A 115,343-nucleotide genomic window follows, 5' to 3' on the forward strand; every position below is an offset into this window, starting at 1 on the left:
CGAGCCGGATTTCGACACCCCGGAGTACATCAAGGAGGCAGCCATTGCCGCCATTCGGCAGGGCTTCACCAAATATACCGCCGTCGGCGGCACACCGGAACTGAAGGCCGCTATCATCGGCAAATTCGCGCACGACAACCATCTGTCATACCGCCCCGATGAAATTCTTGTTTCCGTCGGCGGCAAGCAAAGCTTCTTCAATCTTTGTCAGGCCCTTCTGGATGCGGGAGACGAAGTCATCATTCCCGCGCCCTACTGGGTATCCTATCCGGACATCGTACTTCTGGCCGAAGCGCGGCCCGTCATCATCGATACCGGTGCCAGCCAGTGTTTCAAGATCAGTCCGGAGCAACTGGAGGAAGCGATCACGCCCAACACCCGCCTGTTGGTCATCAACAGCCCCTCCAATCCCTCCGGCATGACCTACAGCCGCGCGGAATTGGAAGCCCTGGGTGAGGTTCTTCGCCGTTATCCCCATATCCTCATCGCCAGCGATGACATGTACGAGAAAATCCGCTTCCATGATGAAGAGTTCGTCAACATCGCCAACGCCTGCCCGGATCTGGCTCCACGCTGCATCATCATGAATGGCGTGTCCAAGGCCTATGCCATGACCGGGTGGCGCATCGGCTACTGCGCCGGCCCCAAGACGCTGATCACCGCAATGAATACCGTACAGTCCCAGAGCACCTCCAATCCCACCTCCATTGCTCAGGTGGCCGCCCAGGCAGCTCTGGAAGGTGGCGACAGCGCCATCCACGAAATGGTGCTGGCGTTCAAGCGGCGCCACACATATGTCTACAACCGCCTGAAAGTGCTGCCCGGCGTTGCCGCCATGCCCTCCGATGGTACCTTTTACAGCTTTCCGGGATTTCGCGAAGTCATGGCGGCGAAAGGCCTGCGGGATGATCTTGCCCTGGCCGAGGCCTTGCTAGGAGCCGGAGTGGCCGTCGTACCGGGCTCGGCCTTCGGCACTCCTGGCCACATCCGCCTGTCTTTCGCGACCAGCGACAAGAACCTGGAGATGGCCCTGGACCGCATCAGCGCTTTCGTCAACGCCTGACCACTCCTGTTAACCCGGCTCGCGTTAGCGCAGCCTCAGCCCCGCTCAGGAGCCGGGCTGAGGCCAACCGCCGCCGCAATCCGGCGGGCGCGCTCCCTGGCTTCCTCCACATTGTCGGCGCATGCAATGCCTACCCCGAGGCGCCTGAGTTTGCTGGCCGTCGGCTTTCCGAAAAGCCGCAGATCGCTTTCCGGCACCGCCAGCGCGGCCTCCAGCCCCGAATACACAGGCCCCCAACCAAGCCCCTTGCCGCGCACTACCGCCGACGCGGCCGGGCGCCGGAAACCCGGTTCCACCGGCAAACCCAGAATGGCGCGCAGGTGTAAGTCGAACTCACTTTGACGTTGACTGGCCAGGGTCACCAGACCCGTATCATGGGGACGCGGCGAGAGTTCGCTGAAGATGACCTCCGTGCCACGCACAAAAAACTCCACCCCATACAGTCCCCGTCCGCCCAGATTGTCGGTCACTCGTTGCGCCATCTTTTCTGCCTCCCGCAACGCGGTATCGCTCATTGGCTGCGGTTGCCAGGATTCCACATAATCACCGGCCTCCTGACGATGCCCCACGGGCGCGCAAAATATTGTCCCGAAGGCCGAACGCACGGTCAGCAGGGTAATCTCGAAGTCGAAATCCACAAAGCCCTCGACGATGATCCGCTGACCGCCCACCCGACCCGCCGTCTGCGCCTCCTGCCAGGCCAGCGCCAGCTCCGCCGCGCCGCGCACCACGGACTGCCCCTTACCACTGGAGGACATGACCGGCTTGATCACACAGGGAAAACCCAACGCCGCCGCTGCGTCTTCCAGTTCCGCCAAGGTTCCGGCGAAACGGTACGGCGATGTCGGCAAGCCCAACTCTTCCGCAGCGAGGCGGCGGATGCCCTCGCGGTCCATGGTCAGCTGCACCGCGCGCGCCGAGGGCACCACCGTTGCCAGACCCGTCGCCTCGATCTCCGCCAGCGCCGATGTCGCGATGGCCTCTATTTCCGGCACCACATAGTGCGGGCGTTCGTGTTTGACAACGGCCAGAATAGCCTCCGGGTCGGTCATATCCAGCACATGGGAACGATGGGCCACCTGCATGGCTGGCGCGTCGGCGTAGCGATCCACCGCGATGGTCTCTACCCCCAGCCGCTGCGCGGCGATGAGGAGTTCCTTGCCCAACTCGCCTGCACCGAGCATGAGCAGGCGGGTTGCGGAAGCGGAAAGTGGTGTGCCCAGTTGCATGGAAATTTCCTTCATAACAGTGAAACGGCGACATAGGGGCTTAAGCAGCTATACTGATGTTAACATTTTCGGGCAAACGTGTACGCAAAGGAGCGGATTATGGGCAATAAGGACATCGGGATGGTGGGCTTGGGCCGGATGGGCGCCAACATGGCACGGCGCCTACACCTGAAGGGCATGAAGGTCACCGCTTACAACCGCCATACCGAAAAAGCCACGGAGCTGGCCAAAGAAACCGGAATGCGCGCCGCCAGCAGTCTGGAAGCCCTCGTTCAGGCGTTGCCTACCCCCCGGGTCCTCTGGCTCATGCTTCCCGCCGGAGAGGTCACCCAGAGCCACATCGATTCCATTCTTCCCTTGCTGAGCAAAAATGACATACTGATCAACGGTGCCAATGCCTTTTATGAGGACTCCATTGCCCAATCCCAAAAAGTGGAGGCGGCAGGGATACGTTACATAGACGCCGGTGTTTCCGGCGGTATCTGGGGTCTGCAGGAGGGTTATGCTCTGATGGTCGGCGGCAGCCGGGAAGCCGTAGCCCAGGTAACGCCTTTTCTGGAGGCGCTGGCGCCGGCCGCCGACAAAGGCTGGTTGCACTGTGGACCCGTCGGCAGCGGTCACTTTGTCAAAATGGCCCATAATGGTATCGAATACGGCATGATGCAGGCCCTCGCCGAAGGCTTCGCCATTTTGCAGGGCAAAACCGAATTCGGGCTCGACCTCGCCAAGGTCGCCGAAATGTGGCGCTACGGCAGCGTCGTCCGCTCCTGGCTCCTCGACCTCACCGCCGACACCCTCACCAAAGATCAGGTGCTCGCCAGTATCGCGCCGATCGTGGCAGACTCCGGCGAAGGTCTGTGGACCGCGCAAACGGCCCTCGCACTGAAAATTCCCGCGCCGGTCATCACCCTCGCCCTGCAAATGCGCTGGGCTTCCCAGGGGCGCGACGACTACGCCGCCAGACTCCTGGCGATGATGCGCAACGAGTTCGGTGGTCACGCCGTGCAACAGGAGGCCTGAATGAGCGATTGTAATTGTCAGTTTGTCATTTTCGGGGCGACCGGGGATCTGGCCTGCAAAAAACTCCTCCCCGCACTGTATCACCTGCATTGTGCAGGAAGAATGCCCGACGAACTGCGCATTCTCGCGTTTGGCCGACGCCCATGGGATGAAAAGGGCTGGCAGGGTTTCCTGCATGAACAACTGGAAACCTATGCCAGCAATTATCAGGCCGATCACTTTGCCGATTTCTGCAAACATTTTGAATATGTGCGCGGGGAAATCCATGAGCCGGAATCTTTTAGCAGACTCCGCGCCCTGCTGACCCCGGAAGGGGCCGAAAAACCGGCAGGCACCATTTTTTATCTGGCCATTCGTCCCACCGATTTTATTCCGGTAGTACAACGTCTTTCCAGCGCCGGATTCAATCAGGAAGGTGACTACCGCATCGTCATTGAGAAACCCTTCGGGGATGATCTGGAAAGTGCCATGCAACTCAATGAGCAACTGCATAACCACTTCCGTGAAGACCAGATTTATCGTATCGATCACTATCTTGGCAAGGAAATCGTCCAGAATCTGCTGGTGTTTCGTTTCGCCAATCTCGCGATCGAGGCGATATGGAACCGTAATTACATCGACCACGTCCAGATTACCGTGGCCGAAGATATGGGCATTGAAAACCGGGCCGGATACTATGATCAGGCGGGTGCCCTGCGGGACATGCTGCAAAACCACCTGATGCAGATTCTTACGCTGATCGCCATGGAACCACCGCCCTCCCTGGAGGCGGACGCCCTGCGCGACGAAAAGGTCAAAGTCCTGCGCTCCATCCGCCCTATTCCCAAATCGGCCGTCACCGCCTATGCCATGCGCGCGCAGTATGGTCCCGGCGTTGTTCATGATAAGCACGTTCCCGGTTACCAGGACGAGGCGGGTGTCGAGGTCAATTCGGTCACCGAAACCTATGTCGCCGCCAAATTTTACGTCGACAACTGGCGCTGGCGGGGGGTGCCATTTTATCTGCGTACCGGCAAGCGCCTCGCCGATAAAACCTCCAGTGTCGCCATCCGCTTCCGACATACACCGCAACAACTGTTCCGCGAAACCAGCATCGAACGCATCGAACCTAACTGGATATTGCTTTCCCTGGAACCGGAGAGCCTTAAAATCGAGATACAGATCAAGGAACCGGGTCTGGAAATGCGTGTTCGCCCCGTGCAGCTCAACGCCTCCTACCGCAAAGACGGCGAACAGGAGTTGGATGCCTATGAGGCCCTGCTGCTGGACGTGATGGAGGGCGACAAAGCCTTGTTCATCCGCTTCGACGAGGTGGAGTGGGCATGGCGCGTCGTTGATCCCATCATCAAATCCTGGGGACGGGAAACCGACTACATCCTCACCTACCCGGCAGGTTCATGGGGACCGGACGAGGCCACCCGGATCATGGACAAGGAAGACCACTACTGGCGCAATCAAATCTGAGGAAAGATACGGCGGAGGCCTACCCTCCGTCGAAGCTGGCCGATGTCGTCCATTGTGAACAGCAAAAATGCCTTAAAACTCAACGGCGCCGAGACATGCCGCCAAAAAGCGTAGCCAACGGTCTACAATGGCGCCCTGCACCACGGCATCACAGGCGAGTGCATATTTACAAGTTATATAAACAATTCAGATGGCTATCATAATATGGCACGAGTTATGCTTATAACTCCGGGCACCCTTCGTATTCTGACGGTAAGGAGTCTGACCATGCATAAGCCCATTATTCCCGAGCGTAAGATCGAGCACCTTTCCGAAGTGATCAAGGCCATGTCCCACCCCTTGCGTTACAAGATCATCTGTCTGCTGGGACGCGGTGAGATGAGTATGCAGAGCCTCGTGAAAGCCATCAACACCAGCCATAGCAACGCCTCGCAGCATCTTGCCCTGTTGCAGGACAGTGGGTTGGTGCTGATGCGGCGGGTGGCCAGTCGCGTCTACTTTCGCATCCGCGATCAACGCACACTGAGCCTACTGGCCATGAGCCACCACGTTCTCACCTGACTTCAATCCAGCAATGACATGCCGCGCCGCAGGAACTTTGCGGCGCTCTCACCGGGTTCCGCTGTACCTAGAAAGCGGCGCCAAACTGCCGCACCGCTTTGCCCAAAGCGCAGTCCGTGTAGATGACGACTCAGGCGCGGCGCAGGCAACCCCTCTCCCCATCGTTCTGCATAGGCTATCAGGCCGGAAAGGATCACTTCTGGTTCCGGCAACGTTTTCCTGCGCCCCAGGGCACGTTCAATTTCTGCCAGCAGCAGGGGATGATGATAAGCGGCGCGCCCAAGCATTACTCCATCCGCTGCGGAAAACTGTGCGGTCACCGCCGCCAGGTCGTGGAAGCCCCCGTTGATCTCGATGGTCAGATGCGGCAGATCTTTTTTTAACTGATGCACCCAATCCCAGCGCAAAGGCGGCACATCACGGTTTTTCGCGGGACTCAGACCCTTGAGCCAAGCATTACGCGCATGCACGATGAAATGTCGGCATCCCGCCGTTGCGACGGTTTCCACGAAGGCACGCAGCGCCACGTAGTCCTCCTCACGGTCGAGACCGAGGCGGTGTTTCACGCTGACGGGTAGACCGCTTTCGCCCATCGCCGCCACCAGTTCGGCGACCAGATCGGGCGTCGTCATCAGACAGGCCCCGAAACTGCCCTTCTGCACCCGCGGCGACGGGCAACCCACGTTCAGGTTGAGACCGTCATAACCATAGGCACGCGCCATCCCTGCGGCGGCACGCATTGCTTGGGGATCGTCACCGCCCAATTGCAAAATCAAGGGATGCTCCGCCCCCGAGAACTCGAGAAAGCGCTCCGGATCACGGCCCAGCAACAGCGTGCTGGTAGTGACCATCTCGGTATACAGTACGCAGGAGGGGCATACCAAACGCAGAAAATACCGGCAGTGGCGGTCGGTCCAGTCGAGCATGGGGGCGACAGATAATATGCTATTTCTTGTTTTCTCTGCATTATTGTTGATTGTCATAGGGTTTCCTTGCTTTCCCTCTTTCCATAATATCGTTCATACGGGGCTTTTGTGCATCACCGAGAATGCGCGAGTCGGCAAAAACCGGCCGGCGAGGCCTGCAGGTTTCCCGCGAAGGGACTATCCTTCAGATCGACGCCACATGCCGCCCCATTCTGACAGGAGATGCACCATGATTTTTCCTCGACCATTTGCCATAGCTGCTCAGCGGCCGTGTGGCGGCCTTCCCCCAGCCTGCTGGAGTACACTCTGGTTCTGGGCCACCTTTTCTGGCACTAGTGAACAGATTGGCTGGTAACGCCCATCCCGTCGCCGAACCTTCCGGTTGGCTCAACAAAAATGTGTTGCTCCTGTCTTTATCGGCGTTCTTTGCCGACGGGGGCTATCAGGCGGTCACCGCTGTTTTCCCCCTGCTGATCATTTTTGGGATGAAAGAACCTCCCTATGTCTATGGCCTGCTGCTGGCGCTGGCCTTCGGCGGCGGATCCCTGTTCGCCTTCCTGGGGGGAATGGCCGGCGACAGATACAACAGAAAAACCGTAGCGCTCGCTGGCAATCTGCTCATTCCCCTGATGTCCATCGCTGGTTTTTTCTCCAATGTCTGGATCGTCGGCATCCTTTTTACCTTGGGCTGGTGGGCGCGTTTCTTCCGGACGCCGGCGCGGCGGGCCATGCTGGTGGAGGTATCCAAGCCGGAACACCGCGCAAAGGTTTTCGGGTTTCTTCATGCGCTGGATGTAGGGGGCGGTCTGGTTGCGGTGATCTATGCCATCATTCTGATCCTATACCATGTTTCCTACCACGACATCCTTCTCGTGAGCATTTTTCCCATTCTGATCTCCAGCGTCTGCCTAGCCTTCGTGCACTACGTGCCATTCGCGGCGGCTACGCCGTCCACAGGCACTGTCCCCGCCTCGAAGGTTCAGTTTCCCCAATATCCTCCGCGCATCAACCGGCGAGTCTTCCGTTTCGTGCTTCTGGCCGCGACGCTCTTCGGATTCAGTTACTACGCGCTGGGCTTCCCTATTCTTTCGGTGGCAGAGACACAGGCCAGCGCCGCACTGGGTGTCCTGACCTTCGGCATCTACCTGGGTTTTTCTTCTATAGCCGGCTACGTACTGGGGTCCAGCGCCCTGCGTCCTATCCGCGCCCTTTGGACGACCGGCTACGCCCTGGCCGGGGTGGGCTCCCTGATTATCGGAGTATCCTATCTGGTGGACTCCGGTCTCCTGCTGTTCTATGTGGGGGCAGCCGCGTTGGGAATCGCCACCGGAGCCGTTGAGACATTTGAACCGGTGCTGACCTCTTATCTGGTGCGGTCTGGCGATCTTTCTGGAGGGATGGGATTACTGAGCATGAGCCGGGCGCTGGGCTTATTCGTCTCGAATGTCATCATGGGGGTCATTTTTACGGCAGATCAACTGGATTCGTATCTCTACGCCTGTATTACGGCGATTCTCGGCGCCGGCATTCTGGCACTCACGGAACGCTGGCTACATCGGCAAAAGACGCTCTCCTCCGACTTTCGCTCCAAAGCGTCCTCGGAACCGTGACCGGCGGTCCAGCATATCTGGTTACCCGATGGCAAGGTGGCATATCTTGGCGTTGCGCTGAATAAAGCGCCTAACGCACGGGCCTGCCGCGTCCGCCACGCCGGCCACGACAGGCTTCCACACGATTTTTCCGCACTCCGCGCGGCAAAGGCTGATCATCCAGATAAACCAACAGGGATTGCAGAGTGGCCGATGTGCCCAGGGCAATCAGTTTGACCCCCTTACCCTTGGGTAGGTTTTTGACCTCGGTCAAAGGAAACAGCAGGCCACGCCCGTCTGAAGATAGACAGAACGCTTCCGCCTGAAGGTCGGTGACGCGGATCAAAGGCAGGGGGCGCTCCTTCGCGTCCAGGGTCAAGAAGGCCTTGCCCGCCCGGTTCCGGCCGGTCATGTTTTCCAGCGTGGTCAGGAATCCATAGCCACCGGTTCCAGCCACCAGCCAAAGGCTGTCGCCGGCGCCGCAGGCTACGCAAGCCAGCACGCCGCCCGGTTGAAAATCCACCTGGCTCGACACCGGAATGCCGTCGCCCCGCCCGCCCGGTATTTGCGCCACGGCTATGGAGTAAGCACGCCCCGAATGATCCAGCAGGACCAGAGTATCCACGGATCGCACCTCGAAGGCCTGCAACAAGGCATCACCTTCCTTGAAACCCAGGGTCGCCGTATCCAGCCCGTGGCCGGAGCGGGTACGCAGCCAGCCTTTTTGGGAGACGATCACCGTAACGGGTTCATCCGCAATGGCAGCGGCAATGGTCTGAATGGATTTGTTGGTGATGGCAGTATCGGCTTCCAGCAGGGTGCGACGATCATCGCCAAATTTTTGGGCGTCGGCCTGGATTTCTGCGGCGATCAATGCCCGCAGTCGCGACTCATCCTGCAGGAGTGCGCTCAGGTACGCGGCCGTTTCCCGTTTGTCGGCCAGTTCCTTTTCCAGTTCGATGCCGGCGAGTCGCGCCAGTTGCCGCAGACGAATCTCCAGGATATCTTCCGCCTGAATCTCGCTGAGGTCGAAGTGGGCCATGAGGTCGGCCTTGGGGTCGTCGGACTCGCGGATTACACGGATCACCGCATCAATATCCAGCAGCACCCGTAAACGACCTTCGAGAATATGAATGCGCGTCAGGGCCTTGTCGAGGCGGAACTGACTACGCCGCCGTACGGTAGTCACCCGATAGCGCACCCACTGCCGTAATATCCGGGGGAGCGGCATACACGGTGCTTTGCCATCCAGATCCAGCACCGTGAGATTCACCGACTGATTGGTTTCCAGCGAGGTGCGGGCCAGCAGGTAGGTCATCAGACTCTGCGGGTCCTGGTTGCGCGAGCGCGGCTCGATGACGATCCGCACGGCATGGGCCTTGCCCGACTCGTCGCGCACGGTATCCATCTGAGACAGCATGGCGTTTTTTGTCGTCTGCTGCTCCGGGGTAAGCGCCTTTTTTTTGCCTTCCCCTTTGGCTTGCGGGTTGGAAAGGGTTTCTATCTCCGAGAGGATTTGTGCGGTGGACACCCCCGGTGGCAGTTGCTGTACCGCGATACGCCACTCCCCGCGCGCCAGCTTTTCGACCTCCCAGCGGGCCCGCACCCGGATGCTGCCGCGCCCCGACAGATAGGCCTCGCGGATTTGCCCGGGCGTCGAGATAATCTGGCCACCGCCAGGGAAGTCGGGACCGGGAATCGATTGCAGTATTTCGTCATCGGCCATGTCCGGGCGCAGGACCAACTCCGCACAGACCTGCGCCAGTTCGCGCAAATTGTGGGGCGGAATCTCCGTAGCCATGCCGACCGCGATACCGGAGGCGCCGTTCATCAGTAGGAAGGGCAACCGAGCAGGCAAGGTGACGGGTTCTTCCAGTGTTCCGTCATAGTTGCTGCGAAAATCGACCGTGCCCTCGTCCATTTCTGCCAGCAGCAGTTCGGAAATGGGGGTCAGATTGGCTTCGGTATAGCGCATGGCGGCGGCCGAGTCGCCGTCCAGAGACCCGAAGTTGCCCTGCCCATCCACCACCGGGTAGCGCAGGGTGAAGTGCTGGGCCATACGCACCATGGCGTCATACACCGAAGTGTCGCCGTGGGGGTGCCACTTGCCGATCACCTCGCCCACCACCCGGGCGGACTTGACATGCTGTGGGGAGCGTTGCAGCCCCATGTCGCGCATAGCATAGAGAATTCGCCGTTGCACTGGTTTCTGGCCATCGGCCAGCGCCGGAATCGCCCGCCCGGTTACCACGCTCATGGCATAGGCAAGGTAAGCACGCGCGGCATATTCCGCGAGCGGCGGCTCCCCAGGTTCGCTAGGGTCCGGGGCGCCCTCCCCGGGTGGCGGAGGCGGTGGTGCTGGCGAGGCAGCAGATAACGCTGCGAGCCCCTGTACCGCTTCGGCTGATACCGGAGCAGGCGTGTCGTCGGTGACCGCCCCGGTTTCCGAGGGGTGCGCATTACCGATGAGATCAAAAAGATCCCGGGTATTATCCATGTCCGAAACTCCCCGTCTCAAATATCGATATCCGCCGTCCAGCCGTCCCGCTCCATCCATTCGCGACGCCCGCCGGCGGACTGTTTGGCCATCAGCAGGCTGAAGCGGGCATGCAGCGCCGCCTGATCGGCCGCCGTCATGGACAACGGGACGAGGGAACGGGTGTCGGGGCACATGGAGGTTTCCCAGAGTTGATCCGGGTTCATCTCACCCAGGCCTTTGAAACGCTGCACCGAGATGGCACTTTCCTTGACGCCTTCGGTGCGCAGGCGCTCTATCGCCGCGTCCCGCTCCGCCTCTGCCTCGCAGTAGATTTTACGGGCCTTGCCGCGCCAGGTGGTATCCACCCGGTATAAAGGCGGCTTGACCACGAATACATGGCCGCGTTGCAACAGCGCCGGGAAGTGCCGCAGAAACAGGGTCAGAATCAGCACCTGAATATGGCTGCCGTCCACATCGGCATCGGATAGGATCATGATTTTGCCGTAGCGCAGCCCGGCCAGCACCCGATCCGGGTCCGCCTGGAAACCGTGTGCCTCAATGCCCAGGGCTACCGCCATATTGTGGACTTCCTGGTTCTTGAAGATCTGGTCTGCGTCCACTTCCCAGGTGTTGAGCACCTTGCCCCGCAGCGGCAGCAAGGCCTGATATTCCTTGTCGCGCGCCGCCTTGGCGGAACCGCCGGCAGAGTCCCCTTCGACCAGAAACAACTCATTGCGCTGAATATCCTCACTTTCACAATCCGTCAGTTTGCCGGGGAGTGTCGCCAGCCCCGAGCCTTTCTTACGCTCGATTTTTTGCGCGGCGCGGGTACGGGCCTGGGCATTCTGGATCGCCAGATCCGCAATCGCCTTCCCCGCATCCGGATGGCTGTTGAGCCAGAGTTCCAGCGGATCACGCACGGTCTGCGCCATCAGCTTATAGGCGTCGCGGCTGGTAAGCTTGTCTTTGGTCTGCCCCTGAAACTGCGGGTCCAGCACGCGCGCCGACAGCACCAGCGCCATCTTCCCGGTAACATCATCCTGTACCAGTTTAAGCTTGGCGGGGACGAGACTGTGATGCTCCATGAAACTGCGCACCGCCTCGAAAACCCCGGCCCGAAAGCCCGACTCGTGGGTACCGCCGTCCAACGTCGGGATCAGGTTGACGTAAGTTTCCGGGTTAGGTGCGGCGCCGTTGATCCAACAGAGCGCCCAACCCGCACCCTCCCCTTTCGCAAAACCGTTACTATCCCCGTCCTGGTAGGAGGCTCCTGCAAAAATCGGAGTGGCCAGTTCGAGATCAGCGACGATTTCCGCGAGGTATTCCGCCAGACCTTCGCTATATTTCCAGACGACGGGTTCCTGCTCCGGGAGGGTGAGGCTCACTTGCAGACCAGGGAGGAGAATGGCCTTGGCGCGCAGGAGATGGGTGAGCTCGCGGATATTGATTTTGGCGGAGTCGAAATACTGCCCATCCGGCCATACCTGAACCCGCGTACCGTGGGTGCGCGGGCCGCAGTCCTCCAGCCGGGTCAGCGCCTCGCTCACGTCCCCCTGCGTAAACACCAGCCGATAGCGACCGTTTCCCGATCCCTGGGGGTCGCGGGTTTTGATCTCGACTTCCACCCGCTGGGACAGGGCATTGGTGACCGCCACGCCCACCCCATGCAAACCGCCGGAAAAGCGATAGGCTGACTCCAGGTCCGTCTTATCGAACTTGCCGCCTGCATGCAGGGTCGTGAAGGCCAACTCGGCCGCCGGACGAGACTCGCCGGACGGAATGCCGACGGGGATGCCGCGGCCATTGTCCTCGACGATCACCGAGCCATCGTCACGGACCGTCACGTCGATGCGCGTCGCCTGGCCGGCCAGGGCTTCATCGGCGGCGTTATCGATCACTTCCTGAATGATGTGGGTAGGGCAGGTGGTACGGGTATACATGCCCGGACGCAACTTGACCGGTTCGAGTCCCTTGAGGACGGTGAATTGTTCGGCGCTATAGCTCAAATGGTGGTTTCCTTCTGCCTCCCCCTATCATAAGGCTGAAAAGGCCGGATGGGCAGCCCTCTGGCGCCACGCGCAGTGGCCGCCATATGAGCTATTCCCTTTCATAGATCACCATGATGGTAAGCAGTCTAGACTATTTTTTGGCGATAGATGAAATGCAACCCCGATTGTTCGCGTCGGGAACGCAATATAATTTGTCCGCCCAACTGTTCGGCAATGGCGCGAACAATGGTTAAGCCCAGACCGCTCCCGTCTCCCGTTATACCGGGGATACGATAAAAAGGATCAAATATGCGTTCCGACTCCTCAGCCGGAATACCCGGCCCACTATCTATAACTTCCAACAGCGCATATTCCCCTTCCCGATAGGCACGCACGGTCACCTCGGAATTTTCCGGACTATAGCGCAAGGCGTTATCCGCCGCGTTGCGTAATAGGCTGTAAAAGGCGGCAGCGCTTCCCTGTACCCACAACGCCGTTGAGGCATCCAGTCCAAAATCTATTTTTTTCTGCTCTGCCAATGGATAAAGATCTTCCACTGTTTGGCGGGCGATTACCGCCAAGTCCACTGGCTCAAAGCTGGACGGGGCGGTCTGCTGCCGGGCCAGACCCAGTAACTGATCGAGCAAATGACGGGACCGCTCCAAGCCACTTTGCAAAGGCAACACGCGTTTTCGGCATTCCGAGAGAGAATCAGCCCGCTCCAGATTCTGCACCTGGAGCGACAATGCGGTTAACGGGGTACGTAGTTCATGGGCGGCGTCGGCAATGAATCGACGCTCTTGCTCCAGCAATATCCGAATCCTTTCCAGCAACCGATTGATGGCCTGAAGAAATGGGGCAATCTCCTCCGGCACTTGCTCTAGAGAAAGCGGCTCAGGACGATCGGCATTTTGCCGATCCATGACTTGGGCCAGACTCTGGATCGGGGCCAAACTACGCCGCACAATAACGTGCGAAAAAACAATCAACAAGGGCACCAAAAACAACAAGGGCAGCAGGGTGCGCCGTGCGCTGGCAATAGCCGCGTCGCTACGCAAATCGGTGGACTGGGCCACTGCCAATGCTTCACCAGGCCCCTGTCGCCGAACAAAAACCCGCCATTCCTGACCATCCACTGCAAGCGTATGAAAACCTGATGACAATTGCGGAGGAAGTTTCAGGGGAATATCCACCCCCTTGCAGTTTACCAGGCATAACGGCTCAACGACGATGCGCACATCCGAGTCGGCATCCACCGGCTGTCGACCATAGCGATAGGTATTCCGCCAGATCTGGGGAGGCACCAGTGCAGCGATCTGCTGCAGTGAGGCATCCTGGTAATCCTGTGCTTCATTCAGAGCCAGAAAGAAAGACGCCAATCCGGCAAACAATCCCATACAGACAATAGCGATACTCAACCCAATGGACAAGCGTCCCTGCAAAGAACGTTTCATGGCTGACGCGGGATCATCCAACCCGCGCCACGCACATTCTTGATGACTTTGGCACCGAGCTTCTTACGCAGACCGTGAATCAGAAAATCGATGCTATTACTCTCTACACCTTCGTCCCAGCCATACAGGCGCTCTTCGAGTTGCGCACGACTGAGTATGGAACCTGGACGTAGCAACAGTGCCTGCAATAAAGCAAACTCCTTATTGGTCAACAGGACACTGAGTTCTCCGATCTGCGCCGTGTGTGTGCTTAGATCGAGCTGCAGAGATCCGTTACCTAACACCGGCGAGCCCTGCCCGCCCTGACGACGGATGATGGCGCGCAAACGAGCCAGCAACTCGCTCATGGCAAAAGGTTTGACGAGATAATCATCAGCCCCCAAGTCCAGCCCCTCCACCCGATCCGTCAATGCGTCGCGGGCGGAAATAATAATGATTGGCAGGGAGTTACCTCCTGCACGCACACGTTGCAACAACGTGCAACCATCCAGTTTGGGCAAACCCAAATCCAGAAAAATGGCCTGATGTTCCTGATTGGCAATCGCCCGCAAAGCGGTTTCACCATCACGCACCCAGTCCACTGCATAAGCCGCGTCCCGTAGCGCAACTGAAATGGCTTCACCGATCATTCGGTCGTCTTCAACCAGAAGAATACGCATTTTTTAGTGCTTAACTCCCAAACAACTTGTAAAACCCGCCCCAAGGAGCGGGTTCACCCACTAAACACTATAGACCATCAATCCGCATGTTTGCCCTCAATCGAGTTCTCCAGAACGGCTCCGGTCCTGGCGTCAACGCCTACTTCGTGGCTGACACCACCCTTCTTGATGTCGAAAGAATATCGCAAGCCACTGCCACCTTTCTCCTTTTCCAGTTCCTGATCGGTGATCTTTCCAGGATACGCCCGCAAAGCAGTAATGCGTGCCTGTGCGATACTGATCTTCGCCTCGCCAGCCAATTCCTGACCGGTAAAAGCGTAAGCACCAAAAGCATACAGGAACAAAACCCCGCCCAAAATACCACTTGCCAACTTTGTAGACACCTTCATGATATCGCTCCTTTTTAATGAATTGAGATGCAGATGAATCCATTTGTCTCCATCTGTTCTCACTATACCCCCCCAGCGTTAGCGCAAAATTAGCGCGGATGGAGGCAGAAGAAGAGGCAAACGGGTTGCCGCACATCGAAGGTGACAGCCGCACCATCTACAGCGTAGGCGCCATGATGCGCAAGGCTCCGTGACCAGCCACATTCTGCAACGGGAAATAAACGCGATGGGTTTGCGGATCAACGGCCACGGAGTGCGCTTCATAGGCGAGATAATTACGTCCAAGCAATCGTAACTGCTTTCCTTTAAGTTGGAAGACCGCTACTACACCACTTTCGCTCGCGACATAAAGGCGTTGCAGCCCAGGGTCGAAAGCGAGCACGTCGGGATGCCGACCGGTTTTATGCACGGACAGCACATGCATGTCGCGCATGTTGAGGAGCAGCAGCCTGGCGTTGCCGTCGCAAGCAACGAAAGCGAGACGGGCTGGCGCGTCGATCAGCAGACTGTGGTCATGAACGCAGGTATCCGGCAGCCGATAACGCTGGACGATCGCATTGCTGCGCGGATCGATCGCCACAATCTCGTTACGGGTCTGCACATCAGCGAATACCAACTGGCTAACGGGGTCGTATTGCGAGTTGCCAACTTCGCCACCCATGGCAATGGTGGCGACCCGCCGGTGGTTGCGGGTGTCAACCACCGTTTCGGTCTGTCCCGTCTCGTCAGAGATGAACAGCTCGTGTACCTTCGGCGCGTAGGCCATGCCATCGGGGTGAACACCGGTGGGCACATGGGCGATGATGTGCAATGTCTTCTCGGAAATGACTTCGAGTTGGTTGATCGCGGTCGCATTCGCAAATACTTCATCCAGTTCTGGTACCGCCAGCACCCCATGCACAGCAGGAACGCCCTTGATATTCGCAATGACGCGGTTGTTGCGCAAATCGACTACATCGACACTGTCTGCCCCAAGATGGGAAATAAACAACAACTGCCTTTGCGGATCAATCGACTCATAGTCAAAGCGATTGGTATCTTTTTTCAACGGGGCTTTTCCGGTTGACTGCTGATCGATCGGCACATAGGCCTGATCAGGCTTGCCGGGAAGGGGAAGATCGGCATGAACCACCCTGAGCGGCAAGACGGACATATTCTCTGCGGCCGCGGTAACGGTTCCGAGCAGCCCCGTACTCAACAAGGCTGCGACCATGATGTAACGAACTGTACGCATATATCATCCCTATGAGGTTGAAAATCAGGTGGTGAAAACCCATTAACCTTTTTTGAAAACCCTTTCCAGCCACGCATAAATCCCAGGCATCACCACCAGTACCAAGGGGATTTCGGCCAGCAATCCCGAAATAATCGCGATGGCCAAAGGTGCCTGCATTTGTGCCCCGGCACCCAACCCCAAGGCCAGCGGCATGAGGGCCAGGATGGCGATGATGGCGGTCATCAGCACGGGCCGCAGCCGTGCTTTTCCGGCCCGCACCAGTTCGTGTCGCTCCGCAGACTGCGCTTCCGCAAAAAAGAAAATCGCCGTTTCCGTCACAATGCCGACGATCATGGTTATCCCGATCATGGCCGTGATATTGCGCTCCGTGCCGGTCAGCCATAGACCGATAAACACGCTACCCAGGGCCAGGAGAGCGGTGGCGAGAATACTCAGGACCACGGTAAAACGCTCATAGAGAAACAGGAGCAACACCGTCACCAGCAGAATCGCAGCCAGCAGCACCAGCGCCAGTTCGCGCATGGATTGCTGCTGTTCGCGGTATAATCCGCCATATTGCAGGTAGACCCCTTGGGGCAACTGCACATGGGCCAGACGGGCCTTAACTTCGCCCATCACCGTGCTCATCGCCCGCCCTTCGATACGGGCCGTCACCGCGACCATGGGCTTGAGGTTTTCCGAGTTCAGTTCCGCCTGTCCGGATTGCGTACGAATTTCTGCCACCTGCCTCAAGGTCAGATAATGCCCATCAGGGGCAATAATAGGGAGTTGCCGCAGGCGATTGATTTCATTCCAGAGTGCATGGGGAGCGCGGACTCGGACCCCGATCATTTCCTGGCCTTGGGGTATCCGGCTAACCACGCGACCTTCCATCAGGGTTTGCAACTGATTGGTGACCTGACCGGGGGTCATTCCGGCAAGAGCGGCCTTCACCGGGTCCACGTGAATATCAACGGCGTCGCCAGCAATGGTAATCCCGTCAAACACCTCGACAACGCCCGGCACCTGGCGGATTTGTCCGGCCACTTGCCGGGCCAGCTTTTGCAGGGTTTGGGAATCCGCACCGAAGAGCTTGATTTCGATAGGCTGGGGCACGGCGGTTAAATCTCCGATGAGGTCCTCCATCAGTTGTCCCGTTTGCACCCGCAACCCCGGAACCTGATTATGAATCTGCCCGCGAACCGCCTTCATCACCTGCCATATGGAATGCTGTCGCTGCGCCTTGAGGCGGATGAAAAAATCTCCAGTGTTGGCTTCCGTGATGCCGCCTCCCAACTGCAGGCCCGTTCGCCGTGAATAACTGGCCACATCCCGGTTTTTGGCGAGAATCTGCTGAACCTGATCCAGCAGCCGATCCGTTTCCGCCAAAGAAGTACCGGGGGCAGCGTTATAATCCAGTACAAATCCACCCTCGTCCATCGCGGGCATGAAACCGCTGCCCACCTGTGTGTAAGACCATCCACCCAAAAGTAGAAAGGTCAGTACGATCAAGGATAAAAATAATGGCCGTTGCAGCAATCTCTCCAGATATTGTCCATAAATGTTGCTGAACCAGGCCAAAAAGCGTCCCTGATGCTCCGCCTGCTCGGCATCCCGAGGCCTCAGGAGCAGATCGGCGAGGAGTGGCACCGCCAGGTAAGCGACCAGAAAGGACACCAGCAGAGCCGCAGCGATGGAAATGGCCAATGCTTGGAAAAAAGCACCGGTCACCCCGGACAAAAATGCCAGAGGTGCAAAAATGATGATGGTTGCTGCCGATGAGCCCGCCAGCGGTTTACTCATTTCCAGTGCCGAGTGCAATACCGACACAGGCTCACCCTCAGCCGGATGTTCGGTGATGCGGCTCATGATGTGTTCGAGCATCACTACGGCATCATCTACCACCAAGCCCACGGCCGCTGCCATCCCGCCCAGCGTCATGATGTTGAAACTCTGGTGCATCACAAAAAGGATGAGCACACTGGCGAGGAGCACACTGGGCAACACTATGGCGACAATGAAGGTCAGGCGCAAATTCCGCAAAAACACCAACAGCACCATGGCCGCCAAACCCGCTCCAACAAAAATGGCATCACGCACGCTGGATGCGGCGGCGGTAATCAGCTGACTCTGATCGTACCAGGTACTCAGGCTTATCCCCGCCGGAATGCTCTTGGCATCCTTGCGCAACAAGGTACGGATAGCATGATCGATGGCCACCGTATTGGCACCGATCTGTTGCTTGATATTGACCAGCACGGCATTTTTGCCATTGGCCGTCACCGTGGTCCACTGGGGTACCGTTCCCACCCGGACCTGAGCAACATCCGCAAGATCCACGACCCCGGCAACACCGGTCTTGAGCACGATATGACGGATATCCTGCACATTCTTCAGAGGGCTTTCACTCAGAATCTGATATAGGCGATAGTGGCGCTGCAAACGACCCACGGCGGTAATGACATTGCCGTTGCTCAGCGCCCGTTCCACATCCGCAGGCCTCAGGCCGTAACTCTGCAGGCGCATGGGATCCACCACCACCTGATATTCCTCGCGCGCCCCGCCCTGCACCTCCACCTGCGCCACGCCGTGGATGGTGAGCAGCAGCGGCCGCAGGTCATATTCGGCATAGCGACGCAGGGCGACGGGATCCAGATGATCCGATGTCAGGGACAGCCCGAGAACAGGAAACACCGTCGGGTCCATCCGCCGAGCAGTAAAACGGGTATCCGGCGGCAGGACCGGCATCTCCTTGTTTACTGCGGATTCTGCCTGCAACAGGGCTTCCGTCATGTTGCTTCCCCAGGCGAACTGCACCGATACATCCGCAGCGCCACGCGCTGTGGTAGAACGAATGCGCTCTACACCGGGGACCGCCCGCAATGCCTGCTCCAACGGCCGGGTGACAGCGATTTCGGTCTGTTGAATGGGCATATTCCCGGAATTTACAGTTACTTCGATACGTGGGAAAACCACATTGGGAAACAGGGCTACCGGCATTTTCATGGCGGACAGCAAACCTGCAAGCACGAGTACCAACAGCAGAAACAGCAGCGAGCGACGATGCCGTAGTAACCAGGCACCCATCAGGATTTCCCTTCTACCCGCAAGGCCATTCCTGCTTTGAGCTCGTAATTGCCGAGACTCACCACCGCATCACCTACGCTGAGCCCTTGCTTCACCGCAATCCAGCCTGCCTGCTGCCAACCCGTGTCAATCCAGCGTTTTTGGGCTTTACCGGCCACATCCACGAAACAATAGGACCTGCCGTCCTGCTGCAGAACGGCGCTTTCCGGGACCGCGATGACCCGTCGGTGGTGCAGGATGATTTCCGCTTGCAGCATGGCTCCCGGCAACAAATCAGGACTGGCGGGCAATGGCACCACCACCTGGGCAAGTCGGGTTTGCGGATCAATCTGGCTATAGATCTGGCTGACTTTTCCCTGCACCGGCGCCTGCCCCCCATATACGGGAAGCAGGCTCACCGAATCCCCCACATGAATACGCGGCAAGATCCCCGGTTCCACTCCCAACAAAACGCGCAGGGCATTTCCTGTACTCAGGCTGAGCAAAGGCTGACCAGCGGGGACGAGGTCACCCTGATGCACATGCACGATGGTCACTACCCCATTGATGGGCGCGGACACCTGCCCGTTTTTCAGTTGTTGCAGCCGCAACTGGATGTCCTGCAGAGCCGCCCGCGCACGAGCGAGGGATTGATCCGCAGTTTGCAGTTGGGTATTGGTCGCCAGTTGGCGCTGACGCAGGTTCGCCACCCGTTGCTGGTCGGCAATAGCGAATTTCAGGCCAATTTCCGCCTGCTTCAGCTGCAGTTGATCACTAACCGAGGGTTGTACCTGCAGCATGGGTTGCCCCTGCTTTACCCGCTGCCCGGCGGCCACCAGTACCTGGCTGACTAGGGTTTCGGCTGGCAGCACGATGGTTCTGCCATCCTCCGGCGCAAACTCTACGGTACCATAGACACGAAGCTGATCCGCCATGGACATCATTCGCGCCGGCGTGACTTTTACCAGGGCGGAAACCTCTGCCTCGGCAGATCCCGCAAGCAGCAAGCACAGGCAGCATCCCCATGCCAGGATTTTTCCGCCCGAAAACCGCGTTCTCATTTCCGACTCCCCCAATCTGAATAAGGTAAACCGACCGCCATTTCCAGCGCTGCCTGCTGGGCAGCGTAGGATTCCTGTAGCGCCAGCCATTGCAGGCGCTTCGCCAGGGATTGGCTGCGTACGGTCTCATAATCCAGCAAAGTCACGTTGTGTTCCGCAGCGGCCCTACGTAATCGGTTTTCGGCCTTCGCCAGTTCCGGAACCTGTTGCTGCAGGGGCTTGATTTCCTGTGCCAGGCGGCGGAGATCCGTCACCAGTCGAAAAATGTCGGCGCGCGTCTGAAACAGACGGGCGGTATAGGCTGCCCGGAGCTGCGCGCGGGTAGCCTCGCTTTCCGCAATAACCCCACGGTTCCGGTTCCAGAGGGGAATATCCAGCGTCAAACTTGGGCCGTAGCTTTGCACATTGGAGGTATCGGCGGCCCTATTGAAGCCAATGGTGAAGCCTGGGTATTGGCCGAGAATGGCACGTCGTACCCGGGCTTCCTGCGCCTGATAGCCAGCCCGCAGCGCCAGCAGATCAAGCCGATGCTTGTCGGCCAAGGTTACCAGAAACGCGGCATCGGGCAGGCTGGGCCAAAGCCGCGGGGGCGTTATGCTGATCGCCATTTTCGGTGGCAGGCCAATGGATTGGTCGAGATTCTGGCGCAGGGTGGTGACCTGTCGACGCAAGGCGAGAGCCCGATCCTGACTATCCAGCCAGGCAATCTGCCGTAATGTTGCGGTGGTGATGGTGGTGTCGCCAAGACGTAAATTTTCAGCGGAGGCTCGATACAATTTCCCGGTGGTCTTGGCTGCCGCTTCCGCTACCTCTTCCTGCGCCCGCAGATAATAAAGCTGACGGGCAAGAACGCGCGTATTACCCGCTTGCATCCACTCCTGCCAGGCGACCTGATATTGCACGGACTTTTGCTGTGCGTGGGCAATATCCAGATTGGCAGAGCGGGTAAACAGACTGGCGAGGCTCCAACTCAAACCCATGCTATAGGCATTGTAATAACCGGCTGCGACATTAGTGGGCAAGTCCGCACTGAGTGACAGTTGGGGATCGGGAAGCAAACCGGCCGCAAAAACCTGGGCCTGGGCGACTCCCAGATTGGCCCGCATGGCACGCAACTGTGGGTTGAGCAACACGGCGATCGCCCCAAGATCCTCGCCAGAAAATGGCCCATGCAAATTTATCGGCTGGGCATGGGGGTGCATCCGCGCCAGCGCCGCTGCCATTTCCCGATGCACATCCTGCACAGAGGATAGATGTCCAGGCAAGGGTGCTGCCTGATAACTCGCACATCCGGCCGGCAGCAACATCAGGCTGACCAGGATTGCAGGCCATAATCGAAATGCCATAAACCCTATGCTCCCTGAAGGGTGAAAACCCGTGATGGAATGGGCATATTACTTACCCCTCCATCAGTGTCTCATGATTGAATTAGGCGAAACTTAGGATATCGCCCCAACCCGCGCACGACATCCCGTCCCGCTGGATCTTTCCTACCCGGCCTATGGATAAAGATCGTCCACTATTTGGCGGAGAATTACCGTCAAATCTACGGGTTCGAAGCTCGATGAGGAGGTACCCTGCAGAGTAGCCAAACCCGTACATCATCCATGAGCGGGTTGATAAACATATGCGGCATGCGCCTCGCCAACATAAACAAAAATCTTGTGATTACTGGGACCTATTTGATATGCTGGGACATCACTTCGGCCGATGTTCGAAAACCAAAAAATTTCATGGTCTCATGGGAAATCCGCTGGTTGGAAGCCTCTGCCTCCGAGTGCTCCATGCACAAACTCCCCGCCATCTGTTCCGGTGACCACGCTTGCTCCAGGATCATGGTCCGCACGGTCTCTGTCAAGAGACTCCCCGGCAATCAGATAGACTCGCTGCCTCCTAAATGGGATTCTCACGCAATAATCAAGAGCATGAAGTAAAACACGTAGTCTTTGTCGAGAGTGGATGAACCGGCAACAGCCCAAAAGGCATTAGAGAAGAATAACCATACGGTGGATCTTCTGAAAAATATCGGCAGAAAAGCCCCAGACACAACACGCTGGAACCTTCCTGCCGAAAATCACCAATAACGGCGGGCCTAGAAGTCTGCCGCAATACTTCCATATACCGTCAGCGGCGCGCCAGGCAATGCCAGCATCTGCCCGGCCGAGTTCCCACCCAGAAGCCCACCGGCGGTGATGTACTGGAACTCGTTATAACGATTATTGGCAAGATTGAGGACATCGACGCTCAGCTTGACGTCTTTCAAACCCGGAATACTCCCACGCGTGGGGATGGTGCTGTCAAAACCCAGATTCACCGTCCCATAACCCGGCATTTTCTGCCGGCTTGGGGCGGTCGTATTGTTATTGAAGATATTTTGTGCGCCGGTGTACTGATACCAGATCCGCGGCTCCAGCAACACGCCCGAGAGATAGTAGCTATACGCCGTGCCGATATTAAAGGTGCTGCTCGGCACGTTGGATACCGGCAGCCCGTTATAACTGACGCCGCCGGTTACGTAATGGGCGAAAGTCGCCTTCTCGAAATTGAGGTTGGCAAAGACGTGCAGATTGTAAATCGGGTCATCTTCCAATGCCATATTGATCCCCTGATAGATGGAGTCACCATTCGCGTCCCCCAGATAATTGCCATTGGCATCGTAGAACGGAATATATTGGTTGGTATAGTGCAGATGGTAAAAACTCGCCAGCAGGAAGAAATTATGCAGGTAAGCGGCATCCCTGAAATGAATCTTTATGCCAGCATTGTAATCGGCGCTTTTTTCCAGGCTATAAATCGGTGGGGTAGCTTGATACAGACCACCACCACCGCCCACCTGCGGTTCCTTGAACGCCTGCGCATAGCTGGCAAATACCGCCAGCCATTTCATCGGCTGCCAGTTGAAATCCACCGAGGGCTCTACCTTGGTGAAGCTGTTGCTGGCGGTCGGGAGCGCGCCCTGGTTATTTTGCGGATACAGGGCATAGGCCGCGGCAAAATCCGACTGCGCGGCAGGCGTGTAACGCGTCTGATAATTGATGAAACGCACGCCCGGCGTGATATGCAGGTTCTTCATCGGACTGATCCGGTCCTGGATGAACGCGGCAAGGTCGGTCTGGTCGAAATAGTCGCTGCGATAGTGCGCGTTGGGCACAGACACCGAGCCGTAATACGGCGGGTTGGTATTGTAAAAGGCATTCCGCGAGTTATACCGGCTATTCAGGAAGAATCCACCCACATTCACATCGTTGTAGGGCAACGCCACCGAAAACCACAGCTTGTCGCCGTACACATTGGTATGGGGGTTATTGTATTCGTACAGATTACCCGGATTGGACAGCCCGTAGTTGTTGTAGTGGAAATGCAGACGGTGGCCATTGCGGTACCAGAGCGTGTTATGCAGACCCACCATGCTGTCCAGTGCGAGGTTCAGTTTGCTATAGACCAGCCAGGTGCTGTTGCTGTCCTGTTTGAACCAGACGTTTTCCGGCAGAGAGGAATAGTACCCTGACGTCGCCTGGCTATACAGCGGCGAGTTTGGCGTACCATCCATGGTCACACCGGCAATGGGGTTGAGGGGGATGGATACCGGCCGGTAGCCGGAACCTTTTGCCAGGTAGGCACCCAGTGAGAAGTCACCGTTGCTGAAGGTTTTGCGGGTTTTCAGGAACCAGGCGTAGTTATAACTGGGGTTGGTAAAACCATCCGGAGATTGCCGATAGCTGTTGCCGGAACCGGAACCACCCGCGAGGATGGTGGACCAGCCGTCTATGCTCCCGGTGCGCACGTTGAAGACGATATTCTTGGTATCGTAGCTGCCGTAGCTCATCTTGATCGAAGCACCGGCTTTATTGGTGGGCTGCAGGGGGACAAAATCGATCTGGCCGCCGATGTTGTTATACCAGCGATCCACCGGGTTACCGGGACCATAGGTGATGCCGATACCCTGCAGAATGCCGTTCTGCGGCACCTGTGGGCTCTCCCAGAGGCCACTGGACGGATTCACCATGGGAACGCCGTCAAAGGTGACGGAAAGGCTGCCGTTGTCAATCTGGCCACCGGAGAAACCGCCCCAACCCTGCTTGATCCCGTTCACGCTGATAGAGGTCTTGGTGGAGCCGGTATATCCGTAGCCGGAAACACCGACGCCCGGCGCATAGGACAACGCCTGTGCGCTGCCACCCATCGGACCTGCCGCCGCCAACTCATGCTTATCCAGCACTTTTATAGACTGTCCTGAATCAAAACGGGTTTTTTGACTAAGAGATTGCGCCTCACGGCTCCCCAGGGTAGTAGTCCCCTGCGCTGCGGCATTGACCTGACCCACATCGACCGAGCTGTTTTCGGCGCTTTGGGTACTGGCGGTGATGCCGTCGGCCATGACTGGCACGCTCGACAGCAGCACTCCAGATGCCATGAGCGCAACGACGACCGGACGTAACTTCATGTTGCTACGCATATCGAAATACTCCCTTTTACTGGACGGTAGTTATGTCTTACGAGCCGGTGAACGGCACCGCGGCCCGATATGGGCGGGCTCTGTTTTTCTCGAAGAGGGGATATGCTAACGAAGCAACATGACACTAATACGACAGTTTTATGACTTTTTCATGACATTTTTGGGAGTGGTGCGCCGCACGGGAGGGCCGCGCGACACGGATAGGGCTGGAGAGTAGAGATGATGCGGATTTATCGCTTACCTTTGTTACTTCTGGGTTCCGGAGTGAAATATACCCAGACCGCCAGGAAAAGAAACGCGATGACGTAGATATTGGTGGTACCCAGGACATCGCCCTTATTGGCGGTGGCGCCCGGCAGAAACGGTGCGCCCCAGCCTTCTGCCGTGGTCCAGACGCCAATGCTGTAGGCAATACCCACCGGGATCACCCAGCGCAGGCCACGGCCGATGATCAGGTAAAAAGCGATGATACTTTCCATGATCGCGGCAAAATAGCCAAAAAGCACCGGGCCCGCCCAGGTGATGACCGAGATGAAGAAGCTGATATAGGCGGCGATCCATGCCGGTTCGCCCGGCAGGGCCTGTTGCAGGTAGGTGACCGCATGGGTGAGAAAATAGGGTTGCCATTTCCAGTATGCATCGAAGGCCCAGAGTATGCCGAAGAGAATACGAGCCGTATGTATGGCGGGAGCGTAAATGGGGCGATGCGGTGCCTTGCTGAAGCTCAGGCCTTCCCAGCTTCGCGTCCAGACCACGAGTAGGAAGCAGAGCGCATAAATGATGGCGGTGCCGGGGTCGGTCGCACCCTGGGTGTAGGGACCGCCAAAACCCCCAACGGTGCTCCATAGCCAGAGGTTGTAGATCACCCCCACCCAGGCCAGTAATGGCACGCCGACTCCCGTGATCAGGGAAGCCGCAAGGATGGCGTCGAGGGCTATCGTCGCATACGCCATAGTTTGCGCGCCCAGTTGCTGGACCAGTTGCGCCATCCAGTGACCGTAGCCGGCAATCCAGGCGGGTTGCCCGGATACCCAATCGGCACTGAAGGTACCGAGAAAGTGCATACTGTAGGCGGGATCGAGTTGCAACCAAGTATTGATCAGCCAGATCAGACCGAAAAGAATACGGACAGCACCGAACGCCTGTTTACGACGCAGTTCCAATGACTGTGGTGTTTTCATCATGCCTCTGATTGTGTCATTAATAGCCCGGATATTCTTCAGGAAATCGGCAGGAAGGTCAAAAAGAATATACATCATGAAGATACTGATCATTGAAGATGAGCCCAAAACCGCCGCTTTTCTGAAAAAAGGTTTTTCAGAGGAGGGGGATATCGCAGATATCGCTGTCAATGGTGTGGACGGACAACATCTGGCGGTGACGGGGAACTACGACGTCATCGTACTCGACGTCATGCTGCCGCAGCGCGATGGCTGGTGGGTGTTACAGGAAATCCGCAGCCGACGGGCCGATCAGCCGGTCCTTCTGCTGACGGCGCTGGACGCCGTCTCCCAGCGGGTGAGGGGTCTGAAGCTCGGCGCCGATGACTATCTGATCAAGCCCTTCGCCTTTTCCGAACTGCTGGCGCGGGTGCATAACCTCCTGCGCCGCAGTAACGTACGCTCCGAAGACGTGCTCCGTTATGCCGATCTAGAGATCGATTCGTTGCGGCATAAGGTCTGGCGGGCGGGAGATACCATCAGCCTTGCCCCTCAGGAATACCGGCTATTGGCCTATCTGATGCGCTTTCCCGGCGAAGTACTGACCCGTACCCGGATCGCCGAGCAAGTCTGGGACATGAATTTTGACGGCGACAGCAATGTGGTGGATGTCGCCATCCGCAGGCTGCGCAGAAAGGTCGACGACCCCTATTCCAGCAAGCTGATTCATACCTTGCGAGGAGTCGGTTATGTCCTTGAAACACGCGACTGAAACCCTCCGCCGCGTTACCGGTTCGATAGCTGTACGCCTGACGTTTTGGTATGCATTGCTCAGCGTTGTATTGATTGCCGCCGCTGGCAGCGCCTTGTATTGGGTACTCGCGGCGCAATTACGGCACGTCGACAACCAGATTTTAGCCAGCAAGATCCATGCAGTGCATAGCGCACTAAGGCGACATACCGGGAATACAGAGGCACTACGACATGAAACGCAATTAGAGGCGAGTACGATTCGCGGCGTCTACATCTGGGTCAACCGCCCCGCAGAAGGCGTCATCACCCGCAGCCCTTCATCCAATCCCATTCTGGAGGGGCCACGGCCTTTTGCCGGCTCTCCGGCGCCGTTACCGGAAAAAGAATGGAAATGGGCTGCGGCGAACGGCCGGCGTTATCGCATCATGGCGCGCAGCTATGCCGGCAACCCGCCTGCCACCATCTATGTGGCCATGAGCATGGCGCAGGAGGACAACTTTCTGGCAGCCTACCGGCGGGCGCTGCTGCTGGCGATCGTTCTTGCCCTGCTGGTGGCCTTGGGCGCGGGTTATCTGATCGCGCGACGGGGTATGCGCCCAGTCGCGCGGCTCGCCGAGATCGTCGACGAACTGGGTGCCGGACAGTTGCATCGGCGCGTTGCGGACGAACATTGGCCGAACGAGTTGCGTACCCTGGCAGCAAACTTCGACCGCCTGCTGGGCCGGCTGGAGACATCCTTCAACCGCATATCGCGGTTTTCCGCAGATGTCGCCCATGAACTGCGCACACCTCTGCACATCCTGCGCGGCGAGGCGGAAATCACCCTTTCCAGGCAACGCAGTCCGGCAGAATACCAGGCATGCATCGAGTCAGCCATGGAGGAGTACGGGCGCCTGTCAGGGATGGTGGATGCCCTCCTCTTTCTCGCCCGCGCGGAGCAGTCTGATGCCCGGCTCGACAAGCCCGTGCTGGATGTTCGGGAGGAGGCGGCAGCGGTCTGCGCCTTTTATCAGGCGATGGCCGACGAGTTGGGGGTTGCGCTGGTCAACAGGGCCATTGGGTCGGTAGCGGCGAATCCCGGACTGTTGCGGCGCGCCCTCGGCAACCTGCTCGGCAACGCGCTGCGCCATACCCCCGCGGGGGGGCAGGTCAGTATCTGGACCACCATTCAGCCTTCGCTACTGCAGATCATCGTCAGTGATAGCGGTTCCGGGATAGCGCCCGAAGATCTGCCCCATGTGTTGGACCGCTTTTATTGTGCGGATACGGCGCGACTGCGTCAGGGTCAGGGCACCGGGCTGGGGCTCGCCATCGTGCGCTCCATCATGCATTTGCACGGCGGCGAAATTGCACTGCAGAGTGAATTGGGGAGGGGCACCACTGTCACTTTATCTTTCCCGATTATCACAACGGAAACTCTGGCATCGCACCAAAGATGACGACTTCGTCAGGTTGCAGTAATCTTCCGGTTTCCTGCTTTTGCGATAATGCGCTAATGGCCGCAGCAGCTATGGCGGTATTTAATCCTGTGCGGAGATAAAATTGTAGTGGCCGATTATCGGAAATCCCCGGAAAAGCACCGAAATAATCCCGCGTTTTTCACCATAAAGGTCCGTGCATGACGCACAAAGCCGCAACGCGGCAGATAGCGACTGCGCTCGGAATCGGCGCCTGTCTGTTCTCGGGTACCGCCTCGGCTGACGATCTGACGTTACAGAGTGCGATTCAGCGCGCGCTGGTCAATCAGGCGGTGGTGCAGCAGGCGCAGCACATGATCGCGGAGAGCGAGGATCAGGGTCGTGCGGCCCATGCCGATCTGTTGCCCGCCCTCTCGCTGAGTACTGGAGGCATCTGGACCCAAACCCAGAACGGCCAGCCGCGCTTTGTCAGTGCCAATGGCGCACGGGAGTTGATTGGACAGATTCGCCTGCAGATCCCACTGTATGCGCCGCAAGCCTATGCCTTATCGGCGTTGGCACGCGACCGCTCGGCCATCGCCCGTTACCGCCTGCAGCAGGCACGACTTGCGGTCGCGGCACAGGTGACCATGGCGTATTACCAACTCGCGCTGAACGATAACGAACTGGCCGTGTGGCGCAGGGCGCTGACGGACGCGCGCCAGATGTTCGTGGCGACACAAGAGGGCTACCGTGCGGGGACTCGCTCCCGCCTGGATTTGAGTCAATCCCAATTGACCCTGGTGCGTATCCGGATGGGGCTTAATCAGGCGCGACCGCGGGCGCGGGCGGCGCGTCAGGTGCTCGCACTGCAGACGGGCTACGGGATGGCGGCGCTGCCTGCACTGGCGCCCGTGGCCGCCCCACTCACCGCTTTGCCAGGGTCAAAAATGCTCCGCCAGCAAGCCGACCAATCGCAGCCACTGTTGCGCGTCGCCGAAGGAGAAATTCAATCGGCACGGTCGCTGTTGCACTATCGGCGGGCGGCGCGGCTGCCGGTCATCGCCGCCACCGGCGCCTATGGGGTGGACACCTCGACATTGCCGCAAAGCCAGCAGTTGGGCTGGCAGGCGATCCTTAGCCTGCAGATGCCCATTTTTGGCTTTGGCCGCAACCGGGATCTGGTCGCCGCGGCGCAGGAGCAGGTGGCCGCCATGCAGGCCGCCAAGGCGGCACTGCAACTGCAGATTCGTAGTCGTCTGGCGGCCGATTACGGGGCGGCACAGGCGGCAGCAAACGCCTTGCAGGATGCGCGGACGCTGGAACAGACCGCACGGACGGTCTATACCATGACCCGTAAGGGCTACCTCGCCGGTGCGGAAAGCGCACTGGCGTTACAACAAGCGGAGAACGGCTGGGTTCAGGCCCAGTTGCAAACCGCTGGCGCCGCCATCCGCGCCCGCCTGACACGTGCGCAACTGGCATTGGATAGCGGCTTGTTGCCCGACCAAAGGAAGCCGTCATGACTCCCCACAAACGCTCCATGATCCACATTTCTCCGCGCTGGTCCGCAATCGTCGGCCTCGGGATGCTACTCTGGCTGGCCGGCGTGGACGCGGCTTGGGCACTGCCGGTACGCCTGGCCGTTGTCGCCGCCGCGCCTGCCCAGCAGGAGAACACCGTACTCGCCACCGTCGAGAGCAACGGTCAAGTGACCCTGACCGCCACAGTGACCGGCCGGGTGCTCGGCCCGCTGCTGCCGGCTGGACAAATCCCTGCCGGGGCTCTGGTGGCGCATATCGCGCCGCCCGGCCTGCAGGCGACTATCAGCGCCGCCCGGGCGCGGGTCGCTTTCAGCCGCAGCCAGTGGTTCCGTAACCGGAAACTCTATGCCGATGGGGTCCTCTCCCGGCAGGATGTGGAGCAGGCGAAACTGGCGCTGGACGAATCCCGGTCCGCCCTCCGCGTCTTGCAGGCGCAATCGAACCAGCAGCAACTGACCGCCCCCTTCGCCGGGAGCCTGCACTATCTGGTGCCCGCCGGCGCGGTGGTCAACGCTGGCCAGCCCATCGCCACTCTCGCCGGCCGCGGAGCGCCCTGGGCGCGCGCCTACGTTACGCCTGCCGTGGCGCAGGGGCTGCGGATAGGAACGGTAGTAGGGCTTGATGGCAGCAACTGGCGGGGGCACGGCAAGATTCGCTCCGTCGGACAAAGCGCACGGCATCTGGGCCTGGTGCCCGTCTACATCGACCTGCCCACCGGCAGCTCGTTATTGCCCGGCGAGTGGCTGCAGGTGCGGCTGCCGTCGCCGGGGACGACGGCCTTCGTTCTGCCGACGGCCAGCATCGTCATGCGTGGCGCCCGCACCGAGGTATTCGCCGTTCGCCACGGGCGGGCGGTCGTGGTGCCCGTTCACATCGTCGCCAGCCGCGGCGATCGCACCTGGGTCAGCGGTGATCTCCGGGTCGGGGAACCCGTCGTACGCTCCGGCAACGCCCGCCTCGTCGGCGGCACCCCCGTGCAGGTCCAGAAACCATGAAGCGTTATCTGGAGTTCCTCTGGGAAAATCGCTCCAGCGTCATCCTCGCTGCCCTGTTTCTGCTGGCAGCCGGCTGGTTCGCCTTAAAAAGCCTGCCGGAAAGCGTATTTCCCAATGTCGATTTCCCGCGCGTGGCGGTGCTGGTCAACGACGGCAGTCTGCCGGTCAAATTCATGGAAGTCGAGATCACCCGACCGCTGGAGGCGCTGGCCAAGGGTCAGCCGGGCGTCCGGCTGGTGCGCTCGCAAACCGGCAATGGACTCACCAAGCTCAATGTCTACTTCAACCCCGGCGTCAATCCGCAGACCGCTTATCTCATGCTGCAGGCCCGCCTCTCGCAGGTTCGCCTACCCGTCGGCGCGCAGATGCGGGTGACGCGCATGGCGCCTTACACCTACCCCTTCGCCGAGTATGCACTGGTGTCCAATCGGCAGGACAGCTCGGCGATGATGCCGACTTTCGCCTTCCAGGTTCGCCCTGCCCTGCTGGCGATTCCCGGCGTCTATCAGGTGCAGGGCACCGGCCGCGGTTGGCCGCAGGTGCATATCGATCTGAACCCGGTGCGCCTGGCGCAATATCACCTGACGGCACAGCAGGTGATCGACACCCTCCGCCTCGCCCAGGGGCCTTTTTTCTCCGGCATTCTGCACGCCTATCACCAGCAATTTATCGTCGCCACCACACCACGGCCGGTGGACACGGGGCATCTAGCCGCCCTCACCCTGCCCCTCGGCCCGGCCAATGCCGAAGGCATCCGCGCCCCGCTGGCATTGGGCGCGCTGGGACAGGTGCGGGTCGGTCCACCGCCCTTGCTCACCGACGCCGCCGTTCCCGGCTATCGCCATGCCCTGATCATCGATGTGCTGTCCCAATCGCGGGCCAACGACGTGAATGTCGCCCGTGCCGTTCAAAGCCGACTGGCAACCTTGCGAGCGCACCTGCCACCGGGTGTACAACTGGTACCGATCTACGACTTGAGCCATCTGATCAGCAGCAGCCTGCGCGATGTCTGGATCGCCCTCGGGCTCGGCAGTCTGATCGCCTGGCTGGTGGTCCTGGCGTTTCTGGGTCGTTTCGATGGGGCACTGGCAACCCTGGTGGTCGTCCCGCTGGCCCTGGCGGCCACTTTTCTGGTGCTGCATGCGCTGGGGTACGGACTCAACATCATGACCCTCGGCGGTTTGACGGCAGCGATTGGCGCACTGGTGGATCATGCCATCGTGGTGGTCGAACGCGGACTCCACGGTCTGCACGGCGAACGCTCGGCGCGACGACGATTAGCCTTACGTCGCGCCGCCGAAATTCTGCCACTGATGACCCTGGCCACCCTCACCTCCTGCCTGATCTTTCTGCCGCTGATTTTTTTGTCCGGCACGCTGGGACTCCTGTTTCGGCATATGGCGCTGGCCATCGTCATTGCGCTGCTGACGTCGCAAATCGTCGCCCTGCTGGTGACGCCAGTATTGGCCGCATGGCTCGCCGGGCGTCCGCAGCAGAACCGGCGAAACCGTGCAGAACGTTGGTTACGCCGACATTTCAGCCGCTGGCTGATCTTCGGCATGCGCCGCCCGTGGTGGGCCATTCCGGTGGTCCTGCTCCTCGCGGGCGCGGGATGGTTGGCGCTGACCACCTTGCCCACCGCTTTCCTGCCTCATTGGGACGAGGGCGTGATCTCGGTGCCCTTTCGTACCCCCGTCGGCAGCAGCGTGGCGGAAACCACCCGCGTGGGACGGGATTTCATGCGGGTGGCGCTGGAGAACCCCAATGTGGAGCGGGCATCGTTGATGGTCGGGCGCGGCTTCCAGTTCCTCCATGCGCCAGCCAACAAAGGGGCTATCGCCATTGTCCTCAAGCCCAATCACGCGCAGAGCACCGAGGCGGTGATGCGTACGTTGCATGTACAGTTCCGTCAGATGGCTCCCAATCTGCTCTCCTTGACGCTCCACCAAACGATGATTGTACGCCTGGGTAATCTCTCCGGTGCCCACGCGCCGCTGGTGGTGTACCTCTTCGGCTCGGATTCCACCACCTTGCGTGCCCAGGGCGCGCGTCTGGCGGCCGCATTGCGCCAGAGCCACGCCTTTGAGTCCGTGAACTTCAAGTCGCCTTCCGCTGGTCCGGAGTTGGAGATCACCCCGTCGCCACTCGCCGCGATCTATGGCATTACCCCACCGGAGCTAGCCGGCCAGGTCAAGGCGCGTTTCTGGGGGCGGCAGGCGGGTTTCCTCCTGCACGGCGAGCAGATTCTGCCGATTCGCGTCAGCCTCGCCGGTCACGATTTCACCCCGCGCGCGATGGACAGCCTCCCCATTCGCCTGCCGGACGGAAGCTTTACTCCGCTTGCGAGCATCGCCGGCGTACATGTGCAGGGCGCGATACCTTTCGTGACCCATCAAAATCTGGTGCCTGACGCCTATGTCTGGCTGCAGCCGAAGCCCGGTGAGGGGTTGGCGCAGGCCGCCGACAAGGCGCGCGCGGTGGTGGCGGGCCTGCATCTGCCGACAAATGTGACGACCCTGCTCGGCGGCTACTATCGCCAGCAGTCCCAGAGCTTTCAGCAGATGGCGCTGATTCTCGGAGGGGCGCTAGCCTTGCTCCTGATCTTGCTCGGCTTTCAGTTCAGCAGTCAGCGCGCCGCCATCTCCGCACTGTTGGCCATCGCGCTGGCGGCACCGGGGGCGCTGCTGGCGCTGCTGCTGCTCGGCATCGATCTCGACAGCACCGCCTTCCTCGGGGTGCTGCTGGTCTTTGCCATTGCCGTCAATAATGTGATTCTGATTTTCGCCCGCGCCCGGCAACTCGGTGGCCCGCAACCGCGCCCCGCCATGGTCGCCCTCGCCGCCCGCCAGCGCCTGCGCCCCATCCTGATGACCATGCTCGCCGATGTCTTCGGCTTTCTGCCGCTGGCCATCGGCATCGGCCACGGCACCGACCTGCTCAAGCCCCTCGCGGTAGCGGTCATGGGTGGCTTGCTGCTGTCCGTGTTCATGTCTTTGTGGCTGGCGCCGGTACTCTATGCCGCATGGCCCGTCAGGCCCCCGCTGTCGGACCCGGATCAGCGGACCGGTTTCCTTGCAGAAAAGGGCAATAGAAACTAATATTCTGATGGCGTTGATAATGCACTGGAGGTGCAAAATGTTAAAAAAATCATTTTTCATTCCGATCTTGGGAGCTGTCCTGTGTCTGCCGGCCGGGGTTGCCCTCGCAGCAGATGCAGCCCCTGCTGCCGGGCAGGTTCAAAACCAGATGATGTATGGTAGTCAGTTGATGACCCCCAAGGAGCGTGTGGAGTATCGCGCTAAATTGCGTGCGGCCAAGACGATCCAGGAACGCGAACGGATACGTCAGGAACACCACGAAGAGATGATGGAACTGGCCAAGAAAAGAGGGGTAACCTTACCCGCCGTACCGCCCGTAGGCGGCGCCGGCATGGGTCCCGGCCGTATGAATGGCGGCGCCGGTATGGGTGGCGGCGCGGCGGGCATGGGCCCTGGTACCGGAATGATGGGAGCCGGGGCGGGCGCTGGAATGGGTGGCGGTCCGCGGCGTTAGGGCGCAGCACGCCTCTGCGCGGAAAGCGAAGTCCCGGGCAACAGGTTCGTTCCTCGGCTCCACAGGCCGGGAGCAGCCAGCGCAAACGCGCCTTCCCGTCGGTAGCGCGTGGGTTACGTATTAACGATGAATCCAGGGCGTAAACTGCCCAGCCCCAACGACAGGACTCCCATGCCACGCCTCCATACCCTGCAGCGGCCTGGCATTCAGGCCGCTCTTCTGTCGGCACTGCTTTTCGGCGCAAGCACACCGCTAGCGAAGGTCCTGCTGGCGTCGGTGAGTCCGTGGATGCTGGCTGGACTCCTCTATCTGGGCTCAGGTCTGGGCCTGACGCTCTACCGCTGGTTGCGACGTGCCGAATCCGTGCGGCTAACGCGCCGAGATGCCTTCTGGTTTGCCGCTTCGGTGCTGTCCGGGGGGATCGTGGCGCCGGTGCTGTTCATGATCGGTTTGCGAGGTGCTGCGGCATCGACGGCATCCCTGTTGTTGAATGCGGAAACCGTGTTTACGACGCTGCTCGCGTGGTGGGTGTTCAGGGAAAGTTTTGACCGACGCATTGCCTGGGGTATGGCGGCAATCGTGCTGGGGATGGTCCTCCTCAGTTGGCCTGGGCAGGTGCATCTTGATCATCTCTGGTCCGCTGCCGCCATCATCGGCGCCTGCTTCGCCTGGGGTGTGGATAACAATCTGACTCGCAAGGTATCCCTGACGGATACGACCTGGATCGCCGCCAATAAGGGCTGGGTGGCGGGCGGCGTCAATCTCGGCCTGGCTCTGCTGCTCGGTGACCATCTGCCCGCCCTGCCCGACGTGGCGGCGGCAATGTTGCTCGGATTTTTCGCCTATGGCGTCAGCCTCGCCCTTTTCGTGGTCGGCCTGCGCCATCTCGGCAGTGCGCGGACCGGAGCGTATTTTTCCAGCGCGCCCTTTGTCGGTGCCGTACTCAGCGTGATGCTCGGGGCTCCGGTCAGCCCGCTCCTGGTGATTGCCGGGGCGCTGATGGGCTGGGGTATCTGGATGCATCTCACCGAGCGTCACGAACATACCCATACCCATACCTTTATGGAACATGATCATACCCATGTGCATGGAGCACATCACCAGCACACCCATGCGTTTCCGGTGGCGCCGGGAGTTCGTCATCGCCACCCGCACCAGCACGAGGCGCTGACCCACAACCACGCCCACACACCAGACATGCACCATCTGCATGACCATTAACTGAATCAGGTAATGCGGTGGCACAGATACGATGCCGGATTGATCTTGGCATGGCACGAGACCATAATGATCATTATGGTTAATGAAGGTGATGCCATGATTACGGAAACCAACGCGGTCAATTTTCGCCAGAACCTGGGAGAAATGCTCAACCAGGTGCAGTATCGCCACGACAGCGTGATGATCAACAAAGATGGGAAACCCGTTGCCGTGCTCATCGATGCACGTCTTTTCGAGCGCATTCGCCGGATGCAGGGTCGCTTTGATGCGCTGTGCCAAAGGATCGAAGCGGGATTTTCGCAAGTACCCGAATCTACAGGGATAGCGGAGATCGACGCGGCCGTCGCTCAAGAACGGCGGGAATCGTCCATTTCCGCTGAGGGTCACTAACCGTTCATGGCGGCATTGCGGGTGGTGCTGGACACCAACGTGCTGCTTTCCGGCATAGCATACCCGGCCAGCGTGCCGGGCAAGATCCTGACCGCGTGGCGACATGCTTCCATTGAGGTACTGCTATCAGACTATATCCTTGATGAACTGCGCCGGGTACTGCCCCGTCTGGTGCACCGCCATGGGCTGACGGTGGCTGAGATGGGCGATCTGGTAGACATTCTGGCCATCCAAGCAGAACTGATCGCACCATGGCCTGGGTTGGACCCGCACTTGCGCGACGACAAGGATCAACCGGTGCTGCACACTCTGCAGGCTGCTCTCAAGACGTCTGGTGCTGACTACCTCATCACGGGAGACAAAGACCTTCTGGTGTTGGCTGATCGATATCCTATAATCAGCCCAATGGAATTCTGGCGGACGCATGGGGGAGTGTAACTCCGTAACCGGCGATGTTCAGAGCCTCATCAACATCAGCGGTTTTCCCCCGGAGGACGAGAAGCATCTTTGCCAGCTCTCCCAACACCTAGCGCCGCGCATACCGGCACTCACAGACCGTTTCTATGAACGGCTATTGGCCGACGAACGCACCCGCATCCATGAAGAAATCGAAGCCGCCGCCCAGACGGAGGGTTATACCATCGGGACCTGTACCAGGGTGCTGATGCACCTGCTGGATATTTGTCAATATTTGATCGATTCGGCCTACGAAGCCGAACGCATGCGACGGCTGACAGCCGCTACCGGAATGCGCCCGGCCCTGTTGGAGAATCTCATCAACCTGCGGAACTAAGTCTCCACGGAGACCGAAACGAGCATCGGAACCTCACTGAATAATACTCCGCCATCCCACGGGTGAGAGAGGGGGCGGTGCCAAGGTGAATGGCGTGATGGTACCATTACCCAAGGGTATCAGCAGGTGATTGCCGGATTGCGTGGGTGCCCCCGCATATTGGTTGCCCAGCGAGACGCCGGAAACATTAGCGCCACCTGACGTGAGTGGGTTGCTGAGGTTGTTGTTGACGAAAAATTGGGGCTGTCCAAAGGTGGTGCCTTCCGCATAGTTGAGAATCATCAGGTAGCTCTGACCGGTGCCTCCGCAGGTGGCCGTGTTTGGCGCATACAGCGTAAAGATCAGCCGGTTGAGATTCAAATCCATGTTGGTAATGGAGCGCAGACCCACCGGAATGTTTCCGCTCCCCGCATCGGTGAGGGGGAGATACCAACCGTCCTGTGAAGCCCAGTTGATCAGATTGCTGGTATTGGCCGCAGCCACGATAACCTTCTGGCCGTTAGTGGCCGTGGCGCCAGTGATACCCCGTGCCTGTAGCTGGCTTTGGGTGATGGTGGTACCTGATCCGTTGTCGAGAACGGCGTAAATGGATTGCACATTGGTATTGGTCAGATCACTGGTGGTCAGTAGCTGGCCCGTGCCAAAGGTCACAAAGTTGCCGGGAGGTGCCCCCCGAGGACTGGCTGTGACTGTCGGTTGTGTGGTAATGGGCTGCGGCACCGTGGTGGTTGTGGTCACCCCGGTGCTGCTGGTGGTGGTTTGTGTGGTCGTCGCATGAAAAAGTACAGATACTGCAGGCGGTTGGGTACCCGAGCTAGTGCTAGTGGTCGGGTTTAACAATTGTTGCACGTTGATGCGCCAGAGGTTGCCCTGCAGATCACCTGCGTAGACTGTGCCAGCGACGAAGCCATTACCGGAACTGGCAACCGCAGGGGTCGATAAGCCATCCGGATAACTGGCACTGCAATAGCTGGCTTCACTAGCGGGCAGGTAACTACAGAGGTCGACGGATTGAATGAGCGTGCCGGTCTGCGCGTTGACGATGAACAGGTAAGGCCACCCCGCCGGGCTGTTGTAGCCCGAGCCAAAAATCGCCGCCCAGGTGGGCGTGCCGTTGTCATCCACCTCAGCGATCTGCGGCTGACTGTAGGTGAGCCCCAAATCCGGGTTGGTAAACTCCCACATCACATCCGAAGCGGAGAAACTGGTGGGATCGGTGACATTGAGGGCGTAGATACTGTCGCCACCACTGTCCAGGCCGCCGACCAGCACGCTGTTCCAGGGAGTTGTGCCGCCGGAAAACTGGATATCCGCTTCCGTTGGGCTGCCATCCACGTAGTATTGGTGGGTGTAATTCAGTTGAGGGAGCTGCGCCAGATTGGGATAAACCCCATTGGGCACGAAGCTGAAGACCGGCGCGCCGGTAAGGGCATTGAAACCGTACAACATGCCGCCGTTGGAACCCACATAGACCATCGGCGTGCGAGTGGCGTGTGCGGTGACGAAGTTCTGATAGGAAGGCTCCAGGCTGCCATCATTCGGTGGCCCTACATAGAGCGGCGTACTGTCCACAATGTCGGCAAGCAGGGCTGACGGTGTGCGGAAGACGCCGCCGCTGGTGTTGCCGTTCAGCAGCCATTGCATGATGGCTTGACCATATGCGGCAGCACTTCCAAAGCTGGCTTGTTGGCTGCCGGAGAGCGTGCTGTAGTAGCCCTGGTCCAGGTCTGTTTGCTGGGTAGAAGATAAAGAATTCCAGGTAAAGGGAATGCCGCATGCGGTTGTTTTGGTGCAGGCCGGGTTCCAGCTAAAGACATTAGGTGCCGACCCGTTTTGCAGACTGCCGCTGGTTATGGTACCGCCGGGGTTGGCGCCCACGGCTTGCCACGAAATGGTCGGGGAGTTGGGGGTGCTCAACACACTGCTCAGGGTTTCCGCCTTGAGGTTGCCGATCCAGACCTTGGTGGTATAGCTGGCCTGATAAACCAAGTTGGCTCCCGCTTGACTGGACGAGTTCAGCGCCACGCCGGTGGTACTCTGGTTGGCCTCAATGGCTTGCAGGATGGCGGTCAGGGACTGCGCCACGGCGGCAGGGCTGGTGGCGGCTATCGCCTTCTGCGTGCCGCCGGCAATGGCCATGGCGTTGAGCGTCGCATAGGCCGTTGGGTTCAAGCTGGGGTCCACACCGGCACCCATGCCCACCACGTAGGTATCTATCCCCGCCTGCTGTAGTGTCGTAATGGCGGCGATGGTGTCGGTAAGGGCCTGGTCATTCGTGGTGTTCACGGTGCCGTTTTGGTTGAAAGTGGCCGTCACCCCATATCCGGCCGCCGCAGCGCTGCCTAGTGGCGGCCAAAGCCCGCCCTGGTTGTCAACAGTCGGTAAACCGTCAGTGACCAGAATGACATATTTCTTGGATGTACACGTACTGGATGGTAACGCAGGCCCCGAAGTGCCCATGAGGTAGTCATAGGCGCTGGCTAAGGTTCCAGCCATTGTTGCATTAATAGCATCTGCTTTTATTTCGGAGCTATTTGTATTGGTTTCTGGGGCAAGTTGCGCGGCGAAAAGCTGGCCTTGCGTCGCAGTAGACTTTTGGATGGATATGGGTAATGACCCTGAATTGGTTATATTGTTGTCATACCCGAATCCTCTTTCGGAATACCAGACCTGCGGGGAATAAGGCACGTATCCGGCATTGGTAGGAGAGGTACCAAAGGCACCGGGAACTGTGCTCTTGTTGTAATTCTCAAGGATGGTCCCGTTGTTGTAATTCGACAGGGTATAGCCCGTGTAGGGAGAGGTCGGGTGCGGTCCCGCATAGGTGATAAAGTTGGACGGCAACCTTCTCGAAGCATAAAGCACATCGTTGATATCCGGCTCGTCACTGGTGTCCTGTATGTATAACCATGGATCGCTAAAACTTCCGCTAACGCCTATCCTGGTGAAATAGGCATGAATATCTTGGCAGGATGTGGTCGCCTGCGTGTTCGGATAATAGCAAGGGTTGGGCACCGACTGCAGCGGCACGGTCAGTCCGTCCTTCGTTTGGGTGGGGGCTGTGGAAGAGGTCCCAAATGCAAAGCCATCCGGACCGCTCATGTAATAAACCCATGTAGTGTATTTGCTGGGAGTCCCCTTCACGCCATAATCCATGAGTCCGAAATCCATCACCCCGTTCCACTGATTATAAGCCTGCTGGATAGCCTCTTTGGCTACGTTCAGACGGCTGGCCGAGTTATCTGTGCCATTGACGGTATAAGGCGCGCTGCCGCTCGTGGTGCCACTTACCGGCGCGGTGAACCCGGCAGGCACCGTATAATTCGCCGGACTGGAGGAGTTCAGATCAACTGGATTGCCGTTGTCCGTCGCCGTTCCCGACCCCGTCATGATAGCGCCTGCCAGATTCCCGTCCATGGACTGTGAATTGTCCAGTACGAACAACACCTGTGGTGCGCCATATTGCACACTGATCAGCGGAATGGAGGATATCGGCAACGTCGGAGGGAGCGTGGCTGCACCGGCCAGTGCGAATGGAGAGAAGGCGAGGGCCGCACCCAGCCAAAGTGGATAGTGCCGTGTTCTGGGACCGTGGCGCATGGTTCTTCTCCCTATTATCGGGGCTGCGGTATCCGATAAAGAATTTGTGTGACGGCGGAGATCCCGTTCGCGGGATTATTTGGGTTGTTGGTGGTGAGCGCGGAGATGCGATAGTAATAGCAGGTGCACATATTGGTCGGGGCTTGCGTGCTGGAGCATCCGGATATGGTGCATAAGCCCTGCCCATAGTATTCCATGACCCACTTCACGGTGGCGCCGGGGAAACTGGATGCCAGCGGTGCGACCACACTTGGATTGACTGTGGCGGCGGTATTCCATACCGAACTGGTCGCTGCTACCTGGGCTGCTGTAAGGGGGGCTGTGCAGCCAACGGAACCATTAACACAGGCATCGTTATAAAAATAAGCGGGTGCCGTGCCGGTAGGCGTGCCGGGCGGAAAAGAAATATTGGCATTGCCCCAATTCATCGCGTCCTGTGTGGCCAAGGAGTCTAGATGCTGGGCTACGTTTCGGGCCGTCTCATTAAAAGTGAGGCGCGCAGTCTGGCTGCCGTATTCCAGTGCCGCATAGCCTAATATGGCCAGAATCACCAGCACGATGACGGCCGTCAGTAAGGCTTGCCCGGATTCGTTATGTGTTTCTTGCATCCCAGCCGCTCCTAGTGCCAGATCAGGTTCATCACGGGAACCGTGGTGCGCATGACGTTGAATTGCTCGCTGTTGACTCCGGCGGGGGGCTGATAGTACACCGCAGGCAGATCGGCCCCCGTGACACTCTCTGACGCCGGAATGGCAGGAATGAGCAACAACTGGCCGGGGGTTACGGTTCCAGCCGTTTTTAACCCGCTCTGCGCCACCATCACCACCATAACCGTGCGGATATCGCTTATTAAGCTCGGATTTGAAGAGAGTTGCTGCTGGGTTGGAAAGTACCCATAGCTGGTGACGGATTGGCCACCTGTGGTGTTATAGCCGAAGAGCACCTGCAAATCGTCAATGCCTTGGGCAAAAAGCGCAGGTGTGCCGCCGCCAGACGAAAGCTGAAGTTGGCCCGGTCCTGCCGCGGTACCCGGCACCACCGAAAAGGTGAGGCTGCTCAGTTGACCGTTACCGACGTCGTACACCTGAGCAGCGGCCATATCTGCCTTAGTCAGGTTGGGAATCAGGCTATTGAATCCTCCCGGCGGGTTGTTCGGGTTACGGCCTGGGGCGAAATTGATCACACAGGCGCCTTGATAGCTGCTTGGTGTGTTGGTGGCGACGACCATGCCGCAAGCACCACCGCTAAACGCCGCGATCAGCGTATCCCCGGACTGAATGCTCGTTTGACACGTTGTGCCCGCAACCGAGGAATTCAGATGGAAATTGGTCGCGCTGGGCGATGGGCTTTGCACCATCTGCCCCATAGGCACCCCGGCGAATTGGGACGCACTCAGGTTGATGGTTAAGGACACCGGTTGGGGGGCGCTCGTGGTTGGGGCGCCGCCGGGACTCACCGTAATAGCAGATACCGGCGTATTGGCACCATTTTGGTAAGTGTAGGTGGTCTGGCACCCGGGCAGACCTGCCATGCCATAACCTGCATTACTGAGATAGGTGGACACGACGTGCAGTGCATGACGGTCGGCGTTGACAATATCCCCGGTACCCCGATTATGGAGGTAACCAAATTCGGTTTGTGCGAAAACCTCAAAAATGGCGATACCCACGATGATGGAAATTACCATCGCCACCATCAGTTCGACCAGGGTTAAGCCCTGCGCGTTGCGCGTGCCGGAATGGTTAAGGTTGAACGATGTATTCGCTGGCTGCATAGGTCTGTGTTCCTGACGCGCTGGACCAGGTAATGGCGACGGTGGCAGTGCAAGGTGGTTGCGTACAGGCACCGCCGGAAGAGTTCAATACCTGAATGGTTCCCTGGCCGCCGGGAAGGGTGCTTTGGACGTTGCTGGCCCAGGTGGACACCGCCCATGCGGAAACTCCGCTTTGTGGCCAGGTGGACGAATTGGCCGTGTCCACGTTGTTAAAACCGCTGATGTTAGAATTCCCACCTCCCCAGATGTTGGCCAGCATGGCGTTGCTGAGGAAGGCGGCATTGCTGTTGACGGCAGCCGTGCCAAAATACTGGGCTGCATTAGACTGCAAATAGGCCAGACCGAGCAGACCGATAGCGAGGATCGTCATGGCGATCATCACCTCAATGAGCGACATGCCGCGCTCTTTTTGCACCTTATTCATGGGCGAGCGCTCACCCCCCATGCGTCACCACCGCGCCCATCTTGAAGATCGGCAGGTACATGGCGACGACCAGGGTGCCGACGATGATGCCGAGCACTACCATGATCATGGGTTCCATGAGGGTGGAAAGGCGACTGACGGATTCTTCGACTTCGCTCTCGTAAAAGTCGGCGACTTTGCCGGACATGACTTCGATGGCGCCGGTTTCCTCACCGATGGCGAGCATCTGGGTGGCCATGATGGGAAAGACGCCGTCGGCCTTGAGCCGGGTGGTGATGCGCCCGCCAGTAGCGACGTCGTCACGGGCGGCCAGGACGCTACGCTCGATGATGACATTACCGGACACTTTGGAAAGGGTTCCCAGGGCTTCCATGATGGGCACGCCTGCCCCCTGCATGGTGGACAGGGTGCGCATGAAGCGCGCCACGGCACCTTTCAGCAGGATATCGCCGAGCACCGGGATTTTCAGAGAGAAACGGTCTATGACGGTTTTGAAGGACAGGTTGCGCTTGTAGGCGTAGATAAAGAGCCATACCGAGGCGATGGGTACGAGCACCACGATGTACCAGTGGCTTTTCATCCAGTCGGAGATGTTGATGACGACCTGCGTCAGCAGCGGCAGAGTGGCACCGAAGCTGCTGAAGAGCTGTGAGAATACCGGGATGACGAAAATCATCAGGATCACCACGACCACGACCATGACGGTGATGATGGCCGCCGGGTAGAACATGGCCGACTTGACCTTTTTGTTCAGCGCCAGGGTCTTTTCGCGATACTCGGCCAGGCGCAGGAGGATGGTGTCGAGGATGCCTCCCTGCTCACCGGCGGCGACCAGGGACACGAAAAGGCGGTCGAAATATTTGGGGAAGTGGGCCATGGCCTGCGACAGAGATTCACCTTCTTTCAGATGCTTGAGAATCCCCGTGAGCAGTTTTTTCATGCCCGCGCCGGAGGTGGCGGATACCAGCAGTTCGAAAGACTGCACGATGGGCACGCCGGCGTTGATCATGGTGGAGAGCTGGCGGACCATCACCACCACTTGCGCTTCCTTGACACCCCTTTCCCCGAACAGGGGCTGCGGCGCTTTGCGCACCGCGGTCGGCATCATGCCCATGCGGCGCAGGTTGGCGCGCACGGCGTTGGCGGAGACGGCGTTCATCTCGCCCTTTTTCTTTTCGCTCCCGCCGGGCGCAGTCGCCTCCCAGGTAAAGTCGTAGGTCTTCGCCTCGCGGAGTGCGGATTTCTTGTCTTTACTCAGGACCGATGCCATGTTGCCCTCTCCCCTGCCAGTTCTGTCCAGCTAATTAGTGCACACACTGGAAAATGCAAGGCGCCGGTAGTTTATGAGGGAAACTTGCGCCAGGCGCTTCCAGCCTTTTCGAGTTTTTCAATCGGCTTGTCCGTCATGAAACTGTATCAATAAAATCAATTAGTTTTATGGAGAATGACAAGGCATAAACTGGCAAATGCCCAAATGTTGCCCAAGTGGCCTCTTCTAGGCGTCAGTTTCCGTAACTAACTGCATCCTTCCTGCCTCATACAGGGCCTGCAACTCGGCGCGCACCACGTTGAGTTCCATATCAATCGAGGCGATAGGGGCGCCACGCTGTTCGCGCCGCTGAAGCAGCGTGTGGCGATGGTTCTGGAGTTGGGCAATACGGGTTTGCCGGTAGCTTTCGTTCATGATGCTTCTCCTGTGGCGGCGGTCATGGCCTGTAAGGTGTCGGTGATTTTCTATCGGGCACGCCGATCTCTACCCTCTGGGTAAACGTCCTCATCGACGCTCGCCCTTCTACTAAAGTACCCGCGTTTACGCATGAATGTTCCGAATGGATTCAGCACGGCCGCCGCTATCAGCGTTTCCAGTGGGACGAGGAAAAGCGCATCCTGGAATCCAGCGTCGCCGATCCCGAAAAACCACCTGCCCGTCCAATGGCTCGCCATCCCTGCCCCGTAAAGATCAGGGATGAGGGTACCGACAAAAGCCAGCGGATACGCCATAGGCCATGGTAGGCGATCTCCTAAAAGAAGCACCAGTACGGGCCAGATCACAAAGCCGCTGATCATTAGATTCAAGCCGTTCGCACCCCAATATTGAGTACACAGATCCAAGGTCACGGCAAAGAGCAGGAAACCCAGAATAGTTTTGGGGTCTTTGATCTGATGGGCGTATTTAAGAAACAGCCCAAGGCTGATCAAGCCAGGAATGACGGATCCCACCAGTGTACGAAGATCGTTTAGATAAAGGGCTAGAAGGGCGTGGTAAACCTGGAGTAGTTCGACGGATATCCAGGCTATTCCATGCATGGGCGCTCTCCTGCGGGTTTACGGGGTGACAGCCCCATTTTGGGTGATAATGACGCCAGTTGTGGTGGCGGCATGGATAAATCCTTCGGCACTACAGGCACGGGCAATGACGGTACCAAGACTGCCCGTGCAGTTTGTGGTGCTGACTTGCACGCTTACCTGCTGTGGCCCTGTCTGGCTGATGGTGGCGGCATCAATGAGCACCTGCCCGCATTTCCCCGCTTGGGTGCCAGGTGCGGCAATAAAAGCCGGCGTGCCAGAACCATATACCGGGTCAGCCACGTCATGGGCTGCCTGTCCGTTCAGGGTGCTGTAAATATTGGTACTCACAGCGTTATTGCTGGCCGCTAACGCATTGGTCACCGCATCCACCGCTATTTTCAGATTACCCGATACCGTTTGCGCCTTGGCGGTTTCGATGTACGCAAAATACTGCGGAATCGCAATGGCTGCGAGAATCCCGATAATGGCAATGACGATCATTAGTTCGATGAGGGTGAAACCGCTGTTCCTCTGGATTTTTATTGTTTGACTGCGCATAGGATGACCTTTCCGAGAGAGTTCTGAAATGAATTTGAAATAGGAGGTCAGAGCACTGTCCGAAAGGTGCAGCCCCAAAGGGCTGCTGGAGGAAAAATTAGTTATATGACACAGCACCGTTTTGATCGATATTTGCTGTGATAGCATTGCTACTAGCAGATATCCCTTGCGCAGTTAATGCATTAGTTATTTTAGTTGGAAGGCTACCGGGGCAGCTACTATAATCAACTTTGAATGCTACCGATTGATTTGGCAATACAGAAATAGTTGCAACTGATGAAGGTGTAGCACTAGTTGCACTTGCTGTGCCTGCTGTGAATACCGCGCATCCTTCAACGCCCGTGTAGTTAGTTGGCATTGCAATCGTCGTTTCCTGTCCGGCAGCACCTGCAGCTACTGCGGCCGTACCCTGTGTAACCAATTGATGGAAATCTTGCGTGATGGTTGTAGCTTTCGATGTCTCAATATATTGCTCATACTGCGGAATGGCGATGGCCGCCAGAATGCCGATGATGGCAATGACGATCATCAGTTCGATGAGGGTGAAACCGGCTTCGGCGCTGGCCTTGGCCTTCTTGACTAGCATACTCATGTGTAATCCTCCATGGGGTAAATGAGTACCCACGGTGTTTCTGTGGGCTACATAAAGCGTTACAGTTTTCGTGCCAAAGCGATCTGAAGTCGCCCTGAATCTATTTTATCTTATTGATTTTAATTGATAAACAATATTTATTATGAATTCTCTACCACACTTACCCATGGTTTTCACAAACTTATTTCCGTGTTTTTCACGGAAATGGAAGATATCCTTCCTTGTCTTCCACGGAAATGAAAGTATACTTCCCTGATGTTCACGGAAACCGGACCGGTACTTCCTTATCTTCCACGGAAATGGAATATTGCTTCCATGTTTTTCACGGAAATAATGGGTATCCTTCCTGGATGATCACGGAAACCGGAAATTGTTTCCGTGTTCTTCAAGGAAACCAAAATATGGAGTTGACACCATGACACCATCGGACGACGCAAGCCTTCTCGTCTGTGCCCAAACCGCCGCGTTACTCACTGGCAAAACGGATCGAACCATTATCAATTGGCTGGAATCCGGCGCGATCAAGGGCAAGACGGTTCCTGCCGGGCATCTTCCGCGCGGCCAGACGTGGAAAATAGACCTGTCCAGCATGGCTGAACACATTCCAACCGAACTGACTGGCGAATTCATGGAGAGCGTCCAGAAAGCAGAAGCAGGGGACGCGCGAGAAACCACCAACGTGGCCACCTATTTTTCCATGTCGGGCGCCGATAAGATCGCCGTGAGTTGGTTTGAATTGGCGGCCAAGAGGGGCGATGCCGATGCCATGAACTGGCTATGGGACAGTTATTACCATGGATACGGGGTAGAACCGGATTTCGCCGTAGCCATACAGTGGCTAGGGAAAGCGGCGAAACAGGGGTCGATGATGGCGCAATCCACCGTCGAAAGTTTGCGTAAAATAGACGCTGTACTCAGAGAGCAACAAAAGGATGAACATCATGACATTCTTGAAGATATAAAAAGACTGGCGAATATGAATCATATCCCCTCACAGGGAAGACCAAGAGGCGTTCAATGATCCAATCCCATAAACACTGAGGAAGCGGCGTTTAATCCCAAAGATGGGCGGCGATGTCGAACGGTTCACCGTCAATGAGTTGCAAACAGCCGCCTTGACCAGATCGTTACGGAAACAGGATTTACCGCATCATGCCCTGATCTTTGGTGGTCCACCTTGGCGCTGCTTGACATACGATAAAACGCATAAATTGATATTATCTTATTTATCGTATATACTGCTTTTATTCGGCATATCGAATGTGCAGAGGCGTTTTTCATGACCGTGATCATCAGGAACAGCAGAGAGCTCGGGGAAGCCATTCGGGCCGAACGCCTGAAAAGAAAACTGCGTCAGGCCGATCTGGCGAGCATGGCTTCGGTAAGGCAGGCCCTCATCGCAGGAGGATACTTGTCAGGCGCTGGGCGTATCCCCGACGCGCAAATATCAGGCTGACGGCGGACCGGGTATTGAGGACATTCTCGCGTTTCTCAACGGGGCAGTTGCGCCTCGGGAAGACCGCCTGCGCTTTATGAGGGCGCAGATAGTATTTTGGCTTCTGGCGGCCATCGATGGGCACGCCAAGAATTTCTCCGTCTTTCTCACGCCGGGTGGCTACAAGCTCACCCCGCTTTATGACGTGATGTCGGCTTCACCCTATCCGCATCTCTCGCCGCACAAGATCAAACTGGCCATGGCTGTTGGCAAGAATCGTCTATTTCTTCTTCTGAATTGCCCCGGCATCAACGCTCATCTGAGTAGCCTCAGAAACCTCAACCAACGCCATCCTTGATAAACCCACCATAACGGTTGGCATGACCTTGTCAGGACTAGGACCGGCCTGAACAACAGAAAAAGCAAACTCTGGCGCGAGCTCGTAGTGACCGGTTTTCTTTTTGAAATGCTTGATAAGAATGGTTGTCAGCATCCTGATGTCGATCTGCTCTCCAACAACGGTTCTGGAAATCACTTTTTTAGTGGCGCCGTTCATTATTGCCCCCATCATCATTCGATTGCATCGCCAGAGACCACTTCCAATCGTCTTGGGGCACCTTTTCCCACTGGTTACCCGTTAGAAAAGATCCATTTTGTATGGTTGATTTTGATCTATTCTCAACGAACAAGTCGATCGCTTTACATATGGTCTCGTTTACGCTACATCCTTCTTTGCTAGCAGAGAATGCGATATTTCTATGTCTTTCAGAGCCGATGCGCACGTTTAGTGTACCGCTGTATGCTTTGTTCGGTTCCACATTGGCGCGTTTGCAATATTCCAAATACTCATCTATTGCGCTGCGAAATGCAGCTTCGATTGCAGAAGCATCGCTGGCTTCAAAAGTAATCAAGCTATTGATATGCAGCACCCTGCCGAAAAGAATACAGTCTTCCGAACTATATTCGATGGATGCTTGATAGCCATTGTACTCGATGATGTTGCCCATTACAGAAGCCCCTTCTCCTCTAAAAATTTTCTGATCTCCCTCATTTGGTAACCCTTGAGTATAGGGGTGGGATGCGGTCGGCAGGTCCAAATCACTACCGACGGATCGGATTGGCATACAAAACGGCAATGTGACCCGCCTCCGGCATGATCTAGATGGAAGTCCAGGGAACCAAGTAACCTTACCAGTTCATCCCAAGCGAAGTCTTTCGGTTGCGGTGTTGCGCAAAAACGATCCTTCAGTTTGTCCTGTCTCGTCATGTAGTTTTGATGATTCCAAGCAAAAATGCAACTGCTTTATAGTTGCAGAGACGTTTCAGGTGATCATCCCAGCAACTTCGCTAGATCCTCTGCTCTTAGGTGAGTATAGCGTTTCAGCGTCTGCAATGTCTTGTGCCACAGCAACGATGACGATAGCGACAAGTTCGGGATGGATGGCGCGGCAGGCTTCCCGCAGGCGGGATTCCTCATCACCAACCAGCCGTCTATCCCGACCTTGCGGCAACTTGGGCTTGCGGACATATTCCACAGGATTGTCGATGGACTCCATGCCCCACTCAGTCCGGGCCACTTTGAATAGATGGGAAAGCAGGGCCAGGTGCAGCCGGATCGTGTTGGCACCCTTCCCTTCCACTTCCATTTCTTTCATAGCCTGGGCAACGTCTTTGCCTCGGATGGAAGACATGAATTGACGCGCTACCGCCCGTCCTTTTTCGTGGGGACCACTTCATCCCGGTAACGATCCAGGCATTCAGCAAGGATGAGCGATTCGGCTTCACTCGTGTCCCGCCAGAGACCTCGCTCCATTTCTGACTCGATCTTTTTTGCCCAGGCTTGGGCTTCTGCATGGCGGATCCGGCGAGTGAACTGGCCACCTGGCGCTGGCTCAAGGAGCGGAGCGCCTTGTCCGAGTTACTGGAGGTCGACTTTGAGGCGATAGGATTGCATCGCTTGTACGGGGTGTCCGATCTTCTGGTGCGTCATCGCCAGGAGATTGAGCAGGCGCTTTTTGCGCGGATCGACGATCTCTTTCACCAAGTCGACACCGTTGCCTGCGCAGCAATGAAACCACTTGGGACGAGGCCACTCTGTGGCGCACCTATACCCTAAAGCGTGATACCAGACAGAAGGGATCATTCCATCTTATGAGTCAGGTGTCACTGACCGGCAATATGGCGCCACCGATGTGCGGCGTAATGGCGCCATTTCAAAGTGCCTGAAATGGGGTCTCGAACGGTGTTAAGAATGGGTGTTTTTGGCTCCTTTCGCAATGGTGTTTTTGGGGGATTCCGGGAGCGGTCGTGGGGCGCGAAAACTATCGCCTTCCAGGATCAGTCGATAGGCGCCGTGGCGTAGCCGATCCAGTGTGGCTACCCCGAGCATGCGGTTGGCCGGGAAGACGTCCCCCCACTCGGCGAAGTCGAGATTACTGGTCAGCATGGTAGAAACCCGTTCGTAACGTTCGGCGATGAGGTCGTGGAAGTCCTCATCATGGGGCGGGCGCATGGGTTTGAGTCCGAAGTCATCGATGATAAGCAGGGTTACCTTGGCGAGTTGGCGGAAGCGCCGGTCAAAGCCACCGGTGGCCCGCGCCGCATGCAGGGAGCCCACCAGATCACCTTGGGTGATAAAGAGCACGTCCACCCCCTGGCGGATGGCACAATGCCCCAGCGCCTGGGCGAGATGGCTCTTGCCGGTGCCACAGGGCCCGACGATCAGGATAGGTGCCTGCTCCTGCAGGTAGCGACCCGTAGCCAGATCATGCACCAGAGAGCGGTTCAGGTTCGGTAACCGGTCAAAGGCGAAGTCTTCCAGGGTTTTGTGATTCCGGAAGTGGGCCTGACGCAGGAGGGTGTCGAATTTCCGTTGGTCCCGGCGGGCCACTTCATCCTGCAGGAGCATGGCGAGGAACTCGGTATAGGCCATTTGACCATCCACCGCTTGCCGATTACGAGCTTCCAGGGAATCCAGGATACCGGACAGGCGCAGGGCGCGAAGATTACTGCTCAACTCTTGGGTTTGCATCAGAATTCCTTTCAATGAAATAGCGTAGCGCTGTCGCGCAGAAAGCGACCGCCACTGGTATAGGTGCTTCCGGATTCGGGAGTTACGGGCGACAACGGCTCTTGATCCAAGCCTTTCTTGAGGATCTGAGCGATCGCCCCATAACGCGGATTACTGAAGCGCAAAGCCCGTGCGCAGGCCGCCTCCAGCCGTTGAGGGGTGTGCTTGTCCCGGAGTCGCAGGATGTTCTGTACGGTGCGCAGATTGACCAGCACGCGATCGGCAAAGAGCTGGTGAACGACGCCGTAACAGTGCGGTCCGATAGCCTCCGCCATCCGCAGGCACCACTGGATATCCTGACTCTGCCAGGCCTGTGCTTCTGGCGGCATGTGGTCGGCCACGGTGGAGGCGGTGCCGTGCTGGAACAGCCGGGGATGGGTGGCGACTAATTCATGTTCCTGGTAAATCCGGATGGTGGTATCGGTAGCCCGCAACCAGAGCTGTTGTCCTATCAGACGGAAGGGAACGGAGTAGAAGCAATAGGCATATTGGACGTGAGCATCCCGGTGCACCTTGGGTTGCTTCCACTCGGAGATCTCGGGAGGCGTCTCCGGTAGGCGCTGCAAGAGGGGTTTCTCCACCTCGACGAACTGGGTGAGAGGCGCCTGACGGGTAGTGCCGTGAATTCGATGGCCCGCCTCTGTTCGGATCCACTCCTGAAGCTGGCGATTGGCATCGTCGCGGTCACGGAAATCGCGCAGGGGCAGGAAGGCTTTTTTGATAAATTTGACCCCTGACTCCACGATTCCTTTTTTGGCAGGATCATGTGGAGGGCAAGCATCGATCTTGAACAGGTATCCTTCGGCGCATTCAGCATAAGAACGCTGGACCGTGGGGTCGTTGATGCAGGCCTTGGTGATGGCGCACTTGGCGTTATCAATGATGATTCGACCCGGAACACCACCAAACCATTGGAAGGCATGGCGGTGACAGGCCAGCCAGGTCATCGTCGTCTGATTCCAGACAATCTCGGCATACTGATGCCGGGACCAGCAGAGGGTTATGACGAAGAACCAGGTCTTGCGGATCTCTCCGGTCACCGGATCGATCATGGCGGGGCCAGCGCCGAAGTCCACCTGCGCGGCCTCGCCGGGTGCAAAAATGAGGCGCATAGTGGCATCGGGCACCTTCACCGGTGCGACACGCAGCAGCACGCGACGCACTGCAGAGTAGCTTCCGGTGTACCCGTGATTGCGCACCAGGGCAGCGTGAATGGTAGTGCCCTGTATGCCTTCAGCAGCCCACTTGGCGATTTGCTCCTCATGGTCTTTGAGGGTGGACACACACTGGGCAGGCACGGCCTGCTGGCGGTGCTGCTGCAGGATGGCGAGCGCGCAGTCGTCGGGTAAAGGCTGCTGGGGATCGAGCCAGCCGTGCTGCGCAGCCTGATTACGTAGGGCACCCAGTTTCTTGCGCCCCATGAGTCCGGAACGGGCGATCTCTCGGTCCCGATCCCCTTGGCGCATCCGCACCAGGATTTGGCGAATCGTAAACATCTCAAACCTCCGATTACTCATGGTCACCCCCCAAAAGCTGGGAGGGTAACCGATCCAAGGGAAGTTCAAGACCCTACTGAAGCACTATGTGGGTGGCGCCATTACGCCGACTCCGAACTGGCTCCTTTATGCCGATCCGGAAGTGGCGCCATTACGCCGATCCCAAGGTGGCGCCATTACGCCGACTACGGTTTGGCTCCATATTGCCGATCCGTGACATCAGGCGACCTGCGTATGACTGATGGGAGCATGCATGACATGGGGTGCTCCCGCTTGGCGGGCTTGCCAAAGGTCATAGGCCGCTTGTTGAGCGATCCAGGCGTCGGCACGGCCTCCATTCTCAACGCCGAGCCAACCCTCAATCCGTAGCGCCATTTCCGGAGAAATGGCGGCACGTCCGTTGAGTACACGCGACAAGGTTGATCGCGTTACTCCAAGCTGCTCCGCTGCTTCAGTAACGGTCAACCCCAAGGCGGGCAAGATATCATCCCGCAGGAGTAGTCCGGGGTGGGGTGGATTGTGCATGGGGTTCATAGCGTTCATCCGGATTCAGTGATAGTCCACGTAATCGACCAGGATGGCGTCACCATCCTCGAAGGCAAAAACCAATCTCCAGTTCCCGCTGACCCATACCGCGAAGTGTCCTTGCAGGGTTCCGTGGAGTGGGTGCAGTTTCCATCCCGGTACGTTCATGTCGCCCGGGGTTTGGGCGTTATCCAAGCGGGCCAGTAGCCGTGCGATCTTGGCGGCATGGTCCGGTTGAATCCCTGCCTTGCTACCAGATTCATAGAAAGCTTGCAGGCCCTTGTGGCGGAAACTTTTGATCACGCCTCATTGTGCCGCGTAACGCTACAGAGATCAACCTCCAGTGGAGACATGAGGATTAGACGATTGGTATCATTGTGTCTCATGTTCCTCATGTTCGTATTGCCAAAACGATCCTATCCTATTGTTTCTGATTTGTTTCCGTTTGCGACCGAACATCAGACAAAACAGTGAACTTCTCCATTTTCAGGTCGGACACGAACCGCAAATAGCCGTTCCGCCAACCTTGCGGGGGCCGGACGCGAGGTTCAGATTCTGGCCTTGAAAAGCATCGGGGAGTTTGCGGGAAAATATGGAAAATCAAACAGTTGATAGAACATGGCGGAGAGGGTGGGATTCGAACCCACGTGGGGTTTTACCCCCCATCCGATTTCGAGTCGGCGCCGTTATGGCCACTTCGGTACCTCTCCGCGGAGGTGGTATACCTTAATCTTTCCAGACGCTGGCGGCAAGCCCGCCCGCCGTAGCGCCGAAAAGACCATACAGGACTACAAGGCGGCACCGTCGTTACGATCCTTGGCACTGATGAACTGACGTTTGAGGACGTGCTCCCGCTTGAGCCCCAGCCACAGTGCGATCGGGCTCGCGACGAAAATCGAGGAATAGGTACCCACCACCACGCCGATGACCAGCGCCGTGGCAAACCCGTGAATCACCGGCCCGCCGAAAAGGAAGAGCGATAGCGCGACCATGAAGGTAATGAAGCTGGTGATCACCGTTCTGGATAGCGTCTCGTTGATGGCGACGTTGAATATCTGCGCCACATCACCGCTGCGGGACACCCGCAGATCCTCCCGCATACGATCGAAAACCACTACCGTATCATTGAGGGAATAGCCCATGATCACCAGCAACGCCGCAATCACGGTCAGGGAAAACTCTTCGTGACTGATGGCGAAAAAGCCCACTACCAGGATCGGGTCGTGGAGCATGGCGAGCACACCGCCCACGGCGAAACGCCACTCAAAGCGAAACCCCACATAAATCAGAATGCCCAGAGTGACGATGATCAGCGCCATGATCCCCTTGTTCCGCAATTCCTTACCCACCTCCGGGCCGACATATTCGGTGCGGCGCAACTGCACATCGGGATACTCCACTTGATCCTTCCGGAATACCTGCAGAATCGTATTGCCCACGGCACTGCTCTCACCGGGCACCGTACGCAGGCGAATCAGCAGGTCGCGGTCACCACCAAAGGTCTGCACCACCGCATCGTGGAAGCCCGCCTGGCTGAGGGTACCCCGCACCGCGCCCAGATCCGGCGTCTTGCTGAATGCCAGTTCCACCAGCGTACCGCCGGTGAAATCGATGCTGTAATTCAGCCCCCGCACCAGAAAAACGGCGACCGAGACAACAATCAGCAGAGCGGACACGCCCAGAAAAATCCAGCGTCTGGACATGAAGTCTACATGGGTACGGACTTTGAAAAGTTCCATCGCGACCTCAGATATAAAGCTTTTGCACGCGCCGCTTGCCGAGGGCGAGTTCGATGATGCCACGGCTCATCATGGTGGCCGTAAACATGGAGGTGATCACGCCGATGGTCAGCACCAGCGCAAAACCCTTGATGGCGCCGGTACCGAACTGGAAAAGCACCAGGGCAGCGATCAGGACCGTGATATTGGAGTCGACAATGGTCGCAAAGGCCTTCTTGAAACCCGCGTCAATGGCCGCGCGAGTGCTCATGCCGAGCCGAAGTTCCTCGCGGATGCGCTCAAATACCAGCACGTTGGCATCCACCGCCAGACCGATCTTCAGCACGATACCGGCGATACCCGGCAGCGTCAGCGTCCCGCCCATGATCGAAAGCACCGCCAGAATAGCCAGAATATTCACCAGAATGGCGACATCGGCTATCAAACCAAAAGCCCGGTAATAGAGGGTCATGAAGAGCACTACGAAGGCCATGCCGAAAACCACGGCCATCACCCCGTCATGGATGGAGTCCTGACCCAGGGTAGGTCCGACGGTACGCTCCTCGGAGATATGAACGGGTGCGGGCAATGCGCCGGCGCGCAGTTCAATGGCGGCATTACTGGCGTCTTTCAAATCGGAGAATCCGGTAATCTGGGCCCGGCCCTCCGTAATGGCTTCACGTATCACCGGCGCGGTCACCACCTTGTTATCCAGCAGAATCGCCATGCGCTTGCCTACGTTTTTGGTAGTCAGGTCACCGAAGATGCGCGTCCCCTCGTTGTTGAAACTGACATTGACAATGGCCTGGCCGCTGTTATTGTCCACCCCGGCGCTGGCATTGCTGAGATAGCGGCCGGTAAGCACCGTATTGGTGTACAGCACGTAAGGCGCACCGTGAACGCCGTAAAAGAGCGCGGTGCCGGCGGGCAGTTGGCCCTTGAGGGCCTCTGCCATGTTGGCCTGGTCATCCACCATCTTGAATTCGAGCTGGGCGGTGGAGCCGATAATGGATTTGGCGCGCTGGGTATCCTGTACGCCGGGCAACTGCACGGCGATATGATCAGCGCCCTGGCGCTGGATGACCGGCTCCGAGACGCCCAGTTCGTCGATACGATTGCGAATAACGACAATGGCCTGTTGCAGCGCATCGTCCTTCATTTTGCTGGCAGCGTCGGGAGTGATGCTGATCTTCAGCACCGCATTGGGTTGCAGAACGACGGCATAATCCGGATACCGTCCGGCGATAGCCTTTTGCGCCTGTGCCGCGACTGTGGGGTTTTCCATTTCAATGGAAAGGTTTTGCGGCCCGGTCATGTTGACCGCCAGATATTGCAGATTTCGGTGACGGAGGAAGGTGCGCAAGCTGCTGCTGTCCTGTTGCAGTGCATGTTTGATGACGGCGTCGGTATCCACACGCAGCAGAAGATATACGCCGCCGCGCAGATCGAGGCCCAGATTGACGGGCTTGCCACCAATACTGCGTAGCCAGTCCGGCTCTGCGGACATCTGCGAAAGAATGACCTGAGCGTTGGCCGGGAGTTTGTTTTGCAGCAAGGTCTCGGCCAGCCCCTGGGCGTCGTTGTTCGGGAAAAAGAAGGTGCTCCCCTTCTCACCGGAACTGACGCGGGTGACCGGAATTCCGGCGGCTTGCAGCCAACCCTGCTGGGTGGCCAGCGGCGGCAGGAGGGTTCCTGCGGGCGCGCGCACCTCCACCGCGGAATGCCAGCCATAGAAATTGGGCAGTGCGTAAAACAGGGAAGGCAGCACAACGACGAGGATGATCAGGTACTTCCACCATGGATAACGGGTCATGTAACGAGCCTTTACAGTTTTTTCAGCGTTCCTTTGGGCAATAACAACGTCACCGAGGCCCGCTGCACCTTCACAATGACCCCTTCAGCCACCTCAAGTTGCAGATAATCCTCACCCGCCTGCATGATCCGTCCGGCCAGTCCACCCTGGGTAACCACTTCATCGCCTTTGGAAACCGTCGCGATCAACTGGCGTTGTTCCTTCGCCTTTTTGGTCTGCGGACGGATCAGCAGGAAATAGAAAATAGCGAAGATGGCAACCAGCGGGATGACTTGTATAAAAAAGGAGTCCGGACCTGCCCCCGCCGCAGTTCCGGCATAAGCGTTGGCGATAGGCGAAAAGTTCATATGCACTCCAGGTCAGATCTGAGGGCCGCCATTGTAGCCTTTAGGCGCCGACTAGGGAACCGGCGCGACGGCGGCGGTAGAAATCGTCCGCGTAAGCATCCAGGCGACCGGCGGCAATGGCCTCCCGCAGCCCCATTATCAGTTCCTGATAGTAGTGCAGGTTGTGCAGGGTATTCAGGCGCGCGCCGAGAATCTCATGGCTGCGCTGCAAGTGGCGAAGATAAGCCCTGCTGTAGTTTTGACAGGTGTAGCAGGCACAGGCCGGGTCCGGTGGCAACACATCCTTTTCATAACGGGCGTTGCGCAGCTTGAGGATGCCGTCACGGGTAAACAGCCAGCCGTTGCGGGCGTTACGGGTCGGCATCACGCAGTCGAACATGTCGACACCGCGGCGCACGCCCTCGACCAGATCCTCTGGGGTGCCGACGCCCATCAGGTAGCGGGGCCGGTCCGCAGGCATATGGGGCATCAGATCGTCCAGCACCTGCATCATCTCCACCTTGCTCTCCCCTACCGACAATCCGCCGATGGCAAGGCCGGGAAAATCCAGCCGTTGCAATCCGGCCAGAGAGCGCTGCCGCAAGTCCGCGTACATGCCGCCCTGAACGATGCCGAAGAGCTTTCCGGGCCCGGCATAGGCGGCATGGGAGCGCGCCGCCCAGCGCAGAGAAAGCTCCATGCTGACACGGGCTTCTTCGTAGCTGGCGGGATGGGGCGTGCATTCGTCAAAAACCATGGCGATATCCGAACCGAGGGTCGCCTGGATCTGCATGGACTCCTCCGGCCCCAGAAAAACCATATGTCCATCGGTGGGCGCACGAAACTGCACCCCGGCCTCCGTCAGCTTGCGCAGCGCACCCAGGCTGAAGACCTGGAAACCGCCGGAATCGGTGAGGATGGGCCGGTCCCAGTGCATCATCCTGTGGAGGCCGCCTACCGCGCTGACCACTTCCAGACCGGGACGCAGAAAGAGATGAAAGGTGTTACCGAGGATAATCTCGGCCCCTAGCGTCTTCAGTTCCTCGGGAGACATGGCCTTGACCGTGCCATAGGTGCCCACCGGCATGAATGCGGGCGTTTGCACGGTGCCGCGGGGGAGACGAATGATGCCGCGCCGCGCCGCGCCGTCCCGGGCCAGCAACTCGAAAATGCTCATCGCCGTCCGGCCTGAGGGGAAATCAACATGGCGTCTCCATAACTGAAAAACCGATAGCCCTCCGCCACCGCGTGACGATAGGCGGCGAGCATGCACTCCATCCCGGCGAAGGCACATACCAGCATGAGCAGAGTGGATTCCGGAAGGTGAAAATTGGTCAACAGCCCGTCGGTTACCTGAAAGGTCTTGCCGGGATACAGGAACAGACGAGTCTCTCCGGTAAAAGGTCGCAGCGTCCCGTCCTGCGCCGCAGTCTCCAGCGCTCGGCAGGCCGTGGTGCCCACGGCGATCACTCGCCCGCCCCGCGCCCTCGCGGCGGCAACGGCCGCTACCGTCGTCGCACTGACCTCCATGGTCTCGGCGTGCATGGGGTGCTCGGTGATATCTTCACTGCGCACCGGGAGAAATGTTCCCGCACCCACATGCAAGGTCACATAGGTCCGCTCGACGCCCCGCGCCGCCAGGGCGTCCAGCAGTTCCGTATCGAAATGCAACCCCGCAGTAGGCGCGGCCACCGCCCCGGGACGGGCCGCATAGACCGTCTGATAGCGCTCCCGATCACTGGCCTCCGCCGCGCGCCGGATATAAGGCGGCAACGGCATGCTGCCTTCGGCTTCGAGTATGGGTAACCAGGCGACATCCGCGGGGAGGATCAGCCGGACATCCATACCGTCCTTTTCCTCTACCGTGGCAACGGCGCCGCCCGGTAAATGAATGGACATACCTGGCCGCAACGCCTTGGAGGATTTCGCCAGAAACCAGCCATCTCGGGCATCGAGCAGCCGGTCGAGCAGCAATTCCACCGCCCCGCCCGTCGCCTTGCGGGCCTGCAGACGCGCGGGAAGCACGCGGGTATCGTTGAGCACCAGCAGGTCGCCGGGCCGAAGCAGGCCGGGCAGATCGCGCACTCTCGCATCTTCCCAGGTGCCTTGATGGCCATCGACGATGAGCATGCGTGCGGCGCTGCGTTCGGAGAGAGGTGCCTGAGCGATCAACGCGTCGGGCAGTTCATAATGGAAATCTTTTTTGTGCATGGAAATTGTCAGGAGAGCCAGTCTGATTCGGTTTGTAGCGGATGGGGGATCACCCGCACCAGTACGATGCGCGGGCCTTTTTTGCGCAGCACCACCACGTCGAAGCTGGGAAAAGCGACCCGTTCCCCTTCTTCCGGGACCCTTTCGAGCTGATGCATGACCAGACCGCCGATGGTATCCGCCGTTTCCTCGTCGATGTCGATGTGCAGGCTTCGCTCCAGGGAATACAACGAGAGGCTGCCGGAACCCACCCAACTCCCGTCGGGCTGCCGCCGCCACTCCTGACGCTGGTGCCGGAATTCATCGGGAATGGCGCCCAGCAGACTCTCCAGCACATGATCCAGCGTGACGAAGCCGGTGATGGTGCCCAGATCGTCAACCACCAGCGCGAAATGCGGGTGCCCGGAGCGAAAATGGGTGAGCAGGTCCATGGCCGGCAGCGCCTTGCCAACGGCGGGCAGTGGCCGCAGGAGTTTTTTGATCTCGCGCAGATCCGGATACCTTGATAGGGCCGCAAAGGCGTCCTTGACGTGGAGCAGGCCGACCACATGCTGGCGATCCCCTTCACATACCGGATAGCGGGTGAAACGGTGGTTCATCATCACCTGACGGATTGCCTCGGGACTGTCATCCAGCATCAGACAGACCATATCGGCAGCAGGGCGCATCAGGTCTCCGGCCGTCAGTTCCGTAAAATCCAGGGTGCGGTCCAGAATATCTCCGGTGCGCTGACCGAGGGTACCCTGCGCCTGGCTGAGGGCGAGGATCATCGCCAGTTCGTCGCGGGAATGGGGCGCATCACCGGCGGGCTGATCCACCCGCAGGGCAAAGAGGCGCAGAACGATGCGGGTCGCACCGTTGAGCACCCAGATCGCCGGGTACATCAGCCAGTAGAAGGCGTAGAGGGGCATGCCGGTCCACAGGGATACCCGCTCCACCTTGCGGATGGCCAGCGACTTGGGCACTAGTTCCCCGATCACGATGACCAGGAAGGAGATCAGGACAAAGCCCGCGGCAAAGGAAACGGATCGCAGGGCTACCGGATCCCTGAGCCCCGCAGCCCGAAAGACAGGCTGGAGCAGATACGCCAGACTAGGTTCACCCACCCAGCCGATACCCAGAGACGCGATGGTGATGCCGAGTTGCGTAGCGGAAAGATAGGCGTCCAGACGTCGGTGCAGGCGCAGGAGAACCCTCCCGCGCAATCCGTGTTCCTGGGCGAGGGTCCGGGCGTGGGTACCACGCAGCCGCACCAGGGCAAATTCTGCGGCCACAAAAAAACCGTTCAGCAAAATCAGCAGGACTGCCAGCAGCAGCCCATTCACCTCATGCACGGGAGGCTGCTCCCGCCCGCCCATGGCGGGAGTGTCGTTCAGCCATCACTGGTGAGCAACTGCTCCAACTCGGCGAAGCTCTGCACCACGTCATTGGTCTGTATGGATACGCCCAGTTGCCGCGCAATCTGGCTGATGGAAAAAACGCCGCGAATCTCTTCACCACGGGGGGTTTCCTCACGCACCAACGCATGCTGACGTCCCACCTTGCGCAGGGTGAGAACGATATCGCCGACAGTAGAGCGCTCCACTTCGGCGAAGTCGAGTACGTCGACCTGCCCGAGGGGCACCATGATGTCCTGCACCCGGATCATATCCCGGGCGATATGGTTTTCGGCCGCCAGTTTCACCGGCTTTTCTCCCATGATATCGCGAGCGGTCACCAGACCGGTCAGGGTGCCGAAGTCATCCAGCACGAAAAGCATACGCACGCCCACATGAATCATGCGCTGCATGGCCTGGTCCATGGTGATCTCCGGCTTCACCGTTGCAGCGGGCACTCGGCTGAGGTCGGTCATGCTCTTGAGCGCCGCGTCATCAAGCGTCACGGTCAGGGGCATTCCGTCAGCAAACATGCTGATCCGCGTGTCGGGCTTCAGTCTGTGACATTGTAATGCACGGAATCTTGTCATTTCATTATCTCCGCAGTAGAAAAGTGGCAGGAAAATTCGCTTTCATCCAAGCATAGCGCAAATCAGCGGGTCACCAGAGCGGCAAAGCCGCGCTCCATATCCTCGCGCAGGTCGTCGGCGTGTTCCAGTCCGACACTGATCCGCAGCAAGCCGTCACCGATCCCCGCGGCGGCCCGTGCCTCGGGACTGACCCGGCTATGGGTGGTGCTCGCCGGGTGCGTAATGGTGGTCTTGGCGTCGCCGAGATTGGCGGTCAGGGAGAGCAGACGCAGGGCATCGACAAAGGCCCACGCCGCTTTCTGGCCACCGTGCAGGTCGAAGGACAGGATGGCGCCCGGCAGGCGTTGCTGACGCGCGGCAAGAGCCTGCTGCGGATGGCTGTCGAGGCCCGGATAATAGACCCGCGCCACTTCCGGCCGTGCCTCCAGCCATTCGGCGATCTTCCCGGCGTTGGCGCAATGGCGTTCCATACGCAGTCCGAGAGTCTCCAGACCCTTGAGCTGCACCCAGGCATTGAAAGGACTGAGGCTCGGACCCGCCGTCCGCACGAAATTGCGGGGCCCGCTATTGAGCAGTTCGGTACTGCCGCACACCGCGCCCCCCAGAGTTCTTCCCTGCCCATCCAGATATTTGGTGGCGGAGTGAATGACCAGATCAGCGCCAAACTTGAGGGGCTGCTGCAAGGCCGGCGTGCAAAAGCAGTTGTCCACCACCAGCCAGGCATCATGGGCGTGGGCCAGATCCGCCAGGGCCTGCATATCGCCAATCTCGGTGAGCGGATTGGAAGGCGTTTCAAGGAAGAGCATACGGGTGTTGGGACGCAGCGCCGCGCGCCACGCCGACACATCGGCCAGCGGCACAAAGCTGGTCTCTACACCGAAGCGACTGAGAATATTGCCGAGCAATTGCACCGTCGTACCAAAAATGGAACGGGAAGCGACGACATGGTCACCCGCCTTGAGTAACCCCATGAAGGCGGTCAGACAGGCGGCCATGCCCGAGGCCGTGGCGACGCAGGCTTCCGCCCCCTCCAGCGCGGCAAGCCGTTCTTCAAAGGTGCGTACCGTAGGATTGGTGAAGCGCGCGTAGATATTTCCCGGTACCCTGCCGGCAAAACGGTCTGCGGCTTCTTCTGCTGAGTCGAAGACGAAACTGGAGGTGGGGAAGATGGCTTCGCTGTGCTCTTGCTCCTGGGTACGGTGAATACCGGCACGGATGGCGATGGTTTCCGGACGCAGCCGGTCCGCCCAGTCGGGGTTGGTATTTTTGGTGTTCATCGCAGCTCCTTGATCAGGTGCAGTTGGCGCGAGCCATGTCCTTCGGGCGTCGGTAACGGATAATCATCGCTGAAGCAGGCATCGCAGAAACCCTGCCCACGCCCCCCCACCGCCTCATACAAAGCGTCCAGGGTAATGTAGCCCAGGCTGTCGGCGCCGATGATTTTACGCACCTCTTCAATGCTGTGCTGGGCCGCGATGAGCTGGGAGCGATCCGGAGTATCGATGCCGTAATAGCAGGGGCCGATCGTGGGCGGCGCGCTGACCACGAAATGCACCTCGCGCGCGCCGGCGGCCCGCACCAGACTGACGATTTTAGCGCTGGTGGTGCCCCGAACGATGGAATCATCCACCAGAACCACCCGTTTGCCACGCAGTATGTTGGGCTGGGCATTGAGCTTGACCTTAACCCCGAAATCACGACCACGCTGTGCCGGTTGAATGAAGGTGCGGCCCACATAGTGATTGCGGATCAGCCCCAACTCGAAGGACAGACCGGAGGCCTCGGCATAGCCCATGGCCGCCGCAACCCCGGAATCGGGGACCGGCACCACCACGTCTGCGTCGCGCGGATGCAGGCGCGCCAGCGCCTGGCCGATGCGCTTGCGCGCCGAATATACATGAATGCCATCCAGCACGCTATCCGGACGGGCGAAATAGATATATTCAAAGACGCACATACGCCGGCCAACGGACGCGAACGGCTTACGGCTCTCGATGCCGCTTTTGGAAATGACGATCAGTTCGCCTGGCTCGACATCACGGACAAACTCCGCCCCCATGAGGTCGAGGGCGCAGGTCTCGGAGGCCAGCACAAAGCCGCCGGAGTCGATCAGACGCCCCAGCACCAGCGGCCGAAAACCCATGGGGTCGCGTACCCCGATCAACCGGCTCTCGGTCAGACAGACCAGGGAATAGGCGCCGGAAACCTGCTGCAAGGCCTCCGCCAGGCGGGAACCGGCATCGTCGCCCGGAACACGGGCGAGCAGGTGAACGATGACCTCGGTATCCATATCGGTATGGAATATGGCCCCCTCCCGCTCCAGCCGAGTGCGGAGTTCCACCGCATTGACCAGATTGCCGTTATGGCCGACGGCAAAGGCACCATGTCGGTAATTGATAAATATGGGCTGGGTGTTGCGTAATTCCGAGCCACCTGCAGTCGAATAACGCACATGGCCGATCGCCTGTTCGCCGGGCAGCTTGCTGATCTGTTCCAGTCCAAAGACATCCGCCACCCGCCCCATACCGCGCTGCACAAAGAGCTTACCTCCGTCACCCGAAACGATGCCCGCCGACTCCTGTCCCCGGTGTTGCAGGGCATAGAGGCCGAGATACGTCAGGTTGGCGGCTTCGGGATGGCCAAAGACCCCGACGACCCCGCATTCATCATGGAAATGGTCGTCGTCCACGGCATGCTGCATCACATTGTCATTTTGCAAATTTTTGCGACTCCAAATAGGAGACGGCAGGTGCCGTCAACGATTGCGACCAGCGGCTCACCGGCTCCTGTGCCAGCCAGGAACTCTCCCACCAGGGGGACCGGGACAGGCCCGCAGACTGCACCAGAGTAACTACGATGGCAATCAGTACCAGTCCCCGCAAAAAACCGAAGAAAGCCCCCAAAAACCGGTCCGTCGCCCCGAAACCAATGCCGTATAATAGCTTACGAACGACAAAAGCGCATAGGGTCCCGACGATCAGGCAGGCAAAAAAAAGGAGGAGAGAGGCTAACGGCACTCGCCAGTCCACGGGGATCTGCGCAGGCAGCCGGGGCGCCAGCCAACTGCCGCCCCAGTTCCAGGCCACATAAAACCCACCGACCCACGCCGCCAGGGAAAAAAACTCGCGCACCATTCCGCGGAAAAGGCCCCAGAGTGCAGACAGCACTACCAGCCCCACCGTGGCGGCATCTACCCACAAGATCATGACGGGTCACTCATCAGCCATGCCATCGGTAACTGTTTGACGAGATGAAAGGAACCGAAGCAAAGCAGAATATCTCCGGTCGCCAGCGTCGTTCTGGACCGCGCCAGGGCCTGTTCCATGCTGGCATCCGCCGATACCGCCGTTGCCCCCAGCCCCTGGAGGGTATCGCGGAGCTGCAGCATCGTCGCCGCACGCGGGGTATCGGTGATCTCCAGCACATGCCAGGCATCCACCTCGTGCAGCAGTGGCGCGAGTGTGCCTGCGATATCCTTGTCGGCGAGCATGCCGACAACGGCGTGACATCGCCCGGAGCCCTTTCGTGCCGCCAGCAACGCCGCCAGTTGCCGCGCCGCCTGCGGGTTATGGGCGACATCCACCAGCAGGTCGGGGCCATTCTTACCCCAAGGCTGAAGCCATTGACAGCGACCCGGCAATTGCGGCAGCAGCGTCCATGCGGAAACCGCCGCATCGGACACTGGTAACTTCTCCTGCAGCAACGACACGGCCGCCAGCGCCAGCGCCAGATTGGCCCACTGTACGCCGCCCCCCCACAAAGGCGGGGGCACCTCCTTCCCGAGCCCGAATCCTGACCATTTCCCGCGCAGTGGATCAATATGAAAGTCCCGCCCCAACCGCTGGAGGGGTACTTCGTCGCGTACCGCAGCCTCCAGCACCGACGCGCAGGGGTCTTCCATATCCCCATAGAGGGCGGGCACTCCACGACGGAATATACCCGCCTTTTCACGGCCGATGGTGGCGCGATCGGATCCCAGCCAGTCCTGATGGTCCAGATCCACGGTGGTTACGATACTGCAATCCGGGGTAAAGGCATTGACCGCATCCAGACGTCCCCCCAGGCCGACCTCCAGAATCGCCACGTCGACCCTGGCGACAAGCATCATCCGTACCGCAGCGAGGGTAGCGATCTCGAAATAGGTGAGCGGGATCTGTCGAACTGTGGCGGTGATTTCCGTGAATTGCTGATGCCAGAGGGATGCGGGTGCAGGCTGGCCATCCAGCCGCAGGCGTTCGGTAAACTGCCAGAGGTGCGGGCTGGTATAAGCGCCAACACGATAGCCCGCCTGGCGATAGAAGGTCTCTAAATAAACCACCGTGGAGCCTTTGCCATTGGTGCCACCCACCAGTATTACCGGCATGGGCAAACGCCCGGGCATCTTCAGCGCCGCCAGAGCGGCCCGCATTCGCTCCAGACCCATGACGATTTGCTCCGGTGGTCCGGCCAGTTCAGCGACCCGGTCGCTGAGAGAATCCGCCAGCAGTGCCACCGGCTACACCCGCTCCCGTGCGCCGCGTTTAATGCGGACTCGGGGCATGGGTCAGCATCCCCAGCATCTCGCTCACCACCGCGCGCATCTGGCGGCGATCGACAATCTGATCGATGGCGCCGTGCTCCAGCAAATATTCCGCGTGCTGAAAACCCTCCGGCAGCTTTTCACGGATGGTCTGCTCGATCACCCGCGGGCCGGCAAATCCGATCAGGGCCTTGGGCTCCGCGATCAGAATATCTCCCAGGGTGGCCAGACTGGCGGAGACACCGCCCATGGTCGGATCGGTGAGCACCGAGATGAAAGGCACCCCCGCCTTGGCCAGCCGCTCCACGGCGGCAGAAGTCTTGGCCATCTGCATCAGGGAAAATAGTCCTTCCTGCATCCGTGCCCCGCCACTGGCACTAAAGCAGACCAATGGACAGCGCTCGGTCAGCGCAGTCTCCGCTGCACGGGCAAAACGGGCCCCCACCACCGATCCCATGCTCCCGCCCATGAACTCGAAGGCAAAAGCGGCAACCACCACCGGGCGCCCTTCCAGGAGGCCGCGCATCACCACCAGGGCGTCTTTCTCTCCGGACTTGGCCTGGGCTTCCTGCAGGCGGTCCTTATAGCGCTTCTGATCCTTGAAGCGCAGGGGATCCACCGGAACGTATTCCTTCGCAATCTCCAGCCGGGGTTCTGCATCGAGGAAGAAATCCAGACGCCGCCGGGCGCTGATCCGCTGATGATGTCCGCAGTGGGGGCAAACGTAAAGATTTTCCTCCAGCTCCGTACGGTAGAGCACCACCTGACAGGTGGGGCACTTGGACCACAGTCCCTCAGGTACGGTGCGCTTGTTCTCGCTCACAACGGAGGCGTCTGCCGACGTTTTTTTGATTTTGGGTGGCAGTATCCGATCGAACCAGCTCATGCGCCTCTCCTTTCCGTACTCCGCACGGCCTGGACCAGCGGCTCGATAAAGCGGGTCGCCGCCGCAATGGCTTCCTCATCCGTCGCACATGCCGCCAGTTGATCGACCAGTGCACTGCCGACGACCACCGCGTCGGCCCCGGTCGCCACCCGCGCTACCGTCGCCGCATCGCGAATGCCAAAACCGATGGCCACGGGCAGGCCCAGTTGTTGGCGCAGTTGCTGTACCCGCTCCAGAACCTCAGCCCAGTCCGCCTGGGCTGCGCCGGTAATACCGCGCAGAGATACATAATATACAAAACCACTGCCCATACTGCGGACGGTCGCCACGCGTTCCGGCCCGCTGGTCGGCGCCAGCAGGAAAATGGGATCGATACCCTGCTGGCGGAGAACGACGGCTTCACCGCGCCCCTCCTCCGGGGTCAGATCCACCAGAATGACACCGTCCACCCCCGCCGTCGCAGCAGCCTCGGCAAACAAGGTTATACCCATGGCTTCTACCGGATTCAGATAACCCATGAGAATGATGGGCGTGTGGCTGTTGGTCGTGCGGAATTCGCGCACCCACTCCAGGACCATGCGCAGCTTCACCCCCCGCGCCAGCGCCCGCTCACTGGCGCGCTGGATGCTCGGACCATCGGCCATGGGGTCGGAAAAGGGCATCCCCAGTTCGATGGCATCGGCACCCGCGGCGACCAGCGCATGCATCAGGGGCACCGTCGCGGTCAGGGATGGGTCACCCGCCGTCATGAAAGGAATGAGGGCGGCACGACCCGCATCCCGGAGTTGGGCAAACAGCCCGGCGAGACGGCTCATAAATGAATACCCTCCAGGGTGGCGACGGTATGAATATCCTTATCGCCTCGCCCGGACAGGTTGACGATAATGGTCTGATCAGAGCGCATGGTCGGCGCCAGGCGGAAGGCGTGGGCCAGCGCATGGGCGCTTTCCAGCGCCGGAATGATGCCCTCGGTGCGGCACAGGCGATGGAAGGCGGCCAGCGCTTCTTCATCGGTAGCCGCCACATACTCTGCCCGGCCGGTATCCTTCAGATAGGCATGCTCTGGTCCCACCCCCGGATAGTCCAGCCCCGCCGAGATGGAGTGGGTTGGCAGAATCTGCCCGTCTTCGTCTTCCATCAGGTAGGTCCGGTTACCATGCAATACCCCTGGACGTCCGGTAGTGAGGGGGGCGGCGTGTTGTCCGGTGCCAAGACCCAGACCACCTGCTTCGACACCGATCATCCGCACCGCCTTATCTTCGATAAAGGGATAAAACAGGCCGATGGCATTGCTGCCCCCGCCCACGCAGGCGATCAGACAATCGGGGAGCCGTCCCGTCAGCTCGAGGCACTGCGCCCGCGCTTCGTCGCCAATGACCCGGTGGAAGTCCCGCACCATAGCCGGATAGGGATGCGGTCCCGCCACCGTTCCGATCACGTAAAAAGTGCTTTCGACATTGGTTACCCAGTCCCGCAAAGCTTCGTTGAGCGCATCCTTCAGGGTGCGGGTACCGCTGCTGACCGCCGCCACCTGCGCACCCAGCAAACGCATACGAAACACATTGCTGGACTGGCGCCGGATATCTTCCTCGCCCATATACACCAAGCATTCCATACCATAGCGCGTCGCGACCGTCGCCGTGGCGACGCCATGCTGCCCCGCGCCCGTCTCGGCGATTACCCGTTTTTTGCCCATACGCCGGGCGAGCAGCGCCTGACCGACGGCATTATTGATTTTGTGCGCGCCAGTGTGGTTGAGGTCCTCCCGCTTGAGATATATTTGCGCTCCACCCAACTCCCTGGAAAGGCGCCCGGCATGATAGAGTGGATTGGGACGGCCGACGAACTGGCGCAGTTCACTGTGCAACTCGGCACGAAACTCCGGATCCTGCTGCGCCTCCTGGTAGGCATGCTCCAATTCCTCCAGCGCCGGAATCAGGGTTTCTGCAACGAAACGTCCGCCGTAAGGACCATAGTGTCCCAACGCGTCCGGTAAAGCATAAGTTCCCATTCTCTCTCCCTCAGGTACCGCGCACCCGTGCGACAAACCGTGCCATTTTGTCATGATCTTTGCGTCCGGGCGACCGCTCCACCCCGCTGCTCACATCTACCGCATAAGGCCGGGCGATGGCGATGGCCTCGGCAACATTTTCGGCATGCAGCCCACCCGCCAGAATCAACGGCTTGCCCAGATCCGGCAGTCGCCACCAGTCGAAACTCCGGCCCGAGCCCCCCCAGACGCCCGGCGCGGCGCAGTCCAGCAGCAGTCCCTGCGCGTCGTGATAGGCGTCCACCGCCGGCCGCAGGTCTTGCGCTGCAGTCACCCGCAACACCTTGATGTAGGGACGGCCGAATCCCCGGCAGAGGGATGGCGATTCATCACCATGAAATTGCAGGACATCCAGAGGGCACTGCTGCAGCGTAGAGGCGACATCGGCAGCTTCCGCGTTGACGAAAAGGCCGACGCGGGTGACGAACGGCGGCAGTGCCGCAAGAATTTTCCGGGCACGCACAGCATCCAGCGCCCGCGGACTGCTCTGGTAGAACACCAGCCCGACGGCATCCGCGCCGGCGGCGGCCGCCGCGCGGGCGTCCTCCGCATTCGTGATACCGCATATCTTGATACGCACCATCGGCACATTCTAACACTGCGACTGGCAGAAAGCATGAGCGCCGCCGACCGGCAGCGCCCGTCAATCACCCGTCAGGAAACCGGCGTCCACCGCATCCACCGGCAGCCCAAACTCCGCAGGATAACGCGGCGCCACGAAATAAAGGCCACCCGGCGGGGCCGTAACGCCGGCCCGACAGCGATCGCGACTGGCCAGCACCTCCGCCGCCCAATCCACGGGCCGGTCAGCCTTGCCGATGGCAATCAGCACACCCACAAGATTGCGCACCATGTGATGCAGGAAACCGTTGGCCTCGGCATCGACGGCAATCAGATCGCCCCGCCGGACGACCCGAAGCTGGCACAAATTCCGTACAGGACTTTTGGCCTGGCAGGCGGAGGCGCGAAAAGCGGAAAAATCATGGGTGCCCAGCAGAGTTTGCGCCGCTGCCTGCATGGCCTCCACATCCAGGGGGCTGTATATCCAGGCGGTGTGATTCCGCCATAGGGCGGATTTCTCGCGACGATTGAGGATCACGTAACGATAACGCCGGGCCGTAGCGGAGAAACGGGCGTGGAAGCTATCCGGGACGACCCTGGCCCAACGCAGCGCCACCCCCGCGGGTAACGCGGTATTGGCGCCACGCACCCAGGCGTCGGGACGCCGCACGACCGGGCTGTCGAAATGCACCACCTGACATAGGGCATGCACCCCCGTATCGGTTCGCCCGGCGACGACGACAGAGATCGGGCACTGGGCCACCTGGCTCAACGCAGCCTCAACAACACCTTGTACACTGTCCTGATCCAACTGGCGTTGCCAGCCACAGAACCCGTTGCCATCGTATTCGAGGCCCAGTGCCCAGCGGGTGCCTCTCGGCTCTGCCAACTGCTCCACCGCCAGGCCGGGTTAAAGGCTTCTCAGCAACTGCCGGGCTTCTTCCTGATGGGCACCACTGTCTTCCCGAATCAGTTCTTCGAGCAGATCGCGTGCCGATTCACCGTCACCCATCTCCACATAGGCCTTGGCCAGGTCGAGTTTGGTGCCCATGGCATCCCAATCCGCGACACCCGGACTGTCAGACGGCGCCCCGCCGGCGGGAGACTCGGCAGCAGGTGCCGGAGCAGGTGCCGAAACGTCCGGCGCCAGTTCCAGTACCGATTTTGCCTGAGGTCCCGGGGCCCCCGTTTCCGCCTCTGCTGCCTCCATCAACCGGAACTGCTCATCGATATCCTGCAGGAGCCGCGCCTTTTCCGCCGCCGGGAAAGCGTTCAATGCTTCTCCTGCCGCAGGCTCCGCAGAGGTATGGTCGAAGTGGAAATCCAGCACATCCGGGGGCACCAACGCCGGGGACGCTTCCCCGGGGGCAGGCTGGTCTACCCCGACGACCGGGACGGAAGCGACTACCGCCCCTTCGTCGGAGATGGCGAAGAGCGGGTTACCGGGAAAGAGTCGCGCCCCTTGAGCGGCCACTTCCTGCCACGCTCCATTGTTCGGTCCGAAACGCCCCCGCATACGTTCGGCGAGATCCAGATATTCCGCGTGGCGATCCAGATTGGCATAAATGTCGAGTAGCTTGACGTACAGCTCCTTACGCCGCGGATTTTCTTCGAGGGCGTCATTGAGCACGGCGACCGCCTGTTCCGCCTTACCGTAGGTCAGATAAAGATCGGCTTGTTCGACGGGATCGATTTCGGCGGCGCCGGCATGGGGCACTCCGGCGCTTATGGCATGATCCGCAGATGGGGCGGCACTGGCCGGGGCGGCCGCGCGCGCCCCGGCGGGGACGACCGCCGCGGGCGCTGGTGCAGTAGCGGCAGTCACCGGGGTGGGCGTCCCGGATTGAGGAGGCGCTGCGGGCGCTTTAGGCGCGGTGCTCAAAACGGAAACCCGCTGGGAAATCTCTCGCTGGCGTTGTTCCGCCTCTTTTTGGCGACGCCACATCCAGATGAACAGGGCCAGCAGCAAAAGATTTCCGCCCAGCGACAGGATCAACGGAAGATTGTTGTTGCCCTCCGCCCGGGAAAGAGCGGCAAGCTGCGCGCCCTGATTGGCCAGCAGGCGCTCCTCCGCGCTCAGACGCTGCCCCAGGCCGGCCACTTCCGCCGTCAGCTTCTGATTATCCTTGCGGAGCATGGCATCCGAGTTTTGCAGCAGGCTGGCCGGGGATGCCCCGCTGGCTACGGGAGCGGTCACCGCTGCGGCAGGGGCGCTGGAAAGCACCAGGTGCGTCGCATTCCCAACGGGTTTGGCTGCAGTCGCCGCAGAAACGGCCGACGCGCTGACGGGAGCGGCGCTCGTTGCCGCTGCGGAGGCCGTCGGCGCAGTCGCCACCGCAACGACGGACAGTTTGTTCACCGCCTTTCGGGCAGATAACCAGGCGCTGGCCTGTGCGGGTGAAGCAGACTGCACCTGGGCCAGACTGGGCACCGTCAACATGGTTCCGGCATAGAGATAATCGGGATTACCGCCCTTGAATGCCTGCGGATTGGCCTTCAGCAGCGCCGCCATGACCTGATCGATGGTGACCGCATTACTGTTGACAATAGACTGCGCGGCTTGAAAAAGAGAACCGTTGACCGGCACCGGGCCGTAACGGCTGACTCTTGCCCAGCCGTGATAGAGGGGTGCGGCAGTCGTATGGCGGGCGGGCCGCGGCGTTGTCGGAGAGGCGACGGACTGCGGAACGGACGCCGGTGGCGCGGCGACGGGGACCACGTTATTCCCGATACCGGATGCCGTATACTCCCGGACCATCTGTCCTCCGGACCAGTCGAGCTGCACCAGGAAATGCAATTCCGGCTGGTCGAGCGGCAAGGGACTGCTGATCAGTACCGCCGGCCTATCACCGCTGCGCACCGTAAAATGCCAGTGATCCAGTGCGCCCGATCGGGGAAGATCGATCATCGCGAAGTCGCGGGCCGACGCGAGTCCGACGCTGAGGTTCGCTTCGCCTTTGGGGTTCAACGACTGTAGGGGAATCTCCGCGCGAAAGGGCTCCCCCGGCGCGGAGAGCACCTGCAGCGTACCGAGTCCCAGCGCCTGCGCTATGCCCGGCAAAAGCAAACCAACGCCGGCCATGGTCAACAACCACCTGTTCTTATTCATCGATATCTTCCTCATTTGGGTAACGCCAGCGCACTACGGCGAGGTCTGTCGCCGATGACGTTTTTATAGATAGTCGCGAATCAGCAACTCTGCAATCTGGATGCTGTTCAGTGCCGCGCCCTTGCGGATATTGTCCGCAACCACCCAGAAATTGATGCCCCGTACATGGGAGCAGTCGCCGCGAATGCGGCCTACATAGGTGGCGTCCTGGCCGGCCGCATCCAGTGCGGAAGGCCAGGCGCCAACCGTACCACGGTCATCCACGACGGTGACGCCCGGGGCCTTTTCCAGCAGCGCGCGGACGGCCTCCGGCGTGATGGGCTCGCGGGTTACCACGTTGACCGCTTCGGAATGGCCGTAAAATACTGGTACCCGCACACAGGTAGCAGTCAGGGCAATGTCCGGAATCTCCAGGATTTTGCGGGTCTCCCAGAGCATTTTCATCTCTTCCTTGGTATAGCCATTGTCCTGGAAGACATCGATCTGGGGCAGGCAGTTGAAGGCAATCCGCTTGGGAAACACCTCGGCAACCCCCTCCTCGTGACGAAAAATCGCCAGGGTTTGCTGGCCCAGTTCTTCGATGGCCCGCCGACCCGCGCCGCTGACCGCCTGATAGGTCGCGACCACCACCCGCTCGATGCCCGCCGCATCGGCGATGGGCTTCAGCGCCAGCAGCATCTGAATGGTCGAGCAGTTCGGGTTAGCGATGATACCGTGACGTCGGTAATCGGCAATCCGCTGCGGGTTCACTTCGGGCACCACCAGCGGGATTTCATCGTCATAGCGAAACTGAGAGGTGTTGTCGATGACCACACATCCGGCAGCCACCGCCTTCGGCGCGTACTCCGCGCTGACCTTGGCCCCGGCGGAGAACAGACCGATATCGGCCTGCGACCAATCGAAAGTCGCCGCATCCTGTACCAGCACCTGCTGGCCGTTGAAGGGCAGACGTCCACCCGCCGAGTGGCTGCTGGCCAATAGATAGAGCTTATCGACTGGAAACTTCCGCTGCTCGAGAATCTGCAGCATGACCTCGCCGACGGCACCGGTAGCGCCCAGGATGACTACGTTGTATCGCGATTTTTGCATCTGCGTATCAATCCTTGAAGTTCAGGGCATCGACCACCGCGGCACCCATGGCTTTGGTGCCGATCACCGGCGCTCCCGGCGCCGCGATGTCTGCAGTACGCAGGCCTTGATCCAGCACCCGCTGCACCGCCGCCTCCACCCGCTGCGCCCAGGGCTCGGCATCGAGAGAATGCCGCAGCATCATCGCCACGGACAGAATCGTGGCTAAGGGATTCGCCTTGTCCTGCCCGGCAATGTCCGGCGCCGAGCCGTGGATCGGCTCGTACATCGCCCGCCCCTCGCCCAGTGAGGCCGAGGGCAGCATGCCGATGGAGCCGGTCAACTGACTAGCCTCGTCAGAAAGAATGTCTCCGAATATGTTGCCGGTCAGCAGCACGTCGAACTGTGCCGGGGCGCGGATTAGTTGCATGGCAGCGTTATCTACATACATATGGCTGAGCTGCACATCGGGATAGTCCTGGGCCACTTCGGTGACCACCTCGCGCCACAAACGGGTGCTCTCCAGGACATTGGCCTTGTCCACCGAGCACAACTGCTTGCGACGCCCCTTGGCAGCGCGGAAGGCCACGTGGGCGATCCGGCGGATTTCATCCTCGTCATAGACCATGGTATTAAAGCCGCGACGCTTGCCATCGACCACTTCCAGACCACGCGGCTGACCGAAGTAGATATCCCCGGTCAGCTCGCGCACCACCAGGATATCGACATCGCGCACCAGCTCCGGGCGTAGCGGGGAAGCATCCAGCAACTGCGGAAAAATCTGCGCGGGACGTAGGTTCGCATAGAGATCCAGCCCCTTGCGCAGGCGCAGCAGCCCCTGTTCCGGGCGTTTGGCGGGCGGATATGCGTCCCAGCGGGGGCCGCCCACCGCACCCAGAATGACCGCATCCGCCTCCAGGGCCAACTGCAAAGAAGCTGCCGGCAAGGGATCATCGCTGGCATCCAGCGCCGCGCCGCCCACCAGGCCCTCGCTACAGTGCAGGCCGAGTCGCGCGGCCTGATCCACGGCATCCAGCACTTGCCGGGCAGCCGCCACGATTTCCGGACCAATGCCGTCACCCGCAAATATGGCTATTTTTTTCATACCAGATCCTTGTTTCATCACGATGCCAATAATAAAAGGGTTTTCCGCCCCAAAGAATTGTGGAAGGATAGCATAGGCATTGCCAGCAAGGCACGACACCCGTGAACCCGTTCATCCGTACCCCAGCCCCCGCAAACCCGCCCGATGCGCAGGACGCGGTGCAGCCGTTGCCGGTCACCGGCATCATCCTCGCCGGGGGCGCCGGTCGTCGCATGGGCGGTGCGGATAAAGGCTGGCTGGACTGGCAGGGAAAACCCCTGATCGAGCGGGCCGTCGCCATCCTGCACGGGGATTGTACCGACATCGTCATCAGCGCCAACCGCAATATGGACCGTTATGCACAATGGGGATACCGTGTCGTCTCTGATCCGACGGCCGACTTTCAGGGTCCGCTCATGGGCCTGGTCGCTGGCATGCATGCCGCGACACAAGCCTGGGTAGCCAGCATCCCGGTAGACAGTCCCTGTTTACCCCAGGATATCGTGCGCCGTATGTGGCAGGTCAAAGGCGGGCATGACCTGGTGGTGGTGCGCAGCGCCGACCATTGGCATGCTGTCATCTGCCTGTGCCGCCGCGATCTGCTGGTCGACCTGCAGCGTTATCTGGACGGCGGTGGGCGGCGGGCGCAAGGCTGGTTCCGAGACCTTTCCTTCGCTGGTCTCACTCTACCCGCCGACCTGCTGCGCAACTATAACCGTCCGGAGGATATGACATGAAAGCGCTCGGTGTAGTAGGATACAGCGGCAGTGGCAAGACCACCCTGCTCTGCGCCCTGATTCCCCTGCTACACGGGTATGGATTGAAGGTCGCGGTGGTCAAGTCGACCCACCATGACGTGGACTGGGACGCGCCCGGAAAGGACAGTTACCGGCTGCGGGAGGCAGGGGCGGATGCGGTATTACTGCAGGGTCCGAAACGCTGGTTCATGACCAGGCCCGCGCCTACGGAAGTCAGTCTGGAGACCATCCGCGCCAGCCTGCAACCACTGCCAGACCTTCTCCTGATGGAAGGGAACAAGGCGCTGGCGGTGCCGAAAATCGAAGTGCACCGGCGCGGTCTCGGGCGGCCCCTGCTTGCGCCAGATGACCCCTGCATCATGGCCGTGGCGACAGATTGCCTTCTGGACATTCCCTGCGTTCAACTGGACCTGAATACGCCATCCGTTATCGCGCAATTCATCCGCCAATGGATAAAAAAGGAAGATTGAACATGGCTCACTGTTGTGGCGGTAGCAAACATGATTCCCTGGCCAAAAGTGTCACCGATGCACGGGATGCCATCCTCGCGGCCAGCCTGCCGGTGCAAGGCACCGAAAATGTCCATCTCGGTAATGCGTTGGGACGGGTACTGGCCATGGACATTCATGCCCCTGCCAACGTGCCCGCCTGGTCCAATTCGGCCATGGATGGCTACGCCCTGCGCAGCATGGATAACGATAGCGTACGACGCATCATCGGCCAGTCTTTTGCCGGACATCCCTTCAAGGGGCGTGTCGGTGCCGACGAGTGCGTACGCATCATGACCGGTGCCGTAGTTCCCGAAGGCGCAGATGCCGTCCTGGTTCAGGAGGAGGCAGAAGTCCATGCCGACCAGAAGATCACCCCGCAGGCAGTCAGCAAGGCGGGTGCGAATATCCGCCAGCCCGGTGAGGACCTGCAGGCCGGGGCCCTGGCCCTGGAAGCCGGAACCTGGCTGCGTCCCGCCCAAATCGGGCTGCTCGCCAGTCTGGGCATTGCCGAACTGGCCGTCTATCGCCGTCTGCGGGTCGCATTTATCTCTACTGGCGACGAGTTGCGCCCGCTGGGCGGCGCACTGGCTCCTGGGCAAATCTACGACAGTAACCGTTATACACTGCACGGCATGCTGGAACGTCTCGACTGTGAAATCCTCGATCTCGGCCGCATCGCCGACGATCCTGAGTCCATAGAAGCGGCCCTGCACAGCGCCGCAACCATGGCCGACGTGGTGATCACCACTGGCGGCGTCTCCGTCGGCGACGCCGACTACATCGCCGCACTCCTCGGCCGTCTCGGCACCATCAACTTCTGGAAAATAAACATGAAACCAGGGCGTCCCCTGGCTTTCGGGCAACTCGGCAACGCCACCTTCTTCGGTCTGCCCGGCAACCCCGTCTCCGCCATGGTGACTTTTTACCAGTTTGCACGCCCCAGCATCCTCAAGCGCATGGGCAAAGCGGCACCCTGGATCCCTCCGCTGCTACAGCTTCCTTTGGCAGAGGATCTCCAGAAAAAGCCCGGACGCACCGATTTCCAGCGCGGTCACCTGCTGCAAACCCCCGCCGGACTACAGGTGGCGGGAATTGGTCAACAGGCTTCCCATATCATGAGTGGAATGGCCCATGCCGACTGTCTGATCATTCTTGCGGCCGAAGCCGGGCACACCAAGGCTGGCAGCCTGGTGGACGTGCAGATACTGGAAGGGCTCGTCTGAACCCGCGCTCAATCCAGGCCATGCCGCGCCGTATAGGGCGTCGAGTGGCTGAGATGAAAGCGGAAATTGTCCGCGTAGAGTCGCTGTAACGCCGGATTCCCCCGGAATATCAAGAGATTTTCGGCGTTGACCTGCTCCGCCGCCTTGCTGAAATTGAAGCTGCCGGTGATCAGCGTCCCCGAATCGATCACCATCACCTTGTTGTGAGCGATGGCGTGCTGGTCGTCAATGTACACGGGCACCCCCTGATTGGCAAAAAAATCCGCCACCGAATATTTCTGGGTGCGCTGGCTCCTGTCCAACACCACCTTCACGTCGACGCCTCTTTTGGCGGCATGGAGCACGGCCCTGGCAATCGGCGCGCTAGTGAAGCTATAGGCCTGCACCCAGACCCGCTGCTTCGCCTCGCCGACCGCCTGCACAATGGCCGCCGTCGCACCGCCCGGCGGCGAGAACGCCACCTCGATCGTCCCCTGCGCCGGCACCGTTACGGGCGTAGCCGGCCGCGCGGCTGTGGCAGATACCCACTGATCATGTCCCCAGTTTTTCAGCGTTTGCCAGCCGGATCCACCGGCCTGTGCCCCCGCCGCAAAAGACGTCAGCAACAGTCCACAAACCAGCACAATGCTCGACCGCTTCACTCCAGCCATGAACGCTCCTGCTTATTGTTATCTTGGCTCGATAGGACCTGAAACGCGACGAGGCCAAATCGCCCAAAAATCTCCTGAATGACGCTCTGTCATTATCATGGCGGAGTCGGTGACCGCTCCGCTTCCCCTGTTCATTACATTTCCGGATTTTTCACTATGCACACTAATACATTGATATTTAAATTGCTTTTATAGCATACCGGTTCCAGAGGTAACAGGCAATCCCTGCCATCGGGGCGAACGGCAAACACAAAAAGCCAGGGCTAGGTGCTACCGCTATACGAATGCTGGCGGAAGCACGAGCACTGGCGCGTGAACGACGCAAAGCGATTACAGAGGGACGTGATCCGGCACTTGTCCTGCACCCCGAGGCAAATCCGGGGGCATTTACTGGCCCTGGAGGCCTACGGGTAAATAAGCCATAAGGGCGTATGGGTGTGCTTCATGAATCAGTAAACGAATCTGTTCCACGGGAATCACTCCAGGAAGCGCGGGATTTTTCCCCAATATAACGTCACGTAGGCTTGCCAGACTCCACATATTCGACCATTGTGGAATGGTATTCGCTGGAATTGGTTGAGGCAGGTATTGTACCTGATATTTCCCCTTAGCAAGCTTTGCCAGTTTGGCCGCCTCCTGAATGGCTTGCGGCATACCTCCGAGTGCATTGACCAACCCAAGGTGATAGGCGTCCAGGCCACTCCAGGCGCGACCCTGGGCATCGTGTTCCACTTTACTTAGTGGGATATGTCTGGCATTGGCCACCAGGTTTACGAAGTCAGCGTATGTGTTGTCTACCACGGCCTGAAGTGCTTTTTGAACATTTTTACCCATGGGTGAAAATGGGGACAGGGCGTTGGCATTTCTCGTAGTGGCTATCCCGGAATAGTGAATGCCCAGTTTTTTTAGCAGCCCCGCATAGTTCGGAAATAGTGCGAACACACCGATATCGGCAGTCAGCGTGGTGGGGTGTGCATAGATACGATCTGCTGCAGTTGAGAGCCAGTAAGCACCCGAGGCGCCTAGGGTGCCCATGCTGACGATAACGGGCTTGTGCGCCTTGCGTATGCGTAAAATAGTTGCGCGAATCGCTTGAGCAGCGTTTACATCACCACCAGGGCTATTGACCTGCAAAACCACTGCCTTGACGGAGGCTTCATGACCTACGCGATCCAACTGTTTGATCGTGGCCTGGGCAGCGACTACTCCTGGGAGGGGGGTATCTCCGGTTACGAGCATTCCGTCAATGGGTATGACCGCAATTTTGGCGTTGGCGGTTGTGGATGGTTTGGTTGCAGCCAGATAGGCATGCAAACCAATCTTTTTGATGTGTTTAGGAGTTTGTTTGAGCGCGGCGGCAACCGCCTGTCTGAAAGCGTGCTCATCGCCGATACAAGTGATCAGCCCTTGCTTCAGGGCAAGTTCTGCAGCATTTCCTTGATAATTTTCCAAGAGTTCAGGCAACTGATCTGCATAACGGCTGACCTGTGTGGTCTTCAGCCCACGACCCTTGGCGACATTTTGCAGATAAGTATCCCACCACACCTTCAGCCAGGCGGCATTTTCTACCTGCGCAGACTTGGACATATGCGTCACGGTAAGAGGCTCCATGGCGGATTTATATTTACCTTGCCGAAAGGAATACACCGTGATTCCTAACTTGTCTAACAATCCTTTGAAGTATAAACCGCGCGTCGAAAATCCTGTGATCAGGACGGTACCCAGCTTGGGCATATAAATGTGGTTGGCCTGGGCGGCCAGCAAATAAGCATCCTGGGAATAGTCGGGCGCATAGGCATAAATGGGTTTACCATGAGCGCGGAAACGCTGGAGAGCCCGTGCTACGGTGTCTATCTGGGTGATACTCCCCCCACTAAAGTCACTTAAATTCAATTCCAGCAGATGGATACGCGCGTCCGTGGAGGCACGATCGATGGCTTGAACCATCTGTCTAATGGAAACACCTGCAGGTTTCCGCCCGTCAAGATGATTGAGCGCACGACTCTGCCAGGATTCGCTTTGGCTGTAAAACAAGGAGCCCTGGGGAGCGATAAGCAATGCAGCATCATCGGGAACGGCAACGTGGTAGAACAGTTTATAGGCAAAAAAGGCGATAAGGAACAACAGAATGGCGAGCGTCAGCAGGTTGAGAACTCCTATGCGTAGCCAGTGCAAAGCGCGGCCCAGCCAAACGAAGGGGAGAAACAATATGCGCATGGTCAATCATCCCATCTGCAGCAATGAATTTTGGAGTTCCAGCGAAGCAATAAAGAACCCTACATGGGACCAGTATACAATATTTTGGTTTTTTGGCGGACGTATTACCTACTGGTACCGTCCCTGATAGTAAACCGACTAGCGTAGGCATGAGGGGATCATCCCTCCGCCGCTTCGGAAAGAACCGTATTGGACGATATGGGGCCATTCACGAGCCGACCTCCGCCGGCACCAGCAGGGCGACGGGAAAGCAAGCGAGTGCCTGGGCGAGTGGGAGGCGAGGCTCGTCTCCGGTGGCATCAGGGCGCACCGTCTCGCCGGTGAACAGGTTTCCCCATGCCGCGGTCGGGTCGGGGAGTTCCACCGCTGTGTCGGTCCATACCGCCTCGCCCACCGGCAGGCGTTTTTCGTCGCCGAGCAGGGTGGCGAAGAGCTTGGCGCGGCCGAAGGGCGGCGTAATGACGCCATTTCAAAGTACCTGAAAGTAGCCGACCCATGTGGCTACCCCGAGCCATGAAACTCAAAATATTCTTGCGCTGTCCTCGGATGGAGACGGCTGTGCCAGCGGTTAATGGGGTGACCAGCACTCAGTCGTCCTCAGGCATGGGTGCACCTACTTCTTGAAATGGCGCTGAAACCACGCCAAGGCCAGGCTTGCCGCTTCTTCCAAGGTGCCGGGCTCCTCAAAAAGATGGGTGGCGCCGGGAACAATGACCATTTGCTTCTCTGCCCGCAGCTCGGCGTAGGCTGTTTCATTCATGCCGATGACCACATCGTCGAGACCACCGACGATCAGGAGGGTAGGCGCCGTTACTCGGGAGATGGCCGGTCCGGTCAGATCAGGCCTCCCGCCGCGGGAGACCACAGCAGCAATAGCGTCACCAAATTGGGCGGCTGCGCGCAAGGCTGCCGCAGCACCGGTGCTGGCACCGAAATAACCCAGGGGCAGGCCCGCCGCCTCCGGCTGTCGCTGTGTCCAGCGGGTAGCTAAAGCCAGTCGCTCGCTCAGCAGGCCGATATCGAAGCGGGTGGCATATACCCGATCCTCCTCTTCGGTCAGCAGATCGAAGAGCAGGGTAGCAATACCACCATCACGCAGCACCTGCGCCACATAATTATTCCTGGGACTTAGGCGGCTGCTGCCGCTGCCGTGGGCAAAGAGCACCAGGCCGAGGGCGTTTTCGGGAATCACCCAGTTGCCTTCCAATCTCGTCCCTTCTGCCGAAATGTGAACGGACCGTTCTAACCCTACCATGCCTTACCTCCCGTTGACCGATCAACTCGCTCATTATAACAACTGTCACAGCCAATCGCGCTCAAAATCCGGGTATCATCCAAAAACACCTGCACAGCGGTCAGAGTACAGCAGGTAAATGCTGCAGTTGGCACACACAGTGGAGCGGTTTGCGGGTGCAATCACTCCACTTTCACTTCAATGGCATTATGCTTCGTCCGAGCACTTTTTGGCATCTGTAGATTCAGCATACCATCCTTGAACGTAGCTTTTATATTGGATTCGTCAACATTATCTGGCAGCGTAAAGCTACGAATGAAACTTCCGTAGTATCGCTCGATTCTATGAAACTTTTTCCCTTTCTCCTCCTTCTCCTGCTTCCGTTCACCCTGGATGGTAAGTACCCGTTTATCCACACTGACTTTGACATCTTCTTTCTTGACCTCGGGTATTTCGGCCTTGATCAGAAACTCGTTATCAGTCTCGCTGATATCAACGCGGGGCGACCAATCACCCGCTGTTATGAGTTCCTGACGCCGGGAAGGCCAACCCATCGACATTATATAGCGGTCGAACATGTCGTCTATTTCACGCAGTGGTTCCCATTTAATAAGTGCCATGATATTGCTCCTGTAATGATGCGGGACGGAGCCCTCACCTTGCAGGATGGCCCGCGTTCTGTCCGGCAAGGCCTGGCGCTGCGCTGTTAAATCTCAATGCCAGCCCCTTTCATTATAGCAATAGATCCCCGCACCAGAGTCGGGCGCGCCGCTCTGGGATTCCGTACCGGGTGCCGCCCTCTGTGCCATGGCTGGCGACGCGACCATTGCTGGCTGGTCTACAATTGCAGGATGAGGCTCGTTGCTTTCCGTAAACCCGCGACGGTACGTCGTCATGGAAGGTATATGGCGACTACAAGGAGGTGTTTCATGCATGCCATGGTGCTGGAAGAGGTGGGTAAACCTTTGGTGCCCACTGAACTGCCGCGACCACGGCCACAGCCGGGCCAGGTCTTGGTAAAAATACTGGCGTGCGGAGTGTGCCGTACCGATCTGCATGTAGTGGACGGTGAATTGCCCAACCCCAAACTACCACTCGTTCCCGGCCATGAAGTAGTCGGCCAGATAGAATCGGTAGGAAGCCCGGATATTTCCTTACTGACCGGTCAGATGGTGGGGATTCCCTGGCTCGCATGGACTTGTGGTGCCTGCGAATATTGTCGATCAGGACGGGAGAATCTTTGTGGGCAGGCGCGTTTTCATGGTTACACCGTGGATGGCGGTTACGCCGAGTATATGGTCGCCGATGCGCGTTACTGCTTCCCTCTTCCAGACATTTACGCCAATCCGGAAGGTGCCCCGCTATTGTGTGCGGGACTCATCGGCTTTCGGGCCTTACGTTTTGCGGAGGGGAGCCGACGCCTGGGTCTTTACGGATTCGGCGCTGCGGCGCATTTACTGGTTCAGGTGGCGCGTTACCAAGGCATGGAGGTCTATGCATTTACCCGCCCAGGCGATAGCGAGACACAGGATCTAGCGATTAAATTGGGGGCTGTGTGGGTAGGTGGATCGGATGTCCAGCCGCCACAACCGCTGGATGCGGCAATTTTGTTTGCGCCGGTTGGAACCCTGATACCTATTGCTCTTCAGGCGGTCAAGAAAGGGGGTGTTGTGATCAGTGCGGGAATTCACATGTCGGATATCCCAGCTTTCCCCTATTCCTTACTCTGGGAGGAGCGACAGGTGCGATCTGTTGCCAATCTGACGCGCAAAGATGCCGAGGACTATTTCCCACTGGCACGGCGTATCCCGGTGCAAAGCCATGTCACGACGTATCCTTTGAGCATGGCAAATGTGGCATTGGCGGATTTGAGACGGGGTGCGATCCACGGTGCGGCGGTGCTGGTTATGGGGACATGGCAGGAACGCGAAACGTGAAAAGGATATGGATTCTAACGGTCCTGCTGTGGCTTGCTTCTGCTGCTGGCAGCGGCGCACTCGCGGCAACTGCGCCGGCACCGGTTTGGTTGCGTGTTGCCCGCGCACTTGCGCAAATGCACTATTTACCAGGGCAAGTGGGCTGGACCGGGCTAGGGGGGGCAAACCCACAAATTTGGTGGTTATGGCCGTCAGGCACGCCGTCTGCACTGCAGGTGCTCACTCCGAACTCTCCTGGATCGCCCTTGCTCTTCGGGGCTCTGGATTTTTTTGCCAAGGTGCATGGGCTGCCATGGTCAAACCAAAGCAGCGACTGGTTTGATCCAGACAACCGTCATCGCCTTTATGCGGACGTCCTTGTCGCCCATCGGCGCGGGGAATACGCGCCAAAGCCGTTTGTGTGGGTTTATGTGCGCAAAGGCACGCCAGAAACTTTGTCTATTTGGCGGTACAACGCGGCAACGAATAGGGGTAAATGGGTGTTGCAAAGCCCGACCAATACCGGGGTGCCCGGTGCGGACACCCCCAACGGTACCTGGGCAGTCTACGCGCGCTTTCTGAGTACGCGAATGACCGGTTGTTTTCCCCATGGCGAGTGTTATAACGATTCCGGCGTGCGCTTCGTCAATTATTTCTGGGATGGCCGTGCGGTACACTATTTCCCACGTCTTGCGTACGGGTTTCGACAAAGTAACGGTTGTGTGGAACTGCCGTTAAAGGCGGCACAAAGCGCCTATGGAATGATGCACATCGGTACGCCGGTGACGGTGGCGCCATGATACGTTTGATGCGGCTCAGTCGGCACGGATGGTGGTGCTTATTGGCTTTTGGGTGTTTTGTTGCCACGATGGCGCCATGTGAAGCGGCGGCCGGGGTGCATGTCCCTGTCCTACTGCGGATACTGACACCGCGCGTGGGAGAGATGATCCATAGTAATCAGGACAGGGTCGCTGTGCGCCTTCTGGTGTTGCCTCCTTCCGCATTTCAAAAGGGGTTGCAAATCAGAATGACGCTGGACGGCAAAATCCGACCTCATGTGCGGACGCGCGCATCTTTCACCATGACTCATGTATACCGTGGAAAACACGTTTTGCAAGCCGCTCTTGTCACGAAAAGAGGCCGTATCGTGACCGTGTCTCCTGTGGTGGTGTTTTATCTCTGGCATGCTTCCCATTTATTTCATGCCGCTCCCATTCATTAGGCCTGGCAACGGCTATATGGGCTGTGGTCAAAAAATTTCCAGGGAGAGGGTGTAATGTTGCGTTGGCGTTGGCACCATCTTATCAATTGGCTTGAATCGACAGGCATCATCAGCGCGATGTTGTTGCTGATGACGTGGATCGGTTGGCTCCTGGGTGGTGTGGAGACGCTTTACGTGATGCTGGGTGCGGGCATTCTGTTTATTTTATTTGCGCCCCGGCTGATGCCACAATTACTCATTCGTAGAATGGGAGCGGAAGTCATTACACCCGGGCAATCACCGCTGCTCTTCGATATGGTGCAAAGACTGTCCGAACGCTCTGGGCTGGAACATTTCCCGACCTTGTATCACCTGCCCACCCCTGCCCTGAATGCATTTTCCACCGGACTGGATGCGCATGTGTCGTTGGTGATTTCTGATGGCCTGCTGCGCACACTTGACGGGCGTGAACTGGCTGCTGTGTTGGCACATGAGATCTCCCATATCCGCCACAAGGATATCTAGGTCATGGTGGTTGCGGATCTCTTCAGCCAGATGACATGGACGTTTTGTTTGCTGGGCCAGGTTTTGATCCTGATCAATTTACCCTTATGGATCATTCATAAGTACACCATGCCCTGGGAGCTGATTTTTTTGCTGATTGTCGCACCCTCGGTAAGTATGTCTTTGCAATTGGTTCTTTCTCGCACACGTGAGTTTGAGGCGGATCGTGGCGCCATGGAACTCACCCATGATCCCCAGGGTCTGGCCAGCGCACTGCAAAAGATGGAAGATGCCCAGGAGCGGGAACTGAAAATACTGTTCCCCAAACTGGGCAGAGTAGCCATTCCCTCGTGGTTACGCACCCATCCGAGGACAGAAGAACGCATTCGCCGACTTTTCTCCGCAATGCGTCCCTTGAGCCATCCGGAAATATGGGCATGGGACCACGGTGTAAGTCTGCCCATGGCCAAAGACCTGCCACGTTGGCGTCACCTGTCCGGTTTTCGTTGGTAGTAGGGATAGCCTATTACTTTATCACGGCAGGAATCCCCATTGCCGGGCACCCCCGCATGGATCCCGGCGGGCGCAATTCCCGGTTTTACCAAAGGAGAAACCCTTGGCGGCAAGCGCAATTCATGCGACTACCCCTCCTGAACCATCCCAAGAGCATCGTTGGCTGATCACCATTGCCCTTATGCTGGCGATGGTGATGGTCTTGTTGGACATGACTGTAGTGAGCGTGGCGCTGCCCTATATGATGGGAACCTTGGCTGCTACGCCGAACCGCATCACTTGGGTGCTCACCGCCTACCTAGCCGCCAATGCCGTCACTATACCATTGACCGGCCATCTTGCTGCCCTCTTTGGGCGGCGGCGTCTTTTCCTCATCAGCGTTTCCGGTTTTGTCGTTGCCTCGGGGCTGTGCGGAGCGAGCCAGACTTTGGCGGAAATCGTCTTTTTACGTACCCTGCAAGGGGGATTCGGCGCGCTCATGGTGGTCTTGACTCAATCCACCATGGTCAATCTCTTTCCGGGCAAGGAACGGGGGCGAGCCATGGCCATTTGGGGCATGGTGCTGATGGTGGCGCCGGCCATGGGTCCGGTCTTGGGCGGCTATATCACGCAGCACATGGGCTGGCGTTGGCTGTTCTACATCAACCTTCCCGTCGGGATTTTTTCGCTCTTGCTGGGTGCCGCCACCATGCGGGAGAGCGAAAGAAAAAATCTGTCCACTGACTGGCCGGGTCTATTGCTCATGGCGATTGGAATCGGCAGCCTGCAAATCGTGCTGTCACGGGGTAATGAGGATTATTGGTTTGACTCCAGACTCATCGTGGCCCTGTCGATCCTCGCGGTTTTTGGTATCCTCACTTTTTTGCTGCGGGGATGGATGATCGCCGACAACATCATCAATCTCCATCTCTTTCGCGACCGCAGTTTCGCCACCGCCACGCTGATCACCGGCGTATTCGGCCTTGGTCTCTTCGGCACCACCGCCATGCAGCCGCTCATGCTGGAGGGACTGCTGAATTACATGCCGGAAACCATCGGCTGGGTCATGTTTCCGCGCGGCGTCGCCAGCGCCGTTACGATGATGATCGTTGGGCGCTTCATCAATCGTTACCAGCCGCGACTTTTTATCGTAGCCGGGGTTTTACTGACTGGGATCAGTACCTGGATCATGACCAGTTACAGTCTGTATATCAGTCCTGCCTGGGTCATTTATCCCGGTATTATCCGGGGGATCGGTATGGGGCTGATTTTCGTGCCCCTTACCGTCATCGCCTTCGATACCCTGCCGCTCGCGGTATCGGCGGAGGCCAGCGGTATTTTCAACCTCGCCCGTACCCTCGGGAATTCCATCGGTATCGCCATCGACGGTACCGTGCTCACCAATGAGACCCAAATCAACTGGAACCAGTTGGGCGGGCACATCAATACCTTCAGTGCGGCGTTGCCGAATTGGCTGCAAGCCAGCGGATTGGCAGCACAGGATCCCCGCGTCTGGGCATTGCTCGGGCAGACCTTATTCAGCCAGGCCGAAATGATCGGCTTCCTGGACGTGTTTCAGTGGATCACCATCATCTTCTTTTGCCTGTTGCCCCTGACATTGCTGATCCCCAGGCGCGTTCTTCCAACAGGTTAAGCCGAGATGACAGGTACGGATGGGGCGAGAATGGACAGGCGGAGCGTCCAAAAGCATTGGTGGTATATAAAGCTTGCGGCCTGGCAATACCGCATGTAGGTGAACGGAGCACGATGCCGTCTTGCTTAGTCGCTCAAGCATGAGCCCGACATTACTCCGTTCCGTTGGCATGGAATCTGTGCGCTGCGCAGCCGATAGTGCCTTTATTTGTCCGGACAGGTGCAGTGCGGACGGGCGCCCCTCTTTTTGGCTGCGACCCATAGTCCGCCGCGGTCACTGGCCCTTATTCCAGGGCCGCTCCTTTTTGCTCAGATCCTGGAGAAAATTGGCGATTCCCTCGCGGGCCACTGTATGCCCGTAAGTATTCCGGTAAGTCAGGTTCATGCATACTCCGTCGATGAATACATCGTAAATCTTCCAGCCGGAACGTTCCTGGAGGAACGCATAGGTGACCGGAATGTTCGCCAGCCCATTCGTTTGCAGAATCGTCGTATTTACCTGCACGACGTCAGGATGTCGATATATCTGGCGACTGCTTAGGACCTGTACCGTCTGTCCGGAGTAATGACTGAATGCAATCATGTAGGTATGAACCAGTTGCTCCTTGAAAAGCCGGACGAATTCATCCTGCTGTGCCGGCGTCATCTGGCTCCAGTATTGACTCATGACGAAGCGCGACATGGTCATGAAATCAATGTGGGGCAGCACGATATCTGCAATCTGTTGCTGGACGGCGGGAGTGAAAGGTCGCCCCTCGTGCGTCTGCAATACGTGGATGACCTCTTGGGTGATGTCCCGGACAATGATAGTGGGCGTATCCGGTACCGCCGCCCAGACTGCGGTGCTCCACAGGAGCAGGAAACATGCGCTCCAGATACTGCTGAACACTCTGAAACGATACAGTGTTGCGATGTCTTTGTTGTTCATGAGGACGTCCTTTGCACCAATGTCGGTACAATCAACCCAAGGGGAATGAATTAAGTAATCAGGAGTTCGTTTTCTCCCGGATTGCGACTATAAAGATCTCCATTAGACAAATGCGCTATTTTCAGTCCCAACCGCCCGCCGTCATCCATCTGGTAGGCCAGTCCCAACTCCAGCCGGAAGAGAAAGGTGCTACCCATATTTTTACTGGTGCCTTGACTATAGCCGCTCAGGGCGGCCTCCGGTGTGAGTATCCAGTGCGGTGTCAACGCAAGGTCGGCATAAAGGCCTCCATAACCATCGACACCACCATCGGTGTTGGCGAGCAAGCCTAGCATATAGCCAATGCCATAAAATCGGAATCCGGACTGGTATTCCGCATCGAACTCGGCCGGAGTATGGTTGTAGCCGCCATCATCGACCGCACCGACCAGATTGAGAGCGCCGGCGCCAACGCTCAGATAGGGTGCGCCGCTGGGCATCAGGGTAACGGCCCAGGCCGAAGGTGCCACTGAAAACAAGGTGACCAATCCGAGGATCCGTAGCCATTGTAGGGTAAAAAACGGGTGACGCATGAGCCCTCTCCTCGAGCAATAAATGTGTTATCCAGCTGCATCGTAGGTTGGTTTTTCCTGAATTCCGCCTGCCAGCCGGTAGCCGTCGGCGTCCTTACCGCGGATACGCCGCCAGATCACCTGTGGCGTGAGGCGGTTGGCCACGACGATAAAAACTTTGCGCATGTGCCCTGCCGGACACTGAACTGAACCGCCTTGACGGCATGCCAGGAGTGGTCAGTCTGAGCGAAGAGAAAACTGCGATTCCCCAGCACCTGGGAGGCGCCGGCTTCGCGCAAGTCCGCATAGTCCGGAGCCGAATGACGTGGCCATTTGCCCCCGTCGTCCAGCACCAGGGTCTGCCCGCCCCAGGCCTCATCCCAGTCGTCTGGGGTATTGAAATAGAAGATATGAGAACCGAGCTTGCGCCGGGCGTCAGTGTGCGGCGAAACGGACCCGCCGGGCGGGGCGTAATGCCAGTGCTACCGCCACCCTCGCCCTCAATTACGTCAACAGCGTCCTCATCGCCTTCGACCAGCACTGGGCGGCGGAGCATGGCTGGGGCAAACCGCCGGCGCAACTGGATATCCGCGCCTGGTTCAACCCCAATCTCCTATCGCGCTGGTTCATCGTCCCCGGCATCGTCGCCCTCCTTACCTTGGTGGTCACCCTGCTGGTGACGAGACTCTCGGTGCCCGGGAACGGGAAATGGGCACCTTCGACCAACTCGTCGTCACCCCTATGCGCCCCGGCGAGATCCTCCTCGGCAAGTCCCCGCCCGGGTTCATCATCGGCGGGCTGGAAGGCAGCTTCGCCACCCCCTATCGCGAATATGCCGGAAGGAGGCGCTGACCGTCCCCCCATGGCTCCTCCAGGCCCTGCGGGCCGGCACCTACATCCTCGGCGCCGCTATCGCCGCCGCCATCGTCAAGAAACGTGAGGCATTGGGTTTCGACCACCAACCCCCTTACGACCCATGAAGGATATCGTCGGGGAAACGGCGAAACAGCCGGGACGCGCCAGACGCCGCTGCCATTCCTGGATCAAGGACAGCGGTGGGGAGTGGAACAAGACGGGCAAAAACTGCGGAAAACGCTCGCCGTAGCGCCCCATCCAATCCCGTGCGTCGTCCTGGATGGTACGATCACAACAGGTCATAGCTGCTCCTTTCAATAAGAATAAACTAATATTCTTGACAACATACGGAATTTGTAATACATCCTAACCGTATAATTTAACGAGGGAGCGGCACCATGAAACGACGTCATTTTCTCATCGCTAGCGCCACCGCCACAGTGGCGGCCCTGGGCGCTCCTCTGTTCCGCAGCGCCCAGGCCGCCACCGCAGGGAATCCCTATAAGGGCTTTCCCGTGAACTACGTGGCGGAGTTCCGGGCCACGCCTCCCCATAAGGAGGCGGTGACGCGAGCGGTCCAGGGCCTCGCCACCCGGCTGAAGGGCACACCGGGTTTCCTCGGCATCACCCTCAAGCAAATGGTCGGCACCTCCACGATGGTCATGAATTACCCACCCCAGTACAAAGGCATCCTGGCCGACGCCAATGAACAGGCGGTGCAGGAAGGACGCTTGCCCTATTCTTTCCTCCTCCTGGTCCGTTTTGCCGACCCAGCGGCCCTGCAGGGGGCGAAGCTCGCCGACTGGCTACACAGTGCCCTCGCTCCGGCCCTGGCCTTTACCCCGCCCGGCACCAGCGAACACACCCAACTTCTCCCCCTGGCCGGCATTTACGCCAGCCTCATCGCCGGGGACCGCAAGGAAATCTTCAGCACCGGGCCGGCCATCGCCCGCTTTCTGGCCCATCAAGACGATACCCCTGAGCGCAAGCTGGTCACCGTGGTCAACCATGTGATGGTGCCCGACAAGGATCATGCCCTCGTTGAGGCCAAAGTGGGGCCACTCCTGAAGGTCGCCCAGAACACCTTCCAGCCCAAGGATGACGCCAACGACATCGGCCAGCCGGGGGCCAAGGACAACCGCGACTACCGCAAGGCGATGAGCACGGAGATCCTGGCCAATACCGAGACTTGCGGATCCTTGCGCAGCTATCTCATGCACGGCGTCTGGGAGTCGGTCTGGGATCACGAAAACTCCCACCTCGATCCCCGCTTCCAGCATGCCTTCCTGCAGTTGGCGCCCTACATCGTCGTCGGACCGGTAGAACCCTTCTACCAAACGTGGTTTTTGGAAAACCGCGCCTAATCCCGGGCGCCCCTGCACATTTCAAGGAGATCACCCATGTCGAACAAAGCATCGCCCACCGCCGAAGAGATCCTTGCCGGCATGCGCCAGGCCATGGGCCGGGTCCCGTCGGCCATTGAAAAATCCGTAACCGCAGATCCGGTCCTCATCCACGAGCACATGCGTTCCCGCGCCTTCGCCATGCCGGCGGAGGGCGTTCTGGACGAGGAAACCCGTACCCTGATCTACCTCGCCGCCGCACTGGCGGGTTCCAGCCATGCCTGTGTCCAGGCCATGGCTGACAAGATCGTCCAGCAAGGCGTCGCCCCGGCCAAGGTCGTCGAAACCATCCGCATCACCCGCTTTGCCATGGCCACCAAGATCATCGGCGACGCCGAACCCATCTTTGCTGCCCTGAACAGCAGAGCTTAGCACCTGGGAAACAGCAATCCACCTTGTGGATTATCCTTGTGCGCGGGTTTCCCACCACCAGACGCGCAGACGTTCCAGCAATACTGTCCAGAGCATGGCGTAGCGGCCCTGCTGTTCTTTGCCCTGTTCGATTCGCAGGACCATGCGCTGGCTATCGATGTCTCCGACATTTAAGGAGATGACCTCATGAGCGCGCCTCAGCCGCTGGGTACCGGAACTGGCGGCGCTGCCCAGTTGCGTCCATTCATCCGCCCCGGACAGCGGAGATCGATATACTGACTCGTGCAGGAGTCACCCTCGGGTCAAACTACCTTTATCCCATTGTGGATCGCCGGCAGGTCCGGCAGCGTGCCCTAGATGCCTTCCGAAATCTGAAGAAAGCAGAATAATTCAAAGTGCTGCGAGATTTTCGAGTGGCTCTGGTATCGGCGTCCATCCACTCCGATCAATCTGTTGCCACGACTGTGCGAACATCGCGAAGATGTCCTGCATTTCCAATCTGACATTATCATGGCACATCAGCCACCAGGCTTGATCGCCTCAATGGTGGCGGAAACCACGTAGTCTGTCACGTTGTGGCCCGGCGCCCAGTCCTTGATAAACTCCTTTGACTCGTCCTTCGGCTGGATACGGATCCGCTGGAAGCCGGCCTCGTGCATCATCGCTTCCAAGTCATCGATCAAGGAGGCGTTGCCCATGCAACCTGCAATGAGGCCCGCGTTACTACGCATCTCCTCGGGGAGCTCGATAGTGGCGACCACATCCGAGATGGCTAGCCGTCCGCCCGGCTTGAGTACGCGGAAGGCATCACGGAAAACCTGGGACTTGTTCGGCGACAGGTTGATCACGCAGTTGGAGATGACCACGTCGGCGGTCGCATCGGCAATCGGCAGGTGCTCAATCTCGCCGAGACGAAACTCCACGTTTTCATACTGTCCCTTCAGGGCGTTTGCGCGCGCCTTGGAAACCATATCCGGAGTCATGTCGACGCCGATTACGCGGCCGCTGCCGCCAACCTCGCGAACGGCAAGGAAGCAGTCAAAGCCACCACCTGAACCCAGATCGACCACGGTTTCGCCCGATTTAAGTGCAGCGATGGCCTTGGGGTTGCCGCACCCAAGGCCCATGTCGGCCCCAGAGGGAACCAGATCAAGATCTGCCTGGCTGTAACCGAGGCGAGTGGAGATGAGGGTGTTGATCGCACTATCGTCTGTGGTGCCGCAGCAACTGGCGCCAACACCGCAGCCTTGGCCCTCGGTATTGGCCTTCGCGACCTGGGCGTATGCCTCACGCACGCTCTGGCGGTGTGCGTCGTGGCCAGCGGCCTGACCCTGATCGGTAACGGCGGAAGTGCCGCAGCAGGCATTCTGTTTGCTCATGGATTTCCTCCTTGCATCTTCGGTTGTGCGGGCAAATCGCTAAAGAACGCGGCGAGCTGCTCAAGGGTTTGCGGGGCCACCCAACACTCAACCTGTTGGCCCTTGCGCGCCATCTGGACAAGACCGGCGCGATGGAGTTCTTTCAGGTGATGGGAGAGGGTGGAGGCCGAAATATCAACATCTGCACCAAGCTGGCCGACACTGTAACGCACCGCATCCTCCGTACTACAGCTGGTGCCGGGTGGGCAGCAACTGGCGAGGCGGCGGAACATGGCCAAGCGATGAGGATTGCTCAGTGCCTTGAACTGAGCCGCGAAGGATTCGACATCATTTCTAATATTCGTCATGTTTCGAATAATAGAGAAGCAGCGCTGGCGAAGTCAAGATATACTCGCCCCATTGCTTAACCGTGCCGGATTCTCACCAACAGCCAGCGACTGGAAATGCGCCTTGCCGCAGACGATCTTGGTGCTTTCTAAGAAAACTCCATGAAAACATTTTGTTGCTTCAGTATAATGGCGGAGGCGGTGAGATTCGAACTCACGAGGGGCGTTAACCCCTGCCGGTTTTCCTTACCCGCTATGGCTTTCGCCACAGGGCCACAAGGACCCCTTTGGAGTCTGGATCATGCCTTCACCCTGGCCATGAGGCTGTAGGTGGGAACCGTCTGATCTCTACACCTTCCGGAACTTTTCCGGCTTGGCTCGGCGTTACCTCGGATAAACCAGGGGATTCGCCGAATTTGATTCCTGCCACCCTGCCCGTTTCCCGGCAGAGGCTCGATTGGGGACAAGACCGGTGCAATCAACCGCTCTGCCACACCTCCGTGGCCCGCTAGTGTAGCGAAAGCGCCCCCTCATGGGAATGGACGCAACGCCAACCCACATTAAAATATTATATGCTTATTTTCTGGTTATTTATCCTGCAATTAAAAATACCTTGGTGTCAACCATAAGGTTCCGGGACTATACTGCCCGCACGCTCGCTATGGAGCGCAAACAGCGAATATGGAGGAGGGGTCGATGTTCAGAAAAATGACAGTGGCGGCCATTTTAGGGCTTAGCCTGGCGGGGCCAACGATGGCTATGGCGGCGGAGGCCCCCTCTGGGGCTACGGGAAGTACTGCCGGAGCTCCGGTCGCGCCCCCGGCTTTCATGTCCCCGGCCTGGGCGCAGGATCTGTGCACCGCGTGGAACAACAGCCCGACATTGACCGAAAAACTGGCCGGTTCCTGGGTCAAAAACAACGGCGGTAAAGGCTACAAGGTGATGGAAGTCTCCGACTCCGACATGAAGACCACCCCACCCGTGCAACTGGAAATCGCCCTCAAAGGGGGCAAAGCGGTATGCAGCTATGGCGGCGCCATCAAAGTCAGCAAGCTTAATTATAATTATGACTATAAAATGTGGGCAACCACCCATGATTGGCATCACATGGGGTCACCGCTGACCGCCATGATGTTCGGGCGCCTGAACTTTAAGGGTCCGAAAATGGAAGCCATGGAAAACATGGGTCCCTTCTCTGCTTTCCTGAAACTCGTCAAGGACGTGCCCGCAACGGTTCCCGCTTCCTGAACGGCTGATCGGGGCGCAACAAAAAGGGGCACCCGGCATTCCGGGCGCCCCTTCGGCATGTGTGAAATTCCGCTCGCTAACCCTTCTGCAAACGCTCCAGCAAAATAGCGTTTACCTGATCTGGATTGGCTTTTCCCTGACTAGCCTTCATCACCTGACCCACAAAAAAGCCCAGCAGCTTGTCCTTCCCGGCGCGAAAGTCGGCTGCCTGTTGCGGATGGGCCGTGACAATGGCGTCCACCATTGCGGAAATAGCCGCCACATCGGTGATCTGCCGCAGTCCCCGGCTGTCAATAATGGCATCCACCTCACCACCACGATGAAAAAGCTCTTCAAAGATATCCTTGGCGATCTTGCCAGAGATCGTTTGATCTTCGATACGCTGGACCAGCAGGCGCAGTTTCCCGGCCGAGACCGGACAGTCCTCAAGCTCAACGCCCGCCTTGTTGAGGGCCCCGAGCAGGTCGCCCATGACCCAGTTCGCCGCCAGTTTACCATCCACACCGACGGCTACCTGCTCGTAGTAATCCGCCAGGGTACGGCCAGCAGTGAGCACGCCAGCGTCATAGACCGGCAGCGCATACTGACGCATAAACCGGATACGCTTGGCATCGGGCAACTCCGGGAGAGTCGCCCGCACCCGCTCGATACGCGCCTCGTCCAACACCAGCGGTAACAGATCCGGGTCGGGAAAATAGCGATAATCGTTGGCTTCTTCTTTACCGCGCATGGAGCGGGTTTCGTCGCGGTTGGCGTCATAGAGACGTGTTTCCTGCACAATCCGGCCGCCACTCTCCAGGATGTCGCGCTGGCGAACGATCTCATATTCGATCGCCTTTTCCAGAAACCGGAAAGAGTTGAGATTCTTGATCTCGGCACGGGTCCCATAGGGGGCGTCCGGCCGCCGCAGGGAGACGTTGGCATCACAACGAAAGGAGCCTTCCTGCATATTGCCATCACAAATATCCAGATAACGTACCAGGGTATGCAGTTTTTTGAGATAGGCCACCGCCTCAGCCGGCGAGCGCATATCCGGCTCGGACACGATTTCCAGCAACGGCGTGCCCGCACGGTTCAGGTCGATGCCGGATTGTCCGATGAAGGCCTCGTGAAGTGATTTACCGGCGTCTTCTTCCAGGTGGGCGCGGGTCACGCCCACTACCTTTTCCCCACCGTCGGGTAGTTGCACCGTCAGTGTCCCCTTGCCGACGACGGGCAGCTCGTACTGGCTGATCTGATAGCCCTTGGGCAGATCGGGGTAAAAATAGTTCTTGCGGGCAAAAATACTGTGCCGATTCAGCTCCGCGCCAATCGCCAGCCCTAGAGCGATAGCCTTATCCACCGCTGCCGCATTGAGTACCGGCAGGGTACCAGGCATAGCTAGACAGACCGGACAGGTGTGGCTGTTAGGCTCCGCCCCGAAAGCGGTCGGACAGCCGCAAAATATTTTGGTGGCGGTATTGAGCTGAGCGTGAACTTCCAGGCCGATGACGACTTCCCAGTCCATATTCATGCCTCCCTCGCATGCACGGCCGGATGTGCGTGGTGCCACTGGGTTTCCTGCTGATAGCGATGGGCTACGTTCAGCAACAGATCATCAGCGAAATAATCCCCCATCAACTGCATGCCCACAGGCAACCCCGCAGCCGTGAAGCCACAGGGAACGCTGAGCGCGGGGATGCCCGCGAGATTCACCGCGATGGTATAAATATCCGCCAGATACATCGCCACCGGATCGGCATTTTTGGCACCCAGCGGAAAGGCCGGAGTCGGGGTGGTCGGCCCGACGATCACGTCCACTTCCGCAAAAGCCCGCCGGAAATCCTCGCGAATCAGGCTGCGCACCTGCTGGGCCTTGCGATAATAGGCATCATAGTAACCGGCAGAGAGCACGTAGGTCCCCACCAGAATCCGCCGCCGCACCTCCGCGCCAAAACCCTCATAGCGACTCTGCTGATACAACTCGGTCAAATCCGCAGGATTCGCCGCCCGGTGGGTGTAGCGCACACCGTCAAAACGGGCCAGGTTGCTGGAGGCTTCCGCCGGCGCCAGGACGTAGTATGTGCTCACCGCATGGGGATTATTGGGCAGCCGAATCGACTGCACTGCGGCGCCCTGCCGGGCGAGTTCCGCGATGCCCGCCTGCACCGCAGCCGCCACCTCCGGATCGAGACCGGCGCCGAAAAACTCCTCCGGGACCCCCACCCGCAAACCCTGCAAGGGACGCTCCAGGCCGCGTAAGAAATCGCTGGCGGCGGCCGGGTGACTGGTGGAATCGCGCGGATCATGCGCGGCCATCACGTTCAGCAACAGTGCGCAGTCCTCGGCGTTACGCGCCATGGGCCCGCCCTGATCCAGACTGGAGGCAAAAGCGATCATGCCGTAACGGGAGACCCGGCCGTAGGTCGGCTTGATGCCCGTGATCCCACAAAGGGCGGCGGGCTGACGGATAGAACCGCCGGTATCGGTGCCGGTCGCTACGGGCACCAGCCCAGCAGCCACTGCTGCGGCAGACCCCCCCGAAGAGCCACCGGGTACCATACCGGTATGCCAGGGGTTACGCACCGGACCAAAATAACTGGTCTCGTTGGAAGAACCCATGGCGAATTCGTCCATGTTCAGTTTGCCCAGCATAACCATCCCCTCTGCCGCCAACCGCTCCACCACGGTGGCGTTGTAGGGCGCGACAAAGTGCTCCAGCATCCTGGATCCACACGTGGTGCGCACCCCCGCAGTGCAGAAGATGTCCTTATGAGCCATGGGAATGCCAAGCAAGGGACCATCCTCACCGGCTGCACGCCGCGCATCTGCCGTCGCGGCAGCGGCCAGCGCGTCACTCTCGGTAACCGTGACGAAGGCGTTCAGTGCCGGATTGAGGGCGGAAATCCGCTTCAGCAGCGCCGTGGTCAACTCCACGGAAGAAAAATCCCGATTGCGCAAGCCCTGGCGGAGTTCCCGCAGGGAGAATTCATGGAGTTCCAAAGGTGGCTCCTACTCGATAACTTTAGGGACAAGAAAAAGCCCGTGCTCAGCCGCGGGCGCACTTGCCATGAGCACCTCACGCTGATCCTGATGGACAACCGTATCCGGACGCAGGGGCTGATCCAGGTCAAGGGGATGGGCCATGATCGGGACATCCGTCGTCTCGATCGCGCGCAACTCTTCCACCAGCCCCATGATGCGCTCCAACTGATCGGCCACTGCGGGTATCTCCGCCTGCGGCAGCGCAATGCGGGCCAGATGTGCCGTGCGCCGCACCGTATCCTGATCGAATGCCATAATTATGGTTTTCCTTTCATGTTCTCGTGGCTCGGAGAAGCTTCACCAGGTTTGGGTGTGGGTGTGGCGGCCGCCGGCGGCGGCAGTTGCAGGCCCTCCAGCAACTGGTTTTTACTGACCGCCCCACCGGATATCAGATACTGCTCATGCTGTTCCCAGGCGTTGCGCATAAATACATAAGGATTAACAGCCTCCTGAACCATCCGGATGTTCGGCCCTTCGACATAGGCCTTGTTGATGATTCCCACACCCGTCAGGGCGTACTGAGCCGAACTGACAGTCAGATAATATGCCGGCCCGGTAAAAATCGTCATCGCCAGGCCCGGCAAGCTGCGCAGAGAACTGGGTCCATAAAACGGCAACACCAGATAAGGTCCCTGCGGCACCCCCCAGACACCCAGCGTTACTCCCAGGCTGTTTTCGTGGTTGGGCAGATCCAGACGGTTCGCCACGTCGAAGAGTCCACCCAGACCGAACACGGAATTGACAAGGAACCGGCTCAGATCCTCCATTCCCTGTCGACCCCGCCCCTGCAGAAAATCGTTGATGAAAATATAGGGCATGTCCACATTGGAGAATACATTGCTGACGCCCTCGCGGACAAAATCGGGGGTCACGGTCTTGTACCCGGTGGCTACGGGCTTCAGCACATAATCATACAGGCCCATATTCAGATGGAACATCGGCTTGTTGACGGCCTCCAGCGGATCCACGGGTTTTCCCGTAGCGCCCTGAGGCCCGTTTACCGTAGCACATCCCGACAGGGTCAACACACCGATGGTCAGCGCGACCCTAGTTAAATATATACTCGATCGCATCATCAGGACCCTTTGGCGTACCCGGCAATCTGCGCTTTCAGGTGCGCAATGAGTGCGGCAAACCCCTTTTTCTGCATGGTTTCGGTATATTCCGCCCGCCGCAGGGAAAGGTCACTGACCCCGTCGGCGACGACATTGACGATACGCCAGTGATCCCCATCTTTCTGCAGGATATAATCGAAATGATGCACCTTACCGTTATGCTCCGTAAAGGTACTGAATACCCCCTCCGCACCAGGCTGCAATGCCTGACTGCTCACAATGGCAAAATGCTCGCCGTTGTAGCTGTCGAAACGCGCGGCGTAGGTGGCCGCGGTAAAATCCGCGAGCACCCCGACAAACTCGTTTTGTTGTTCCGGGCTGAGCTTTTGCCAATAGTCCCCCAGCGTCAAGGCGGCGATTCGCCGGTAATCAAAAACCTTCTGTACCACCGGAGCCACGATCCGGTAACGACCGCTGTAACCCAGGCGACGACCACCCTGCATGGATTTTAGTAGTACCCCATCCAGGGTATTGATCGTCGCCTCCGGGGTGCCGCCTATCGCTGGCGCTCCAGGGGATGATGTGGCGGGTGCGGCCACCGTCACCGCAGCGGCAGACAGGACCGGAGCGATCCCACTGACGGTGCAGGCCAGCAGTACAACCAGACTTTTCCTGAGCATGAAATCCCCCTTCACCATGAACCTGATATTTTTCCGGAACCGCCTTCAGCGCTCTACATGCAAAGGGAAAACCGGGTGTTCGGTACCCTGAGCCGGGGGCGATACCGGCATATCCGGTGCCATGGGACCGGCCGTGCGTGGCCCCAGCAAGGCCACTTTAAGGGCTTTCAGCGGGTGGGCGAAGGTGTCGTTGACGGCCGTCGGCTCGAAACCGGAATGCACCTGGCACTGGTCGCATTTACCATTCACACCCACTCCGTATTTATCCCATGGCGTCGTTTCCATAAGTTCATTGAAGGTCTGCGCGTAGCCTTCGCTGACCAGGAGGTAGCAAGGCTTCTGCCAGCCAAAGATGTTGCGCGTCGGATTGCCCCAGGGCGTGCACTGATAATTCTGGTTACCCGCCAAGAAATCGAGAAAAAGGCTGGACTGGTTGAACTTCCAGCGCGACTTCCGCTCCTTGCCGATGCGAAAGATGTCACGGAAAAGCTGACGTGAGGCCCGACGTTGAATAAAAACCTCCTGCTGCGGTGCGCGCTCATAATTGAATCCGGGCGAAATGGTCACCCCCTCCACCCCCAGTGCTTTGCAGTCATCCAGGAAAGCGGCCACCTCGTCGGCGCCCTCCCCCTGAAACAGGGTGCAGTTTACCGTAACCCGGAAGCCCCTCCCCACCGCTTCGCGAATGGCTTCCGTAGCGCGTTGATAGGTACCCGGCTGACACACGGAATCATCATGACGATGCGCATTGCCGTCCAGATGCACCGAGAAAGTCAGGTAAGGCGAGGGCTGGTAATCGCCCATACGCTTCTTGAGGAGCAACGCATTGGTGCAGAGGTAGACAAAGCGCTTACGCTCGACAAGGCCTTCCACAACTGCGGGCATATCCTTGTGAATGAGCGGTTCGCCTCCAGCGATGGAGACAATGGGAGCCCCGCACTCCTCGGCAGCGCCGATACATTCCTCGACGGACAGCCGCCTGTCGAGCGTTTCATCGGGATAGTCGATCTTACCGCAGCCCGAACAGGCCAGGTTGCAGCGAAACAATGGCTCCAGCATCAGCACCAAAGGATAGCGCTTACGCCCCTGCAGCTTCTGCGCCAGGATGTAGCGTCCTACCCGATAGCTCTGAATCAAAGGAACACCCATGACAAAACACCCCTCTCAGCCGCAACGCAGCGTATATGGATAATGAACGACAAACTATAATTAGTATAACATACCAAACCGTATGTGGGACAAGGCGACGGATCCTCAGGCGGCCCTGCTCCGAGACAAAAAGAAAAACAGCATGTTGGCGATCCGCGGCGCGAGCTTCGGGCGCAACAAACGGTCATCATAGGGCGCAAAACGCCGGTCATTTTCCTGGCGGCAGAGCGCAAGAAGCTGCTTCAGGCTGACATCCTTACTCACTTGGTCATGCCCGGTCAGGGTAAAATTTTCTTCCTCATGCGCATGTAGCCCCCGGGCGGTCTGTATGCGCGCCCAGGCCTGCAGGGCAATCACCTGTACGCGCTGGAGTTCGAGCATCACCTTTTTCCGCCAGGGCAGACGCCGGCGGTGCCAACTCAGCCAGTTGACAAAAAATATGATATGACGCGCCTCTTCCTGCATGACCGGCTCGAAGATCTTCACCAAGTCAGGCGGAAAGAAACCCGAGTCTTTGGCGGCAGCGAACAACCCGAAGGCAAAGTAGGAATCCAGGCATTCGCCATAACCCGTATAGAGAAACTCCCAGTACGGATCGCGCACCCGTGGCGGGGCAGGTAATGGCGGAATTTCGATACCATAATGCTGTACCAGGGCGCGTAGCAGGTCGGAATGGCGCTGTTCCTCCTGCCCGTCGAGGGCCACTGCCGCTCGCACCACCGGGTCCGGCTCCCGCTCACCCATGCTTTGCACCATACGCGCCGTCACGCTTTCGGTGGCGACGGCTTCACCCCAGAACGGCAGGGACTTCACCCGCTGCGCAGTTTCCGAGTCCAGTTCCGGCCAATCCATATGCTGCGGATCATAATGGATGTGCGTGTCGTGAAAAAACTTGCAGAACAGGTCGCGATGGGCGTCGGACCCTGGATCCAAAGATATCGCCGTCATGAAATGCCCTCCCCGTTGGAACGTATTTGCCGCCACTGGCGGTGCATATGATGGCCTTCTAATGCTTGCCATGACAAGAGTACCGGAATGCCCGTCAGGGTTTCGCGGAAGCGGCGTGTCAGAGAAAAGGCCAGTGCCAGATCAGGCCCGACACCGATCGCGCTGCCGAACAGAATGAAGCCGCCCTCCTGCACACCCAATCCGCCCGGCACCAGAAACGCCATACTGCGCAGGGCCTGCCCGAGGCTTTCCAGAAGTAGTGCTGCCCAGAAAGGAAGAGGATGGCCCAGCAGCCAGAAGGTGAACCAGACTTCCGCCGTGCCCGCCAACAGACCGCTCAGTTGCCAGAAATTCGCCGGGAGCAGGCCCCAGCGACGTGCGTAGAGCCGACGGATTTCGGCATCCAGACGCTGAGGTTCTCCTATCAGCGCGAGCAGGTCCTTACCGCCTAGAAGCTTCTTCATCAGCATCTGCAGGACCGTGAACAGCCCCCAACGATATTGCACCCAGATAAAGGCCATGAGCAACGGCAGGATCAATGCCAGAAAAAATACCACCTGGAATTGCAGATGGTGGTCACTGACCGCGAAAATCAGCACCACGAACCCCGCCAGCGTGAAGATGAACTGGCTCAACAGGGTCAGGGTGACTTCCACCATGACGCTGGCCCCGGCGACATAGCCGGGCACGCCGGAATAGGTCAGGAGGCGTACACCGAGCACTTCTCCACCCACCCGCGCCACCGGCAGGAGGCCGTTGGCCGCTTCGCGTACCAGCGCCACCCATAGCAAAAACCAGAAACGGACGCGCGCCTTACCGCGCAGCAGCCACTTCCAGCCCAACACGTCCAGAGACAGCGGCAGCAGGTGAAAGGGGAGAAGCCACAGCAGACCCCAGCCAGCCACTGCCAGCAATTTCAGGATGTCGGAAACACCGGCATGCACGACCAGGAAGACGGTCAAGCCCAGACCGAGCAGACCGGCTGCCAGCATCATCACTTTCTGTTTCAGCAAATTAGCTGCCTTCATCCTGGGCAATACCCTCTTCACGGGGGGACGGGGTAAATAGCAAGAGCAAAGCCGGGAGCACGATCAGAATGCACAGCAGCACGATGGCCAGCGCGAGGCTCAGCGCCTCGCCCAGGCTGGCCATACCCGGATCGCGGGAAACCGCCATGCTGCCAAAGGCGCTGAGGGTCGTAAGCCCGCTGAAAAAAACGGCCATGGGGGTGGATGTCCCAAGCAGATGCGCGACATCCACACCGTTGCGCCAGCGCACCACGATGTAGATGGCAAAGGCCACACCGAGACCGATAAGCAGAGGCAGAACGATGATGTTGCCGAGATTGAAGCTCAATCCGAACAGGGACATGGCTGCCACCGTGAACAGCGCCGCCAGCAGCAGCGGAATCATGATCAGCAACACGTCGCGGTAACGGCGCAAGGCCAGGAGGAGCAGCAGGCTGATGGCTATCAGCGCAATAAACGTAGCCTCCTGAAAGGCACCGAGCACCGCCTCTCCGCCTTGGACCAGCATCACCGGTGTACCCACGGCATTGGGCTCCACCTTCAGCACGCTTCGCACAAAGGTCGCCATCGCCTGATTACTGCTCAGATTGGCCTTGGGAAAAATCTCCACGCGCGCCTGGCCCGAAGCCGCCACATAACGGTCCCGCAGGGACTTCGGCAGGGTCTGCAAGGTTACCGGAGTGGCGGACAACGCCATGCCGAGGCGTCGCAATTCGCCGGGCAAGGTACCCATCACCCGCGTTTGCAGATCGGCGATCGCCTGAGCATTCGTGCCGCGAGTCGCCAAAAACTGCGCGAGATGGCCAGCCAGCGCGGCCGCCGCCCGTCCGTCAGGTGTATTCTCGCCGTCCTTTTGCGCGAGGGCCCGCAATTTGGTTACCAATTCCCCAAGACTTTTCGCGGTATCGGGCGTCGGCGGCTGCAAACCGGCAGGCATCAGCAGCGAAAAGGGCGGCACGAGGATCTGCAAGTTCTGCAATATGGCCAGCTTCTCGGTTTGATGCTCTGGAATATAACTGGAAATCGTCAGGGCCTGCGCCACGGTGGGCAGCCGCTCCACCCGCGCCGCAATAGCCTGCGCCGCCGGAATATCCGGAGTGAGCACCTCCATACGATAGGGGGCCGTCTGTGGATCGGCGAGGAGCTTCTCGAAAACGCGCACCCCCTCCGCATGGCGGTCGATCATATGCAGTGGATTGAAGTCGAAAGAGGTACGCAGCACCAGCGGCACGGACGCCAGCGCCAGCAGGGCCACCACGCCCAGTACATAGTAGGCATAACGGTGGATGGGGTGACGCACCAGGGTGGGAATTTGGCGCAGATGCGGATAATACGTCGGTCTTGTACGCGTTACCACCATAGGCCAGAGGGTCAAAAAAGCGGGCAGGAAGGTGATGGTGACGAACAGGGCGACCAGCATGCTGGTGCCAGAAATCAGTCCGAGATCGACGATGCCGGCGTAGCTGGTAGGCACGAAAGCAAAAAAACTGAAAGCAGCCGCAACGGCGGCAAGGCTCAAGGCGCCGCCCATACCCTGCGTCACCCGCTGCATGGCCTGTCGGTGAGCTGCGCCGTTAAAAACTTCTTCCCGATAGCGCAGGCAGAACTGAATGCCAAAATCAACACCCAGACCGATAAAGAGAATGGCAAAGGCCACGGAAATAAGATTGAAGGGACCGATAAAAAACAGTGCCCAGGCGGTGGTCAGGATCATTCCGGCGATCAGCCCCATCAGCACCCCGGAAACCAGTTGCAGCGAGCGCAATGCTATGATCAGCAAAATGATTTCGAGCGTGAACGTCAGCGCCAGAGAAACAGCGGCACCCTGACTCACGGTTTTCAATTGTTCCGCATCCAGTACCGCACCGCCGGTCACCCCCACGTCCACCCCGTGGGCGGCATTCAGGTTGAGCGAGGTAAGGCCAGCGCGCAAAGTATGTATAGCCGCAGCAGCAGGCTCCAAAGACTTGTAATTCAGGGCAGGCTGAATAATGACGAAGCGTTGCGACGGCCCCATTCGGGCCAGATCGCCGCCCATGAGTGTACCCCACGAAATGGTATAGGGTTTGCCCTGCATCTGCGCCGTGAGCGCCCGATCCAGAGCAGAAAAAATAGCCGTCAATCCAGGCAGTTGCACACCATTGGTCAGGCGTTGTCCGATCGCCATGCTCAACAGGCTGCTGAGGCCATTCAGGCTCGGTTCGGCAGAGAGTCTGGCGATGAGCGGCTGCGCGTCGGTGATGCGGTTGGCAAAGTCCTGTACTTCTTTGGGGGAGAGATACAGGAGGCCGTTACGCTGAAAAAAAGGCCCGCCGCCCGGCACATATACGTCGTGGAAAGATTGCGGCCGGGCGCGCAGCCAAGTACTGAGGCGATCGACGGCTGTATCCGTAAGATTTCGATCAGCGCCCTGGAGGACCACCACAATCGTGTTTTTATCCTGCGGAAACGCTTTCTGGTAAGCCACTTCACGCTTCTGAAAAGGCAGATCACGGGACAAGGCATGGCTGGTGTCGGTATCCACGGAGAAATGACCGACCGAGTAGCCCAGGGCGAGCAGGGTGGCCAGCACGATGGCCGCCAGCATCCAGGTGGCGCGCCGCACCGAGAGGTCCACCAAGGCCACCAGACCCCGAGAGAACTGCGCGCCGGAGCGCTGAAGAAAACGGTCAACGGGCGACAAAATCACGGAAAGTACCCTTCGCGATATCCTGATCGCGCAAATAATCTTTTACCCGGGGGCTCGTCAGCGCCGCCCACTCGGCGTGCGGTTCATAGTTCGGCATGAGGGCGTGCAGAGCCGCCGTCTGCACCATGGCCGGATGCAGATAAATCTCCGTAACCCCCGCCGCCGGCAGACAGCGGAGCATCCGGAGCAGTCGCGCCTCGTCCATGTGGCCAGTGGCGTCCAGGCCGTAGAGCTGGTCGTTATGCATGATCCGGCGACGGTCCAGTTGGCGGCGCATGTGCGCCAACCACGGCGCCAGAAAGATGGACCAGAATGCCGGCGCGAACCCCCTGGCACCGCTGCAGCGGGCCGCCCGTAAAGGCTCTCGGGGCAAACGCACCGCCCGCAGGCCAAACTCCCTCCCGACTTCCAGCATCTGCATCAGCACTGTAGGATGCAGATGCAGATGTTTATGTGCATTGGCATGGTCCAGTTCCAGGCCGGTGGCGGCAAAGGCGGCGAACTGGGCACGGATCTCCGCCGCCAGTTGCCTTCTGACCTGTGGCAAAAAGAAATAGCGCACCCCGCGCCGCCAGAGATCCGCAGCAAAACGCCCCTGTTCATCGACCAGATCCGGCACCTGCTCCGCCGGCAGCAGAGGCGTGCCGTCCACCAAGGTAAGATGCAGCCCTACGCCCAGGCGGGGCAACGCCCTGGCACGGGCGACGGCGTCCGCGGCGGCTGGAGCCGCGACCATGAGGCTGGCGGTGGTCAGCACGCCATCACGGTGTGCGGACTCCACCGCCTCGTTCACCGCCATATCCAAGCCAAAGTCGTCGGCGTTGAAGATGACCCGCCGGCCGCCGCCCTGCCCCACTTCAGCCGTGGCGCTGTCGGAGGAAACGGACGAATTCCACGCCTTCGCGCAAACGACGTTTCATCATTTGCGTGCTCTTGAGCATCTCACCCGTGATTTCGGCAATCTTGCCGGCGCGGAAGTAGAAGCGCTTGTACATCACCTCCACGGAGTCGAAGATTTCCGTATGGTTGAGGTGCGGGTAACTCATGGGGCTGATCTGCACACCACGGTCGTTGACCAAGTGTGCCTCATCTTCGTCCGTCAGCCAGCCTTCCTGTTTGGCCTGATTGTACAGGAAGGTGCCGGGATACGGCGCCGCCAGCGACACCTGTATGGTATGGGGATTGATTTCCTTGGCAAAATCGATGGTCTTCTGAATGGTCTCCTTCGTTTCGCCCGGCAGGCCGAGAATAAAGGTGCCGTGAATCACAATCCCCAGTTTGTGACAGTCGGCCGTGAATTTGCGCGCCGCCTCGACCTTGAGCCCCTTCTTGATGTTGTTGAGGATCTGCTGGTCGCCCGATTCATAGCCCACCAGCAACAGGCGCAGGCCGTTCTCGTGGAGCACCTTGAGGGTATCGTAGGGCACGTTGGCCTTGGCGTTGCAGGACCAGGTCACACCCAGCTTGCCCAGACCTCGGGCGATTTCTTCGGCACGGGGACGGTCATCGGTAAATGTATCATCGTCAAAGAAGATTTCCTGGACCTGCGGGAAGTTCTTCTGGATGTAGCGCACCTCTTCAATGACGCTGGCAGCACTGCGGGTGCGATAGCGATGGCCACCCACCGTCTGCGGCCAGAGACAGAAGGTGCACTGCGAACGGCAGCCGCGCCCGGTGTAGAAGGAAATATAGGGATGCTTGAGGTAACCGATGAAGTAATCCTCGATGTGCAGATCGCGCTTGTACACTTCGGAGACGAAGGGCAAGGCGTCCATGTCTTCGATCATGGCGCGATCGGGGTTGTGGATGATCTGGCCATTGCTGGAGCGGTAGGTGACGCCGTCCACCTCACTCAGGGGCCGACCTTCGGCTATCTCCTTGAGGGTGTAATCAAACTCCTCGCGGGCCACGAAGTCGACCGCCGCCGCGGCCTGCTGCAGGGACTCCTCGGGCTCCACCGCCACCTTGGCGCCGACCATGCCGATGAGCAACTTCGGGTAGTGCTCCTTGAGCACTTCTGCCATACGCACATCGGAAGGAAAAGACGGGGTGCTGGTATGAATGATGCAGAGATCATACCCTGCGGCAACCTGCAGGGTTTCTTCGACACTGACATCCGCGGGGGGGGCGTCGAGCAAGCGGCTGCCAGGAATCATGGCGGCGGGCTGGGCCAGCCAGGTGGGGAACCAGAAAGAGCGAATTTCCCGCTTGGCCTGATAGCGCGAACCGGCACCACCATCGAATCCCTCAAAGGAAGGGGCTTGCAAGAACAGGGTTTTCATCGTCATCGTTTTGCTCCGTCATGGCCATCCATCCGCCCGTCGGCGGCGATGGCAAATTGCGACCCCCGCCAGGCGACGTGCCGTGCGAAAAGGGCGTGAAACCAGATCCACAGGCCCAGAAACTCTCCCAGCAGGGCCACACCAAACGAACCGTCTGCACCAAGTTTGTGCATAATTTGCCTATGGTACACGAGGCGCAAGAGGAGAACCACACCCAGCGGCACCCCGCCCCAGAAACCCATCCAGGGCGCGAGCAGCAGCACCAGGGGCAGCGGATAAGTCAAAAAAGAAAAGGTGTGACCCAGCGGCTGTACCGATCGCGTGGTACGCGACCAGCGCAGCGCATGCTGGTAAAAGGCGCGGAAATTCGCCTCCCTGACCTCGGTATCCACCACATAATCCGCGAGCAGGGTGGCTTGCCCCAACTGGCGACTGTAGGCGCCGAGCCAGTAATCGTCCGCCAGCTGGTTCGCCAGGCGCGGCAGGCCGCCGACGGCCTCCAGCGTCCGGCGACGCAAAGCCATGGTCGCCCCGCCACAGAAAATGTTCGGACCCAGGCGCGCCGCCAGCAGCACCGAAGGCAGAAAGAGATCGTTCACCTGACCGGCCAGCACCCGCGACCAGAAGGTGGCTACGGGCCTGGCCCGGTAGAGGCAGGTCACCACACCCACATTCCTGTTTTGCAGGGAAGCACAGATCTGGCGCAGGTAATAGGGGCCGACGGAAATGTCCGCGTCGCTGATCACCAGGGTGTCGTAACGACAGACGGCGAGGATGCCCGCCAGATTATTGACCTTGGGATTACTGCCGATATGCGCTTCCGTACACACCCAGCGCAACGCCAAGGCCGGGAACTCGGCCTGCAACTGCAGCACCACGGCGACGGCCGGATCGTCGGGGTGCTGCACGCCAAAAACCATTTCAAATGCCGGGTAGTCCTGCACGCAGAAACTGCGCAGGGCGGCGTAGAGATCCCCCTCATCCCCATGCAGCGGCTTGAGCACACTGATTCCGGGCCCATCGCACAGGATATCTCCGCTGACGGCGGCATCGCGCTCCGGCAATATCGGGTGCCAGCGCGCGATTGCCCGAAGCGCCATCAGCAGATAGACCACGGCCGCCAGGGAAAGCAGCGCCGCAGGGCCGCCTATCCACCAGCACATAAGGCCCCCACGGCGGCCACCGCCAGACGGCGGGCCAGCAGACTACAGATAGTGATGCTCCGCAAACCATCGTACCGCGTCCCGCAAGGCCTCCTCCGCAGGACGATGGGTGTAATGCAGGACGCGCTCCGCCTTGGCAGACGAAAAATACATCTTGTGGGCGGCCATGCGCAGCTCATCCACCGTTACCAGCGGCGTCCCCCTGCCCCGCAGGCGCGCCACCCGCTCCGCCCCCCAGGCCAGGGGATAGAGCAGGCGGCGAGGGATACGCAGCCATGGCGAACGATGCCCGGTCAGACCGGCAATACGGGTGAGGATCGCCGCCAAGGGGAGGTTATCGCCACCGAGAATATAGCGTTCCCCGACCTCGCCGTCCGTAAATGCCTGCCAATGGCCCATGGCCACATCATCCACATGCACCACGTTCAGACCAGTATCGACATAAGCCGGCATACGGCCCGCCGCAGCATCGCGCACCATCCGCCCGGTGGGGGTCGGTTTGCGATCCGCCGGACCTATGGGCGTCGACGGATTGACGATGACGATGGGCGCACCTTCCTCCCGGCAAAGGGCCCGCAGGGCCTCCTCGGCGAGATATTTGGAGCGCTTGTAGTGCCCGATCATGTCTTCCAGTTGCGCAGTGGTATCCTCATCGGCTTCCCGGCCATCGGCATAATGACCGAGCACAGCAACGCTGCTGGTATAGACGATGCGCTCCACCCCGGCATCGAGCGCCGCGCGCACCAGACGTTCGCTGCCGCCCACATTGGCGGCATACATGGCGCGCGGATCGGGTACCCAGAGCCGGTAGTCCGCAGCCACATGAAAAACCGCCTGACAGCCAGCCACCGCGCCATCCAGGGTCGGGCCGTCTGTGAGATCCCCGACCACCAGTTCCACGTCCAGCCCTTCCCAGTTGGCCGGATCAGCACCGGTGCGGTGGAGCACTCGCACCTCCAGACCTTCGGCGAGCAGGCGGCGCAGCACCGCGCCACCGACGAAACCGGATGCCCCGGTCAACAGGGCTTTCATGCCGCCCTTCCTGCGTGAAGAAGGGACGGCGCCACCGTGCGAAGCGTTCGCAGCGCCTTCTGCATCTGCCCGCCCAAGCCCAGCAAAGTGGACAACTCGGCAGGATGGCGCAACAACCCGCGCGCCAGGCGGAGGGCCTGCGGCCGCCCATAGGCGTCGACACTCGCCGTGGCCACCGCTGGCAGCGACTGATCTGCAGGGTCCACGACACTGCGGATGACGATAAAGGGGGTATCCGCGCCATGCGCCGCGGCAGCAATGGCACCACTTTCCATATCCACCCCCTGTGCCGACGGGTAATCCACCAGAAAGGCCGCCTTCGCCGCCCTAGAACCGCAAGGCTCATCCACCGAAAGCACTCCCCCGGCATGGAATGGGATGGACAGCGATTTCGCCAGGCCCCCGCGCCATGCCACATCCACCGACCAGCACTGCCCCGCCCAGAACACGGTTTCCGGCAGGAGCAGATCACCCGGCTTCCGTTCCGGCCGCAAGGCGCCCACAGTTCCCCAGGAAACCAGCCCGTCAACACCTGCAGCAATCAGCCTATACGCCGCGGCCGTCGCCCGCTCGGGCCCCATGCCGGAAACACACAGCAAGATATGCTCACCCACCTCTATCAGCGCATCGTGCGACAGCGCGCCCGCGAGGGAAAAAACACGCGCCTCCGCGTCCAGCGCCACCACCACTCCTATTCGTGCGCCATGCATCCCAAGTTCCGGTAGCGGGCCAGCGCCCAGAGCGGGAAATAAAACGCATATCCATGATAAATCAGGTAAAAAACCTTTGGGAACCCCGGCGCGTTAAAAAAGGGCGCCTGCCAGCATCCATCCCCTTCCTGATGCGCCTGCAGCCAGGCTATGCCACGATGCAGGGCCACACTATCCCGGTCTCCCGCCGCCATCAGACCCAGGCAGGCCCAGGCCGTCTGTGCCGCGGTAGAGGTCTGGCCCACCCCGGCAAGACCGGGGTCACCGTAGGAATCGTTGCTTTCACCCCAACCGCCGTCGCTCTGCTGTACCGCGCGCAGCCAGTACGCAGCGCGTTCCATGGTGGGTTTCAGGGAAGGATCGTTCAGTTCGGCCAGCGCCATGAGTACGGACCAGGTCCCGTAGATGTAGTTGGTTCCCCAGCGCCCGAACCAGGCGCCCGATGACTCCTGTTCACGCAGCAGATAAGCCACGGCACGCCGCAGCACATCGCGGTCCCGTGGCCGCGCCAGATGCGCCAGAAAGGCCACCACCCGCCCGGTGACATCGGCCGTCGGCGGGTCCAGCAGGGCCTTGTGGTCGGCAAAGGGAATTTCGTTCAGGTAGTAGTGGGTGTTGTCCACATCATAGGCGCCGAAACCGCCGTTTCTGGATTGCATGCCCGCCAACCAGTTCGCCGCCTTCTCGATGCTGTCACGGTCCTCCGCACGCCCGGCCCGCGCCAGGGCCCAGCCCACTGCCGCCGTGTCATCCAGATCCGGATAATACGGATTGGCATATTGAAACGCCCAGCCACCGCCCGCCAAATGGGGCCGTGACTCCCGCCAGTCGCCGGGTTCGGCACCGATCTGCCGGTCCTTGAGCCAGCGAATACCGGTTTGCACCGCGGGAGAGACTTCACCATCCTGCTCCAGCAGGGCGTGGAGCGCGAGACAGGTATCCCAGACGGGTGATACACAGGGCTGACAATAGGCGTCGTTCGCCCGCTCCACCACCAGTTTGCGCAGCGCCGCGCCGGTTTGCCGACGATAATCATGATCCGGCGGATAGCCGAGCAGCGCCAGGGCCTCGTGGGCGTTCACCATGGCCGGGAAGATGCCGTTGAGGCCATCTTCCCCATTGATCCGCGCGGTAAACCACGCCTCCGCCTTCTTCAGGGCACGACGCCGGATAGCGTGCGGTATCCAGCCCTCCATCAACCGCCAGAATCGATCCAGAGACAGAAAGAAATATGCCACAATCCCTTGCCGGGCGTGGCTGAAATAATCCGTAATCTGATCCGGCGGTCGACGGAACAACTCCCGAATATGCACTTGCAGGGGATTTTTGGCGCGCGCCTTGAGGCTGCACAAAATAAACAGGGGCACCATCACCGTGCGCGACCAGGAAGCGACTTTGTAGATATGAAAGGGAAACCAGCGCGGCAGCAGCATGATTTCCACCGGAATGAAGGGCACCGCCCGCCATGGCACCTGGGCAAAAAGCGCCAGCGTAATGCGCGTGAATACATTGCTGCGTTCCGCTCCGCCATGGGCGAGAATCGCCTCCCGGGCGCGCCGCATGTGCGGCAGTTCGGGGTCATCGCCCGCAAGTTTCAGGGCGTAATAGACCTTTACCGATGCACTCAGATCAAAATGGCCACCGTAATAGAGGGGCCAGCCCCCGTGATCCGCCTGCTTGCCGCGCAGATAGACAGCGATCCTGGCCTGCAGAGCCTCGTCCCGCTCATCCATGTAATGCTGCATTAGAATATATTCGGCAGGGATGGTGCAATCGGCCTCAAACTCGAAACACCAGTGACCATCCTCCGCCTGCCGACCGCTCAGCGCCTGACGCGCCTGCGCGATCACCCGATCCAGTGATGAACGAAAAATGCCCGCGCCAGAACGCACCGGTTGCAGCATACGATTCATGGTTGCGCGACAGCGGAAGACAGAGGCAGTGGTTTGACGCCCACCCGGAAACTCCACTGCAGGAGCGCATCGGAGCGATGCAGGAGACGCGACAGTAATACCACCCGATGTACGCTGCGACGGCTGATTTTCACCTCGCTCCCGGAGGCAAAAGCCGGATTTTCGGCAATCCGCCGCAGGGTCAGCACCGCCATGGCGATGGCCCAAAGGCAAAAATCCCGCATCCCCGTCTGCCCGGCCGGTATCATCAGCGTGTAGCGCAGCGCATTTTGCAGATGGTCCGCGGCAATACCCAGCAGCTCGCTGAGGCCCGCCTGGAACGCGGGGTCCCGACTGCCGGGCCGCACCCCGGCGATATCGCAGCCATGACGCTGAAACAGCGCGCGTGGCATCCAGCTCACACCGCGCTGCCAGTCATCCCAGATGTCCTTGAGAATATTGGTCATCTGCAGGCCTTGCCCGAAGGACACCGCCAATCGCTGCATCTCCGCATCATGCTCCGCCAGCAGCGGCTCGAACTCGACAAATAGGCTGGTGAGCATTTCACCGACGACACCCGCAACCACATAGCAGTAGCGATCCAGGGCCGCCATGTCCGCCAACCCCTGCAACGAAGCATGCTGCTGAAACTCCGCCATCCCCATGCCCATGATCCGCACGCAGCGGGACAATGCCGCCTGCTGGGTGGGGTTGAGGCTGTGGGTGATGGCGACGACTTCCGGAGTGTGGCGAATCAGATCGTGCTCGGCTTCTGGCATCGCCGGCGACAGGTCTGCGCCCAATGCGGCAGCAAAGGCGGCGGGATCGTCCGCACCCTCCACCACCCGAAGAAATTTCGCCTGCCAACAGGCCTTTTTTTCCCAGGGCATATCCGGATCGTCTTCAATGGTGTCGGCAATACGGCACAACAGATAACCGTTGCCGACCGCGTCCCGGAGCGCCTCCGGCAACTGGGGGATGGTCAGGGCAAAAGTCCTGGAAACAGCCTGAAGGCTTTGTGCCTGGTACGCCAAAGCCCGCTCCAACGCCGCCATCAACATGCGGTCCTGTCTGGTGACATCCAAACTCCTTGTTGTATTTGTCCGGGTGCGCGCAAACACCCTGTCATCTGGCGGCAATGTAACGATCCCGGACCCATTCTGCAAGTCTTGCAGCCCTATGCCACCCACCCGGATCTGCGCACGGCGACCCGTCGCCGTCACTCGGTTCTGGCGGCGCTCCCAGGGGTGCCATCATCTGAAACATGCAACTCGGAACGCAGGGCGCGGCGCATCAGTTCGTCGCTCGCGGCGCGCGGCGCGGCACCCGCGAACAGCACGCGATAGACCTGTTCGGTAATCGGCATATCCACCCCCAGGCTCTGCGCAAACTGAAACAAAGCCTGTGCCGTGCGTACCCCCTCGGCCTCCTCGCCAATTCCGCGCAGCACCGCTTCCAGGCTCAGGCCGCCGCCCAGGCCCAGCCCCACCCGCCGGTTCCGCGAGAGATCGCTGCAGGACGTGAGGATCAGGTCACCGGCACCGGCCAGACCCATGAAGGTCTCGGTTCGCCCCCCCAGCGCCGTCCCCAGGCGATGCAACTCCGCCATCCCACGGGTGATGAGCGCGGCACGGGCACTGTCGCCATTGCCCAGACCATCGGAAATACCAGCGGCAATGGCCAGCACATTCTTGATCGCCCCGCCCAGACAGACGCCCGCCACATCATCACTGGTGTAGACCCGCATCTGGGCGCTGCCAAAGGCCTCGGCCACCCGCTGGGCATAGGTCGGATCGGTAGACGCCGCCGTCATCGCCAGTGGTTTGCCGAGCATCAGATCATGGGCGAAACTCGGGCCGGAAAGCACCACCAGAGGCGCCTCCGGCAAGATTTCCCGCAATACCTGGTCAAGACGCAAGGCGCTCGGCACTTCCAACCCTTTACTGGCGAGGACGAGCAGCGCGGTGGGCGGCAGACAGGGGAGCAGATGCGTCAGCAGGCCACGCAACGCATGACTGGGCACCGCAAGGACGATGCCCTCGCTGCCCTGTACCGCAGCGGCGAGGTCCACCGTGCAGTGCAGTCCTTGCGGCCGCGCGCACTCTGGAAATACGGGGAAAAGGTCCGTCCGTCCGGGCTGACAGGGCAGGCGCTCGGCGCGCCGTCCCCAAAGCTGCACGGTATGCCTTTGGCGCAGCAGATATACGGCCAGCGCCGTCCCCCAGTGTCCGCCGCCCAGTACTGCCCAACGCATGGATTATTGCGTCGTATAGTTCTGCTGCTGGGTCTGCGCCTGCTGATACAGGGCCTCGAAATTCACCGGGTGCAGGTGCAATGGCTGGAAACCACCGCGACCGACGAGATCCGCAACCACTTCCCGCGCATACGGGAACAGGATGGTCGGGCAATGCACGGCCAACAGGGCGGGCATGTGCTCTTCCGGGATGTTCTGAACCCGGAACAGACCAGACTGCTGAACTTCCACAGCAAAGTAGGTGCTCTCACCCGCCTTGGCCTTGACGGTCACCGTCAGCGTCACTTCGGTAAGTCCTTCCATCCCTTCCACTACGGTACTAGCGGTGTTCAGCCCCACATCTACGGTCGGCGCCTCGGTCTGCACAAAACTGAGGGGCGCGTTGGGCGACTCAAAAGAGATGTCTTTCACGTAGATGCGTTCGATCATGAAAACTGCTTCCTGTTCGTCCATAAGTCCTTCTTCTTGGGTTGTGGGTAGCCGTAGTTTAACTGAATTCCCCCCCGCCGGGCTACGTCCCCCACGCACCTCTGAACCCCACATCGGGCGCGCCGACCGGGATGCTTGCCCAGAACAAGTCCTTCCACCAGGGGCGCTTGCTCTGTGTCGCGGTTCTGTGTAGGATTCTCAGCGCTGTCCATGTCCCCATCGTCTAGTGGCCTAGGACACCGCCCTTTCACGGCGGTAACGGGGGTTCGAACCCCCCTGGGGACGCCAAACAAAACAACAAGTTAGAAAATTCATCTTGGCTAGCTTGATTAAACGCTGCAATTATTCTGCATTTCATCTGCTCATTCTGGAAAAGGCCGTGGCGCCGGGTATCGATGAGTTGCAGTTGTGGACATGAAAGACGTGCAGTCTCGCATGGGTCGCCGTTAGTACAGAAGAGGGCTCTGACCCCTTAAGTCGGGGGGTAAACCCTGACCCACGTCACGTCGCTCGGGGAAGGAAACGAAACCTGGAATAAGCCCAACGGATCGATGTCGTAACTGAGAGGCCGGGGTTTGTTCTGCCGGTTTCCGTACCACGCAGTTACCTGCCGCCAGTGCGGGCGCCAGTTTCCAGCACGCCATTGGCAGTGGGAAGCTCCACGGAATGATTTGACCAACAACGCCCAACGCCTCATGGAAGTGTTAAGCGACGGCATTTTCGTCGATTTCACCTATAGCGCCTTCCTGAGCGCGTAAGCAAACTGCGAAGTAGCGGCCACGGGTGGAGAAAAACGCGCCCAGATCCCGGACCGCGTTTTGCCCCTTCCTTTGTCTGTCGCCCTTTCTTACACTGTGCGCTTCAGCTAAACAGGGTTTTTTATGCGCGCCAGTCAGATTTTTATCCCCACCCTCAAGGAGACGCCCGCCGAGGCGGAACTCGTCAGTCACCAGTTGTTGCTGCGCGGTGGCTTTATCCGCCGCCTGGCTTCGGGCTTATACACCTGGATGCCCCTGGGGTTGCGGGTGTTGCGCAAGGTGGAGCGGGTGGTGCGTGAAGAGATGGATCGCAGCGGTGCGCAGGAATTGCTGATGCCGGTGGTGCAGCCTGCCGAACTGTGGCAGGAGTCGGGCCGATGGGAACAATACGGCCCGGAGTTGCTGCGCCTGCGCGACCGCCATGACCGCGAGTTTTGCCTGGGGCCTACCCATGAGGAAGTCATCAGCGATCTCGCGCGGCGGGAGATTCACTCCTACCGGCAGCTTCCCGTCAATTTCTATCAGATCCAGACCAAGTTCCGCGATGAAATCCGACCCCGCTTCGGGCTGATGCGCGGCCGTGAGTTCATCATGAAGGACGCGTATTCCTTCCACATGGATCATACCTCCCTGGAAATTACCTATCAGGCGATGTACGAGGCCTACCAGCGGATATTTACCCGCCTGGGGCTGAACTTTCGCGCGGTAGAAGCCGATAACGGGGCCATCGGGGGTAAGCGCTCCCATGAGTTTCATGTGCTGGCGGATTCGGGAGAGGACGCCATCGTCTCCTGTCACCACTGCGACTATGCCGCCAACATGGAAAAGGCGGCGAGTCGCCCCGAGTTGGCGGAAACGGAGATGCCGCTGGCCGCCGAGCGGGTGCGGACGCCGGGCATCCGTACCGTGGCGGAGCAGGCGGAGCACCTGGGTATCCCTACCGCAAAAATCGTCAAAACCGTATTGGTGGTGGCCGACGGCAAGACCGTGATGATGCTGCTGCGCGGTGACGACGAACTGAATCTGGTCAAGGCGGGGCACGCCCTGAATGCCCAGGACGTGCAAATGGCCAGTCCTGAGGAAGCCGTATCGGCCACGGGTGCGCCTTTGGGCTTCATCGGCCCCAAGGAGCCGCTGCTGACCGTCCCCATCCTGGCGGATCACCGCGCCCTTGGCGTGGCCAATTTCAGCACCGGCGCCAATGCGGCGGATCTGCACTGGATCAACCTCAACTGGGACCGCGATCTGCCGCGCCCGGCGGCGGCCGATCTGCGCAATGTTCGCGCCGGGGATGCGTGTCCCCATTGTGCGGAAGGCACCCTGAGCGTCCGCCGCGGTATCGAGGTGGGG

At 59.2% G+C, this 115,343-nt stretch carries 107 protein-coding genes, 2 tRNA genes and 3 pseudogenes (2 of these 112 running past the window's edge); 31 read left to right on the plus strand and 81 right to left on the minus strand.

The window, feature by feature from the left end; genetic code table 11:
- Window positions 1-1,063 carry the 3' portion of a pyridoxal phosphate-dependent aminotransferase gene (locus tag F6A13_RS08625; RefSeq protein ID WP_113525522.1) on the plus strand. Its footprint begins 119 nt before the window's first position, so the window shows 1,063 of its 1,182 coding nt (coding positions 120-1,182); its start codon lies beyond the left edge, outside the window; its stop codon occupies window positions 1,061-1,063.
- Between the two features lie 35 nt (window positions 1,064-1,098).
- On the opposite strand, the gene purT is transcribed toward F6A13_RS08625, so the two are convergent.
- Window positions 1,099-2,298 (minus strand): formate-dependent phosphoribosylglycinamide formyltransferase, encoded by a 1,200-nt coding sequence (gene purT / locus F6A13_RS08630; RefSeq protein WP_404813012.1) that lies wholly within the window; start codon window positions 2,296-2,298, stop codon window positions 1,099-1,101.
- A gap of 93 nt (window positions 2,299-2,391) precedes the next feature.
- Here purT and gnd point away from each other — a divergent pair, with 93 nt between their 5' ends.
- From gnd to F6A13_RS08645, 3 genes are all read left to right on the plus strand, one after another.
- On the plus strand, window positions 2,392-3,312 hold the full coding sequence (gnd, locus tag F6A13_RS08635; RefSeq protein ID WP_151528150.1) for a phosphogluconate dehydrogenase (NAD(+)-dependent, decarboxylating): 921 nt from the start codon (window positions 2,392-2,394) through the stop codon (window positions 3,310-3,312).
- Window positions 3,313-4,776, plus strand: a complete 1,464-nt coding sequence (zwf, locus tag F6A13_RS08640) for a glucose-6-phosphate dehydrogenase (RefSeq protein ID WP_126605631.1) — start codon at window positions 3,313-3,315, stop codon at window positions 4,774-4,776.
- Window positions 4,777-5,043: 267 nt separating this feature from the next.
- Window positions 5,044-5,337, plus strand: a complete 294-nt coding sequence (locus F6A13_RS08645; RefSeq protein WP_113525518.1) for an ArsR/SmtB family transcription factor — start codon at window positions 5,044-5,046, stop codon at window positions 5,335-5,337.
- A gap of 2 nt (window positions 5,338-5,339) precedes the next feature.
- Here F6A13_RS08645 and dusA read toward each other — a convergent pair whose 3' ends face one another.
- Entirely contained in the window at window positions 5,340-6,320 is a 981-nt protein-coding gene (gene dusA / locus F6A13_RS08650) for a tRNA dihydrouridine(20/20a) synthase DusA (protein ID WP_151528151.1), read from the minus strand.
- A gap of 278 nt (window positions 6,321-6,598) precedes the next feature.
- Here dusA and F6A13_RS08655 point away from each other — a divergent pair, with 278 nt between their 5' ends.
- Window positions 6,599-7,873 (plus strand): MFS transporter, encoded by a 1,275-nt coding sequence (locus F6A13_RS08655; RefSeq protein WP_172959307.1) that lies wholly within the window; start codon window positions 6,599-6,601, stop codon window positions 7,871-7,873.
- A 70-nt stretch (window positions 7,874-7,943) separates the two neighbouring features.
- Here the strand turns inward: F6A13_RS08655 and parC are convergent, their stop codons facing one another.
- From parC to F6A13_RS08710, 11 genes are all read right to left on the minus strand, one after another.
- Window positions 7,944-10,349 (minus strand): DNA topoisomerase IV subunit A, encoded by a 2,406-nt coding sequence (parC, locus tag F6A13_RS08660; protein ID WP_126604177.1) that lies wholly within the window; start codon window positions 10,347-10,349, stop codon window positions 7,944-7,946.
- Between the two features lie 17 nt (window positions 10,350-10,366).
- On the minus strand, window positions 10,367-12,337 hold the full coding sequence (locus F6A13_RS08665; RefSeq protein WP_126604178.1) for a DNA topoisomerase IV subunit B: 1,971 nt from the start codon (window positions 12,335-12,337) through the stop codon (window positions 10,367-10,369).
- 128 nt (window positions 12,338-12,465) lie between these two features.
- A complete protein-coding gene (locus tag F6A13_RS08670; RefSeq protein ID WP_113525512.1) occupies window positions 12,466-13,773 on the minus strand; it encodes a sensor histidine kinase in 1,308 nt (435 codons plus the stop codon).
- A complete protein-coding gene (locus tag F6A13_RS08675) occupies window positions 13,770-14,432 on the minus strand; it encodes a response regulator transcription factor (RefSeq protein ID WP_126604179.1) in 663 nt (220 codons plus the stop codon). The genes F6A13_RS08670 and F6A13_RS08675 overlap by 4 nt, the downstream gene beginning before the upstream one ends.
- A 77-nt stretch (window positions 14,433-14,509) precedes the next feature.
- Entirely contained in the window at window positions 14,510-14,821 is a 312-nt protein-coding gene (locus F6A13_RS08680) for a PepSY domain-containing protein (RefSeq protein WP_113525510.1), read from the minus strand.
- A gap of 157 nt (window positions 14,822-14,978) precedes the next feature.
- Entirely contained in the window at window positions 14,979-15,974 is a 996-nt protein-coding gene (locus F6A13_RS08685) for a YncE family protein (protein ID WP_225981774.1), read from the minus strand.
- A 123-nt stretch (window positions 15,975-16,097) separates the two neighbouring features.
- Complete coding sequence (locus F6A13_RS08690) at window positions 16,098-19,124, minus strand: efflux RND transporter permease subunit (protein WP_151528153.1); 3,027 nt, start codon at window positions 19,122-19,124, stop codon at window positions 16,098-16,100.
- A complete protein-coding gene (locus tag F6A13_RS08695) occupies window positions 19,124-20,164 on the minus strand; it encodes an efflux RND transporter periplasmic adaptor subunit (RefSeq protein ID WP_126604182.1) in 1,041 nt (346 codons plus the stop codon). Before F6A13_RS08695 ends, F6A13_RS08690 begins: the two co-directional genes overlap by 1 nt.
- Window positions 20,161-21,510: a TolC family protein gene (locus tag F6A13_RS08700; protein ID WP_151528154.1), complete on the minus strand. Its 1,350-nt coding sequence runs from the start codon at window positions 21,508-21,510 to the stop codon at window positions 20,161-20,163. The genes F6A13_RS08695 and F6A13_RS08700 overlap by 4 nt, the downstream gene beginning before the upstream one ends.
- Before the next feature lie 746 nt (window positions 21,511-22,256).
- Window positions 22,257-24,620 (minus strand): TonB-dependent receptor, encoded by a 2,364-nt coding sequence (locus F6A13_RS08705; RefSeq protein ID WP_151528155.1) that lies wholly within the window; start codon window positions 24,618-24,620, stop codon window positions 22,257-22,259.
- Between the two features lie 230 nt (window positions 24,621-24,850).
- The gene (locus F6A13_RS08710; protein ID WP_151528424.1) at window positions 24,851-25,801 is read right to left on the minus strand and encodes a hypothetical protein; all 951 of its coding nucleotides are present in this window, start codon (window positions 25,799-25,801) and stop codon (window positions 24,851-24,853) included.
- A gap of 76 nt (window positions 25,802-25,877) precedes the next feature.
- Between F6A13_RS08710 and F6A13_RS08715 the strand changes: the two genes are divergently transcribed.
- From F6A13_RS08715 to F6A13_RS08760, 10 genes are all read left to right on the plus strand, one after another.
- On the plus strand, window positions 25,878-26,552 hold the full coding sequence (locus F6A13_RS08715; RefSeq protein WP_113525503.1) for a heavy metal response regulator transcription factor: 675 nt from the start codon (window positions 25,878-25,880) through the stop codon (window positions 26,550-26,552).
- Complete coding sequence (locus F6A13_RS08720; RefSeq protein ID WP_151528156.1) at window positions 26,530-27,972, plus strand: heavy metal sensor histidine kinase; 1,443 nt, start codon at window positions 26,530-26,532, stop codon at window positions 27,970-27,972. Before F6A13_RS08715 ends, F6A13_RS08720 begins: the two co-directional genes overlap by 23 nt.
- Before the next feature lie 179 nt (window positions 27,973-28,151).
- Window positions 28,152-29,456: a TolC family protein gene (locus F6A13_RS08725; protein ID WP_151528157.1), complete on the plus strand. Its 1,305-nt coding sequence runs from the start codon at window positions 28,152-28,154 to the stop codon at window positions 29,454-29,456.
- On the plus strand, window positions 29,453-30,469 hold the full coding sequence (locus F6A13_RS08730) for an efflux RND transporter periplasmic adaptor subunit (protein WP_126604186.1): 1,017 nt from the start codon (window positions 29,453-29,455) through the stop codon (window positions 30,467-30,469). The genes F6A13_RS08725 and F6A13_RS08730 overlap by 4 nt, the downstream gene beginning before the upstream one ends.
- Window positions 30,466-33,567, plus strand: a complete 3,102-nt coding sequence (locus tag F6A13_RS08735) for an efflux RND transporter permease subunit (RefSeq protein ID WP_225981775.1) — start codon at window positions 30,466-30,468, stop codon at window positions 33,565-33,567. The genes F6A13_RS08730 and F6A13_RS08735 overlap by 4 nt, the downstream gene beginning before the upstream one ends.
- 37 nt (window positions 33,568-33,604) lie before the next feature.
- Complete coding sequence (locus F6A13_RS08740; RefSeq protein WP_126604187.1) at window positions 33,605-34,021, plus strand: hypothetical protein; 417 nt, start codon at window positions 33,605-33,607, stop codon at window positions 34,019-34,021.
- Between the two features lie 171 nt (window positions 34,022-34,192).
- Window positions 34,193-35,242, plus strand: coding sequence for an EamA family transporter (locus F6A13_RS08745; RefSeq protein WP_113525499.1), 1,050 nt, complete (start codon window positions 34,193-34,195; stop codon window positions 35,240-35,242).
- 96 nt (window positions 35,243-35,338) lie between these two features.
- A complete protein-coding gene (locus tag F6A13_RS08750) occupies window positions 35,339-35,632 on the plus strand; it encodes a type II toxin-antitoxin system Phd/YefM family antitoxin (protein WP_113525869.1) in 294 nt (97 codons plus the stop codon).
- A 6-nt stretch (window positions 35,633-35,638) separates the two neighbouring features.
- Window positions 35,639-36,070: a putative toxin-antitoxin system toxin component, PIN family gene (locus F6A13_RS08755; protein ID WP_126604188.1), complete on the plus strand. Its 432-nt coding sequence runs from the start codon at window positions 35,639-35,641 to the stop codon at window positions 36,068-36,070.
- Entirely contained in the window at window positions 36,057-36,425 is a 369-nt protein-coding gene (locus F6A13_RS08760) for a protoglobin domain-containing protein (protein ID WP_126604189.1), read from the plus strand. Before F6A13_RS08755 ends, F6A13_RS08760 begins: the two co-directional genes overlap by 14 nt.
- 33 nt (window positions 36,426-36,458) lie before the next feature.
- Here F6A13_RS08760 and F6A13_RS08765 read toward each other — a convergent pair whose 3' ends face one another.
- The 9 genes from F6A13_RS08765 to F6A13_RS08805 form a co-directional block, all read right to left on the minus strand.
- Window positions 36,459-40,025, minus strand: coding sequence for a pilus assembly protein (locus F6A13_RS08765; RefSeq protein ID WP_126604190.1), 3,567 nt, complete (start codon window positions 40,023-40,025; stop codon window positions 36,459-36,461).
- Between the two features lie 14 nt (window positions 40,026-40,039).
- Complete coding sequence (locus tag F6A13_RS08770) at window positions 40,040-40,633, minus strand: hypothetical protein (protein ID WP_126604191.1); 594 nt, start codon at window positions 40,631-40,633, stop codon at window positions 40,040-40,042.
- Between the two features lie 11 nt (window positions 40,634-40,644).
- Entirely contained in the window at window positions 40,645-41,799 is a 1,155-nt protein-coding gene (locus F6A13_RS08775) for a prepilin-type N-terminal cleavage/methylation domain-containing protein (RefSeq protein WP_126604192.1), read from the minus strand.
- Window positions 41,768-42,223, minus strand: a complete 456-nt coding sequence (locus tag F6A13_RS08780; protein ID WP_172959308.1) for a prepilin-type N-terminal cleavage/methylation domain-containing protein — start codon at window positions 42,221-42,223, stop codon at window positions 41,768-41,770. The genes F6A13_RS08775 and F6A13_RS08780 overlap by 32 nt, the downstream gene beginning before the upstream one ends.
- Before the next feature lie 10 nt (window positions 42,224-42,233).
- The gene (locus F6A13_RS08785) at window positions 42,234-43,493 is read right to left on the minus strand and encodes a type II secretion system F family protein (protein ID WP_113525492.1); all 1,260 of its coding nucleotides are present in this window, start codon (window positions 43,491-43,493) and stop codon (window positions 42,234-42,236) included.
- Window positions 43,494-43,718: 225 nt separating this feature from the next.
- Window positions 43,719-43,907 (minus strand): hypothetical protein, encoded by a 189-nt coding sequence (locus tag F6A13_RS08790; RefSeq protein WP_126604194.1) that lies wholly within the window; start codon window positions 43,905-43,907, stop codon window positions 43,719-43,721.
- Between the two features lie 50 nt (window positions 43,908-43,957).
- The gene (locus F6A13_RS08795) at window positions 43,958-44,530 is read right to left on the minus strand and encodes a hypothetical protein (protein ID WP_225981776.1); all 573 of its coding nucleotides are present in this window, start codon (window positions 44,528-44,530) and stop codon (window positions 43,958-43,960) included.
- Between the two features lie 18 nt (window positions 44,531-44,548).
- Complete coding sequence (locus F6A13_RS08800; protein WP_126604195.1) at window positions 44,549-45,070, minus strand: prepilin-type N-terminal cleavage/methylation domain-containing protein; 522 nt, start codon at window positions 45,068-45,070, stop codon at window positions 44,549-44,551.
- A gap of 97 nt (window positions 45,071-45,167) precedes the next feature.
- Window positions 45,168-45,662 carry a prepilin-type N-terminal cleavage/methylation domain-containing protein gene (locus F6A13_RS08805; protein ID WP_126604196.1) on the minus strand — a complete coding sequence of 165 codons (495 nt, stop codon included), beginning with the start codon at window positions 45,660-45,662 and terminating at the stop codon, window positions 45,168-45,170.
- A 415-nt stretch (window positions 45,663-46,077) separates the two neighbouring features.
- Here F6A13_RS08805 and F6A13_RS08810 point away from each other — a divergent pair, with 415 nt between their 5' ends.
- The 3 genes from F6A13_RS08810 to F6A13_RS08815 all read left to right on the plus strand — a co-directional run bounded on the left by F6A13_RS08810 (window position 46,078) and on the right by F6A13_RS08815 (window position 47,455).
- Window positions 46,078-46,683, plus strand: coding sequence for a tetratricopeptide repeat protein (locus F6A13_RS08810; RefSeq protein WP_126604197.1), 606 nt, complete (start codon window positions 46,078-46,080; stop codon window positions 46,681-46,683).
- A 258-nt stretch (window positions 46,684-46,941) separates the two neighbouring features.
- The gene (locus tag F6A13_RS15370) at window positions 46,942-47,118 is read left to right on the plus strand and encodes a hypothetical protein (protein ID WP_192796454.1); all 177 of its coding nucleotides are present in this window, start codon (window positions 46,942-46,944) and stop codon (window positions 47,116-47,118) included.
- Entirely contained in the window at window positions 47,084-47,455 is a 372-nt protein-coding gene (locus tag F6A13_RS08815; RefSeq protein WP_151528425.1) for a HipA domain-containing protein, read from the plus strand. Before F6A13_RS15370 ends, F6A13_RS08815 begins: the two co-directional genes overlap by 35 nt.
- Here the strand turns inward: F6A13_RS08815 and F6A13_RS08820 are convergent.
- The 4 genes from F6A13_RS08820 to F6A13_RS15375 are packed head-to-tail and all read right to left on the minus strand — an operon-like array spanning window position 47,378 to window position 48,788.
- Window positions 47,378-47,653, minus strand: coding sequence for a hypothetical protein (locus tag F6A13_RS08820; protein WP_151528158.1), 276 nt, complete (start codon window positions 47,651-47,653; stop codon window positions 47,378-47,380). The two genes, F6A13_RS08815 and F6A13_RS08820, sit on opposite strands and share 78 nt — an antisense overlap.
- Window positions 47,637-48,194, minus strand: a complete 558-nt coding sequence (locus F6A13_RS08825) for a type II toxin-antitoxin system HicB family antitoxin (RefSeq protein WP_225981777.1) — start codon at window positions 48,192-48,194, stop codon at window positions 47,637-47,639. Before F6A13_RS08825 ends, F6A13_RS08820 begins: the two co-directional genes overlap by 17 nt.
- Window positions 48,104-48,364, minus strand: coding sequence for a type II toxin-antitoxin system HicA family toxin (locus F6A13_RS15995; RefSeq protein ID WP_126604200.1), 261 nt, complete (start codon window positions 48,362-48,364; stop codon window positions 48,104-48,106). Before F6A13_RS15995 ends, F6A13_RS08825 begins: the two co-directional genes overlap by 91 nt.
- A 55-nt stretch (window positions 48,365-48,419) precedes the next feature.
- Window positions 48,420-48,788, minus strand: coding sequence for a hypothetical protein (locus tag F6A13_RS15375; protein WP_192796455.1), 369 nt, complete (start codon window positions 48,786-48,788; stop codon window positions 48,420-48,422).
- Between the two features lie 161 nt (window positions 48,789-48,949).
- On the opposite strand from F6A13_RS15375, the gene F6A13_RS08840 reads away from it, so the two are divergent.
- A complete protein-coding gene (locus tag F6A13_RS08840; RefSeq protein ID WP_126604201.1) occupies window positions 48,950-49,213 on the plus strand; it encodes a hypothetical protein in 264 nt (87 codons plus the stop codon).
- A 129-nt stretch (window positions 49,214-49,342) separates the two neighbouring features.
- On the opposite strand, the gene istB is transcribed toward F6A13_RS08840, so the two are convergent.
- The 24 genes from istB to leuB all read right to left on the minus strand — a co-directional run bounded on the left by istB (window position 49,343) and on the right by leuB (window position 73,520).
- Complete coding sequence (gene istB / locus F6A13_RS08845; RefSeq protein ID WP_172959310.1) at window positions 49,343-50,128, minus strand: IS21-like element helper ATPase IstB; 786 nt, start codon at window positions 50,126-50,128, stop codon at window positions 49,343-49,345.
- An 11-nt stretch (window positions 50,129-50,139) separates the two neighbouring features.
- A complete protein-coding gene (gene istA / locus F6A13_RS08850) occupies window positions 50,140-51,663 on the minus strand; it encodes an IS21 family transposase (protein ID WP_215886354.1) in 1,524 nt (507 codons plus the stop codon).
- A 219-nt stretch (window positions 51,664-51,882) separates the two neighbouring features.
- Complete coding sequence (locus F6A13_RS08855; RefSeq protein ID WP_113525485.1) at window positions 51,883-52,197, minus strand: HigA family addiction module antitoxin; 315 nt, start codon at window positions 52,195-52,197, stop codon at window positions 51,883-51,885.
- Window positions 52,198-52,212: 15 nt separating this feature from the next.
- Window positions 52,213-52,491, minus strand: coding sequence for a type II toxin-antitoxin system RelE/ParE family toxin (locus F6A13_RS08860; RefSeq protein ID WP_126604202.1), 279 nt, complete (start codon window positions 52,489-52,491; stop codon window positions 52,213-52,215).
- A 316-nt stretch (window positions 52,492-52,807) separates the two neighbouring features.
- Window positions 52,808-52,898: transfer RNA gene (locus tag F6A13_RS08865), tRNA-Ser, on the minus strand.
- A gap of 78 nt (window positions 52,899-52,976) precedes the next feature.
- Complete coding sequence (gene secF, locus F6A13_RS08870) at window positions 52,977-53,927, minus strand: protein translocase subunit SecF (protein ID WP_126604203.1); 951 nt, start codon at window positions 53,925-53,927, stop codon at window positions 52,977-52,979.
- Window positions 53,928-53,934: 7 nt separating this feature from the next.
- A complete protein-coding gene (secD, locus tag F6A13_RS08875) occupies window positions 53,935-55,719 on the minus strand; it encodes a protein translocase subunit SecD (protein ID WP_126604204.1) in 1,785 nt (594 codons plus the stop codon).
- An 11-nt stretch (window positions 55,720-55,730) separates the two neighbouring features.
- Window positions 55,731-56,066, minus strand: coding sequence for a preprotein translocase subunit YajC (gene yajC / locus F6A13_RS08880; protein ID WP_126604205.1), 336 nt, complete (start codon window positions 56,064-56,066; stop codon window positions 55,731-55,733).
- A 40-nt stretch (window positions 56,067-56,106) separates the two neighbouring features.
- Window positions 56,107-57,222: a tRNA guanosine(34) transglycosylase Tgt gene (gene tgt / locus F6A13_RS08885; RefSeq protein WP_126604206.1), complete on the minus strand. Its 1,116-nt coding sequence runs from the start codon at window positions 57,220-57,222 to the stop codon at window positions 56,107-56,109.
- Entirely contained in the window at window positions 57,219-58,256 is a 1,038-nt protein-coding gene (queA, locus tag F6A13_RS08890) for a tRNA preQ1(34) S-adenosylmethionine ribosyltransferase-isomerase QueA (protein ID WP_126604207.1), read from the minus strand. Before queA ends, tgt begins: the two co-directional genes overlap by 4 nt.
- Before the next feature lie 8 nt (window positions 58,257-58,264).
- Window positions 58,265-59,590, minus strand: a complete 1,326-nt coding sequence (locus tag F6A13_RS08895) for a hemolysin family protein (RefSeq protein WP_225981778.1) — start codon at window positions 59,588-59,590, stop codon at window positions 58,265-58,267.
- Between the two features lie 38 nt (window positions 59,591-59,628).
- Complete coding sequence (locus F6A13_RS08900) at window positions 59,629-60,222, minus strand: CBS domain-containing protein (protein WP_126604209.1); 594 nt, start codon at window positions 60,220-60,222, stop codon at window positions 59,629-59,631.
- A 62-nt stretch (window positions 60,223-60,284) separates the two neighbouring features.
- Window positions 60,285-61,499: an O-succinylhomoserine sulfhydrylase gene (locus F6A13_RS08905; RefSeq protein ID WP_126604210.1), complete on the minus strand. Its 1,215-nt coding sequence runs from the start codon at window positions 61,497-61,499 to the stop codon at window positions 60,285-60,287.
- Window positions 61,496-62,923 (minus strand): amidophosphoribosyltransferase, encoded by a 1,428-nt coding sequence (gene purF / locus F6A13_RS08910; protein WP_192796489.1) that lies wholly within the window; start codon window positions 62,921-62,923, stop codon window positions 61,496-61,498. Before purF ends, F6A13_RS08905 begins: the two co-directional genes overlap by 4 nt.
- 7 nt (window positions 62,924-62,930) lie before the next feature.
- Window positions 62,931-63,428 carry a CvpA family protein gene (locus tag F6A13_RS08915; RefSeq protein WP_113525470.1) on the minus strand — a complete coding sequence of 166 codons (498 nt, stop codon included), beginning with the start codon at window positions 63,426-63,428 and terminating at the stop codon, window positions 62,931-62,933.
- Complete coding sequence (locus F6A13_RS08920; RefSeq protein WP_126604211.1) at window positions 63,425-64,714, minus strand: bifunctional folylpolyglutamate synthase/dihydrofolate synthase; 1,290 nt, start codon at window positions 64,712-64,714, stop codon at window positions 63,425-63,427. The genes F6A13_RS08915 and F6A13_RS08920 overlap by 4 nt, the downstream gene beginning before the upstream one ends.
- 28 nt (window positions 64,715-64,742) lie before the next feature.
- Window positions 64,743-65,627: an acetyl-CoA carboxylase, carboxyltransferase subunit beta gene (accD, locus tag F6A13_RS08925; protein ID WP_113525468.1), complete on the minus strand. Its 885-nt coding sequence runs from the start codon at window positions 65,625-65,627 to the stop codon at window positions 64,743-64,745.
- Window positions 65,624-66,442 (minus strand): tryptophan synthase subunit alpha, encoded by an 819-nt coding sequence (trpA, locus tag F6A13_RS08930; RefSeq protein ID WP_126604212.1) that lies wholly within the window; start codon window positions 66,440-66,442, stop codon window positions 65,624-65,626. Before trpA ends, accD begins: the two co-directional genes overlap by 4 nt.
- Window positions 66,439-67,638, minus strand: a complete 1,200-nt coding sequence (gene trpB, locus F6A13_RS08935) for a tryptophan synthase subunit beta (protein ID WP_126604213.1) — start codon at window positions 67,636-67,638, stop codon at window positions 66,439-66,441. The genes trpA and trpB overlap by 4 nt, the downstream gene beginning before the upstream one ends.
- A 10-nt stretch (window positions 67,639-67,648) precedes the next feature.
- Complete coding sequence (locus F6A13_RS08940) at window positions 67,649-68,260, minus strand: phosphoribosylanthranilate isomerase (RefSeq protein ID WP_113525465.1); 612 nt, start codon at window positions 68,258-68,260, stop codon at window positions 67,649-67,651.
- A 60-nt stretch (window positions 68,261-68,320) separates the two neighbouring features.
- Window positions 68,321-69,136 (minus strand): tRNA pseudouridine(38-40) synthase TruA, encoded by an 816-nt coding sequence (gene truA / locus F6A13_RS08945; RefSeq protein WP_126604214.1) that lies wholly within the window; start codon window positions 69,134-69,136, stop codon window positions 68,321-68,323.
- Between the two features lie 12 nt (window positions 69,137-69,148).
- Window positions 69,149-71,347 carry a FimV/HubP family polar landmark protein gene (locus F6A13_RS08950; RefSeq protein ID WP_151528161.1) on the minus strand — a complete coding sequence of 733 codons (2,199 nt, stop codon included), beginning with the start codon at window positions 71,345-71,347 and terminating at the stop codon, window positions 69,149-69,151.
- A gap of 63 nt (window positions 71,348-71,410) precedes the next feature.
- A complete protein-coding gene (locus tag F6A13_RS08955; RefSeq protein ID WP_113525462.1) occupies window positions 71,411-72,436 on the minus strand; it encodes an aspartate-semialdehyde dehydrogenase in 1,026 nt (341 codons plus the stop codon).
- 7 nt (window positions 72,437-72,443) lie between these two features.
- Window positions 72,444-73,520: a 3-isopropylmalate dehydrogenase gene (gene leuB / locus F6A13_RS08960; protein ID WP_113525461.1), complete on the minus strand. Its 1,077-nt coding sequence runs from the start codon at window positions 73,518-73,520 to the stop codon at window positions 72,444-72,446.
- A 101-nt stretch (window positions 73,521-73,621) separates the two neighbouring features.
- Between leuB and mobA the strand changes: the two genes are divergently transcribed.
- From mobA to glp, 3 genes are read left to right on the plus strand one after another with little or no spacing between them, the layout of a single operon-like run.
- Entirely contained in the window at window positions 73,622-74,236 is a 615-nt protein-coding gene (gene mobA, locus F6A13_RS08965) for a molybdenum cofactor guanylyltransferase MobA (RefSeq protein WP_113525460.1), read from the plus strand.
- Window positions 74,233-74,727, plus strand: coding sequence for a molybdopterin-guanine dinucleotide biosynthesis protein B (gene mobB / locus F6A13_RS08970; RefSeq protein ID WP_113525459.1), 495 nt, complete (start codon window positions 74,233-74,235; stop codon window positions 74,725-74,727). The genes mobA and mobB overlap by 4 nt, the downstream gene beginning before the upstream one ends.
- A gap of 2 nt (window positions 74,728-74,729) precedes the next feature.
- Complete coding sequence (glp, locus tag F6A13_RS08975) at window positions 74,730-75,971, plus strand: gephyrin-like molybdotransferase Glp (RefSeq protein ID WP_113525458.1); 1,242 nt, start codon at window positions 74,730-74,732, stop codon at window positions 75,969-75,971.
- An 8-nt stretch (window positions 75,972-75,979) separates the two neighbouring features.
- Here the strand turns inward: glp and F6A13_RS08980 are convergent, their stop codons facing one another.
- The 4 genes from F6A13_RS08980 to F6A13_RS09000 all read right to left on the minus strand — a co-directional run bounded on the left by F6A13_RS08980 (window position 75,980) and on the right by F6A13_RS09000 (window position 80,692).
- Complete coding sequence (locus F6A13_RS08980; protein WP_113525457.1) at window positions 75,980-76,621, minus strand: phospholipase D family protein; 642 nt, start codon at window positions 76,619-76,621, stop codon at window positions 75,980-75,982.
- Window positions 76,622-77,008: 387 nt separating this feature from the next.
- On the minus strand, window positions 77,009-78,838 hold the full coding sequence (sppA, locus tag F6A13_RS08985; protein WP_126604216.1) for a signal peptide peptidase SppA: 1,830 nt from the start codon (window positions 78,836-78,838) through the stop codon (window positions 77,009-77,011).
- Window positions 78,839-79,451: 613 nt separating this feature from the next.
- Window positions 79,452-80,093, minus strand: a complete 642-nt coding sequence (locus F6A13_RS08995) for a dienelactone hydrolase family protein (RefSeq protein ID WP_113525455.1) — start codon at window positions 80,091-80,093, stop codon at window positions 79,452-79,454.
- 161 nt (window positions 80,094-80,254) lie between these two features.
- Window positions 80,255-80,692 (minus strand): Hsp20/alpha crystallin family protein, encoded by a 438-nt coding sequence (locus tag F6A13_RS09000; RefSeq protein ID WP_113525454.1) that lies wholly within the window; start codon window positions 80,690-80,692, stop codon window positions 80,255-80,257.
- A 309-nt stretch (window positions 80,693-81,001) separates the two neighbouring features.
- Here F6A13_RS09000 and F6A13_RS09005 point away from each other — a divergent pair, with 309 nt between their 5' ends.
- From F6A13_RS09005 to F6A13_RS09020, 4 genes and pseudogenes are all read left to right on the plus strand, one after another.
- Complete coding sequence (locus F6A13_RS09005; RefSeq protein ID WP_126604217.1) at window positions 81,002-82,009, plus strand: zinc-dependent alcohol dehydrogenase family protein; 1,008 nt, start codon at window positions 81,002-81,004, stop codon at window positions 82,007-82,009.
- Complete coding sequence (locus F6A13_RS09010) at window positions 82,006-82,788, plus strand: L,D-transpeptidase (RefSeq protein WP_172959311.1); 783 nt, start codon at window positions 82,006-82,008, stop codon at window positions 82,786-82,788. The genes F6A13_RS09005 and F6A13_RS09010 overlap by 4 nt, the downstream gene beginning before the upstream one ends.
- 716 nt (window positions 82,789-83,504) lie before the next feature.
- Window positions 83,505-84,206: pseudogene (locus tag F6A13_RS09015) on the plus strand (zinc metalloprotease HtpX).
- Between the two features lie 103 nt (window positions 84,207-84,309).
- Window positions 84,310-85,839, plus strand: a complete 1,530-nt coding sequence (locus F6A13_RS09020) for a DHA2 family efflux MFS transporter permease subunit (protein WP_113525449.1) — start codon at window positions 84,310-84,312, stop codon at window positions 85,837-85,839.
- Between the two features lie 273 nt (window positions 85,840-86,112).
- Here the strand turns inward: F6A13_RS09020 and F6A13_RS09025 are convergent, their stop codons facing one another.
- The 6 genes and pseudogenes from F6A13_RS09025 to F6A13_RS09045 all read right to left on the minus strand — a co-directional run bounded on the left by F6A13_RS09025 (window position 86,113) and on the right by F6A13_RS09045 (window position 88,475).
- Window positions 86,113-86,766 carry a phospholipid-binding protein MlaC gene (locus F6A13_RS09025; RefSeq protein ID WP_113525448.1) on the minus strand — a complete coding sequence of 218 codons (654 nt, stop codon included), beginning with the start codon at window positions 86,764-86,766 and terminating at the stop codon, window positions 86,113-86,115.
- 50 nt (window positions 86,767-86,816) lie between these two features.
- Window positions 86,817-87,338, minus strand: coding sequence for an acyloxyacyl hydrolase (locus F6A13_RS09030; protein ID WP_113525447.1), 522 nt, complete (start codon window positions 87,336-87,338; stop codon window positions 86,817-86,819).
- 27 nt (window positions 87,339-87,365) lie between these two features.
- Window positions 87,366-87,503, minus strand: coding sequence for a hypothetical protein (locus tag F6A13_RS15615; protein ID WP_225981779.1), 138 nt, complete (start codon window positions 87,501-87,503; stop codon window positions 87,366-87,368).
- Window positions 87,455-87,730, minus strand: a pseudogene (locus tag F6A13_RS15620) (hypothetical protein); the annotation flags it as partial. The gene F6A13_RS15615 and the pseudogene F6A13_RS15620, both read right to left, overlap by 49 nt.
- 91 nt (window positions 87,731-87,821) lie before the next feature.
- Entirely contained in the window at window positions 87,822-88,181 is a 360-nt protein-coding gene (locus F6A13_RS15380; protein ID WP_172959312.1) for a hypothetical protein, read from the minus strand.
- Window positions 88,182-88,244: 63 nt separating this feature from the next.
- Complete coding sequence (locus F6A13_RS09045; RefSeq protein WP_126604218.1) at window positions 88,245-88,475, minus strand: hypothetical protein; 231 nt, start codon at window positions 88,473-88,475, stop codon at window positions 88,245-88,247.
- A 95-nt stretch (window positions 88,476-88,570) separates the two neighbouring features.
- Between F6A13_RS09045 and F6A13_RS09050 the strand changes: the two genes are divergently transcribed.
- Both F6A13_RS09050 and F6A13_RS09055 read left to right on the plus strand, forming a co-directional pair.
- The gene (locus tag F6A13_RS09050) at window positions 88,571-89,536 is read left to right on the plus strand and encodes a hypothetical protein (protein ID WP_126604219.1); all 966 of its coding nucleotides are present in this window, start codon (window positions 88,571-88,573) and stop codon (window positions 89,534-89,536) included.
- A gap of 36 nt (window positions 89,537-89,572) precedes the next feature.
- The gene (locus tag F6A13_RS09055; RefSeq protein ID WP_113525445.1) at window positions 89,573-89,947 is read left to right on the plus strand and encodes a carboxymuconolactone decarboxylase family protein; all 375 of its coding nucleotides are present in this window, start codon (window positions 89,573-89,575) and stop codon (window positions 89,945-89,947) included.
- Window positions 89,948-90,465: 518 nt separating this feature from the next.
- Here F6A13_RS09055 and F6A13_RS09065 read toward each other — a convergent pair.
- On the minus strand, window positions 90,466-91,326 hold the full coding sequence (locus F6A13_RS09065; protein WP_113525444.1) for an arsenite methyltransferase: 861 nt from the start codon (window positions 91,324-91,326) through the stop codon (window positions 90,466-90,468).
- Window positions 91,323-91,673 (minus strand): ArsR/SmtB family transcription factor, encoded by a 351-nt coding sequence (locus F6A13_RS16000; protein ID WP_113525443.1) that lies wholly within the window; start codon window positions 91,671-91,673, stop codon window positions 91,323-91,325. The genes F6A13_RS09065 and F6A13_RS16000 overlap by 4 nt, the downstream gene beginning before the upstream one ends.
- A gap of 675 nt (window positions 91,674-92,348) precedes the next feature.
- Between F6A13_RS16000 and F6A13_RS09075 the strand changes: the two genes are divergently transcribed.
- Window positions 92,349-92,900, plus strand: coding sequence for an SCP2 sterol-binding domain-containing protein (locus tag F6A13_RS09075; protein WP_113525442.1), 552 nt, complete (start codon window positions 92,349-92,351; stop codon window positions 92,898-92,900).
- 76 nt (window positions 92,901-92,976) lie between these two features.
- On the opposite strand, the gene gatB is transcribed toward F6A13_RS09075, so the two are convergent.
- The 18 genes from gatB to secB all read right to left on the minus strand — a co-directional run bounded on the left by gatB (window position 92,977) and on the right by secB (window position 113,259).
- Window positions 92,977-94,407: an Asp-tRNA(Asn)/Glu-tRNA(Gln) amidotransferase subunit GatB gene (gene gatB / locus F6A13_RS09080; RefSeq protein WP_126605655.1), complete on the minus strand. Its 1,431-nt coding sequence runs from the start codon at window positions 94,405-94,407 to the stop codon at window positions 92,977-92,979.
- 2 nt (window positions 94,408-94,409) lie between these two features.
- Window positions 94,410-95,882, minus strand: a complete 1,473-nt coding sequence (gatA, locus tag F6A13_RS09085; RefSeq protein ID WP_113525440.1) for an Asp-tRNA(Asn)/Glu-tRNA(Gln) amidotransferase subunit GatA — start codon at window positions 95,880-95,882, stop codon at window positions 94,410-94,412.
- 9 nt (window positions 95,883-95,891) lie between these two features.
- Window positions 95,892-96,179: an Asp-tRNA(Asn)/Glu-tRNA(Gln) amidotransferase subunit GatC gene (gatC, locus tag F6A13_RS09090; RefSeq protein WP_113525439.1), complete on the minus strand. Its 288-nt coding sequence runs from the start codon at window positions 96,177-96,179 to the stop codon at window positions 95,892-95,894.
- 2 nt (window positions 96,180-96,181) lie between these two features.
- Window positions 96,182-97,000, minus strand: coding sequence for a VacJ family lipoprotein (locus F6A13_RS09095; protein WP_113525438.1), 819 nt, complete (start codon window positions 96,998-97,000; stop codon window positions 96,182-96,184).
- Window positions 97,000-97,659, minus strand: a complete 660-nt coding sequence (locus F6A13_RS09100) for an HpnM family protein (RefSeq protein WP_113525868.1) — start codon at window positions 97,657-97,659, stop codon at window positions 97,000-97,002. The genes F6A13_RS09095 and F6A13_RS09100 overlap by 1 nt, the downstream gene beginning before the upstream one ends.
- A 45-nt stretch (window positions 97,660-97,704) precedes the next feature.
- A complete protein-coding gene (hpnH, locus tag F6A13_RS09105; protein WP_113525437.1) occupies window positions 97,705-98,808 on the minus strand; it encodes an adenosyl-hopene transferase HpnH in 1,104 nt (367 codons plus the stop codon).
- A 105-nt stretch (window positions 98,809-98,913) separates the two neighbouring features.
- A complete protein-coding gene (locus F6A13_RS09110) occupies window positions 98,914-99,756 on the minus strand; it encodes a ferritin-like domain-containing protein (protein WP_113525436.1) in 843 nt (280 codons plus the stop codon).
- Window positions 99,753-100,784, minus strand: coding sequence for an HpnL family protein (locus tag F6A13_RS09115; RefSeq protein WP_113525435.1), 1,032 nt, complete (start codon window positions 100,782-100,784; stop codon window positions 99,753-99,755). Before F6A13_RS09115 ends, F6A13_RS09110 begins: the two co-directional genes overlap by 4 nt.
- Window positions 100,771-103,473, minus strand: a complete 2,703-nt coding sequence (locus F6A13_RS09120; RefSeq protein WP_126604220.1) for an MMPL family transporter — start codon at window positions 103,471-103,473, stop codon at window positions 100,771-100,773. The genes F6A13_RS09115 and F6A13_RS09120 overlap by 14 nt, the downstream gene beginning before the upstream one ends.
- The gene (gene hpnK / locus F6A13_RS09125; protein WP_126604221.1) at window positions 103,454-104,329 is read right to left on the minus strand and encodes a hopanoid biosynthesis-associated protein HpnK; all 876 of its coding nucleotides are present in this window, start codon (window positions 104,327-104,329) and stop codon (window positions 103,454-103,456) included. The genes F6A13_RS09120 and hpnK overlap by 20 nt, the downstream gene beginning before the upstream one ends.
- Before the next feature lies 1 nt (window position 104,330).
- On the minus strand, window positions 104,331-105,761 hold the full coding sequence (gene hpnJ, locus F6A13_RS09130) for a hopanoid biosynthesis associated radical SAM protein HpnJ (RefSeq protein ID WP_113525432.1): 1,431 nt from the start codon (window positions 105,759-105,761) through the stop codon (window positions 104,331-104,333).
- On the minus strand, window positions 105,758-106,918 hold the full coding sequence (hpnI, locus tag F6A13_RS09135; protein WP_126604222.1) for a bacteriohopanetetrol glucosamine biosynthesis glycosyltransferase HpnI: 1,161 nt from the start codon (window positions 106,916-106,918) through the stop codon (window positions 105,758-105,760). The genes hpnJ and hpnI overlap by 4 nt, the downstream gene beginning before the upstream one ends.
- A 42-nt stretch (window positions 106,919-106,960) precedes the next feature.
- Window positions 106,961-107,950, minus strand: a complete 990-nt coding sequence (gene hpnA / locus F6A13_RS09140) for a hopanoid-associated sugar epimerase (RefSeq protein WP_126604223.1) — start codon at window positions 107,948-107,950, stop codon at window positions 106,961-106,963.
- Window positions 107,947-108,660 carry a nucleosidase gene (locus F6A13_RS09145; RefSeq protein ID WP_113525429.1) on the minus strand — a complete coding sequence of 238 codons (714 nt, stop codon included), beginning with the start codon at window positions 108,658-108,660 and terminating at the stop codon, window positions 107,947-107,949. The genes hpnA and F6A13_RS09145 overlap by 4 nt, the downstream gene beginning before the upstream one ends.
- Window positions 108,642-110,573 (minus strand): squalene--hopene cyclase, encoded by a 1,932-nt coding sequence (gene shc / locus F6A13_RS09150; RefSeq protein ID WP_113525428.1) that lies wholly within the window; start codon window positions 110,571-110,573, stop codon window positions 108,642-108,644. The genes F6A13_RS09145 and shc overlap by 19 nt, the downstream gene beginning before the upstream one ends.
- Window positions 110,570-111,613: a phytoene/squalene synthase family protein gene (locus F6A13_RS09155; protein WP_113525427.1), complete on the minus strand. Its 1,044-nt coding sequence runs from the start codon at window positions 111,611-111,613 to the stop codon at window positions 110,570-110,572. The genes shc and F6A13_RS09155 overlap by 4 nt, the downstream gene beginning before the upstream one ends.
- A gap of 158 nt (window positions 111,614-111,771) precedes the next feature.
- Window positions 111,772-112,806 carry an NAD(P)H-dependent glycerol-3-phosphate dehydrogenase gene (locus F6A13_RS09160; RefSeq protein ID WP_113525426.1) on the minus strand — a complete coding sequence of 345 codons (1,035 nt, stop codon included), beginning with the start codon at window positions 112,804-112,806 and terminating at the stop codon, window positions 111,772-111,774.
- A gap of 3 nt (window positions 112,807-112,809) precedes the next feature.
- Entirely contained in the window at window positions 112,810-113,259 is a 450-nt protein-coding gene (gene secB / locus F6A13_RS09165) for a protein-export chaperone SecB (RefSeq protein ID WP_012536993.1), read from the minus strand.
- Between the two features lie 188 nt (window positions 113,260-113,447).
- On the opposite strand from secB, the gene F6A13_RS09170 reads away from it, so the two are divergent.
- Window positions 113,448-113,523: transfer RNA gene (locus F6A13_RS09170), tRNA-Glu, on the plus strand.
- A 269-nt stretch (window positions 113,524-113,792) separates the two neighbouring features.
- Here the strand turns inward: F6A13_RS09170 and F6A13_RS16005 are convergent.
- Window positions 113,793-114,011: pseudogene (locus F6A13_RS16005) on the minus strand (aldehyde dehydrogenase family protein); the annotation flags it as partial.
- 105 nt (window positions 114,012-114,116) lie between these two features.
- Here F6A13_RS16005 and F6A13_RS09180 point away from each other — a divergent pair.
- Window positions 114,117-115,343: the 5' portion of a proline--tRNA ligase gene (locus tag F6A13_RS09180; RefSeq protein ID WP_126604224.1), read on the plus strand. 486 nt of this gene lie beyond the right edge of the window; 1,227 of the gene's 1,713 nt are visible here — the first part of the coding sequence; the start codon lies at window positions 114,117-114,119; the stop codon falls past the right edge of the window.

Source organism: Acidithiobacillus sp. 'AMD consortium' (assembly GCF_008926505.1).
GTDB classification, from domain to species: Bacteria; Pseudomonadota; Gammaproteobacteria; order Acidithiobacillales; family Acidithiobacillaceae; genus Acidithiobacillus; species Acidithiobacillus ferridurans.

Coding starts and splice junctions, on each gene's coding strand:
- gnd (WP_151528150.1), top strand. CDS start 2,392: ATGGGCAATAAGGACATCGGGATGGTGGGCTTGGGCCGGATGGGCGCC.
- zwf (WP_126605631.1), top strand. CDS start 3,313: ATGAGCGATTGTAATTGTCAGTTTGTCATTTTCGGGGCGACCGGGGAT.
- F6A13_RS08645 (WP_113525518.1), top strand. CDS start 5,044: ATGCATAAGCCCATTATTCCCGAGCGTAAGATCGAGCACCTTTCCGAA.
- dusA (WP_151528151.1), bottom strand. CDS start 6,320: ATGACAATCAACAATAATGCAGAGAAAACAAGAAATAGCATATTATCT.
- parC (WP_126604177.1), bottom strand. CDS start 10,349: ATGGATAATACCCGGGATCTTTTTGATCTCATCGGTAATGCGCACCCC.
- F6A13_RS08670 (WP_113525512.1), bottom strand. CDS start 13,773: ATGAAACGTTCTTTGCAGGGACGCTTGTCCATTGGGTTGAGTATCGCT.
- F6A13_RS08675 (WP_126604179.1), bottom strand. CDS start 14,432: ATGCGTATTCTTCTGGTTGAAGACGACCGAATGATCGGTGAAGCCATT.
- F6A13_RS08680 (WP_113525510.1), bottom strand. CDS start 14,821: ATGAAGGTGTCTACAAAGTTGGCAAGTGGTATTTTGGGCGGGGTTTTG.
- F6A13_RS08685 (WP_225981774.1), bottom strand. CDS start 15,974: ATGTCCGTCTTGCCGCTCAGGGTGGTTCATGCCGATCTTCCCCTTCCC.
- F6A13_RS08690 (WP_151528153.1), bottom strand. CDS start 19,124: ATGGGTGCCTGGTTACTACGGCATCGTCGCTCGCTGCTGTTTCTGCTG.
- F6A13_RS08695 (WP_126604182.1), bottom strand. CDS start 20,164: ATGAGAACGCGGTTTTCGGGCGGAAAAATCCTGGCATGGGGATGCTGC.
- F6A13_RS08700 (WP_151528154.1), bottom strand. CDS start 21,510: ATGGCATTTCGATTATGGCCTGCAATCCTGGTCAGCCTGATGTTGCTG.
- F6A13_RS08705 (WP_151528155.1), bottom strand. CDS start 24,620: ATGCGTAGCAACATGAAGTTACGTCCGGTCGTCGTTGCGCTCATGGCA.
- F6A13_RS08710 (WP_151528424.1), bottom strand. CDS start 25,801: ATGAAAACACCACAGTCATTGGAACTGCGTCGTAAACAGGCGTTCGGT.
- F6A13_RS08715 (WP_113525503.1), top strand. CDS start 25,878: ATGAAGATACTGATCATTGAAGATGAGCCCAAAACCGCCGCTTTTCTG.
- F6A13_RS08720 (WP_151528156.1), top strand. CDS start 26,530: ATGTCCTTGAAACACGCGACTGAAACCCTCCGCCGCGTTACCGGTTCG.
- F6A13_RS08725 (WP_151528157.1), top strand. CDS start 28,152: ATGACGCACAAAGCCGCAACGCGGCAGATAGCGACTGCGCTCGGAATC.
- F6A13_RS08730 (WP_126604186.1), top strand. CDS start 29,453: ATGACTCCCCACAAACGCTCCATGATCCACATTTCTCCGCGCTGGTCC.
- F6A13_RS08735 (WP_225981775.1), top strand. CDS start 30,466: ATGAAGCGTTATCTGGAGTTCCTCTGGGAAAATCGCTCCAGCGTCATC.
- F6A13_RS08740 (WP_126604187.1), top strand. CDS start 33,605: ATGTTAAAAAAATCATTTTTCATTCCGATCTTGGGAGCTGTCCTGTGT.
- F6A13_RS08745 (WP_113525499.1), top strand. CDS start 34,193: ATGCCACGCCTCCATACCCTGCAGCGGCCTGGCATTCAGGCCGCTCTT.
- F6A13_RS08750 (WP_113525869.1), top strand. CDS start 35,339: ATGATTACGGAAACCAACGCGGTCAATTTTCGCCAGAACCTGGGAGAA.
- F6A13_RS08755 (WP_126604188.1), top strand. CDS start 35,639: ATGGCGGCATTGCGGGTGGTGCTGGACACCAACGTGCTGCTTTCCGGC.
- F6A13_RS08760 (WP_126604189.1), top strand. CDS start 36,057: ATGGGGGAGTGTAACTCCGTAACCGGCGATGTTCAGAGCCTCATCAAC.
- F6A13_RS08765 (WP_126604190.1), bottom strand. CDS start 40,025: ATGCGCCACGGTCCCAGAACACGGCACTATCCACTTTGGCTGGGTGCG.
- F6A13_RS08770 (WP_126604191.1), bottom strand. CDS start 40,633: ATGCAAGAAACACATAACGAATCCGGGCAAGCCTTACTGACGGCCGTC.
- F6A13_RS08775 (WP_126604192.1), bottom strand. CDS start 41,799: ATGCAGCCAGCGAATACATCGTTCAACCTTAACCATTCCGGCACGCGC.
- F6A13_RS08780 (WP_172959308.1), bottom strand. CDS start 42,223: ATGAATAAGGTGCAAAAAGAGCGCGGCATGTCGCTCATTGAGGTGATG.
- F6A13_RS08785 (WP_113525492.1), bottom strand. CDS start 43,493: ATGGCATCGGTCCTGAGTAAAGACAAGAAATCCGCACTCCGCGAGGCG.
- F6A13_RS08790 (WP_126604194.1), bottom strand. CDS start 43,907: ATGAACGAAAGCTACCGGCAAACCCGTATTGCCCAACTCCAGAACCAT.
- F6A13_RS08795 (WP_225981776.1), bottom strand. CDS start 44,530: ATGCATGGAATAGCCTGGATATCCGTCGAACTACTCCAGGTTTACCAC.
- F6A13_RS08800 (WP_126604195.1), bottom strand. CDS start 45,070: ATGCGCAGTCAAACAATAAAAATCCAGAGGAACAGCGGTTTCACCCTC.
- F6A13_RS08805 (WP_126604196.1), bottom strand. CDS start 45,662: ATGAGTATGCTAGTCAAGAAGGCCAAGGCCAGCGCCGAAGCCGGTTTC.
- F6A13_RS08810 (WP_126604197.1), top strand. CDS start 46,078: ATGACACCATCGGACGACGCAAGCCTTCTCGTCTGTGCCCAAACCGCC.
- F6A13_RS15370 (WP_192796454.1), top strand. CDS start 46,942: ATGACCGTGATCATCAGGAACAGCAGAGAGCTCGGGGAAGCCATTCGG.
- F6A13_RS08820 (WP_151528158.1), bottom strand. CDS start 47,653: ATGAACGGCGCCACTAAAAAAGTGATTTCCAGAACCGTTGTTGGAGAG.
- F6A13_RS15995 (WP_126604200.1), bottom strand. CDS start 48,364: ATGACGAGACAGGACAAACTGAAGGATCGTTTTTGCGCAACACCGCAA.
- F6A13_RS15375 (WP_192796455.1), bottom strand. CDS start 48,788: ATGTCTTCCATCCGAGGCAAAGACGTTGCCCAGGCTATGAAAGAAATG.
- F6A13_RS08840 (WP_126604201.1), top strand. CDS start 48,950: ATGGCGGATCCGGCGAGTGAACTGGCCACCTGGCGCTGGCTCAAGGAG.
- istB (WP_172959310.1), bottom strand. CDS start 50,128: ATGCAAACCCAAGAGTTGAGCAGTAATCTTCGCGCCCTGCGCCTGTCC.
- istA (WP_215886354.1), bottom strand. CDS start 51,663: ATGTTTACGATTCGCCAAATCCTGGTGCGGATGCGCCAAGGGGATCGG.
- F6A13_RS08855 (WP_113525485.1), bottom strand. CDS start 52,197: ATGAACCCCATGCACAATCCACCCCACCCCGGACTACTCCTGCGGGAT.
- secF (WP_126604203.1), bottom strand. CDS start 53,927: ATGGAACTTTTCAAAGTCCGTACCCATGTAGACTTCATGTCCAGACGC.
- secD (WP_126604204.1), bottom strand. CDS start 55,719: ATGACCCGTTATCCATGGTGGAAGTACCTGATCATCCTCGTCGTTGTG.
- yajC (WP_126604205.1), bottom strand. CDS start 56,066: ATGAACTTTTCGCCTATCGCCAACGCTTATGCCGGAACTGCGGCGGGG.
- tgt (WP_126604206.1), bottom strand. CDS start 57,222: ATGAGCATTTTCGAGTTGCTGGCCCGGGACGGCGCGGCGCGGCGCGGC.
- queA (WP_126604207.1), bottom strand. CDS start 58,256: ATGCACAAAAAAGATTTCCATTATGAACTGCCCGACGCGTTGATCGCT.
- F6A13_RS08900 (WP_126604209.1), bottom strand. CDS start 60,222: ATGACAAGATTCCGTGCATTACAATGTCACAGACTGAAGCCCGACACG.
- F6A13_RS08905 (WP_126604210.1), bottom strand. CDS start 61,499: ATGAACACCAAAAATACCAACCCCGACTGGGCGGACCGGCTGCGTCCG.
- purF (WP_192796489.1), bottom strand. CDS start 62,923: ATGCAGCATGCCGTGGACGACGACCATTTCCATGATGAATGCGGGGTC.
- F6A13_RS08915 (WP_113525470.1), bottom strand. CDS start 63,428: ATGATCTTGTGGGTAGATGCCGCCACGGTGGGGCTGGTAGTGCTGTCT.
- accD (WP_113525468.1), bottom strand. CDS start 65,627: ATGAGCTGGTTCGATCGGATACTGCCACCCAAAATCAAAAAAACGTCG.
- trpA (WP_126604212.1), bottom strand. CDS start 66,442: ATGAGCCGTCTCGCCGGGCTGTTTGCCCAACTCCGGGATGCGGGTCGT.
- trpB (WP_126604213.1), bottom strand. CDS start 67,638: ATGGGAACTTATGCTTTACCGGACGCGTTGGGACACTATGGTCCTTAC.
- F6A13_RS08940 (WP_113525465.1), bottom strand. CDS start 68,260: ATGGTGCGTATCAAGATATGCGGTATCACGAATGCGGAGGACGCCCGC.
- F6A13_RS08950 (WP_151528161.1), bottom strand. CDS start 71,347: ATGAATAAGAACAGGTGGTTGTTGACCATGGCCGGCGTTGGTTTGCTT.
- F6A13_RS08955 (WP_113525462.1), bottom strand. CDS start 72,436: ATGCAAAAATCGCGATACAACGTAGTCATCCTGGGCGCTACCGGTGCC.
- leuB (WP_113525461.1), bottom strand. CDS start 73,520: ATGAAAAAAATAGCCATATTTGCGGGTGACGGCATTGGTCCGGAAATC.
- mobB (WP_113525459.1), top strand. CDS start 74,233: ATGAAAGCGCTCGGTGTAGTAGGATACAGCGGCAGTGGCAAGACCACC.
- glp (WP_113525458.1), top strand. CDS start 74,730: ATGGCTCACTGTTGTGGCGGTAGCAAACATGATTCCCTGGCCAAAAGT.
- F6A13_RS08980 (WP_113525457.1), bottom strand. CDS start 76,621: ATGGCTGGAGTGAAGCGGTCGAGCATTGTGCTGGTTTGTGGACTGTTG.
- sppA (WP_126604216.1), bottom strand. CDS start 78,838: ATGCGCATATTGTTTCTCCCCTTCGTTTGGCTGGGCCGCGCTTTGCAC.
- F6A13_RS08995 (WP_113525455.1), bottom strand. CDS start 80,093: ATGGTAGGGTTAGAACGGTCCGTTCACATTTCGGCAGAAGGGACGAGA.
- F6A13_RS09000 (WP_113525454.1), bottom strand. CDS start 80,692: ATGGCACTTATTAAATGGGAACCACTGCGTGAAATAGACGACATGTTC.
- F6A13_RS09005 (WP_126604217.1), top strand. CDS start 81,002: ATGCATGCCATGGTGCTGGAAGAGGTGGGTAAACCTTTGGTGCCCACT.
- F6A13_RS09025 (WP_113525448.1), bottom strand. CDS start 86,766: ATGAACAACAAAGACATCGCAACACTGTATCGTTTCAGAGTGTTCAGC.
- F6A13_RS09030 (WP_113525447.1), bottom strand. CDS start 87,338: ATGCGTCACCCGTTTTTTACCCTACAATGGCTACGGATCCTCGGATTG.
- F6A13_RS15615 (WP_225981779.1), bottom strand. CDS start 87,503: ATGCGCAAAGTTTTTATCGTCGTGGCCAACCGCCTCACGCCACAGGTG.
- F6A13_RS15380 (WP_172959312.1), bottom strand. CDS start 88,181: ATGGGGGGACGGTCAGCGCCTCCTTCCGGCATATTCGCGATAGGGGGT.
- F6A13_RS09045 (WP_126604218.1), bottom strand. CDS start 88,475: ATGACCTGTTGTGATCGTACCATCCAGGACGACGCACGGGATTGGATG.
- F6A13_RS09050 (WP_126604219.1), top strand. CDS start 88,571: ATGAAACGACGTCATTTTCTCATCGCTAGCGCCACCGCCACAGTGGCG.
- F6A13_RS09055 (WP_113525445.1), top strand. CDS start 89,573: ATGTCGAACAAAGCATCGCCCACCGCCGAAGAGATCCTTGCCGGCATG.
- F6A13_RS09065 (WP_113525444.1), bottom strand. CDS start 91,326: ATGAGCAAACAGAATGCCTGCTGCGGCACTTCCGCCGTTACCGATCAG.
- F6A13_RS16000 (WP_113525443.1), bottom strand. CDS start 91,673: ATGACGAATATTAGAAATGATGTCGAATCCTTCGCGGCTCAGTTCAAG.
- F6A13_RS09075 (WP_113525442.1), top strand. CDS start 92,349: ATGTTCAGAAAAATGACAGTGGCGGCCATTTTAGGGCTTAGCCTGGCG.
- gatB (WP_126605655.1), bottom strand. CDS start 94,407: ATGGACTGGGAAGTCGTCATCGGCCTGGAAGTTCACGCTCAGCTCAAT.
- gatC (WP_113525439.1), bottom strand. CDS start 96,179: ATGGCATTCGATCAGGATACGGTGCGGCGCACGGCACATCTGGCCCGC.
- F6A13_RS09095 (WP_113525438.1), bottom strand. CDS start 97,000: ATGATGCGATCGAGTATATATTTAACTAGGGTCGCGCTGACCATCGGT.
- F6A13_RS09100 (WP_113525868.1), bottom strand. CDS start 97,659: ATGCTCAGGAAAAGTCTGGTTGTACTGCTGGCCTGCACCGTCAGTGGG.
- hpnH (WP_113525437.1), bottom strand. CDS start 98,808: ATGGGTGTTCCTTTGATTCAGAGCTATCGGGTAGGACGCTACATCCTG.
- F6A13_RS09110 (WP_113525436.1), bottom strand. CDS start 99,756: ATGACGGCGATATCTTTGGATCCAGGGTCCGACGCCCATCGCGACCTG.
- F6A13_RS09115 (WP_113525435.1), bottom strand. CDS start 100,784: ATGAAGGCAGCTAATTTGCTGAAACAGAAAGTGATGATGCTGGCAGCC.
- hpnJ (WP_113525432.1), bottom strand. CDS start 105,761: ATGACGATGAAAACCCTGTTCTTGCAAGCCCCTTCCTTTGAGGGATTC.
- hpnI (WP_126604222.1), bottom strand. CDS start 106,918: ATGTGCTGGTGGATAGGCGGCCCTGCGGCGCTGCTTTCCCTGGCGGCC.
- hpnA (WP_126604223.1), bottom strand. CDS start 107,950: ATGAAAGCCCTGTTGACCGGGGCATCCGGTTTCGTCGGTGGCGCGGTG.
- F6A13_RS09145 (WP_113525429.1), bottom strand. CDS start 108,660: ATGCATGGCGCACGAATAGGAGTGGTGGTGGCGCTGGACGCGGAGGCG.
- shc (WP_113525428.1), bottom strand. CDS start 110,573: ATGAATCGTATGCTGCAACCGGTGCGTTCTGGCGCGGGCATTTTTCGT.
- F6A13_RS09155 (WP_113525427.1), bottom strand. CDS start 111,613: ATGTTGATGGCGGCGTTGGAGCGGGCTTTGGCGTACCAGGCACAAAGC.
- F6A13_RS09160 (WP_113525426.1), bottom strand. CDS start 112,806: ATGCGTTGGGCAGTACTGGGCGGCGGACACTGGGGGACGGCGCTGGCC.
- secB (WP_012536993.1), bottom strand. CDS start 113,259: ATGGACGAACAGGAAGCAGTTTTCATGATCGAACGCATCTACGTGAAA.